The organism is Planococcus sp. TJ-301 (assembly GCF_058268475.1).
Window position 1 is genome coordinate 461,373 of sequence record NZ_JBZDOH010000001.1, and the last position, 115,343, is coordinate 576,715.

Below are 115,343 nucleotides of genomic sequence, written 5' to 3' on the forward strand. Positions count from 1 at the left end.
GGACGGAGGAGACCACATGAAAAAACGAATGGCTCTTTTGGCCATCGCAGTGCTGTTGTTATTAACGGCCTGCGGCAATGAAGAAATTGAAGATTTCTCCTATACAAACCAGCGCGGCGAAACGGTAACGAACGACAGCCTTAAAGGTGAACCGTGGATTGCTGCGTTTGTCTTTACCAATTGTGACACAGTGTGCCCGCCGATGACTTTTAATTTGGCGTCGATCCAGGAAAAATTGGCCGACGAAGGCATTGAAGACTACCGTATTGTTGCGTTCAGTGTAGACCCTGTAAGGGATACGCCTGAGAAAATGCAGGAATACTTGGCAAACTATTCAGTTCCCGATGAATCGAAATGGAATTTGCTGACGGGCTATACCCAGCCGGAGATCGCGGAGTTCGCAAAAGACAATTTTCAGGCGTTCGTCAAAGACGATCCGAACAGCGACCAAGTGGTCCACGGCACGACGTTCTATTTGATGGACACCAATGGCGAAATTGCCGAAACCTATGATGGCTACATCGATGTGCCGATTGATACGATTGTTGATGATTTAGCGAGTCAGCTCGAATAGCATTGATTTTGATAAGCAACCGAAAAAAGCTGCCGATCCCAAATAGGGGTCGGCAGCTTTTTTCGGTTTGACTTATAAGCCCGTTTTTTCTTTTGCTAGCAAGTCGCGGATTTCCACCAGCAGCTCTTCTTTTTTATCCAGCACCGGCAATTCTTCTTCAGCCGGCACATCTCTCTTGAGCTTTAATGTCGTGAAAATACGGATGACCATGAAAATTGAAAATGCGATGATTGTAAAATCAATGATCGATTGCGCAAATGCGCCATAACGTAGCTCTGCGCCATTAAAAGTATAAGTCCAGTCTTCAACGCTAAAGCCGCCAAGCAATATTCCAACTGCTGGCATAATGATGTCTTCTACTAGCGAAGTGATGATTTTCCCGAAAGCGGTCCCGATAACAACCGCAATGGCCAAATCAAGCACATTGCCTTTCAATGCGAACTTTTTAAAATCTTCCCACATGAGATTCAACTCCTTATTATTCATTGTACTGTGAAGGATTAGGAAGACAACTCTTTTTAGTATATTTAGGTCGTTGAGCGCATCAGCAGTCAGCTTGTTTATAGTTTTGTTTGTTGGTAGTATTAGGTAATAATTAAAGTGTATTCACACTTAAGATATCAATATACCAAAATTTGTATAAAAAATTGGAGGGTTCTGAATGAAAGCTTCTGAGACAAACTTATTGAAATTTTTAAGTGGACAAAAACAATTCCTCGTACCGATTTATCAAAGGAAATACAGTTGGAGTCATAGCCACTGCCAACAATTATGGAATGATATTATACAGGCTGGAAAAAGTGACTCAATCAAAGGCCATTTTATAGGTTCGATTGTATATATCGAGAAGGGGCTTTACGTTACTTCTCAAATTCCGCAGCTGCTGGTAATTGATGGCCAGCAGCGCTTGACAACTCTATCGCTGTTATTGATGGCATTCCGCAAAAGGATAGCGCAGAGTAAGGAAGAGATTGATACAACTGAGAAAAAGATTAAAAATTATTACCTTGTTAATAACGAAGAAGACGGCGATTTGTATTATAAGCTGTTACTGACGGATACAGACCGCGAAACGTTTATCAGGTTAGTCGATGGAACAGATCTTCCTGATGATTCCTCAAAGCGTGTCATTGAAAATTACGAATTCTTTCTGAACGAGATGGAGAAAACCAGTATGTCGTTGAAAGAATTGTACGAGGGCATTTCAAAACTGATGGTTGTGGATATTGCTTTGGACCGCGAAAATGATAATCCTCAATTGATTTTTGAGAGCCTTAATTCGACCGGACTGGATTTGTCTCAATCTGACTTAATACGAAACTATGTATTAATGAAGCTTGAGCCTGCAGAACAAGCAAAGCTATATAAAAAATATTGGAAGCCGCTTGAGACAAATTTCGGAAATGGTACCGCTGCTTCATTATTCGACCGGTTTATGAGAGATTATTTAACCATAAAATTCGGAGGCAGAATTCCGAAGATTGGCCATGTTTATGATGAATTTAAAGAGTATTTACGAAAAAATCCAGAATTGACGATTGAAAATGCTGTTGCTGATATTTATCGATATGCAAAATGGTTTGCAAAAATTGAAAATGCTAAAGGTGACGACAATGATATTACCGATGCTTTGAAAGACATTAATACATTAAAAGTGGATGTAGCATATCCGCTGTTAATGGAAGTATATGATGATTTCAAATCGGATGTTATTACGGAAGACGAATTTGTCTCAATCATCCGGCTTGTGGAGGCGTATGTCTTTAGAAGAGCAATAATTGGTATTCCGACCAATTCGCTCAATAAGACATTTGCGACCATTAGCAAAGAAATTGATAAAGATAATTACCTCGAAAGCCTGACTGCGGCCTTTCTTAACCTTGATTCTTATAAAAGATTCCCTTCTGATGACGAGTTTCTCCGTGAACTATTGATTAAAGATGTCTATAACTTTAGAAACCGAAATTATCTGCTAAGAAAATTAACGAATAAAGATACTAAAGAAATCGTTGATGTTGAAAAATACACCATTGAGCATATCATGCCTCAAAATAAAAATTTGAGTGAGCAATGGAAGAAAGACATAGGGACAAACTGGGAAAAAGTCCATGCCGAATCTCTACATGTATTGGGCAACCTGACACTAACAAGATACAATTCGGAATTAAGTGATCGGCCATTTCTTGATAAAAGAGACATGCCGGGTGGATTCAAAGTGAGTCCGGTGCGTCTTAATAAGGAGCTACATAAACTGGAGATTTGGAATGGAGGTACAATTGCTACAAGAAGCCAGCATCTCGCCAAAGAAGCCATTGAAGTTTGGCATTTTCCAGTAGTGACAGAATACGTAAAAGCAAAAATGAAAAGCAGAGAAATCAATAAAGAATCTATCTATACTTTAGAAGACTACCCAAACCTTAAAGACGAAACCTTATCGTTGTTTAATGATTTAAGTAAGCAAATCTGTAATTTAGACAGCTCTGTACGTGAGGAGTATAAACAGCGATACATTGTTTACAAAACCGATTCAAACTTTGCAGGGATTATTCCTCAGAAAAACAAGTTGAAGATAATCCTGAATATACAAATCGAAAATCTTCTAGATCCGAAAGAAAGATGCATAGATGTTGCGGGGAAATGGGCGAGCGGAGATACAGTAGTAGATATTGTTGGGACTGGAGAATTAGAATATGCGATGTTTTTAATTAAGCAATCTTTTGAAGCAAATATTGAAAGTTAAGAAGAAAACGATTAACAATATTTTAGTTTATTTTGCTCATCTCAACTAGTTGTTTTCTAATTTATTTTTATCTTGCATTGATTTCAAATTCCTTTGATTTACTGATTCAAATGGAGACGAAAAGTAAATATCAATTTTTTTTATTGTTAACGGTGAATTTTTATTTTAATGACTATGAAAATTAATACTAACTATTTTTAGATAAGACATCAGCGAAAAATATAAAAAATTTATAAATAGTATAATACAATTTGTTTAAGAGGTGATTAAATGAATTTAATAGTTGAAGGTATCTTATCGAATAATATGGCGGAACGAAATATAGCAATAGAGAGAATAATTTCTGAGAAACCGATTGAAGTAAAGAATGATCTATTAAAGATTGCTTTTGAAGGACCTACATATGCGAAGTTGGGTGCTCTAAAGGCATACGGAAATATTATTTCCAAAAATGAAGTTGGAGACATTTTAAAATTCACAAATAATAAAGATTGGCATATGAGGTTAGAGGCTTTGAAATGTATTGCTAATTTAATGGGAGAAGACTCAATAGAAGTACTAAAGCCATTTTTAAAGGATAAAGCATACGGTGTAAGAAGCGAAGTGGAATCCATAATATCTGGTTTTAAAAGTTAGTGAGGGGCTAGAAAGTATATCCCAAAATTAGTTCGCATTTAACGGTTCTACAGTTCCTGTAAGCTCAATATAGGAATCTGTATGTATATTAAGTTGACAGCGATAATGAAGATTACAGTCTGAACGTCAGAGACATGTGGTTTCCCAATCCGCATTCCGATATTAGTAGGCTAAACTAATAGCCAAAGAGCGACCCTCAAATCTGGTAATGTATTTGTATCAACTCTCTCTACTTACGTATTGGAGGAGGTTCTCAATTTTCTTAATATTTTTCTTTAAAGACAAATAGGTTTTGAATGATAAAATTAATTCGAAATTTACACATAATAAATATAAATAAGAGGTAGAGGTGTATTAATAATGTTGCGAGATAATAATAGTTTTAACGAAAAAGTAAAACCGAATTCATTGTTTATAAATGAATTAAAAGAAACTTTGCCCGATTTTTTTACAGCTAATAAATTCGACGATGAAGGAAATATTGTTGAAGAAGGAAAATTCGATTTAGAAAAATTCAAAAAGATGTTACAAGATAAAAACATTGAAGAACTATCCAGTGGTTATCAATTAGATTTTATAGGCAAAGATTATGCAAAAAAACAAGCTGGGGAATTTGCAAAAACTGTTATTGTTCCAAACCTCGATCATAATAAATTGGAAGAAAATAAAAATAGTAAGAACTTGTTTTTTACAGGCGATAATTTGGAAACTTTACGTCATTTGCAAAATAATTATAGTAAATCTATTGATATGATTTACATAGACCCACCGTATAATACCGGTTCTGATGGATTTATTTATCCAGACAAATTCGAATACAGTGATCTAACATTAAAAGATATGTTCGGTTTGGGTGATAAGGAATTAGAACGTTTAAAAAGCATCCAAGGGAAAGCAACACATTCAGCATGGTTAACATTCATGTATCCAAGACTATGGTTAGCTAAAAGATTACTAAAAAAGAATGGCATAATTCTACTCTCCATTGATGATAACGAACAGTCGAACTTGACTCTAATTTTAGATGAAATATTTGGTGAAGGAAATAAATTACCACCATTTGTATGGCAAAATAAAAAAGGTGGCGGTAACGATGCAACACATATTGCAGAAGAAACAGAAGTTGTTCTAGTCTATACAAAAAATATTAACCTCGTACCAAAACTATTTGAGATATACGATGAAACCTATGTGAAACGATACAAAGAGGAAGACTCTATAGGTAAATATTATTGGGACACATTTAAGAGGAAATCCGGGAAGCAATACTACCCAATAACTACACCAGACGGAACCATTTTGCAATATGATAGCTATGGTAATGATATAAGTTGGCTTAGGTCTGAAAAGAGATATTATCAAGATTTAGAAGATGGTGAAGTGAGATTTGTTAAAAGTAAAAATGGTGAATGGAATGTGCATTTTAAGCAACGATTGCCAAATGGGAAAAAACCAAGAAGTATTTTAACGAATAAAGGTACCACTTCATCTGGTAGCGAGGAAATACTGAATTACTTTTCAAAAGAAGTATTTAGTAATCCTAAACCTACAAATCTTATTAAATATTTTACTGAGGTATTTACAGATGATAAAGCGGTCATATTAGATTTTTTTGCTGGTTCAGGTACTACAGCTGATGCAATATTGAATTTAAATGTTTCTCCACAGTCCGATAGAAGCTTCATTTTAGCACAATTAGATGAACCAACATATCTTATACGTAATAGTGGAGAAACTGTGCCTAAAAACGATAATGTAAGTAAAAATGCTTATAGTCTTGGATTCATGTCCATTGACGAAATTAGCCGTGAAAGAATTAAGAGAGCGAGTCAGAAAATTCAAATTAATGCCGGAGCATCACTGCCAGAAAAATTTGATAGTGGTTTTAAACATTATTACATTGTAACTCCTGAACAACCAACATTAAACGATATAGAGTCATTCGATATGGATTCAGGTTTGTTTAAAGATAGCGGTGGCCAGTTAGTCAACTTACTCGAAAGTGGTTTCGATGATATGATTAATCCATTTTCATCAAAAGGATTAAAGGTTAGTGGTAATGCCAGTGGTGTAGATACGATTGTGAATACATGGCTCGTAGCAGATGGTTATAAAATGGATATACCCACAGAAAATGTAGACATTGCTGGGTATGAATCAACTTACATTGATCAAAGTCGCTTGTATTTAATTCATGAAAAATGGGATGGAAAAAAAACGAAAGTTCTTTTAAATTTGATCGGAACTCATATATTAAATGTTCAAACTATTGTGCTTTACGGATACTCATTTAACTTAGAAAGTATACGGGAAATTGAGATAGGCTTGAAGCAGCTTGATGGTAAAATCAATCTGCTAAAAAGGTATTAAGGAGGTAGGAATAAAATTTGAAAATACTATTAGAGGAATTACCTCATCAAGAAGACAGTCTGAAAGCCATTTTGGAGAGCTTTACTGGCATGGATCATACAACGGATAAAAAGGATGCATCTGATGTATATGCAAATCCTCTAATTAAAGAAAGATATATTGAATCTGCTAATATTGACGTGAAAATGGAAACAGGAACAGGTAAAACCTATGTATATACAAGATTGATGTATGAAATGCATAAACTGCATGGAATCTTTAAATTTGTTATTGTAGTTCCCAGTCCAGCGATTAAAGAGGGCACGAAAAACTTTATAGAAAGTGATTATGCAAGTCAGCACTTTGCTCAATTTTACGAGAATACGAGAATTGAATTAAACGTTATTAATGCAGGAGATTTTAAAACGAAGTCAGGAAGGAAAAATTTCCCTGCACATTTACTTGACTTTGTTGAAGGAAGTAAACAAAATTCCAATACCATTCAAGTACTTTTAATAAATGTCGGAATGTTAAATTCTACGAGTATGAAGAAAAATGATTATGATCAAACATTGATGGGGGGCGTAACAAGTCCTTTAGAGGGGATTCAGAACACTCGTCCAGTAGTTATTATTGATGAACCACATCGCTTTCCACGCGATAAGGCTAATTATCAAGCGATAGAGACTATTAAACCTCAAGTGATTATTCGTTTTGGAGCTACTTTCCCCGATATCACTACAGGAAAAGGAAAGAATAAAGTCTTGAAAAAAGATTATTATAGAGGAAAGCCTCAGTTTGATTTAAATGCAATTGAAAGTTTTAATAATGGTTTAGTTAAAAGCATAGATATTTATTATCCTAATTTAACTGAAGAACAGTCAAAAAATCGGTATGTAATAGACAGTGTCACTTCAAAGGAATTAGTACTTAAGCAAGGCGGAAAGCTTCAGACAATTTATGCTGGAGGAAATTTAGCTGAAGTAGATTCAGGATTTGAAGGAGATATTGAATATTCCGGTTCTAAATTGTTAAGTAATGAATTAGAGCTTGATAAAGGCATGATTTTAATCCCTGGAACTTTTCGTTCTTCCTACCAAGAATTAATTATTAGAGATGCCCTGGATAAGCATTTTGAAATTGAACAGAAAAATTTTTTAAGAAACATTGAAAGAAATAGCAATGAACCAAAGATAAAAACCTTAAGTCTATTTTTTATTGATAATATTAGTAGTTATCGTCAAGAAGACGGTTGGTTAAAAGAAACTTTTAAACGTTTATTGAAAGAAAAACTTTCACGACTAGTTTCTGAATATGAATTTAAACGCCAACCAAGAGAACAGGAATATTTAGACTTTTTAAAAGCTACTCAAACAAGCCTTAATCTTGGGGACACTAAGCAGAATGTGCATGCAGGTTATTTTGGTGAGGATCTTGGCTCTGGCGATGAAGCTGTTCAGAATCAAGTAGATGATATTTTAAAGAATAAAGAAAAATTACTCAGTTTTAAAGATGAAAGAGGATTCTGGCAAACAAGGCGTTTCTTATTTTCAAAATGGACATTGCGTGAAGGCTGGGATAATCCAAATGTATTTGTAATTGCCAAATTACGGACATCAGGCAGTGAAAATAGCAAAATTCAAGAAGTAGGTCGTGGATTGAGATTACCCGTTGATGAAACTGGTCATCGCATACAACAAGATGAATGGCCTTCTAGACTTGCTTTCTTAATTGGTTATGATGAAAAAGATTTTGCTCAAAACTTAGTTGGAGAGATTAATCAAGATCTTAAAATTGAAATGAATGAAGAAAAGCTTACAGAAGATATGATTATGTTAATTGTTTCAGAGCGAAAGAAAATAGATTCAACATTTACAGATGAGTTTTTATTAAAAAATTTAGATGAGTTGGGAATAATAAATCGAAAAAATGAGTTGAAAAAGGCTATCGAAATAGATGGCGTTAAAAAAGATGGTTTTGCATGGTTAATTGAACTATATCCTGAATTGAACTCAATTCAATTACGAGAAGGTAAAGTAGTCGAACCAAAAAAAAACCAAATAAAAACTCGAGTGAAACTAAGAAAAGAAAATTGGGAAAAAGTAAAAGAACTATGGCAGCGATTTTCCAATCGCTACATGTTAGAGTTTGAACGCATCCCTCAAACTATTCAACTAATAGCTAATGAGATAGTTGGCAATGCAAGTTTATATGAACGAGAAGTGCCCATACAAATACGTGAATCAATATACGCAAGTCAAGATAATAAAAGTGTTGTTTTGAAAGAACAAGAGCAGGAATATAAACGCATTTATTTGCCCGGAATGTCTTATGGGAAATTTGTAAAAGCTATCCATGCAGCAACAGCAATTCCAGTGAATGATATTCATAAAAATTTACTCCAGCTGATGAAATCTGATCTGCAGGGTGACTCAAAATATTTAAGTGAAGTGTCGCTCAAAAATATAATTCGTGAATTTAAAAAACGATTTGATGAAGTATTTGCACAGACTTACGAATATAAGAAGTTAGATTTTCAAGCGCATACGTCTCTTTATAATCCTGAAACAGATAAATTTGTATATGATGTTAATGCAGAAATTCTTGGCGTAAATGTAGATAACCAAGCACTTGAAGATAATCGCTATCTTTATGAAGTGCCACCAATTCGATACGATAGTGTAACGCCTGAAAGGGAATTATTGAGACATAATTATCATGAGAAGGTTACTGTTTTTGGAAAATTACCTAGAAGATCTATCCAAGTTCCTAAATACACTGGAGGCTCTACTACTCCTGATTTTATTTATATGATTGAAAAAGAAGATGAGACAAGTGTGTATTTACTAGTAGAGACAAAAGCAGAAAATATGAGAATCGGAGATCAAAGCATAGTTCAAATTCAAAAGAAATTTTTTGATAATTTAAAAGAACACTCTGTTGAATTTGAAGAAGCAACAAGTGCACAGCAAGTGTATTCTACTATAAGGAAATTAGCTGAAGAATAGGAGAAACTACAATATGGATAAAAACGTCCCCTTACTAAATTTGATTCAGGATGGACAATTAATTAAAACAGGAGCGAAACCAAAGTTACCTATTCAAATACCTAAGGTAACTGATGGCATGTTGGATGTTTATCGCATACCTTTAGAGCATCTTTATTATAATGATGAGAATGGTCGTATTGCTTCTGCTATTTCACGTCTTGAAAACCGAATAGTGCCTGCTAAAGATAATGATGATTCAGAGTACAACCTTTCAATTGAAAAAATGGTTGTAGAAGATAATTCTTTTAAATTAAAACAAACAAAAAATTCTATTCGAGAATCGGGTCAAAAAGTATTCGGATACGTTTTAGCAGACGGTCGTGTTATTGACGGAAACAGAAGATACACTGCTTTAAGACAGTTAGCAAAAGAAACGGGAGAATCTTATTTTTTCGAAGCTGTGATTTTACCGTTCACCTATGAGCTGAAAACTGAACGAGCAGAAATTAAGAGGCTTGAATTAGCAATTCAAATGGGAACTGAAGAACGTCAGGCGTACGATCCTGTTGATTTATCAGTAGACATTTATCAAACAGTTATAGTGGATCAATTGATTAGTGTAGCGGATTATTCGAAAGAAGCAAAAATTAATAAAAAGGAAGTGTCCGATCGTATAGAAACAGTAATATTAATGCAAGATTATTTGAATTTCATTAATGCAAAATCTAATGCATTCCATATTATTAAGGACACAAAACTTTACACACCTCTTTACGAACTTTCGAAAAAACTCTCTAGACAATTCCCTAAAAAGGGTCCGACATATGAACAATCACGAATAACTACTTTTGCTCTATTAAGTAAAATGCTATCTGTTGGTGATGATACCGGAAGAGATATTCGAGAGTACTACAATACAATATTAACAACTGAAATAAATACTGATTTCAATGAGTCGATCGAGGATACTATTAATGATTTGCAAGATAAACTTGAGGAAAATACGATAAATTCGGCAACAGATTTGCGAAGAGCTTTAGAAAAGACAGCGCCAGAATTAAGAATTATTAATTCAGAATTTATCCAGACTATGAATAAACATAATCGCGGGAAAAATATTGATTCATTTATTAGTGATATAAAAGAAACTTTAAATGTCTTGAAAGATATGGAAAAAGGGAACGGACTTACTGGCAATTTAAAGTTTAATAATTTTAGTAAAGATCAAATTACCGAGATTCGTGAATATCTTATCCAAATAAATTTAGCAAGTAAAGAATTGATAGGGATTTATGATGATGAAATCTAACCCTAAAATAATTTCAGTACTGCATAAGAATGAAGCTTATTTTCAACTTCTAGATAGTATTGAAGAGTGCCTGAAACAGAGCAAAGTAAGGCGTATTTTGGAGCGTTATCGGAGTTATTTTGCGGATTTCGATAATTTATTGATTGATGGTTCTATAAATTATGTTAATTTGCAAGAACTTATTGAAAAGGTAGATCGTGCATTAGTAAAGAGTAATGCAGTAGTATTAGAAAAAAGTGACGATGTTCTATTATATATTCAACAAAGTAAGTACGCTATTGACGAACAACGTATTGCAGGAAGTACGATTAAATCTTCTGATCAACGATGGAAAGATGAAATGAATAGATTTAAAAGTATTTTAAATAACGAAATTACACGGCCATTAAAACTAGAGCAGTTGCAAGCAAGTTTTTATTTGGCCACGATGAAGAGAGCTGCAAACTTTTCTGTCCCAGGTGCAGGTAAAACAGCAATGATGTACGGAACATATGCTTACTTAAGCAGTCAAAATGTTAGGGAAGTACGACAAATACTTGTTGTTTCACCAATCAATGCATTCGAAGCATGGCGAACAGAATTTATTGAAGTGTTCGGAGCTAAACGTTCTTTAAATTACATGAATTTAAAAGATACTAAATACCAAAATATCGGTAAAATTCGTAATGATTGGGGAACTAGCAATATTATTGTCATTAACTATGAAGCATTAGAAAGTAAATTGGATATATTAAACGAACTAATAGATGAACAGACAATGATTGTATTTGATGAAGTTCATAGAATAAAGGGTATAGGCGGAAGGCGAGCTAAGGCCGCATTGAACCTTGGATCAAAAGCACAATATCATTATGCTTTAACAGGCACGCCAATACCTAATAGCTATAAAGACATCTACAATTTTCTGCATTTATTATATGATAGAGAATACGACTCTTTCTTTGGATGGGAAGTCAGTGAGTTAGAAAATCCGTACGTTGAGGAAATAAATGATCGTGTTCAACCGTTCTTCTGGAGAACAAATAAAGTGGATCTAAAAGTACCAGCAGCTGATCCTGATAAACTCATACTTGTTGAACCATCAGAAAGACAGCAAAGACTAGTTGAAACAATATATGAAAATGAAGGGAATATTTTATCTCTATATTTGAGACTATTACAAGCTTCTACTAATCCTTCTCTTTTACTGGAAAAAATCGAATATAGAGATTTAGGATTGATCGATGATGAATTAGACTTATCGCTATTAAATGCTTTAAATGATAAAGAAAAAGAATTAGCCAGAAAACAATCTTATCAACAGCTTCAAGTAGATACAATTACTTCGCGGAAATTCGAAAAAGGAATCCAACTGATTACAGATTTAGTGAGTGAAGGTAAAAAAGTTATTGTATGGGGAATGTTTGTAAAAACAATGCAAAAGATTCAACACGAGCTGAAAGGAAAGGGGATTTCTGTGAATTTAGTTTATGGAGGAACTCCAAAAGATGAAAGAGTTGAATTAATCAATGATTTTCGTGATGGTACAGTATCTGTAATGATTTCTAACCCCAACACATTAGGAGAATCCATTTCTTTACATCAAACGGTCCATGATGCTATTTACTTTGAATATAATTTCAATTTAACGTTTATGTTGCAATCTAGAGACCGTATTCATCGCCTAGGTTTAAAAGATGGGCAATATACAAGATATTACTACTTAATGAGTGAAGGAGATCGAGCACACGGGGGCTTCATTGATCAAGCGGTTTACAAGCGATTAAAAGAAAAAGAACAGATTATGCTCGATGCTATTGATGGCGAATTGTTAATTCCAGAAGTTACAGATGATTATTTAGATGATGTAAAAAAAATAATACGGAACTATTCTTATTCTCATTTAAATACTTGATAAGTTAAACTTAGAAAGATAATATGGATAGTCATTTACTACAAAAATTTATAAACTAAAATTGTCAAAGAAATTTGTCTTTTTTGGATTAGATTAAAAAATGACCCGACTAAACAGTTATGGAAAAACTCAAACTACCAAACTAAAGGACCTATTAAATATGTGAAAACGAAAACCACCAGAATTTAAGGGGTACATTGTCAAGATCCACACCTAGGAAGGACGGAAAGCGACGAACCTTTCGTACGAAATCGGCATCACCGCTTTCCATGAACTGACTAGTGTCGGATATCATCTACATCTGGAGGCTGGAAGGCTGGATTTATTTGGCAAGCGTGATGGATCACTCTCCCGCAAGATTATGGGGTGGGGCCTGGCCGTCACGATGGAGACTGCCCAGTCGCTAATCCATACAAAAAAGCCTTCCTGATGAGAACTCTCACGGACATGCCCTTCAACCATTCTGACCGGGGTTCCCAACATTATTCCACTAAATACATCAAATGCCTGAACTCGAAAGAGCTCCAAATTGTCATGGTTCGCAAGGGAGAGTCTTAAGACAACGCTTGCATCGAATCGTTCCACACCACAATTAAGGGGGAAATGATTTATCTCCACCGTTTTTCTGCTATTTGAAGCAGCCAAGCTAGCCATATACCACTACATCGACGACGGCATTCGACACTCGACTATCTATTGCCGGAAACCTGGGGCATCGGTTCGATTTTTTATACCGGTGGCCATAGATGCCCAATAAAGCGGAGCGCCAAAGAGTTGTGAAGAAAAAACGCCGGTTTGATCTGTCCACCTTATTGACAGAAGACCATTTATTGAAACAGTACTGATTTTACCTACACAACACTTAATTTATGAATTGATAGTACCTTTATATTTATTTTTTATCGTGCCAAGTTGAGTAAGTATACCATTCTTGTCTAAATTCAATATTGCAGATTTCATAGCGTTAACTTCTTCTGAAGAGACAGTATCAGTATGTGCTGCTTTATTCCGTATTGTATGAATGGTGTTCCATTCACTTAATAATAAACTATATTTGTTTATTCCAACTTCATTCCATTTTTCTTTCGAAATGAAATTTTGTGCCAAATATTTAGATTTCCCAAGTTCTGGAGGAAGCCATTTTCCATTTCTTCCTTTATTAAAATCTACATTATGGAAGATAGCTGATTTACTTGGCTCTTTCTTATTAAAATATTGTGGAAGAGTAATTTCTTTTTCATCCCGGATCCAATGAACAAATGAATAGTTAATTTCCTGTTCAAACATTTTCGAAATGCAAATTGCACTAGGAGAGAAATCAGTATAGGTATCACCAGTGTTTAAAAAATGCTGTACATCTATAGCAGTTTGCAATAAGTGAATAGAATTTTTTTCTAAACTACTATTCTTTAAGAAATTCACAGGTTTCTTATCATCTGTTGAGAGAGCCATAAATGTAGCTGTCTTTATTGATAGTTCTTCAATAATCTCAATGTTTTTAGTGGGAGAAATTTTAGATTCATGTAAATTTTCTCTTAGATAAGATATATTCTTAAGTACTTTATTGAGAGCGAGTGTTCGATGTTTATGTGCAGTTTCGTAATCGAATTGGTTAATGTTTGGATTTTCCTTAATCATAAAACTTAAAATATCCGACAATGTTCTTGCAAGAGTTTCATTTAAAACTTCACTTCCAAATTCATTGAATAATTTTAAGTTCATTAGATCTAGCATTAGAAATAACCTTTCTTGCTCAATAACTAAATTCATTTTCATTGCTTCTTTAGTCATTTTAAATTCATTCGCAACACTTGTTAGACGAAGTAACTGAGATTCAAAAATGTATGGGGAAGTTTTGTACCAACGAAATGATCTTAGTCTAGGATCACTGGTAACAATAATAGCTGGTAAATCATTTGAAGTTAAATTCAAACTTTGTGCAAATGCAAAAGCGTTATAACTGGTATCGATATTTTCCTCTTGTTCTTCAATTAATGCTCTTAAAGAATCATATGAACGGTTTATCCCTCTTAAATTATAGTTATCAGAAGAATCTACTAAACCAAAAAATGCAAGATTTTGGCCAGTGGCATAATGCAAATTTCGAAAATTCTTCTCAAAAAATTTTTTAAACTCTATATGTTCAAATGGGTCAAAAATAATAAAGGCGAAAACACTATATTCTTTAATTGAATCAATAGCTTCTTTCGTCGTATCATATCTTTTTTTGGAATCGACAACGTCAGCCAATAATTTTAGAGTTTTATAATTAGTTAATGGAAAGCCCATAGATTAGTCATCTCCTTCTTAAAGTCATTAAGTATTTTATATAATTATGGATCACAAACTAAAAAGTAGTTGTAAAATATTGTTCACTGTTTTCTTTCAAGAAACAAAAACTTTCAAATCTCTTTCTTGCTCTGTTCCTCCATGTACTTCTGCCGAATTTCCGCTAACGTTTTTCCGTTTTCTTCATGGACCGCAAACACGTGGGTTTGTATGCTGGACCAGCCGTATAAACCTTTCAACCATTTCTACATAGAGGAATTCTCTCCATTAGTATCAACAAATCCATTATCCAGTAATATAGCTGTATCAGTACGGTCTTTTGCTCGGTTGGTGTCACCATGCTTTACCACACCCCATTCGAGCATAGCGTCAATCTTAGGCATTACTCGCTTGGTCAAGCCAGTTTTTTGTTTTTTGGTCGAAATACTTTTATCTAAAGAGTTTAGGTAGTAATCGGTGTACTCATTCAATGGTAAGATCTTGGCAACATTAAATACAACTGATCCCTGAATTTTGTAAGGAATTAGTTTGAAGCAACTGATATCAACACCACTGCCATTTAGCCAGGCAACTGCTGATAAGGTCTGTTGGTCAAAATCTGAAGCAACCAACACGATTTGTTGTTTTTTGTTAAATTGATCAATTGCCGTATTTAGTTCCAAGAAATTATTTAATATCCTTGTGCCGAGTTCACTGCTCGTCAAAGAGGGGTGATCAAATTTGGACCGATGTTTTTCAATATAAGGACCAAAGATTTTGTTCACTAAATCCTCCGTATCAACTATGGTGGCATAACTGGAGCATAGCGAATTGCTTGAATTTCAAATGCTTCTTTGCGGTTCTCTATATCTTTTCGATCACGCTTAATTTTTATCAGCACTATGTTACTTTTATCATCTACGGCAGCCAGATCGTTTCGCCTGTTCGCAGCGTTTCGCACTTGCTGGCCACCGACATGCATCGACTCTTCTTCGTTGTATTTCATTTCAATGTTTTTCCTCAGCAATTTCTCAATTTGATTTTCAGTTCTGAAAAAATGACCGCTTCAATCTTTTTCTGAAATGCACCCTGATATTATGTACATGCGCATTAGTCCTTTCCTGATTAAAAGTGGAAAAATAAATGAATTGATAATTTCGAATTTTTCGTTAAATGAATTTAGGAATATGTTACCATTAAACTAACTGATAGCAAAGACATTATTACCTTAAAGAAAAGTAAACTATTTTAGCTGGAGCCCAAATGTAAAAAGGCGGTGTTGTGATGATTAGAAGTCGCATATTAGCAATCATTAATTGCTTGTCTACTTACTCCAATAAAGATGAGCCTCTTACGTTGCAGAAAATCAAGAGTATCCTAAATCGGGAATACGGCTTAGATCTTACTGATAAAATGATCAGCACAGAACTTAAATTTCTACGTAGTTCTGATTCAACTCATCAACTAGGAGTAAGAAAAAGTATGAAAAACCCGAAGGAGAAAGTTTATTATCTGAAAAATACATCGTTTCAAGTCCATGAATTGCGCTACCTGATGGATGCTGTTTCATCGGCGAGGTTTATCTCGCAGCCTGAAACTGCGCAATTAATTTATAAACTGCGGAGTTTGACGGATGAACAAACTTCTAAACGCTTAGCTAACGAGTTGGTCCACAGTGAAGGGAAAATCGTCATGGATCAATTTGCTGAGAATGTCCAAACTCTCCATGAAGCGATCAGGGCTAAAAGATGTGTAAGGTTCCAATACGGACGGTATAACGTGCAGAAGGACTTTGTCTTTAGCAGAGACAAAGGTTTTTACGAGGTTATTCCGTTAGGTGTCGTTTGGAACCAAGAATACTATTACTTGATAGCTCAGGAACGTGAAAAAAAGATGATAATTCAATACCGCATTGACCGAATGAGATCTGTTTCAAAAACCGATGACTCCTGGACACCAATTCTAGGCTTCGAGCTGAAGAAATATGTTGCCCAACTATTCCATATGTATTCAGGAGAAAAAAGCGGCATTGCCATCGAGTTTGAAAATCACTTGGTCAATGTCATTATCGACCGCTTTGGGATTGATGCCAAAATAACAGCCATCAGCGAAACCCGTTTCTTGCTGGAGACAGAAGGCATTGTGAGCGATGGCTTGGTAAGATGGCTTTTGACTTGGGGTGCGGATGCGAAAGCAGTTAGGCCAGTTGAACTGGTGGAGCTGATGAAGAAGCAAGTTCAACGTTATCAAGGTATGTATACATAATTAAGACCTCGTTTCCCTCATGAGGGAAACGAGGTCTTTTTAACACTGATATGCTTAGGTTAATTACAAATGAAGGAGTGGTCGAAATGGCTTTTATTCCTGCTAATATTTTAAAAGAGTTGTTTACCGTGAATGCAAAGTTTTATCATGCCGAGGTGAATGGAGAGAGAGTTCTAATGCGCCGTGAAGCGAGAATTTCACGAGTAGGAAGCATGCAGAGCAAAATCGACGCAGTGGTCGTTATGGTTAATCCAGGAAGCTGCCAACCAGCCAAAGAATTGGACCATACGCTGCCTGAAAGAATGGAAATGCTTCCTGCGAAGGCTGATGCTACTCAGCGCCAATTGATGATCTTAATGGAGTGCATGGAATGGAATGAGCTGACCATCGTCAACTTGTCCGATATTTGCGAAGGCGACTTTACTAAGTTTAGAGCTATTGAGAGAAAGTTTAAATTAGCAGGAATTCCTCATTCTATCTTCCAAGATGATAACTCAATAGAGAGGAACGAATTATTAGCCAATGCTGATCAGCTGATTTTTGCTTGGGGAGGATCAGATCATGCAAAGAGACGAGCAAAAGAATATGGTTTATTCGAAAAGGGAGTATTTTTGGCACCTTATCAATACGCAGTTGGCCTTTTCCATCCGGTGAAATTATATCCACGCCATCCCAAACCGGCTCTAGCAACAGAGCAGTTTAAATGGATAGAGGAAATGACATCTTTACTTAACGATAAAGTATCGGTGTAGCGTTATTGCACGGATGAATAAGCACACAGTTTCATTTTGGAAATACATCAACTGAAAGGGCGTTGGTCATGTTGATAAAGGCAATTTTACTATCTCTGAATTCGTGGACTTCAAAGCAAGTTAAACCGCCATCCTCAACAATGGGCGATAACAGAATCATCAATGGCAGCGAGTTCTGGAATATGGGGGATCTGGACGATCAGGACAATTGGCGGTATGTCGGTCCGGCCGAGCCCCGCTATTTTATCAATGTAATTGTTGAAAGCGGCACGGTTGTTTATACCTTATCGTATTTTGAAAATGTAGATGCAGTTTATTTTGAAGGATTTTACGATAGGGAAGTGGCAGTGAAAAAATTGAGATTGCACGGGTACGATTATCGAGAGGAGCATCAGCAATGATTACAGACGACATGATACTCTACAGATTATTTAACCGCGTTTGTCAGAACCATTTGGTGACACTGGTTTTATACCGTTCAAAATCTTCTCCTATGACAGTTGCCTCTACATTTGAAAATCCAGTTACGGTTAAAGTTTTAAAGTTTAGAAGCATAGATGATTTTATTTTTGGAATAGCCCAGGGAGACATTCTGAGAATGAGATTACGAATCTGCGTACCGGTCAGTTATAAAAATGATCGGTTTGCACCCTCTTTTTTGCTTGAGACGGCTGAAGGAGAATTAGAGGTAACATTTAGGAATTCGTGAGGAGGATTTATTTGAGTACAGTAGATAGAGCATTGCAATCTATAGGAAAAGCAAACTTTGTAGAGTATTTCGAGGATTATAAAGAATTGGCATTAAGCAATAAAAAGATAACTGGTGACGATAAAATGCTTTTAGCTAAGAAACTACTTGAAAATAACCCGAAAGCTACTAAGTTGTCCGGGCAAATGATTCGAATTTCTTCAGCTATTAGTATTTTTAAAAACGGTTGGGAATTAGATGCGTTGAGAGAAGTTGTGTCATCGAAGCATCCTTCAATAAATGCAGAGATAAAAGCAAAGGCTGCTGCGATAGTGAAGGCATATAGGATCTAGTAAGTTGGCAAAGGGGTGTACCTTATGGAAGATTACGAGCAAGTCTATTCCTGGGTCTGCATACAGCCATTTAATAGAACCACGTGTGCCGCGTTTCATAACCACATCGGACAAAAAAATAGACCCACTTAAATAATAGAAAAACATACCGACAACAGGTCAGAAAAGGCGTAGAATCAGATATATACATATTTTGTAAGACGAAGAGGGTTTAGAGATGAAACAAATTTTACTATACGCTGCAACGTTGATTTGCGGCGGTTTGCTGATTTATGTTGGTGAACGCTCATTTGGAGCGGAATGGCTTTTCGGTTTATTGACGATTGCCTTGTTCAGTTTATTTTTACAGAACTGGAAGCGCTGGGGCACTAGCGGCGGCGGGCTCGTCATCGTCACTGCGTTCCTATTGCTCACACTCGATTCAATCTTTTTTGTGCAGTATTGGGCGGTGTTTGTCTGCAGCTTGATGATGGCTGTTTTGTTAATGCCGCATTATCGCAAACACCAGGATGGCGTTTTGGCATCAGTGGTTTTCGTGGGGCTCAATATGCTGATTGCACTTGAGTTTATACCAAGTGAAGTCACGTTATGGCTAATCGTATTAGCGACAGGAGCTGCGTCTTTAATCGGCTTCCGATATAAATTTCCGCTTGTTAAAGCCTGTTGTGCGGTGCTGTTTTCGATGTCTGCGTTTCTCCTGCTGTTTTTTCAGCTTTTCGATGATTCTCCTCTACTAACGGTTCTGGCATTTGTAACCGTCGCAATTTTTATTGTCAGCATGTACCGTTTGAATGTGCGGGCAACTGCTTGAGGTACCGGCTATAACTCGAGAAATGCCAGAACGTCCAATAACCGCCACCATAAACAATTTGCAGAAATCAAAGCCCAAATGGAAGAAAAACTGAACGATCATTTTCTTCTTGTAGAAGCAACGAAATAACTACACAAAATACTACTAGTTAAAATGAAAAGGGCCTAGCAGGGTCCTTTTTTTGTTTGTCTAATAAATTCCTTGTCACTTTAGAGTTATAGCCACTGCGATTTCTTGGCATCTGATGTTCGCAAAGTGTCTTCAAGGTGAAAAGTTTAGAATCGATTTTTTTAGCGGATTCCTTGGAAATCTTTAATTAGTTAAATTTGTTTGGCTAAAATACAAAGAGAAGACAAATGGAAATTTAAGAGAGTTATAACAAAATATTTCCGTTAATTTACATTTTATTAACGCTCTATTAATACCTACAATATATTCATTGCTTACACTTGAGTTATCAAATACATAAGGAGTGGTTATTTTGAAACGAATGATGACAATTTTAGCTGCAAGCCTTGCGCTGACATCCTTTACTGGATCTGCACTTGCTACTGAAAACGGAGAAGCAGCGAAGACGATATCAAAACAGGAACAGCAAGAAATGGTGAACGTCGCACATCGCGGGGCTTCTGGACATGCACCTGAAAATACGATGGAAGCCTTTCAAAAAGGGTTTGAAATGAAAGCAGACTATATTGAAATTGATGTGCAGATGACAAAAGATGGGGAGCTTGTCGTTATTCATGATACTACTGTAGATCGTACAACAAACGGAACCGGCAAAGTGGGCGATTTAACGTTATTGGAAATTAGGCAGTTAGATGCCGGCAGCTGGTTTAGTGAAGCTTATGCGGGTGAGAAGGTTCCTACTTTTGAGGAAGTATTAGATGAGTTTCGTGGGAAAGTTGGTATATTAATCGAATTAAAGGCACCTGAACTATATCCGGGAGTGGAAGCGGAAATTGCTGATGCTCTGAACAAAAGAAATATGAGTACACCGAATAATAATAAAATCATCATACAATCCTTTAACCACGAGTCTATGAAAACATCTAAAGAGCTTTTACCGAATCTCGCTCATGGCGTTCTATTAGGAGGAAGTTGGGCAAATGTAACGGAAGAACAATTAGCCCAATTTGCTGCTTATGCGGATTATTTCAATCCAACGATGAACATTGTGACGAATGAGTTAGTTAGTGATGTTCATGAAGCGGGGATGGACATTTACCCATACACTTCAAGATCACAAGAACAAGCTTTACGTCTATTTGATTTAAATGTAGATGGAATCATCACAGATTATCCAGAGCATGTCTATTATCATCCTGTAAAAAATCAATAATTTAATAGTGGAAATGCCAGGTAGAGAATTTTAAAATTCTCTGCCTTTTTTATTTAGGGTACAGACATCTATATTGATTTGCTAGACTTACCAAAACACTCTGATTCATCACAATTGGCACAAGAAAGCACCCGAATAGTGAGGTGTTCCCGCATTTTCAGGACTTCTTCGAAAAGGGTGTTTTTTCTTTTCTCATTATATTGGATTCCTTCAAACATGAAATTTCGAAAGTGATGTTTTAAAAAACCGCGTCTTTGTATCAAACACAAAGAGGGAAGAACAACGCTTGTATCGAAAGTAACAATAAAGGTGTGGAGGGGCTATGAACAGGATTCTGTTACCGGGCATCATTGGTGGGTTTATCGGTTCCGAAGTCGGAAGTATTGGCGGTGCTTTCCTCGGCTTAGTTGTGGGTGGGACTTTTTTAGGTGACCTCGATTTTTATGAATAACAGGACTTGAAGGTTATGAGTAATCCAAAAGTTCGTAACCGCTGTGCTGGGGCGATTATAACAAGCGCATAAACAGTAACAAGAATCGTTAAAAAAGGAAAAGGGTGATCAATCGTGTATTATACCAACATGACCTTGGACGAATTAGAAGAGCAGGACAGACAGCTACATCTGCAAAGCAATGAGCTGAAAGAGTCCTTAATGTATCGGCAGAAAATCGAGCTGTACACAGCGATGCACCATAAAGTGAAACAGTTGGTTCGAAAAAATCCGGAGGAACAGAGCTATCTGGAAACCATAACAGAACGGCTCGTTTTCAACTTGGTGCATTACGGCACCTATCTTAAAATGGCGGACCAAAAGGTTGACCAGGTGGCCATACCGAATTTGGAAAAAGCATTGCGGTACGATCCGAGCAATCCAATTGCCGCTTATAGATTGGGGTTTCTATCATACAGAAGAGCCGATTTTATGAATTCCGCAAAGTATTTTAAGATGGCCATTTCTTCCGAACGTTCCAATACGCATACAAAAATGCTTTTGACGGATCGACAAAAGCTGAACGCGCAATTGTATCTGACAAACAGCGCGTTGCACATGGCGAAAGAGTCACAAGAGAATCTTTCGAAGTTTCCCGCAGACCAAGTTGAGCAATTGCCAGGCTATGAATTTTCCAGCCTGTTTGGGAGTATAGCTGAAAACGATGCTTATTTAAGCAATCATGCTTTTTATGCGGAAACGGCATTGGGCCGGACGACTTGTTCGAAACAGTATTGCAATGAAATGGCGATGGATAATCCACGGAATACGATTGTGCTGTACTTTGGAGATGTCGAAACAAGCCTCAATTTTAATGACAAAGCGGTCACCTTAACTAAGAGATTGAGTGACTTACTACAACATTTATTGACGGATAGTTCGGTCGGCGCCCCTGCTACTACCAATGATGTAAAAGAATGCTTCGGTGATCTGCATTTCGATGAAGAAGTGCAATGGGCATCTTACAGGCAAACTGTCCGTAGAATTCGAGAAGCTTTAAAAGCTTGCGGTATACCGAATGTCATTGAAACATCTACAGGAAAACAAGCCTATTATTTTAACGGTCTGATTCCTTATGTGATTTTCTACCGAGTCGATGATGAAACTGAATAACCCTTTCCCCTCTGGAGCTGTGACAATCGTGTCACAGCTTCAACTCTATAATTAAGGTAATAACAGAAAGGGAGAGGATATTATGAAAAACTGGAATCGCCTATTTATTCGACAAGGCTATTTATTGGAGGAGATCAACGAAGAGGAATTTGATTGCCGACTGGAAAGTAAGGAGAACATCAATTTCCTCATGGAAACCTTGGAGGAACTTTTTGTGGATTATGCTTTTGCAGATGGAGTGCTGAAAATCTATGGAACGGCTGCTTCGGAATCGGATTGGCTGAAAGCAGTTGACTTTAAATTCAGAGGTTGTACAGAAATGCTTCAATCCGTTGTTCCGGCGCTTAAAGACTTGGATACGTATATGGCTGGCTTAATCCGCCAGCTGAACCGCCTAAGCTTGTCAACGGTTTATTGCTGTGACGGCCATGACAGAAGCAGTGCGCGTATCGGGTTTGAGGAAGACGTCGATATGGAAAAAGTGAAAAAGGTCATGAAGGTCTTGCGCGTGAAAATTCGGCAGATGCACAACGAAACAATCACGCTCGGCATAGAGCGTCCTCGACTGCTCGATATGGCTGAAGAATTAAGCCGCCTCACGCCTGAAATTCTTAATGAAAGTATCGAAGAAATCAATAAGCAGTTGTTTTTCAAGGAACTTGAGACGTGTTTGCTGTTTGACGGCGAGAGCGGCCATGAAGATTCTATCCGCGATCATGTGCTGGAGCAGCTCAATGGGCTTGTTGACCACGCTGCTGTCGACAGCAAAGGCAACATTCTCGCACAAAAAGTTTACGGGCAAGGCAGAGGACCGGTCATTTTGTTAAACGCCCATCTAGATACCGTCTATGGCTTTGATGAAGGCCGGCAGATTGTGAAAAACGACAACATCTGGACGAGCAGCAGAGGCATTCTTGGTGCGGATGACCGCGCCGGCGTGGCGGTGTTGCTGGAACTGGCTAAACAGCTCCCCACATCCGGATTTAGCGGCACAGTGAAATTCATCTTCACCGTCGAAGAGGAAACTGGGTTGATCGGTGCCAGAAATGTCGCGGAATATTTCCTGTGGGATGTAAACGCAGCGTTTGTCGTTGATCGTCGGGGAATTAATGATATCGTCACTTCGTGCGGTAGCTATCTGGCTTTCTGTGATGGGGCGTTCGGCGAATTCGTGGAGGGTGTGGCAAAACGCTCAGGCCTGGAAGGCTGGATGTGCACAGCAGGCGGCAGCAGCGATACGCGGATCTGGGCATCACACGGTATCCAAAGTGTCAATTTGTCGGTGGGGTATATGCACGAGCACACGTCAGATGAAGAGTTGGATATCGAAGCGTGTTATGGGACTTTCCATTTGCTGAGTAGAATCTTCCAGGAATCCAATGAATTGAATAAAGTGGTACGTGAGATAAATCGGTCAAATAGAACTGTGATATAGTAAGTATTAAAATACTGAATTAAAAGTATTAAATTATATCAATAGTTGGTGTATCTTTTAAACAAGAGATGCAATAATTTTTTGAAATCGATAACTTAGTATTTTAATACTACAGTTGAAATGAGGGGCTCCGATGGCTGACGATAAATTATTAAGGAATTTAGTAGAACAGATGAAAGGCTCCTTGAGTCCAGAAGAAGTGATCGAATTGCTGGCGATTTGCTGCTTGCTGAGTTATTTAAGCGAGCAGGACGATGCGGCAACTGGAGTGTATCTAGTTGACGTCTTAAAAGAAACCGGCAAGACAAAATCCCATTTAAAAAGCGCGTTGAAAAAGATCGACAAAGAAATACCGGCTTTACGTGGAGTTTCTTTGGTGCTGGATGTTTTGGACCTGATCGAAGCTGCCGAGCTGACAAGGTTCGTTTACGCCTTTTACGACATTGACAAAGAAATCACGGATTACGGCGAATGGCTCGATGAAGCGCAGCGAAAATTAAGTCAGTACCGTGGGCGCAGCGGATCAGAACAGCATACTTCTCCTGAGACCATTAATAAGATTGCGTTGTCGATACTGAATCCGGAAACCGGCAGTTTATACGACGGAGTTGCAGGGCTTGGCAGCGGCTTGATCAGAGCGAAAAAGCAAGCGGGTTCATTGAAGATTTATGGGCAGGAGATCTCTCCGAAAGCGCTCGCTTTATCAAAGATTCGCTTTTTTATCAATGGAATCGAGGATGCGGACCTCAGGCTTGGCAATGTGTTAACGTCACCCACCTTTACGGAAGGCAAGCACGTGCAGCAATTCGACTTTGTTTACATGGATGCCCCGTTCGGCACCGCGCTGCAACACAACGAAATCATCACGAATGATCCCTTCCAGCGTTTTGTCTACGGTGTGCCGTCTAAGCGCAGTGCGGATATGGCGTTTATCTCCCATGCGTTGGCTTCGCTCGATGAAGGGGGCAAAGGCGTTTTCACAACCATCGACGGGACCTTGTACAGAGGCGGTGCGGATGCGGTGATTCGGAAGAACATCATTGCTTCCGATGTCATCGAAGCTGTGGTGTCGCTTCCTGCAAGGCTCTACGAAAAGACGGTGCTGCCGGTTAATATCCTGTTTTTCAATAAAGAAAAAAGCGCAGATCGAAAAGGCAAGATTTTATTCGTTAATGCCGCGGATGGATTCACCGATGAGCTTCGCCAGAGAAAGGAGCTGTCGGAGGAATCGATTGAAGAGATTGCGGAGACGGTACGGCTAGGCACGGAAACCGAAGATTTCAGCAAATGGGTGTCGATTAATGACATAAAGGACGGAAATTTATTGCCGAGCCGCTATATGATGGCGAGTGAGATTTATGTCGCGGGACACGGCCATGTGAAAGTCTACCAGGACAAATTAAATTTCAAGAAGACCGTGCCGCTTCATGAAAAAGCATCATTCTTCAGTGGCTTTAATGTCGTATCCAAGAACAAGGAAAGCGAACAAGGGCAGTTCCAGATTGTCAAAATATCAGACGTGCAGGACGGCAAACTGGTTATGGATCACATCTCCCGATACGGCATCGACAATAACGCGAAAGTGGAGAAATATCGCCTGTTTAAAGGGGACGTTATTTTGTCGATACGGGGCCATGCGCTAAAAACGGCTCTTATTTTGGAAGAAGAAGAGGATTTGCTGTTGTCACAAAACTTCATCGGCATCCGCTGTGGCAGCGAGCTGTATCCTGAATTTTTGAAGACGTATTTGGAAAGCCCGGTTGCGCAGTTTGTATTGGCCAGCAAATTGTCCGGCACCACGGTGCCGACATTGAGCAGAAAAGATGTCGAGGCGTTGGAAATACCAGATTTGCCGTTTGAAGAACAACAAACGGTCATGGAAGCGTATAAAACGAAGACCGATAAAATCGAGCGCAAGCTGGAAGAGTTGCAAAAGGAATTAAAAAAGGCGAAAAGGAAAGTTTATAAGCAAATGGGGATTGGCAAAGCATATGAAATTAGCGATTAAAATGTTGGGATTCGTGCTGAGGAATTACGAAAAATATTGAAGAAAATTCCTTTTAAAAAATTTAAATGTGGTATTCTGAATTAACAAATTTTTTAAATACAATCAAATAGCAGCTTAAAGGAGACCGGGAAAATGGCGAATAAATACCAAGAACAAGTAGATCTTGCTCCACAAGAGGTGACGGATATACGGTTATTGCCCATGTCAAAAAATGATCTTGCATTCACTGGAAAAAGCATTGAGGAAGTCCAGGATTGGTTCAAGTTTTATTTGCCGGGCAATAAATATCAGTTTAAGAAAAAAATGACCGCACCAAAAGGGACATTGGTTTTATTTCAGTTCCAAGGCCGTTTGATTGCTTCTGCGCAGCTTAAAAAAACAGTAAGTTATGATGAAGTGAATGAATTCGGGTACAATGGTTATTATAAATTTTCGAAATCGTCTATTTTCACTTTTGATCCGCTGGATTTAAAAGATGTTCAGAAAATATGGGACGGAATGAAAAGCTTCAACCAATCGCACCAGATTTTAGACGCTGTCCAATATCCTGCGCTGAAGCAGTTATTAGCAAAGCGGCAAGTCAGATTTGTGAAGTTTAAGAATGATGAAGATTATCAAAAAGCCATCGAAGAAATAACAATCACGAAGGCAGATGTTACAGATAGACCGAAAGAGTTGATTGAAAAAGGAAGCAATGCATTCAAAAAAATGCAATGGGCAAGAGCTCCATTGACTGCGAAACGAGCCATTGTACAGGCTGAATATCAATGCGAATGGGATACTGCGCATGAGTTTTTTGTTTCATCCGTAACAGGTGAAAATTATGTAGAAGCGCATCATCTTATTCCTTTGGAGTTCCAGTCCCAATTCGAGAAAAGTTTAGATGTAGAAGCGAATATTGTCTCGCTTTGCGCAATGTGCCATAAAAAGATTCACCACGCCCTGGGAAGCGAGAAGTTTCCGATGGTTGAGATGCTTTATGAGAAGAGAAATGAGCGTTTGAAGAAGTGTGGGATTGAAATTGGGATGGAAGAATTAATAAAGGGCTATTAGTATTGTCAGGACTAGCTGTTTCGGAAATTAGGATAAGAAGGAAAAAAATGAAGAAATTAGTTTCGGCTATATTTGTTTCACTGATCTTCATTGTAAGTGGCTGCAATAATGCAGAATTAACTGTCTCGGAAGATCAGGCGAAGTCCAGTGTTATCGAACTCCGCTCCGGACACATTGGCAAAGTCGAAATTCTTTCAATAGAACTTAAACGCAATAACTATATCGTTGAGTGGGAAAATAAAGAAAATTGCGAGCGTGGTGTTGATTCTGTCGATGGGGAAAATGGAGAAATTGACATGATTACAGCTGCGATTTGTTGATGAAAGGGACCTTGAATGAGGTCCTTTTTTTCGTATTTTCTTAACAATAAACTTGATGCAAATCGCAGCAGCTCCTAAATCGCTTCTACTCAGCTAATTTTTTTCAATCACGTGTATAGCCAATTCCAGAGCTCGAATCCTTCTTGCTAAAAGCGTTCTTTGCGGACTGCCTGCCTTTGATTTACGGTATGCATTCTCTAGTGATGGAATTAAGCCGTCAAAAACAATGTGGGCTTCTGCCATTTCTCCAGTATTGTATGAATGTGGTTTTTGGTGCCAAGCGTTTTCGAGTACAGCCAAGCCGACATAATGGGCTTGAAGACGCTTCTGTAATAGCGTCGTATTAATGCCTTTCTCAGTCATCTGAGACAAGGCTTTTTCGAATTTGTTAATAGTTGATTGGAATGATTTTATTGATTCCTTTTTTACAGTCATTGACATGGATTCCATGGTCATGCTACCTCATTTCATTATAGGTATTCAATGTATCGGTGTTACATTAACAGTAAATTTAAATGCCAACAGCACTCATGATGTGTTTCTTTAGACTGCGGAAAATCATTAACATTCCAGTTCATACCCAACCACCATCTTTTTCTCATCTATTGCTAATTGTATGTTCTGCTTCTGACCAATTCAACTTTCATTGCATTTGGGACACTAATCCTATTTTATTGAAGGGCAGTAAAAACAAAAAAGGATGGCTCGAATTCATTTCTGAATTGGTGAGCCATCTTTTTTGAGTTCCTTTATTATTCAAATTCGATTTTCGTCGTGATTACTCGGCCAGTCGGGTGCGGATCAAATCCGATGATGTTTTGTTTGCCGGCAAGAGTTGGCGACGTGTGGACGAGCGGAATGACAGGCGGGTCTTCGTGCATGATCACTTGCGCTTGTTCATATATTTTATTGCGCTCTTCTTGATCTGTCGTCGTTCTCGCTTGGTCCAGAAGCTTGTTCAGTTCCGGATTATTATACTGCGTTGAGTTGGTTGAACCGATATTGTCACCGTGCCAAAGCGTGTAAAGGAAGTTATCGGCATCGCCGTTCATGCCCGTCCAGCCGAGCAGGAATGCGTCAGCTTCGCCGTTCAGCGCTTTTTCGATATAAGTTGCCCATTCAAATGTTACGATTTCGGCTTTGACACCGATCTCCGCAAAGTTTGACTGCAGGTATTCAGCGACTTTTGCGCCATCAGGCATATAGGGGCGTGATACCGGCATTGCGTAAAGTTCCATTTCGAAGCCGTCTGGCAATCCGGCTTCAGCGAGAAGCTCTTTGGCTTTTTCCGGGTCGTATGGATACGGTTCAATTGCATCGTTATAACCTTCGACAGCCGGGGGAATCGGGTTTTTGGCGGCAATTGCCCCTTCACCGAAGAACGCCTTGATCATCGCGTCTTTGTTGACTGCGTGGCTGAGCGCCTGGCGGACGAGAGGGTCATCAAAAGGTTCGTGTGTCAACGTCATCCCCAGGTATCCGAGGTTAAGGGGCGGCCTCGAGAATAGGACCAATTCCGGATTTTCTTCAATCTGTGCATGATTCTCTGAATCCAAACCGGCAATCAAATCCACTTCGCCGCTTAACAGTGCATTGAGGCGTGCAGAATTGTCCGGGATGGTCCGGAAAATAACTTGTTCGAGTTTCGGGTAGCCATCCAACCAGTATTCGTTGTTTTTCTCAAGGACGATGCGGTCATTGCGTATCCATTCCTTGAAGATGAACGGCCCGGTACCGACCGGATTGCTTTTGTATTCTTCACCGGACTTTTCAATCGCTTCCGGACTCGAGATAGCGAGGGGAGTATGCGCTAAGTCTTTCAAAAGCGTTGGCTGCGGACCGTTCAGCTTGATTTCAACGGTTGACTCATCCACTGCACTGACAGAAGCGATGTTATGCGTGCCGTCCGCTTTGTAGCCGCCGAATACACTGCCGTACATGGGGAAGTTATCTGCGTTGCCGTTCATCCATCGTTCGAAATTGAAGACGACAGCGTCCGCATTAAAATCGGTCCCGTCATGGAACTTCACGCCTTCACGCAATGTAAACGTATACGTGAGGCCGTCTTCCGATTCGTTCCATTCAGTCGCAAGCATCGGCTCTACCGTTGTTTCGCCTTCTGCAAACGTGGTCAGCGTTTCCAAAATGCTTTGCGCGACGTTTTCAGATTCGCCATCGGTCACTTCTGACGGATCCAAAGACACCGAGTCTCCGCCGCGGGCAAAAATGAGCGTGTCTTGAGCAGCAGTAGATTCGGAGCCGTCGGATTCTTCATTGGAGCAAGCCATTAGGAGAAAAGGGGATATGCAAAATAAGATAAACACGAATGTGATGGATTTTTTGTACATTCAATCACTCCTTGGTTTGGGATTGGTGGATGCCGTATGTACAAATACGGTGGAAATAAATTCACTGACGTAATTAAGCTGATTTTTTATTCAGTTGGAACCTTTAGTCAAACGACAATAGTAAAACAAGCCGGTTCCTTCAGATAAACACCTGAGGGACCCGGCTTGTTTTAATTGGTCCCAGCGCAAAATGCGTTGGTTCATTTCATCAAATAATGCCCTGCATGCGCAAAACCACTTCTGCAATCAAAGCGGATCCTAAGAAAGTGCCGAGCAGTACGAACATGCCGATGACGATTGTCCGCCAGCCCAATTGCACAAAATCGAACCACGAACGCCCAATCGACACACCGGCATATGCCAAAATCGGAGTAGCGATAGCAAGAAGGCTGACTTCAGCCGTCCAAGCGACAATCTGTTCAGAACCGGGCATGTTGGGAAGTGTCAAAATTAACCCGAGAATTCCGATATAGGCGATGCTTGGCATTTGAAAAGGCAAGAGCCGGTGAATAACCAAGCCGGCTAAACTGATGCCAATTAAAACAGCTAATCCTGGCAACGCGTCAAGCGGCATGATGTCGTAGCCGATCCAGTTGCCTATCAGCATGATGGCGCCGATAATGATAAATACGATGACCCACTCTTTAAGGTTTTTTAACATCTTCGTCACCTCCTGCAGCTTTCAAATCTCTTTTTTTGGATAAAATCTCATACATTTTCACAGTTAACGGCAAGCCGACGAAAATGCTCATATACAAGCCTGAAACGGAAGAGATGAGGTTGCTGACGCCGGAAAAGGCGGTCAACTCTGCACTCATGTCAGGATATGCAGCGATTAGTGGACCAAGGGATGCCGCGGCCATACTGCCGCTCCCTACGCCTGTTGCCATCGCAAAGGAAAGGGGATGGATGGGCGTAACCGTAGCCAGAAAACCTGAAATCAGCCCGATGAAAATCGATCCGAAAACTGTACCAAAAATGTACATCGCCATGACGCCGCGGCCTTCAGGAGAAGATAAGCCGTATTTGTCGGTGATCAACGCCAGATTCGCTTCCCGGCCGATAGAATGCGTCATGCCGATGCTTTCCCGTTTCAACCCCAAGAAGACGGCTAAAGGAAGGGCTAAAAAGATTGTTCCGAGATTCCCGAATTCCTGAAGCAAAAGGGCAGGGCCCGCTTCAATAATTTGCGGGATGGCAGGACCGGCCTGAACGCCGAATTTTGCAATTAGCACGGCAACCGATAAAAATACCAGCGGTTCCGCGTTGATTGATTGTTTGTCGTTGACAAGCGGCGTGAAGTACAGTGCCAGTCCGATGATAACTGCATAGAGCATTGGCAGTAATAAAATTGCGCCAGGCCCAAGTGGTATCGAATGTGTGCCTATCGATTCTGCAACAATGACAATGGCGAGCACAACCAAGTGCAAGCGCCAGTCTTTCCATAATTTCAACGATTCCTGAGCCAATTTTCATCTCTCCCTTAAGTTGCTAATTGCGTGTTTATTGTGCTGCTTGCTCCACCTTAGCGGCTTCATTTTCCTGGTAATTTAATGTAGCTGATCCCAGCACCTTTGCAGCAATCAGCAAAGCGCGTTCATCGATATCGAATTTCGGGTGATGGTGGGGGAACGTTTCCTGCGCATCCGGATTTTTGGCTCCTGTGAAGAAAAACGTTCCTTTTACGTTTTGCAGGTAATAGGAGAAATCCTCTCCTCCCATAACTGGCGGCGTTTCGTTGACAACTTCAACACCCGGCACTTCCTGGGCGAGCGCTGCGACAAATTCCGTTTCCTCTGTGTGGTTTACAGTGGTCGGATAACCGCGCGCATAAGTATATTCGTAATCCGCACCAGCTGCGTAGCAGGTGCCTTTTACAATCCGTTCAATTTCTTTTTCAATGAAAGTGCGGATGTCCTCCTTGAACGTACGGACAGTTCCAGTCATGGACGCGCTATCGGCAATAACGTTATAGGGATTTTTCGCTTCGAAATTGCAAACAGAGACGACCGCTGATTCCAGCGGATCGACCCGCCGGCTGACAATTTGCTGCAGATTGCCGATCAATTGTCCGCCGATGACAATGCTGTCTTTTGTCTCGTGGGGATATGCACCGTGTCCACCTTTTCCGATGATTTTAATGTCGAATCGGTCAGGAGCTGCTTGCAAAGGGCCCGAGCGATAGCCGATTTCGCCGAGCGGCATCTGGGCTTGCAAATGAGTCCCGAATATCACATCAACACCATCTAAACAACCATCCTCGATCATTGCGATCGCGCCGCCCGGCGGCAATTCTTCCGCATGCTGATGCAGGAATAATACCGTTCCTTCGATATCCGATTTCATGCCGTTCAGCGCTTTGGCTAACCCCAATAATGTCGCCGTATGGCCATCGTGTCCGCAGGCATGCATGACGCCATCATTAACCGATTTAAAGGGAACATCGGCTTGTTCTTGAATCGGCAACGCATCAAAATCAGCACGCAACGCTACAGTAGGGCCGGGTTTGTCTCCTTTTAAATAAGCCAATACACCATGTCCGCCGACATTCGTCCGGACTTCGTGCCCTAATTTTTCATGAAAGTCCGCAATATACCTTGCAGTTTTTTCTTCTTGAAAAGACAGTTCCGGGTTTTGGTGAAGGTGGCGTCTGATTTCAACAATTTCTTCGTAAAGTTCATCTAAGCGGCTGAATAATGGGTTCAAATTGATACACTCCTTTAATCCTTAGGATTAGTTTGATTTTTCTCACATTAGCATACCTATGCAGGTCTGTACATGTAATATTCATTTTTGAGTCCTTTGACTTATTACGGATGCCGAAACTCTTTAACCAAAACCGGAAAATGGTCAAAATGGATGGTGGGCCATCTATATGGCAATAAGCTAGGTCCAAGAAACTTAAAATTTTCGGATTAAGGTTTGTGGAATACCGAGAGAATAGAGTTGTGAAGTTTGGGATGGAAACAGCAGAGAATTACGACCTGCTTTATCCATGTGAAATAGAGTAAAATTGAATTTATTAGCAGGTAAAAAAGAAGTTGGGGTGTTTTGGTGGATAAATCGCTGGTTTGTAAAACCGCCTTTTCCAATAAATTTTGGAAAATCAAAGTGCAAGGCAATATGTTTATCGTTTCCTATGGGAGAATCGGAACAATGGGGTCGGTAAACACCAGAGAATTCGCTTCTGAAGACCTTTGTTGGAAAGAAGCGAACAAACTGATCGAGTCGAAGTTTAAAAAAGGCTACCGGGAAATCGATGGAGAAGAAGAAGGCGTTAAAACTACCGGCATGTCAGAAGAAGAGTTTTGGGAGCTCCTGGCTTTGGCACATAGAAAAGGGGAGGACTGTGAAGAGCAGTTGGAATGGCTTGTTGCCAAGCTTTCCAAAAAACCAGTGAACGACATTATTCGCTTTGATTTTCATTGCAACCAGAATTACTATCGCTCGTATACCTCCGACTTGTGGGCAGCGGCGTATATCATCATGGGCGGCTGTTCGGATGATGCTTTTGATTATTTCCGGGCCTGGCTTTTGTTTCTAGGAAAAGAGCCGTATGAAGCAGCGATCCGCAATCCGGAAAGCGTCATTGCACATTTGAAAGAGTGGGGCAGCGACATTTTTGAATTTGAAGATTTCCTTTACACGGCCAGCCTGGCGTTTGAAGAAAAGACGGATCTGGACCAAGAGGAATATCTGGATTTGTATTGGAAGCTATCCGGCGATGATTATGAAGAACCAGAGATGGTATTTGACTGGGATGAAAACGACGAAGAAGGGCTTAAGGTTAAGTTTCCGCTGTTATGGGAAGTGTATGGAGAAAATCCATTGGGGTAGAAAAAAGGCAATGGAGGCCTGGTTGGAGATAAGCGTCATTTTGCAGGATGATCAAGAATTTTCTCTCAAAGGAACGCTTCTTTTTGCGGTCTGTTAAAAGGATTATCTAAGATAAGGAGCGAAGAACTAGAGGGAGTGTAAAGGAGCTGTAAAAATTAAAAACTTGGAGGAGATCAGACTGAAAAACCAAGACTACTTGCTTGAACACATGGACTGGGCAACGATTAAAGAAAAAATTGAATCTGGAGTGGATACAGTCATCATCTGTACAGCATCCGTTGAACAGCATGGCTACCATTTGCCGGAATTGACGGACACCCTCATTGGGCAAGCAGTGGCAATCCTTGCTGCTGAAAAACTAGGGGCTGCAGTTGTAGCACCGGTAATTCGCCCGGGCCTGTCCGATCATCACATGCCTATGGCCGGAAGTTTAACGCTTCGTCCGGAAGTCTACCGTGGGATCCTTGAAGATTATGTAACGAGTTATAAAAAACACGGCTTTAAAAAGGTAATTATTTTCTCTTCTCATGGAGGGAATTTCAGTGAAAACGAGAAGATTGTTAAGAACTTGCTAGAACTCTATCCGGATATTCGTTTTAGCAGCGCTTTAACATTACGGCAATTATTGGATCTCATGGCGCAGTTTGAGAAGAAATATGGACTGGTTGAAGGAAGCACGGGACACGGGGGCGCCATGGAAACATCTGTCATGCTCCACATTGCGCCTGAACTAGTGGACATGGCCAAAGCAACGCCCGGATATATCGGCCCCATGACAGATGATGCGTTAGAAAAGTTGTTCGAAAATGGGATAGTCGGACTTACTGAAATCGGAATATTAGGCGATCCACGACAAGCGAAGGCTGAATGGGGAGCCGACTTTCTAGAGCTTTTTTCTGATGAAATCGTTAAAGCGGTCCGTGCAGATTGGAATCGATTATCGTCAAAAGGTGCAAAATGAGCCCTTTATAATGAAAACGCAGTCTTCATAGAACTCAATTTAAAGACTGCGTTTATTTGGGCTAGAAAAATGAAAGGAGCCTAGATGGCAGTTCTCACTCTTGTACCGCAGTTATTAAAAACAAGCAGCTACAGAGATTCCTGTAGCTGCTTTTTTTTTTGCTTATATATTTAAAAATATTTTCAAATATTAAACAGTTTTACGCCGTTAACCTCTCTACACCAGTCTATGTGGTAAAATGGGGGAAATAACTCGATTAGGTGTGGAAATGATGAAAAAGAAAACGAAAGCTAAACGTGGCAGACGGCTCAAGCTTTGGGTGATGGTCATGCTCCTTCCTGCAACGGTCGTAATGGCTTCAATATTGATCATGGTTTTTTACACGATCATTCCGGATGCGATTAAGCACAATATAAAAGAGACGCCAGAAAACTTATTTGAAATCGAGTTGCCCGAAGAAAACATCCCGCTCTACCAGGAAGCTGCGGATGCTTATGGCGTGCCATGGACGCTTCTGGCTGCACATCACCGCATAGAAACGAAGTTTTCAACAATGGACCCGCTCCTGTCGCCGGTAGGTGCAGAAGGACATCTGCAATTCATGCCGTGCACATTCGTTGGGTGGACCTATCCGTCTTGTTCGGGTCTTGGCAAAGGAGAGATTCCAGAAGAAGCTAAAACCGATCCGGCAGTCATCGCGGAATATGGCGGCTATGGCGTCGATGGCAATAAAGACGGCGTTGCGGATCCTTACAATTTGACAGACGCATTGTATAGCGCTGCGAATTACCTGTCGAAAAACGGAGCGGCAAAAGGGGAGTTGGAACGCGCGATTTTCCAATACAACCATAGCGATGAATACGTAGATGATGTGCTGCATTATTACCATAAGTACGAAAAGGAATTTGCGGCTGAATAAATAGTCGCATAGAAAAAAGGAAACCCCGTCAGCCATATGGCTGACGGGGTTTCCTTTTAATAAATATTAACTTATGCTCTTCTGCGGCCTTTGCGCATTGAACCCAAGATCAAGCTCAGTACGAATACTAGAATCAAGGCGCCGATTAATGCAGGGACGATGTAAACTCCCCAGATTTCTGGACCCCATTGTCCTAATAACATGCCGCCTAGCCATGCTCCGATGATACCGGCGATGATGTTACCAATAATTCCGCCCGGAATGTCTTTGCCTAGAATCATACCTGCTAGCCAACCGATAATACCACCCATGATCAAGTAAAGAAGAAATCCCATTTGTTCCAGCTCCTTTTAGTTATGAATAATTGCTACACTCTAGATATAACCTGAATTGGGACATTTGAAACATACTTTCGAAAAAAATTATTTCAGCTCAGCTCCGAGCGTGTTTTTAAAATGGCGCAGCGCCCATGAATGGCCTTCCGGATCGAAGCTTGCAACCCCTTCTTCGTGGATGACAATGCTAAAGCCTTTATTATAAGCGTCGGCCGCAGTGTGAAGGACGCAAATGTCCGTGCAGACGCCGACAATGTGCAATTCTTGGATGCTGCGCTCTGACAGCATCAGCTCCAAATTCGTTCCGGCAAACGCGCTGTAGCGCGTTTTGTCCATCCAAATGATGCTGTCTTGGTGTTTTTCGTAGACATCGGCTAGCCGCCCGTACAGATTTCTGCCGGCCGTACCGCGGATGTTATGAGGAGGGAAGAGTTTGGTTTCAGGGTGCAATTCATCTTCCCGTTCATGCAGATCCACTGGGAATACCGTAAAATGACCTTCTGCAATAAACTCTTCGACCAATCCGCAAATCTTATCTTCGATTTCCTGTCCCGGTTTGCCGACCGTCAATGCGCCGTCGTCTGCGACAAAATCCACTGTATAATCCACAACCAATAATGCTTTTTTCATGTTCAACCTCCTCGTATAGTAGCTCTATAGCCATGATGTTAATCCTTAGTAACAACCATGCTGCTGCCTTGCATTACCATATCCGAATTTCTTATAGTGATTGCAAATTATTTTATTGATATTTGTCAGAAAAGTTTGTATAATCACAAAAAGGAGATGACAGCTATGCAATATGAAAACGTAGAAAAATTGAACCGCCAAGGCCTCTGGTTCGTTGTCATTCACACATTAATCCTGTTTAATTTTGTAATCGACTTTGAATTTTTCATGTAGACGTTAATTCGATTAGCCTGTCCCGTTAACGGGGCAGGCTATTTTTTATGCTGCTCAATCCCTTTTTAGCCGAGTCAGCGATTCTTTCAGCATACGGGAAGCGGAATCGATCGAAACGCCGAGAATCTCTTGGATTTCCTCCAGGTTTTTGTGCTCTACTGCATACAGGTAATGCACGTAAGCGAAGCGGATGTCGCCGGAACGGATCGGAGTGCCGACAAAATCGGTCAACGCTTCCGTATAATCCGAAAGCGAACCCATCTTGAACATCGAATAGCCTTCTTTCGTTTTCGATGACAGCAAATATGGTGTGTTCCGGAAAACAGCGCGCTCCATCGCATCCCGCAACACCGGGACTTCCTTGTCGGCAAATTTCAGCTGGCACGCGTAGCCGTCTTTCTTTTCGAACGTCAGCGCCAAAGTGTCGCCGTGATCGGCAAAATCATCGACTTCAATGGCGGCCATATCCCGTAGCCGCAAACCGCGCATATATAGAAGGAACAGGATTTTCGCATTCAGCGAGAGTTGATCGGATTCCACTACTGCATCTTTCTTTTTTAACAAATCCTCGTAATTGATGTGGATGTCAGCTGGCGTCAAATCAAGCTTTTGCGCCAATTTGAACTTTGGCATAAAATCAACCGGAATTTTCCCAATCTGCCACATATAATCAAACCATTGCCGGATATGGATCAGTTTGCGGTTCAATGTACTGTCCTTGATGCCGGTCTCGTGCTGCTCTTGCAGGAATTTCTGGATGTCAGAAGGCCGAATTTCATGCGGCTCCACCGTTTTTTTATAGGTTTTCCGGAGATAGGCGAACAGCGCACGAATCAACTGAACCTCATGAATTACTGTATTCGGGCTGATGCCATTTTTCAAGCGGTATTTCTCGTATCCATAAGGCATAAAGCAACACCTCTTCTCATATTTATTCCCTTAATTATACCATTGTTTCAAAAGAATAGAACGTGCTTTCCCTTGTAGAAGCGCTATGCGTCAGGGTTCTGGCCAATCCAAGTCACGGCAATTTAAAAATTTAAGGAATATAAGTTGAACTAAACAAGAAACCTTTTGAAAAACGCTCCGGACGCTTTTGGCAGAGCGTAGACGATTGTTTCTGTCCCTGCAACGCTTCGCAAGCTTCGGGACATGAAAAACCGTTGCATCGCCGGATAAGTTCATAAAAATAAGAGAGCAATTTTGTAGATACGAAGCAAAACTGCTGAGAAAACCGTACTGCTCCTGCAGCGCTGTGCGCTTCGTCGCAAAGAATTACCCTCGCAAGCTTCGGATAATTCTTGCCTGCGGGGCAGCGAAGCGACGAGACAGCCGAGACCCCGGAAGCACGCGAAAGCGGGCTGAGGAGGCTTGGCGCCCGCCCGCGGCAAGCCCAGCGGTTTTGCGGAGTATCTAAATATGAAAATCATTTATTCAAATAGATACGGTACTTAAGAAAAATGCAGGAAAGCTTTTTATTATATAGAATAATAGGGTATGCCAATAGTGAGGAGTATTTGAGCAGATGGAAGGAGTGGACCCATGTACCAAAAAGACAACGAAAAGATTAGAAGAAAAGTGTTGGATGCTGTCGACGGCCTGTCCGACGAACAGCTCAACAAGAAACCGGCAGAAGGCGAATGGTCGCCGATGGAAATTCTCGAACACTTGAACTTGATGGAAGCGTATATCGCCAAAAACATATCCCGGGAACTGGCTTCCGAGCGCAGCGAGAAGGTTATCAAAAAGCCGATCCAGTTAACTGTCAGCCGCATGGTGAAAGTGGATGCGCCGGCGCCTCTTGCGCCGAGTGGTCAATTCATCCCGCTTGAAGACATGAGGTCGCGCCTCGCGACGTCACGTTTGCTGCTAGACAGCATTTACGACGGCACGACAGAAGACGTGCTTGAAAGCAAGTCAATGAAGCACCCGGTGTTCGGCAAGGTGCCGCTTGTGCAATGGTTCCCGTTTATCGGCCTGCATGAAAAACGGCATTTGAAGCAATTGGAAAAAGCCATCGAAAAAATCAAATGATATCCAAAAGAGTGATTCAAAAAACTTATCACATTCCATAATTTTAATGTAATTTACTTATGCTTTTGTTTTCGTTATGATAGAAGAGGAGAAAAGACTCTATTATAAGCCTTTTCAGAAGATTTAAAGGAGGAACATGATCATGGCAAAAAGCAGTTTGCACAACAGCCGCACTTCTTTTGAGCTCAATGGCAAAACGTATAACTTTTACCGTTTGGCTGCATTAGAAGAAGCAGGAATCGCGAAAGTATCACGGCTTCCTTATTCAATTAAAGTACTTTTGGAATCCGTGCTGCGCCAGCATGACGGATACGTCATCAAAGACGAGCACGTAGAAGAGTTGGCAAAATGGGGCAAAGATGCGAACAAAGAAGCAGAAGTTCCATTCAAGCCTTCACGCGTCATCTTGCAGGATTTCACAGGTGTTCCTGTAGTCGTTGATTTGGCTGCACTTCGTTCAGCAATGGCGAAACTTGGTGGAGATCCAGACAAGATTAACCCGGAAATTCCGGTTGACCTCGTCATCGACCACTCGGTGCAGGTAGACAACTACGGTACTGAAGATGCTTTGCGCATCAATATGGAGCTTGAGTTCGACCGCAATGCGGAGCGTTACCAATTCCTGAACTGGGCACAAAAAGCCTACGACAACTACCGTGCAGTTCCACCGGCAACGGGTATCGTTCACCAAGTTAACCTTGAGTATTTGGCAAACGTTGTCCATGCTGTACCGAACGCAGACGGCACTTTTGAAACATTCCCTGACACATTGGTCGGAACAGATTCACATACGACAATGATCAACGGAATCGGCGTACTTGGCTGGGGCGTTGGCGGAATTGAAGCTGAAGCGGGCATGCTCGGACAGCCTTCTTACTTCCCGATTCCTGAAGTTATCGGCGTGAAAATGACAGGCGAATTGCCGAACGGTGCAACAGCTACCGATTTGGCGCTTAAAGTGACTGAAGAATTGCGTAAAAAAGGCGTAGTCGGGAAATTCGTCGAGTTCTTCGGACCTGGCGTTACGAAATTGCCGCTTGCTGACCGTGCGACGATTGCCAATATGGCTCCTGAATACGGCGCAACTTGCGGATTCTTCCCGGTTGACGAAGAAGCTCTTAACTACATGCGTTTGACTGCACGTTCTGCTGAACAAATCGCGATCACAAAAGCATATTTGCAAGCGAACGACATGTTCTTCACCGTTGAGAACGAAGATCCAATCTACACAGACGTTGTGGAAATGGACCTTTCAACAATTGAACCGAACCTTGCTGGACCGAAACGCCCACAAGATTTGATTCCTTTGTCTCAAATGAAGACTGAGTTCAACAAAGCGGTAACGGCTCCTGAAGGACCGCACGGTTTTGCGCTTGATGCGAATGAAATCGCGAAATCAGCTACGGTCAACTTCAAAGACGGCCGCGTTGCTGAGATGAAGACAGGGTCGCTAGCAATTGCTGCTATCACATCTTGTACAAATACATCTAACCCGTATGTAATGCTTGGCGCTGGTTTGGTCGCTAAAAAAGCGGTTGAAAAAGGTTTGACGCCGCCTGCATACGTGAAAACTTCACTTGCGCCAGGTTCGAAAGTTGTAACAGGCTATTTGAACGATTCTGGATTGCTTGATTACATGAACCAAATCGGCTTTAACCTTGTGGGCTACGGCTGTACAACGTGTATCGGTAACTCTGGCCCATTATTGCCTGAAATTGAAGATGCGATTCTTGACAACGATTTGCTTGTTTCTTCTGTACTTTCCGGTAACCGTAACTTTGAAGGGCGTATCCATCCGCTTGTCAAAGCCAACTACTTGGCGTCTCCGATGCTAGTAGTCGCTTATGCACTTGCTGGAACAGTTGATATCGACTTCGCTGTTGATCCAATCGGCAAAGACAAAGAAGGCAACGATGTGTTCTTCAAAGACATCTGGCCAACAACTGAAGAAATTAAAACAGTCGTGGCTGATACCGTGACGCCTGAATTGTTCCGCAAAGAATATGAGCATGTATTCAGCGAGAACGAAGCATGGAACGCAATCAAGACTAACGACGATGCGTTATACGCATTCGACGAAGAGTCGACTTATATCCAGAACCCGCCATTCTTTGACGGCCTTTCGAAAGAACCGGCTCCAATCCAGCCATTGGCTGACTTGCGCGTAGTGGCTAAGTTTGCTGACTCGATCACGACTGACCACATTTCACCAGCTGGGGCGATCGGCAAAGATACGCCAGCAGGCAAATACTTGCGTGAAAAAGGCGTCGAGCCTCGCAACTTCAACTCTTACGGCTCACGCCGTGGGAACCATGAAGTTATGATGCGCGGAACGTTCGCGAACATCCGCATCCGCAACCAGGTTGCACCAGGCACAACAGGCGGCTACACAACGTACTGGCCGACTGGTGAAACAATGGCAATCTACGATGCAGCGATGAAATACCAGCAAGAAGGCACTGGTCTTGCAATCTTGACAGGAAAAGACTACGGCATGGGCTCGTCTCGCGACTGGGCTGCCAAAGGTACATTCCTATTGGGCATCAAAACTGTTATTGCTGAAAGCTACGAGCGGATTCACCGCTCGAACTTGGTAATGATGGGCGTCTTGCCGCTTCAATTCTTGAACGGCCAAAACGCTGAAGTCCTTGGCTTGACTGGACGCGAATCCATCTCTGTCAACTTGTCTGATACCGTTAAACCACGCGATATCCTGACAGTGACTGCAACTGCTGAAAACGGCGACGTGACTACTTTTGAAGTACTTGCTCGTTTCGACTCAGAAGTAGAAGTAGATTACTACCGCCACGGTGGTATCCTTCAGATGGTACTCCGCAACAAATTGCTAGAAGTGTAATAAATTCATAGAAAAGCGTCCTGGATCGAATCCAGGACGCTTTTTTTATGCAAAAAATTGGGTACGGAAAGTATTTTGCTGCGCAAAGGAAGTTAAACGCTGGTGAGAGGAAGTATTTATCGCTTGAGAGAATGTATTTCGCGATACAGGGGAAGTAAATCCTTAATTTTCCAAATAAAACATCTGATAATCTATAAAAGAGCGTTCTCTATCCATTCTAGCAAGCTCTTTTTTGCAGATCATGAGATATGGAAAGTATTTTGAGACGCAAGGGAAGTAAAGCGCGTAGGAAAGTAGTTATTTTGCGATACCGGAGAAGTAAATCCTTAATTTTCCAAAAAAACCTAAAGAAGTCTTCAAAGATTTCAATGAAAATGGCGTGCCAGGCAGGCTTTTCTTTTTCGATTCCACTGAGTCTCTTGTATACTTAAATGAGAGGTGAAGGAAGAATGTTTATTAGTGAAAAAGAGATAGAGATCCGCTATGCGGAAACCGATCAAATGGGCGTTGTCTACCACGCCAATTACATCATTTGGCTGGAGATCGGCCGCACGAAGCTTATTGAAGACCTGGGTTTTACCTATGCGGGGATGGAGAGCGAAGGCTATCTGTCGCCGGTGACCGATGTGTCGATCCAATACAAGGCGCCGATGCGCTACGGCCAGAAAGCCATTGTCCGTACATGGGTGGAAGAACATGGCCGCCTGCGCACGACGTATGGCTATGAGATTCTGCACGAAGACGGTACGCTTGCAGCAAAAGCGACATCAGAGCACGTTGTGGTGAAAAAAGAGACATTCCGGCCAGTATCGATCCAGAAGGCGTTTCCGGGATGGCATGAAAAATACCAGGAAGTTAAAAGGAAGGATTCAGATGGCGTTCGGAATTAAGCGCGAAGAGCTCGTACGCTGGAAGCTCGATGTGGAAGAAGGGAAAATCGCCTTTTTGACGCATTATTGGGTGGATGAACGGTTCGTGGGCTGTTCAACGGTGACGAAAGTCGGCTGCTGCGATTTGGAAAAGCTGGAGCAATGGGGACGCCAATACGGCTTGAAGCCGGAATGGATGGACCTGCGCAATAATTATCCGCATTTCGACTTGTTCGGCGAACATCAAGTCCGCATTTTGAAAGAAGAAAACATGCTGCACCAATTGCATAAATTCAAAAAAGACAACGCGTGAAGTTTCTCACGCGTTGTCTTTTTTATAATCGTAATTCAATTCTTTCAAGTCGTCGTTCACGCTCACTAGCAAATCATGACCATCAAAATACCAGAGGTCGGTTTCTTCGATATAGTAGGTGACGTCGTCTTGTTCAATACTGACGGCCGTTTCCCCAGGCTGGTCTTTCGTTACGCCGAGCGAGAATCCCGGCTGCAATTTGCTTGAGCCGCCGTAGCGGACGAAAAATCGGACTTTGTCTCCCGCTTCTACTTCCATTTCTTTCGAGAACCATTCGAATGCATCTTCACTGATGTTGATCTGCATGCGCTGCACGCCCTTTCAATGGCATTTCACCATTTGATTTTCGGCTCTGTGCCGGCCTTGATTCGTGCGATATTCGCCCGGTGGCGGTAGATGATAAAGCTCGCCAATATGAGGATGACAATCAAAAATGGATAATCTTCTGAATAAAATGTATAAATAACTGTATAAATAACTGCAACTACTGCTAAAATAATGGAAGATAGCGAAACCATTTTTGTGATTTTTAGGGCAATCAGCAATACAGCGACTGCGAGCAGGAACAATGGCCATTGATAGCCGAGCAGGATGCCGCCGGATGTTGCAACCGCTTTTCCGCCTTTGAATTTCGCAAAGACCGGAAACATATGGCCGATGACCGCGATGACGCCGAAGACGAGCGGGTGGATTGATGTGTCGATGTAAAACGGAATCATGGTTGCGGCAGTCCCTTTCAGGATGTCGAGGATCGTTACGGCGATTCCCGCTTTTGCGCCGAGTGTACGAAAGGTGTTGGTGGCCCCTAGATTCCCACTGCCTTTCGTGCGGATATCCGTCTTGTAAAACAGTTTCCCTACCCATAACGCGGAAGGGATCGAACCGAGCAAGTAAGCTAAAATAAGGGGAAGCAAAATGTCCATGGAAAACTCCTTTGGGCCATACGTATTTGTTTTTTAAGTTTAACATGAAGCGAGTTCATTGAACAATATCCGATCGTTTATTCAACAACGCAGCGGAAATCATGTATGATAGAATAAAAGGACAGGTGAAGTGAATGCACAATCCAAACCGTGAAAAAATCAAAAAAGTTCTTGATGATTCCAAAACCATTGCTGTCGTGGGGCTGAGCCCGAATCCTGACCGTACCTCTTATATGGTGTCGGAAGCGATGCAGCGGGCAGGCTATCGGATCATCCCGGTGAATCCGAGAGCGGACAACGTGCTCGGCGAGAAAAGCTACGCGTCATTGGCGGATATCCCGGAACCGGTCGATATCGTCAATGTCTTCCGCCGCAGTGAATTTCTGCCGGATCTGGCGCGGGATTTCAAAGCCATCGATGCTCCGGTATTCTGGACCCAATTGAATGTGGTGGACGAAGCGGTATTCGATGACTTGACCAATGCAGGCTATACGGTTATCATGGACCGCTGCATCAAAGTGGAACACGCCATCCTCAAATAAGAGCTTTTTTAGGATAAGAGGGCGCCTAGCTCTCTTTTTCTATGATTATTGACAGATTGGCCCGTTATCGATACGATTAAAGACAAAGAAATGCGAACAGATGTTTTGTTGGAGGGAAAAGAATGGCCAAAACAAAAAGTACGGCATACAACGAAGAAGCAATTCAAGTACTCGAAGGCCTAGATGCCGTTAGAAAACGCCCGGGTATGTATATCGGTTCGACAGACGCCAGAGGACTGCACCATTTGGTTTATGAAATCGTCGACAACTCGGTTGATGAAGCGCTTGCCGGATTCGGCGACAAGATCAGCGTTACGATCCACGAAGACAATAGCTTGAGCGTCCGCGACCACGGCCGCGGCATGCCAACGGGAATGCACCGAAGCGGCAAACCGACGCCTGAAGTCATTTTGACTGTACTCCACGCCGGCGGCAAGTTCGGCCAAGGTGGCTATAAAACAAGTGGCGGACTCCACGGAGTCGGTGCTTCAGTCGTCAACGCGTTGTCCAAATTCTTGGAAGTGACGATTTTCCGCGATGGCAAGAAATACCGCCAGCGCTTCGAAAACGGCGGCAAACCGGTCACGACGCTTGAAGAAATCGGAACGACAAAAGAAACCGGTACCGAAATCCATTTCCTGCCGGATGAATCGATTTTTTCAGTGACGAAATACAATTACGAAACCTTGAGCGAACGTCTGCGCGAATCGGCGTTCTTGTTAAAAGGATTGAAAATCGACTTGACGGACAAGCGTACCGGCATGCAGGACTCGTTTTTCTACGAGACCGGCATTGAAGCGTTTGTTGCTTACTTGAACGAAGAAAAAGACGTACTGCATAAAGTCGCCTATATCGAAGGCAATCAGGATGAACTCGAAGTGGAGTTTTCGTTCCAGTTTAACGACGGTTATTCGGAAACGATTTTGTCATTCGTCAACAACGTCCGCACACGCGATGGCGGAACCCACGAAACTGGCGCAAAAGCGGCAATGACGCGTGTCTTCAATGATTACGCACGAAAAATCAATTTATTGAAGGACAAAGATAAGAACTTAGAAGGCTCGGACATTCGCGAAGGATTGGCCGCAATCATTTCCGTCCGCATTCCGGAAGCGATGCTGCAGTTCGAAGGGCAGACGAAAAGCAAGCTCGGCACAAGTGAAGCGCGCAGCATTGTCGACGCAGTTGTATCGCAGAAGCTGATGTATTTCATGGAAGAAAACGCTGATTTAAGCGCATCGCTCGTCCGGAAAGCAATTCGCGCGTCACAAGCGCGCTTAGCTGCACGGAAAGCTCGTGAAGATGCCCGTAACGGCAAAAAGCGCAAAAAATCGGATGCGTTATTATCGGGCAAATTGACGCCAGCACAATCCCGAAACGCCTCGAAAAACGAATTGTACCTGGTGGAGGGCGATTCGGCCGGCGGTTCAGCGAAGCAAGGCCGCGACCGCACGTTCCAGGCGATCTTGCCGCTGCGCGGGAAAGTCGTCAATACTGAAAAAGCGAAGCTTGAAGACATTATGAAAAACGAAGAGATTTCGACGATTATCCACGCAATTGGCGGCGGAGTAGCGGCGGATTTCTCGGTGGCGGACATCGCCTATAACAAAGTTATCATCATGACCGATGCGGATACCGACGGCGCGCACATTCAAGTGTTGTTGCTGACGTTCTTTTACCGCTATATGAAGCCGCTCATTGAAGCCGGCAAAGTGTTTATCGCATTGCCGCCGCTGTTCAAAGTTTCAAAAGGCGTGGGCAAAAAAGAAGTGGTCGATTATGCCTGGACGGAAGCCGACCTTGAAGCATCTACGAAAAAAGTGGGCAAAGGCTATATGCTGCAGCGCTATAAAGGTCTTGGCGAGATGAACGCCGACCAATTATGGGAAACGACGATGAATCCGGAAACCCGGACATTGATCCGCGTTACGATTGAAGACGCAGCGCGCGTGGAACGCCGGATTACGACGCTTATGGGCGATAAAGTAGAACCGCGCCGCTTGTGGATTGAAAACAACGTCGACTTCGGTATGGAAGAAGACGGCAACATTTTGGAAAATGATTTAATTCATGCTGAGGAGGAAGTTGTATGACACAAACCGAACGTTTTCAAGATCTGCCATTAGAAGAAGTCATCGGCGATCGGTTTGGGCGTTACAGTAAATACATCATCCAGGACCGCGCACTTCCGGATGCGCGCGACGGGTTGAAACCTGTTCAGCGCCGGATTTTATATGCCATGTACAAAGAAGGCAATACCAACGATAAAGCGTTCCGGAAATCCGCCAAAACAGTCGGTAACGTAATCGGTAATTATCATCCCCATGGAGATACTTCCGTGTACGAAGCAATGGTGCGCCTAAGCCAGGACTGGAAAGTGCGCCACATGTTAGTTGAAATGCACGGGAATAACGGCTCGATGGATGGCGATTCGCCAGCTGCGATGCGTTATACTGAAGCACGTTTGTCGGCGATTGCCGGCGAATTGCTGCGCGATATCGACAAGCGCACCGTAGAATTCATCCCGAATTTCGATGATTCGGATATGGAGCCTACGGTCTTGCCGTCGCGTTTCCCGAACTTGCTAGTAAACGGTTCGACAGGAATTTCTGCCGGCTATGCGACGGATATCCCGCCGCACGCTTTGCATGAAGTGCTTGACGCTGTGCTTATGCGTATGGATAATCCGGACGCGACGGTCGAAGAACTGATGACGGTCATCAAAGGGCCGGATTTTCCGACTGGCGGCATTATTCAAGGCGTCGACGGCATCCGCAAAGCGTATGAAACCGGTAAAGGTAAGATCATTATCCGTTCGAAAGCGGATATCGAGCCGTTAAAAGGTGGTAAAGAACAAATCGTCATCACCGAAATCCCGTTTGAAGTCAATAAAGCCAGCATGATCAAAAAAATCGATGACCAGCGCTTCGACCGCAAACTCGAAGGCATTTCGGAAGTTCGTGATGAATCCGACAGAACCGGACTGCGCATCGTCATCGAATTGAAAAAAGACATGGACGCTAACGGCATCTTGAATTACCTGTACAAAAACACGGATCTTCAAGTCAGCTATAACTTCAATATGGTGGCGATCCACAAACGCCGCCCGACGATGATGACGCTGCAGACATCACTTGATGCTTACATCACTCACCAAAAAGAAATCGTCACGAAACGCACGGAATTTGATTTGCAGAAAGCGAATGACCGGATGCACATCGTCGAAGGCTTGATCAAAGCGTTGTCAATTCTCGATGAAGTCATCAAAACGATCCGTGCGTCGAAAGACAAGCGCGATGCGAAGAACAATTTAATTTCTTCGTTCGCCTTTTCAGAAGCACAGTCGGAAGCCATCGTCAGCTTGCAGCTATACCGTTTAACGAATACCGACATCACAGAATTGCGCAACGAAGCGGATAGCTTGAAAAAGCTCATCGCTGAATTGACTGGGATTTTGACAAGTGCCACGAAGCTGAAAAATGTCATCAAGAAAGAGTTGGCCGTTATCCGCAAGCAATTTGCAGAACCGCGCCGGTCGGTCATCGAAGACAAAATTCAGGAAATCACCATCACGCGTGAATTGCTGATTCCAAGTGAAGACGTCGTTGTTACGGTCACGAAAGAAGGCTATGTGAAACGTACAAGTCCGCGTTCCCATGCAGCATCGAACGGCCAGGATTTCGCTATGAAAGATTCTGACCATCTATTGTTCGAGCGCAATTTAAATACGCAGCACACGATTTTGATATTCACGACCGGCGGCAATTTCGTTTTCCAGCCGATCAATGAGCTGCCGGATATCAAATGGAAAGATCTCGGCCAGCATTTATCAAGCATTGTGCAGCTGGAACCGAACGAATCGATTTTGGCAGTATATCCGTTTGAGAATTTCGAAGCCGACGAGAGCATTTTGACCGTTTCGAAAAACGGCATGGTGAAACGTTCGGCGCTGAAGGATTATCACATCCAGCGCTACTCGCGCGCAATTAAGACGATGAACCTTAAAGGCGACGACAAAATGATTTTTGCCGGCGTCGTAACAAAAGAAACTGAAGTGTTCATTGCAACGAACCAGGCATACGGCGTGCGTTTCCCGCTCGAAGAAATTCCTGTGACGGGACTTCGTACAGCAGGGGTAAAAGGCGTCAACTTGAAAGACGGCGATACTGTTGTATCGGCTATCATGATCGATCCGCAGCAAAAGCAAGACCTTGTATTGGTCACGCAGCGCGGAGCCGCCAAGAAAATGAAGCTTCAGGAATTTGAAATCGGAAGCCGCGCGAAACGCGGCGTCGTCATGCTGCGGGAATTGAAATCAAATCCCCACCGTGTCGTCTGCGTACTGTCGGTATCCGGTTCAGAGGAAATCTTAATGGAAACAGCAAAAGGTGTCCGACTTCCGCTTGCAGCAACAGCGTTAAAAACAGTTGACCGCTATTCGAACGGCTCATTCATCATAGATGAGAGCTCGGACGGAAAAGTAACAGCAGTTTACAAGAAAGAAATGCCCGCTCCAAAAGAGCAAGCGTGAATAAGGTGAAGGGAAGGGGTAGTCCATTTATGGGCTATCCTTTTTAGGTGTGCTAGGTTCTTTAAAAAGAGCAGGATGAAGTATAAGTCAATACTTATGTTTTAAATATTATTATTATGTAATCTAACTAAAGGAGACATATCCATTTTTCATAAACCTCCCATAATCAAATGCTTATATATTGAATATATTAATTATGTAAACTATAAATGATAGTATTCGATAAATTCCGATTGCTTCGTTGACACAGTTTTCTTGGGTCCATATACTTGCTATATAACAGTTTTGCCTACTATAGATTCGGAAGGGGAAATGACCATGTTTGCACCATTAACGCCATTAGATTGGAAACGACGGGCCATCAAGTATTATCCGGAGAAAATTGCGGTCATTGATCAAGAGAAGAAATTTACATATAAAGAGTTCGGCAAGCGGACGGACCAGTTGGCATTTGCGCTCCAAAGCGCCGGTATTTTGCAGAACGACCATGTAGCAGTTATGCTGCCGAACACTCATTATATGTTGGAATGCTTCTACGGCATTTGCCAACTCGGTGCGGTTATGGTGCCGCTCAATTACCGGTTAGCGGCAAAAGACCTTGAGTACATCATTCGCCACAGCGACGCGAAAATGATCATCGTCGACGCAGAGTTCGGCAAATTGCTCGAAGAGATTCAGCACAGTCTGCCGATTGAAAAATTCATTGTGGTGGATGTCCCAGGCCATGAATCTGCCCTTGAGGGGGTGTCGTACGAGGAATTTATCAGCGAAGTGCCGGCAGACGCTGTACTGCCGGATTTTGACTTCGATGAGAATCACATGCTGACGCTTAATTATACAAGCGGCACGACGTCGAATCCGAAAGGCGTCATGCTGACACACCGCGCCAATTACTTGAACGCCGCAAACTTCATGTACCATCTGAACGTAGTGCACGACGATGTCTATTTACATACCTTGCCAATGTTCCATGCGAATGGCTGGGGCGGCGTCTGGGCGCTGACGGCTGCTGGGGGCACGCATATTTGCTTGCGCAAAATTGATCCGCCGCTTATTTTGGAGCTGTTCGAAAAGCACAAAGTGACATTGCTATGTGGTGCACCGACCGTCGTCAACATGCTCGTCAATGAACCGAAAGCGAAAGAAATCAAGATTACCACGAGCCCGCGCATGGCTACGGCAGGAGCCCCTCCAGCTGCGGCATTGATCGCTAAGGCGCAGGCGGTGCTCGGCTTGAATATGATGCACGTCTATGGCTTGACCGAGACTTCGCCGTTCATCCTTTATTGCGAATGGCATAAGGCATTTGACGAGTTAACACCAGATGAGCAAGCGACGATTAAGGCGCGCCAAGGCATCGAGCTGGCGTTCAACGGTGAAACGAAAGTCGTCAGCCAGGAGGACGGCCGTGAAGTGGCTTGGAACGGCAAAGAGCTGGGGGAAATCGTCACTCGCGGGAACGTCGTCATGAGCGGCTATTACAAAGACCCTGAGAAGACTGCTGAAGCGATCCGCGACGGCTGGTTCTATACAGGAGATCTGGCGGTGACTTACCCGGACGGTTATATCGAAATCCAAGACCGCATCAAGGACATGATCATTTCCGGCGGCGAAAATATTTCGTCGACTGAAATCGAAGGCGTCCTTTACAAGCATCCAGACATCTTAGAAGTGGCCGTCATCGCGGTGCCGGATGAGAAATGGGGCGAAGTGCCGAAAGCCATCATCGTGTTGCATCCGGGTGCGCAATGCACCGAACAGGACATTATCGCTTATACGCGCGAAAACATGGCGCATTTCAAGACGCCGAAATCGATCGATTTTGTTGAAGCGCTGCCGAAAACGGCAACCGGCAAGCTGCAGAAATTCCGTTTGCGCGAAATGTACTGGAACAGTTCGAAAAAAGTGAATTAAGTAATTAAAAAAGATCGTTGGTAATTGTGGTAAACACTTTGCGGACGGTCTTTCTTATTAAGGTCTTATGCTACAAAAGTTTTTAATACTCTACTTCTTTAGAAAAAAGAAGGGGGCGGATGAAGCAATGCCGCGTTGTAAAAATTGCAGCTTTAAATGGAATTGGAAAGCATCTTTCCGAAGGTCTCTTTCACTTAACAACGGAATTCCTTGTCCGAACTGCGGAAGGCAGCAATATGTATCTGTGAAAACGCGCAGAAGATCTAGCTACGTATATTTAGCTTTATTTCTATTTCTCTATTTGACGGTCACACTATTAAATCTCACGATTGAAACGGCTATTGCGCTGGCTGTTATTACGTATGCAATTTTCCTCTTAGGCTACCCTGCTTTAATCGAGTTATCGAATACACAGGAAACTCGCAAACCGAAAACATCTTAAAATACGTAGCAGGCACCGCTAAAAGCGGTGTTTTTGTTTTTCTTTGAATTGATTCAAGCCTGAAAAAATTTATACTTCTTTTTATGAGAAGCGGGTCCTGCTATAGGCAAACTTTCGCTGAGCGCTCGTAAATTCTCCTGAACGCACATAAATGCTTTCCACCGACCAATACACTGCTCCACGCGTCGAATCTCGTATGGCAGAACTGGAATTTTCTGTGTATGATTAAAACAGAATGAAATTCAGGATGTGATGTTTTGCCGGATTGGACGTATCATACGATATTTAAGCCCGCGCTCGATAAACTGCCAGCTGCTACGGGCAGGAACTTTATCCACCGCGGCATGAACACAGTTTCTTCGCTTCCTGGGGGCGGCGCGTTTATTGAAATACTGGGCCATACCGAACCTTCCAAAAAGCTTCAGTCGATTGTTGCGGGGCTTGCTTTGTCGAACCCGGTCGGCTTGAGCGGGAAGATCGACCCTCTACTTGCCGGAACGGCTGCATTCGGCAATTTGGGCTTCGGCTTTATCGAAGTCGGCCCGGTGTCGGCCGAGCCGCAAAACGGCGAGTCTGTCCATTTCAATGAAACCACCGGCAGAATCGCGTTCTTTCGCCAAGGTGAGTCGCCTGGTGTAAATAAAACACGTGAGAAATTAGGAAAGTTAAAAAAGTTCAACAAACCACTGCTGATCCGCATCGATCCGGCAGCTTCTAAAGAGGAAGCGAACCGCTTGGTGCAGGAGCTGCACGGTTCAGGCGACGCTTTTATCGTGGCAGCCCCATTCACCAATAATGAATTTCAAGCATTGAGGCACGTGGCAAGAAACAAGCCGCTCCTCTACGCTTGCGATCATGCAAGCTTGGATCTCCCACGTCTTAGCGAATTGGCCGAAAACGGCTGCATCGACGGCGTCCTGGTTGAAGAACGCGGAATCGAGTCAGCTTTAGGCATCGAGTTCCCAAGGGACCAGACGGCTGAACTCGGAGCGGCAGTGAGGCGCGTAAAAGCCGAACTTCAATTGCCGATCATTACGGTTGGCGGTATTGCTGAACCTGGGGACGCCATTACGCTTTTCCGCTCCGGCGCTGATGCGGTCATCTTGTCCAGTGGCTATGTCGAGACCGGGCCGGGATTGCCGAAGCGGATCAACGAGGCCATCCTCCACGACCGGGAGCCGCAACAAGCATCACACAGCGTCTGGCATTGGCACTGGCTGTTCGGCTTTATCATGGCGCTTGCTGGCGCAGCAGCGTTGATTGTCAGCCTGACCGTCGTCGTGCTGCCCTATGATGAAACATTCCTGCGCTTGACGCGGCAAGAGCTGATCGCGTTGAACCCGCGGATCTACCGCTTTATGCAGCATGACCGGATGACCGTTGCCGGAACGATGATTTCGGGCGGTTTGATTTACATGCAGCTCGCGCGCCACGGCGTCCGGCGCGGCCTGCACTGGGCGAAAAGCGCGATTCATATCGCAGGAGCCTTCGGTTTTCTTGGCATACTGCTGTTTTTAGGCTTCGGTTATTTCGATTGGCTGCACGGCTTGTTATGGCTCATTTTGCTGCCGTTGTTCTGGAAAGGCTACCAAGCTTCGAAACCGCATAACGAGCAGCCGAAATCGGAAAACCGTACCAACCACAAAGCGTGGAAACGTAGTCTTTGGGGGCAGCTCGCTTTTGTGTCGCTTGGCGTCGCCCTAACAGTTGGCGGGCTGATCATTTCGTTGATTGGCGTAACTGGCGTCTTCGTCTCGACCGACATCGCTTATATCTGCATGCCGCCTGAACAATTGGCGTCGCTTAACGCCAGGCTGATTCCGGTAATCGCCCACGACCGGGCCGGATTTGGCAGTGCGCTGTTCAGTGTCGGCTTACTGATGTTGATGCTGGCGTTATGGGGCTTCCGGCAAGGTGAAAAGTGGGTGTGGCAGACGTTCTTGTTCGGCGGCATCCCGGCGTTCAGCGCGGCGATTTCGGTGCATTATCTCATCGGCTACACGACATTCATCCATCTATTGCCGGCGTTTATCGGCTTGGCGCTATACGGCATCAGCTTATGGTTTTCAAAGGACTTTTTCTTTTATAAGGAAGCGTGAGTTGATCCGTTTAAGGGGAAGAATAATAAAAGATGGAATGGGCCCGAAAAGAATTCAACGCAAACGGAACATCTTATGTAATTCGGCTGACTGAGGAGCGGGATGCAGAAGATCTTTCTTTGCTCCGGCTCTAGGCGGACGGAGAAACTGAAAACTTGGACAGGGAGTCCGGGGAAGGTTTCATAGATCCATACGCTTCCACTCGGTTGATTGCATTGGACGCTGAGAGCAGCCGTAACCTGTTTCTCGTGGCGGAAGTGGACGGAAAGCTTGCGGACTTTTCTCGCTGTCAGGGCACCCATCTTAGGCGTTCTGCGCATAAGGTGGAATTCGGAGTGATGATTCTTCAGTCGTACTGGGGAATCGGCATCGGCCAGAACTTGCTCCAGGAGTCAATTCACTGGGCGTATTCGACCGGTATGAAAAAAACGCCTTGAGCGTTAACGAAGGCAATGTTAAAGCGATTAAGCTTTATGAGAAAATGGGCTTTAAAGTTGAAGGGGTTTTGAAGAACGACAAACTTCTATCAGGCTTATGCTTTCGCAATACGATCGTTATGGGCCGAATAAAAAGCCCGTTATTGTGAGCGGTTGGGCCCTGCAAGATGTGGTATCGTAGTATGAACGCGCTTTAACGTGAACGAAGACAGTGGAAAAGGGGACAAGGGCTATGGATTCTAATCTGCTTAATATCATTGCCGTGGTCGCGGTATTCAGTTTAATCGTAATCGTACCGCTGGCTTTCGTATTCGGAATTTACACATTCAATAAACGAAAACGTAAATAAACAATGGGTTGGCTTCAAAACGAAAGAAGGGCGGAGAGATTCTGCCCTTCTTTTTTACGTTCTTAATAACCTAATACGTAAAAATTATTTTTAATGACTATTGATTCTCTCTTATTTATCGTTAAAATTAATTTTAACGATAAATATTATGAGGAGTGAACAAGTGTTAAAAAATAATACGATACGCAATTTGTGGTTAGGGCGGCTGGTTTCGATATCCGGTGATAGCTTATATGAAGTGGCGGTCATTTGGTATGTCTTTGAATTGACAAGAAATCCATTTTACACGGGATTGGCTGCCGCAATCGTCATGATTCCCAAAACCTTGAACTTCTTGTTTGGGCCGATCATTGAAGAGCTTAATAAAAAGAAAGTGCTGGTCTTTGCCCAATTCTTTCAATTTGTTCTTATGCTGGCCATTCCAGTGGGGATGGTGTTGGGGTATGAATCGCTTTTGGTGGTCCTCGCTATTTTGTTCCTAATTTCGTTCCTCGAGAATTTCCAAGGCACTGCAGAAATAGCGATCGTGCCTGAAATTGTACCGATAGGGCAGAGAGGCGCATTCAACTCGTTGTCAGCAAGCTCACAGCTCTTGGTCGACATTTCCATGAAAGCGGCATTTGCCGGGGCGATTCTGTTCATCGGTGTTGGCGGCATTTATTTTTACAATGCATTGACGTACCTAGCCGCGGCTCTTTTCTTTAGCTTTATGAAAACCGATAGCACTCGTCAGCAAAGCAACCCGCAGAAAATGGACTTGCCCCGCTACCGAAAGAGCCTGAAACAAGGATTCAGCTACTTTTTCACAGGAGGCTTGCTGGTCATCTGCTTGCCGTTTCTCGTAGCGAACTTTTCCTTTGGCATCACAAGCGCGATTTTGCCCATCTATGCAGCAGAACGTGGAGGCGGCGCTGCATATGGTTACTTGATCCTTGCCTTAACGATCGGCAATTTGATCGGTACTGCAGTCGTGGCGAAACTGTTGAAATATCCGCTTGGCGGAATGATGATTGTGCTGCCCGGCTGTTCATTCCTTTTGTGGATGCTTTCGGTGTTTACCGGAAATTTATGGGTTTCTATCATCATCTTCGGGCTCGCTTTTGTACAGTTTGGCATGATGAGCGTTCTGCTCGTCACCTTTTTGCAGACCGCAATCGATGAAGACAAATTGGCGCGGGTATCGTCGATCATCGACAGTGTCCTCGTTTCCGCCATGCCGCTCGGTGCGCTGCTCGGCGGAATCTTTGCGCCGGTGATTGGAGCGGGCAATATGATGCTGCTTGGCGGGGCAGGGCTAGCAGTGATTGCACTCTATTTTGCGATGAATAAAAAAATCCGCTCCATGCCGAAAATAGGAGCGGTCCGCCTGAACGAATAGAAGAAAAAAACCCCTACCGGCTTCATTCGTCGGCAGGGTTTGGTGCGCTTTCGTAAGTCAAAAGGGAAAACGTGTATTCTTTTGCGCCTGCTTTTCCTGCTGAATCGCGGGAATCCAGCATAAAGCGGATCATTTCGTTGACCTTAAGCCATTCATCATGCGTCAAAGAAGCGGTGGTTTCTGTATAGATGGAGCGAGAATAGATTTGTGCCGGTTCCTTTGTGCCATTCTCCAGATCCTCTTTCAGCAAAGCGACGCCTTTGTTCACTGACATCAAGATCATCGGCAAAAGGAAGTCGGCGTTGCGCGAAGCAAGTTCGCCTTCGAATTGCATGGTGTCGTTGTCGTCGAAAAGATGCTGGGACGAATAATACTTTTCAATCAAATTGCCCACTTGTTTTTCTTCACTCACTTCCAGCAGCCCCGTACCCAAGAGTTTTTGGATGGGGTAGTAGAGGCGAGAAGGCTTTTCCTCCATGCCGCCCGCGATTTCCTTGACGGTCTTCCCGCTATTTTTAACGGCCTGCAGGATCGCTTCGGTTTTGGGGTCGAAAATCAATTTCATCATATCTAAATTACTGGCCATTTTTTCGCCTCACTTTTTTTCGTATAATTAAATATTAACGCAATAAGATTTTTTAACAAATCTTTTCAACTCTGATTGTAACTTTTCTCTTGCGGAATTGGTCATATCGATTAAAAGCCGCCAATAAAATAAAAGATGAAGTTTTCGTTCAAGAAAAATTTTACGCAGTTAGCGGTATGAATAAATCTTCTTGTCGAGATGAGACCATTCACGGTTCAGCTCATTCCCATCGATCACTTTCCATGGGTTAAAGAAGGTCTGGCCGTTTTTATTGAAGAAAAGATCATTGCCAAGATGAAAAGAGGCATGTTGGACGATGCCTGCATTATTAAACCAGATCACCACATCTCCAGGGGCGGCCTCTTTTTCAATTGCCCTGTAATTTGCGCGGTGGAGTCCTTGTATAAACTTGTCGGGATGCACCCATTCGTCAGCTATCCACGCGTGGCCAGTGACGGCGAACAAGGTGGCCGATAAGCAATTGCTGCCATGGCTGTCGCTGTAGCGATTGGCGAACTGCTGTAAATGGGAGGGGGCCTCTTCAGGAAGCTCATGGCATTCCGGACTGTCCCATTGCACAGCGTATTCTTTAAAGAAACGTTTCTTTGACTCAAGAGGCAACTTCCGCCACCAGCTATACTGCATGACGGCTAGCACCGTTCCATCCTGTTCGACAGAGAAATCCTCAGGAGCTTCCGGAAGCATCGAAGCGGGAAAAACCAGCCCTCTGCCCGAGCCCGCTTGAACTTCGAGAAGGTGTTGCTTCTTTTGCAAAGCCATCCGCCCGATCCATTCCGGCAGTGCGACGAGTACATAAGACATACGGGCTTCGATATTCCAATACATATAGCTATTCGCAAGTTGAAGGCGCTTGTAGACCGCATGCGCCATGAATTCATTTCGCGGGACGACTAAGACATCTGTCAATTCACTTTCGAAATAAGTCAAATCCGCCTCTTCAATAAAAAACAGATCTTGGTTCGGGACAAAGGTGTCAATCCACGATGTTATTTGCTGCTCATTTGGTTCGATGGTGATTTTCATCTTCACATGCTCCTATGCTGACAGGTAGTTTGGGTAAGGCAAGGTTTTGCAATAGTAAAGGGGGGATGCTGATGAAAAAAGCTAGTTTAATTTTATTGCTATCAATCATTTTATTCGGTTGTCTACCGAAAGGGGGAGAACAGGCTCTTTATGATGCTCCTCCTCAAGAGATGCCGAGTGATTTCAATTTTTCTCTTCAATTCGGCATCCAGAAAAAGAATGAAATAAATACGTTCGAAGGAAAGTTGACGAAAGATTTGATTGCAGATGGGACTGCAACTGGTGATTTAATTTTAACAGAAGAAGAGATGGAAGATATTTACGAAAGAATGCGGGAGATAAAAATAGCAGAACCGAAGGATTTTACACCTGAACCTGTAAACGGGGAGATTTGTACGCTAGAACCGCATGAAGAAGATGAATGGAACATCGTGATCGACGGGGAGATGCTGACTCATTCAATTTCAGGGAGTTTTTGTGAACCGACGGACGATGCGAAGCAGTTCATTGAGTTAAGGAATGAAGTATTTAACAAAATTAAGAGGAAAGTGGAGTATAAATCACTTTCTGAGTCACGTGGCGGGTATGAATAAACTCGGATTATGAAACTTGATCGAGATAAACCGATTCTGACGCTCATCTACGATTGCTATATATGCCGTTATCAAGGTTTAAGTGCACTCAGAGAAATTTACGTGCGTTTAAAAACATTTACGAACGTTCACCGAGATTTATACGCACTCAGAACAATTTACGCGCGTTCAGCAAAAATCGGAATTATTAGTCCCCCAAAACGTATAGCAAACCAAGTTACTTTCTGGGGGGATGCACATATGAAACCAAATACAGCGTTATAGAGTTTATTAGCTTTGATGCAGGTGCTCATTTTAGCGCAAAGCACGTTTTTAGCAGCGGAATGGAGCGGGATTGTTATGTGGCTGAACACAATAATTTTTCTGGTGGCAACAGGTGTCTTTGCTCAAAGCCAGTCGATTGAGCGGAAGAATAGAAAATCGTAGAAAAAGAAGGGGATTCATAGATTCTCATTGAATATCGATGATACACATTACCGAAAACGTCAAGGCAATAAGTTCTGTTAATAGCGTTGTGGTTCATTGCGATTTTATGGAGTGGTCCATCAACGATTAAAAAACGCATTAATTCGGGCTAATGCCAAAAAGGGTTGGAGACATAAATCTCCAACCCTTTTATGTTAATTATTTTGAAAGTTCGTGTAAACGCGTGGATCCGTTAGCCTAACAGATCAGCAAATAAATCAAAAGTTAATACGCTGTCCAGCCGCCATCTGCCGTGACCACTTGGCCATTGATGAAGCTGGCATCGTCCGAGCCGAGGAAAATCGCAAGTTTTGCAATCTCTTCCGGCTGTCCGACGCGCGGGTTGATGGCCATGCCCAGTTGTTGGCGGTTCATGCCCACACCGCTGATGTTGCTCATGGTGCTGCCGATGTTGGTAGCGACCGCTCCTGGTGCAATGCCGTTGCAACGGATGTTTTTGTCTGCATACATGAATGCCGTGTTTTTTGTCAGGCCGACAACTGCGTGTTTAGACGCCGTGTAAGCAGCGCCTGCCCGTGCTCCGTAAAGTCCGCCTGCGGAGATGTTGTTAATGATGACGCCATGCCCTTGCTCAAGGAAGATGGCAGTTGCGATGCGCATTGTTCGCATGACAGCCGTCGTATTGACCGCAAATACTTTGTCCCAGCGCTCATCGGAAATTTCGCCGACCGGCTCCATGCCGTCCATGATGCCCGCATTGTTCACAAGGACGTCCAACTTGCCGTAAGCTTTTATCGTTTCTTCGAATAAAGTCTCCAGATCCTCCAAAGAAGTTACATTCGTTTTCACTGCAATCGCTTCGCCGCCATTTGCTTTGATGGCGTCAGCAACCGCCGTTGCGCCTTCCAAGTTCAAATCCGATACTACGACTTTCGCGCCTTCATGTGCATAGCCTTCCGCAATCGCTTTGCCCATGCCGGATGCCGCGCCAGTCACTATTGCCACTTTACCTTCGAATTTCATTAATGAAAACCCCCTGAATTTTATTGAACAACTGTATAATAAAATTATAATCCCAGCACGCAAACGCTAACAACCATCAAAAAATGCCGATTTGTTCAGTAAACAACATTTTCAGATAATTTGTTCAATAAAGGGAGGGCGAAAAATGAAAATCGATTTGCGGGTCCTGAAAACCAAGGAAGCGTTGCACGAAAGCCTCATCAGCCTTTTAAAAGAGCGGGCGCTGGAATCGATCTCCATCACCGAGATCTGCAAAGCAGCGAAAATCAACCGGGGCACATTTTATCAGCATTTTGGCAAAGTCGAGGACTTGTTCGAAGAGTATTTCAAGGAGATCATGAAAGACTTGGCTGAATCCTACCAGGCGCCTTACCGGCATGTGGAGCGGATTGAAACCACGAAGCTGAATCCGGCAACCATCCGTATTTTCCATCACATCGAGAAATACAAGAAGTTCTATTTCATCGTGTTTTCTAAAAACGTGCCGTTGTCTTATTACTATCTATTGTTTGAAGAAATCAATGCATTAATGAAAGAAGATTTTGCCGCCCATTCCTTGATTGGTGAAGGAATAGCCATCGATATGCTGAGCGCTTACCAATCGAACGCGATTCTCGGCATGGTGATCGAGTGGTACCGGCAAGATTTCGACAAAAGCGCTGCTCAGATGAATGAACAGCTGGTGAACATCTTGAATCTCCGGCTCGGCGGTTGACCAATTGCAAAGGGGATAGCATGGAAAATCACGAAATTCTTAAAAATCTATGATGCGTAATATAATAGGTGTATCCGCTAAGTTCAGATTTTGCAGAACCTTAGTGAACTCGAGCCGAGTACGCTGGCAATTATGCACGGTTCTTCCTTTTACGGAAACGGCAAGAAGGAAATCCTGAATTTACGGGAAGTCTGGAAAAGTGTTATGGAAGAGTCCTATAGGCAAAGTCATTTCAACAACTGACTTTTTAGTCCTCATTTGCTAAATAAGGAGAATGGATGGCCGTTTGTTTTGCTGAACGGAACGAAGAAATAACTAAGAATTTAAACAAGCTGCCTTCATTTACTGAAGGCAGCTTGTTATATTTATTAGCTATGTATCTGCATGCTTTTCTTTCATTAACTTGCGGAATACACCAGGTGGTTTGCCGACAGTTTTCTTGAACGCCTGTTGAAAATGCGTGGCGCTCTTATAGCCAGTCTGAGCGGCGATTTCCGGAACGCTGCCGGAGGTTTCCAGCAAAAGATGCTGCGCTGTCCGCATGCGGCATTGGATGGCGTATTGGATCGGGCTGACACCCGTCAACTCTTTGAACTGGCGCGCTAAGTAATATTTGTTTAAGCCCAGTTCCAACGATAGGTCGGAAAGTGTGATGTCGCGGCAATGGTTCTCTTCTATATAATGCTGTGCCTTGCGGATCAATTGGCTCAGGTCCGGATTTTCAATTGCGGCTGGGGGTGCCAAGGCTCGTTCTAGCGTGCAGAAGAACAGCGCCAGCAAATGCCGGAGCATCGATTGGTCTTGCTGTTGCTGGATGATTTGCCCAAGCAGTGACTGAAGCTCGGAAAAAAAGCGCAAAAACTGTACAGGGGCTAACTGCGTTTCCCGGATGTGGCTGATCGGCAAGCCATCCGCCAAGTTTCCGGAACAGCAAAGATAAAGCGCTTGAAAAGGGGAGCGGGGATCTACCCGTTCTTCATGCCAATCGCCTGCATTGTATAACACGATGCTCCCGGGTCCTGCACGGTAGTTTTTTTCGTTGATGGTGAATTGGCCGGTACCGGAAACCACCAACAAAATCTCACAGGTGTCGGAATGCTGGTGGAGCGGTTTTGAGTAAATTTGTCCCATAGAGGCAAATATATGCCCGGCTGCATGGAAGATTTGCAAAGATTCCTTGATATTAACCACTCTTTTCACCAAAGTTTGATATCAACAATTATAACAAGAATTAATAGGTTTATACATAAAGGATAGCAATAAATCGTTTTATTTTTATCGACTACGCAAGAATTGATAGGTTTAATGGTTTAATCAAGTGCTGATTCAGTATTTTTTACAGAAATTGAGAATCAATAAAAAATATAAGAGAAAGGGGAAATTTTTTGATGGATTATCCAAGGTAAGCAGAGAATTAAGATGAACAGGCACTTCCATCTAAAGACAAATCACATTTAGAGGAGCAAGGAAATTTCAATGAAAAAAGCAGCATTCCCTCAACGAACGAGGAAATGCTGCTTTCTGTCTTACGTCATGTCTGTTTCAGTAAAGGCTTTTTGTAAAACGCCACTTGCTTAATTGATACCGAGTTGCTCCGCCAAACCGATTAGGATTCCTTCGGTTCCACGAATATAACAAAGCCGATACGCGTCTTCGTACTGAACCACTTCACCAACGAGCTGTGCACCGTGCTTCGTGAGTCTGGATACCATTTCGTCAATGTCTTCAACGGCAAACATGACACGTAGATAACCAAGGGCATTTACAGGAGCGGTCCGGTGATCTGATATAGTAGGCGGGGTGATAAATCGCGAAAGTTCAAGTCGGCTGTGGCCATCCGGGGTAACCATCATAGCAATCTCTACGTTCTGAGAATCTAATCCGGTTACGCGACCCGCCCATTCACCTTCGATAGTGGCTCGCCCTTCAAGATTCAAGCCGATTTCCTCGAAGAAAGAGATTGCGTTATCAAGGGATTCTACAACGATGCCGACATTATCCATTCGTAGTAATTTGTTTTTTTCCATGGTTTTCTCTCCTTCTGTATCAAAGTTTAATTTCATGAGAAAAGATCACTTGAGGACTCAGCCCCGGCAACATATGCAGGTTATCTTCAAATTCCTAAGGAGATCTATAGACACAGTGACTGACGCATTCAATTAGTCCTTCTTGAGCCTAAAATGACACTGAATGGCCGCTGGCTTTCAATCACGGATCAGAATCAATCCATCATGCTGGGTAATCAGTTCAATGAGTTACGTCGTAAAGGACATGTTCATCACTTTCTTTTTGCGTTAATACGCATAATATATAATAGATTGGTATAAATGCAAAGAGCGGTTTTCCAGAAACAGAAGCAAAAGTTCTTGCAGCAAGATTTAATAGTATTTTTTAATTAAACCCGGTGGTATTTCAGCATATTTTATTCGCGTCAGCAAGAATCGATAGTTTCTTATTATCAAAGGCTAGCTGGAGAACGGAGTTTAAGTAATCCTTATATTGCGATAGATCGCAACGCACGAGGGAGGAGGCAGCGCAAAAATCGTGTGGCAATAACTCCCAAGAGGCTTTATAATGGCTGTAATACAGCTTGTTGAACGGGACAGCTACCCAATCGAGGAGGAATTGCAATGGTGAAGGAATGCTGGATCAATCTGCCGGTGACAGATTTGGTAAAATCGAAAGGCTTTTTTAAAGCGCTTGGGTTCAGGCTCAATGAACGGTTTTCGGACAGCGATACGATGGCTGGTGTCGTCATTGGCAGCCACAATGCCATGGTCATGCTGTTTCCGGAAGAGACATTTATATCGTTCACAAACAACACCATTGCGGATACCGCAATGAGCACGGAGATTTTGATTTCCATTTCAGTGGAAAATGAAGATGAAGTGCAGGAGTTGGTCCACAAAGCAGCTGCGGCCGGTGGCATCATTTTTGCAGAGCCGGGAGAACGAAACGGCATGTACGGAGCGGGATTTTGCGATTTGGATGGGCATCGATGGAATTTGCTGGTGATGTAGTGAATAAGTAAGATTGGCATGGATCATCAGCCAAGATGAGTTTTTATATGGATTGAAATTAAATGTATATAAAAAAACATCCGAACGACGCATTTATAAATTGCGCTGTTCGGATGCTTTTGTTTTTCACTAAAGCAATTTCCAGCGCTGTGAATCCTGCGCAGTAATTTTAAAAGCTGCTGATTCATTTTAATGAAATATGCTGTAGCACACATAAAACGGTGAAACTACGCAACAGCGCCAAAAAGCCGGATTTGGACCGAAAAATGCGTTTCGTCTCACTGTCATGAGTATACTTATTGAATGAAACACTACTTCCGATAATTTATATTATGTCAACTAAAATATTTTTATCGAATTAAGGGCCTTTCTGAATGGCTCCTTCTTCTGTCTTTTCGCGCTCTTTAACACGATTTCGCATCTTATTTGCGCGTATCTGCTATTTACTGTGCACGCAGCTTCCTGTGCACCATGCTTTATTCATTTTTCATAACGGGTTCCAACTCCAGATCCCAGCGTTCTTCAGTCAACGCGTCTGCAGTCCAATCCGTATTCGTTTTTTCCTCGGTTAGCTTGAATCCGTATTTGGTATACAGATAACGTGCGGCTTCCAATATATTGACCGTCCACAGGAATACATGCTGATAGCCTTGCTCGCGGCAAAATTCGATTGCTGTCTCCATCAGCATTTTCCCGATGCCTAGACCTTGGAACTGTTCATCTAAAATAAACCAACGCAATTGTGCAGTCTCGTCTCCAGCTTTTGCAATTGCTATGGATCCGGCAACTTCACCGTCCACTTCAGCGATCCACAACTGCCCGCCAGTTGGATTTGCCATAAAATCAGCTAACCCTTTGACTACATAGAATTCAAAGACATGGCTGAATTGATGTGTATTGCCATACAGCGTACCGTGCAGATGCGCGATGTAACCGGCGTCGCCAGGCCCATATGGCCGGATGATAATTTTATTAGGTGCTTGCTGAGGCTGCAGTAGGCTTTCAATCGTGGCCATAGCGGCGGTCAGCTTCATTAAATCGCGCTCTGGCAGCGTAGCGACCATCTTGCTGATGCCTTGATTGGCATTTTCCACGAGCTGCTGGTGAATTTCTTCGCCTTTATCGGTCAATCCCAGCAAAATGCGGCGTTTGTCATCGGCAGATTGCTTCTTGAAAATCAATTCGCTGTCTTCGAACTTTTGCAGCATGCGGCTGATATAGCCTCGATCTAGCCCCAATTTTTCGCGTATTTCAGAAGCCGTCGCGCCTTTTTGCGCATGGAGTTCCGATATAACGCGCGCTTCGGCCAACGGATACGGCTGCTGGTAGATTTCTTGGTCGATTTTGCCAAGAACATTTGCATAAAAACGGTTGAATTTCCGGATTTCCTCGACTTGTTTTAAGTTATTCATCAGTAAACCCCCACAGTAATTTTCTGAAAAATCCATTTCTTTTATAATACTTAATATGGTTGACTTTGGCAACTAAAAAACGCATTCAAGGGAATGCGCTTTGCTAAGGTTTTATTGACATCATCCAGCACCAATCCCTACAGGCGGTCGTTTTTCATATCCCGGACAGCTTGGATCGACAGCCTCACCAAAAGAATCACGCATAGGAACAAGCCGGTATAGGCTGCTGTATTCAAGTACACTGCGTACACCGTATCGATGAACTGGGCAATCGCCAGCAAGGCGGACGACACGATGCCGAACGTAATGCCTGTCATCAGCAGGATGAAGCGGGAAAACATCAACGCAACGAAATGGGCATTCGATTTGTCCGAAAAGATGTCGTGATGCAAAATGATGCGCCCTCCCTCCACCCGGCGAAGGAGATGGTCCATGCGTTTCGGCAATTTCTTCAACTCCGGTAGGACAAGAGCCAGTTCTTCTTCAAATCGTTCTTTGACTTCACGAGGTTCGCGGAACGGCTTTTTCAAAATAGCGGTTTTCGTCTCTTTTGCGAATGTTTTCGCTTCGGTGAACATATCGAATCCAGGATCGATTGTGTGCAAGGTGCCGTCGAGCGTAACCAATGCCCGCAGCGCGATGCCGACTGACGGGTAAAACGACAATCCGAAATTTCGCACGACGTTAAAAATGGAATGGATCAGCTCATCAGTCGAGATGCGATCGACATACGAAACACGCAGCAAGATCTGCCCGATCGCCTGTTCGAACTTTTGGCGGTCGATATCCTTGCTGTCTTCAACAAGGTTCGTGACAGCGTCATAGATGATTTCCGCATCGTTTTGCTGCACGCCGATGACGAATAAATTCAATGCTTCCTGCTGCACTTTCGCCAAGCGGCCGACTGCCCCGAAGTCCAGCAGCACCGGCAAGCCGTCCCTGCTGTCGATAAAGATGTTGCCTGGATGCGGATCCGCATGGAAAATGCCGGCGAACAGCATTTGTTCCAAATATGAGAACAGCACCGTTCTGGAAAAATCGCGCGGCGGAACTTGGAACTGCTCGAACACCTCTTTGCCTTTTGGAATGCTCTTGCCCTTAAAATACTCGAGGACGATTAAATTATAATTGCTGTATTCACGGTAAACATAAGGTACTTTCACGGTGTATGGGCTTTTCTCCATTATATTGCCGATTTGGATTGTGTTGCGGATTTCAATTTCAAAATCGATTTCTTCCCGCAATGCGTTGGCGAATCCGATGGCGAGCTCCCGGAATCCAATTGTTGAAGCCCAACTCGATTTCATCGCCACCCATTCAGCAAACTCTACGAGAATGTCCAAATCGTCGCGCATAATCGTTGAGACGTCCGGCCGCAGCAGTTTTACCACTACTTCATCGCGGTTTTTCCGCAGCACGGCTCGGTGTACCTGGCCGATTGATCCTGCGGCCAATGGTTCCATATCAAAAGACTCGAATACCTCGTCGAATGTCTCTGGCAGCGCTTTATGGAGAACTTCCTTTACTTGCTTGGCGGATAGCGGCACGACGTCCTGCTGCAGTTTCCCGAGCTCTTCGATGAACACGGGATGGAACAAATCGGAGCGTGTCGACAGCGCTTGGCCGAATTTAATGAAAATGCCGCCGCTTTGCTCGAGCGTCTTGCGCAAAGCGATAGCCAATTGCCGTTCGTTTTCGCGGTGGCGCGCGAAGTGGAACGTGCTGGAGATGCCGTTTTTCACTGCAACTTCGAGTACTTTGCTTAAACGCTTCTGGCGGCGCCAAAGATGCAGCAAGCGTTTCACGAAAAACACGCGGCTCGTGAGCGACCCTCCGCTGCCGCCGAAACCGTTCCCTTCAAAAAGCTCGAAGAACAAGTAGAACAGCATCGAAATCATCAGCATGCTGCCGATCCAAATAATCGTACTGGCATCGGTCACAGCGGATAAAAAGCCCTGCTCGAAATAGTCTGTAAAACGCAGATAGGAATACCAGTACACGAGCGATGTCAGGCTGACGCCTAACATCACCGAAAGCATGCGTTTGACAACATGAACCTTAGAGCCGATCAACCTGCCGCTGACATAGAAAATAAACAGCAGGATGAGCATTATTTCAATGAAAATACGCAAATAGACCATTGTTCCACCTCCGTTACACAGTAATCTTCTGAACGCTCGTAATTTCTTTTAAACGTGCATTAATTCTTCTGAACGCTCGTAATTTCTTTTAAACGTGCATTAATTCTTCTGAACGTGCGTAAATGTTGTTGAACGTCTATAAAATTTAATGAGCACGCGTAAACGCTCATGGATGCCAAAATCAATTAATCGGCCACACAGTGGTAAGCCACTTAACTTCGCTCCTAATTAACAGAATACTAAGTCCTTTCTTGTAGTATAGCAAAAATAACCTGCTATAGCGCTTCCCTTCTGCCACCCTACTATGAAGGCGCCGATAAATTTTGTTACCAAAAGAACGGTTATTTATCATCGATTCCAGTTCGCTGTTTTGCTACACTTGAATCTGTGCGCAAAGCAGCTGAGCGTTTTTGCGGTTTGCCTTCTTGTTTGCTTGTTTTGAATTTTATTCAATAAATACCTTATGTAATAATCTACATGTGCAATTTTTTTCCATAAAAAAAGAAAGCCTGAGCCTTCCTTTCCGTTACAATACCGCAGCGAACAATATGATAAACAAGATAACAACTATTATGACAACCACACCGATCACGACCGCTGGGATCACGACCGTTGCAAAGCCTTTCCAGCTACTGAACCGGTGCGCTTCCCCAATTGCCTTGCTTTGGATGATGATACCCCAGATTGACAAGACGAATGAGATCGTTCCGAGCACAATCAGCGTCCCTAGCCCTTCCCCTGTGCTGTTGCCCGCAAGCGGATCAGCGAAATATGAAGCCGGCGCGATCGTCGCCCATGCCAATAAAATCGGTGCAAGCCAAACATACGGAATCATCGAAACGGCAACCGCTTTGAACATTTCTATGTACGTCGCTGTCCCTTTGAACAATTTACCGACAAGCAAATACAATGCGGACAAAAAGGCGGCACTCGCTAATCCGACCACTGGCCCGATAATAAGCGACAACAAAAAAATCAGCCAGCCGGCCATTCCTGCGCCGCCCCCTGAACTTTGCATCCCCATCAACCCGCTGCCGATCCCTGACAGCATTATGAGCATGATTGCGAATCCTGTTGTTTTTTCTTCAATAACAAAGCGGGCAGCTTTGCGCGTTCTCAGCCATACCGCGGTAAACGGATTAACGCGTTCTGTTTCGTGTTTCTCATTAATGTCTATCATTAAATCTCCCCCTAGAAGTTCTCTCTATATTACGGCGCCAAGGCTTTTTGGTTTCACTAATCAGCTAAAAACCCATTTGTGTTTTCTGATTCTTTTTTTTGTTGCGTTTTTGATTTTTATTGTATTATCCTTAAGTAGTTTAGTACATTTACGTTTTTTTAATCATTATTCCCCGAAATCCTGTGGGTTTTCAACATAAAACGCCACCGCTCCGCATCCGCTGCAAACAGCAGCTTTCGGCTCAGCTGTGGCGTTTTTGAATAATCCGCGCTTTTTTTGGGTGATTTTCAAGCCGTACAGTGCACCTTTCACAGTGACCTGCAGATCTTCGGCCATTGCGCCTCGGCAGTTTGGGCATTGCCTCATCGGTTTTTCTCCTTTTTCACCGCTTCCGATTCCACCAAGTCCATAAACTCGTTGACGGTTTCCATATTGCTTTTTGTGCCGCCCATCTTCAGCATCGTGCGCCCCACGAGATTCGTGCCGCGGTTCGATCCTTCATAGACAAAGCGGGTTTGCTGTTCACTGATTTTCTGAAGACGGAACTGCAAATCGACTTCGAATAAATTGGCGAGCACAAAATGCAATTGCTTCACTTTTTCATCCGGCGTGTCTTGATACGCCACAGTTTCCACAATATACGTCTCCAGCCGGCTGCCTTGGCGGTAAGTCTGTTGATGCTTAGCGCCGACTTCATCTTCCCGTTTTTCGATGAGCTCGTGCTTTTCCAGCTTTGGCATGACTTTTTGGATATTGTCGTCTTTGAACAATTCCCACACTGTCTCGATATTGGCATCGATGATGCGCTTTTGCTTCCATTCAATCATCCCATTGCCCCCTTTTATTCATTGCTTTTTCACTCTATTTTCTCTGCTTCGCTTTTGACCCGCTCCATGAACGTCCGGGCTGTCGCTAGCCGGCTTTTTTTGCTGCCTGCCAGGAGCATCATTTTAGCGGAGGCCGTGAGCCCTTTATTGAAGCCCGAATAAATGAAACGGGTTTTCCCCGGTTCCAGTTTTTCAAGCCGATAGGAATAATTCACGAGAATCGACTGACCCATCAAAAACTCAACCATGCGCTCTTTGAGCTCTGGCATTTCTGCGAATGCTTTTGTTTCGACCACATAGCTCATGAGCTGTTTGCCTTCGTAATAGCTTTGGCTGTGTTTTGCTCCCACTCGATCGTCATGCCCTTCTAGGAGTTCATGGCTGTGGATCTTCGGCATGATTTTCTGGACGCTGCGGTCCTGGAACAACAGCCATACTTTCTCGATATCGCTGTCAATAATGATTTCCTCTTTCCATTTCACCATTCCTTAAAGCCCTCCCTTGTTTGCTCCAATAATTGATGATGCACCCCGTTCTCCTATCAGAACGGATTGGTTGCCCATTGGCTCGATGTTGGAATGAATATGCGTGGATGCAGTTTCAACTGGGCTACAATGTACTCGGCAATATCCACAGGCTGCATGAATTTCTCATCGCTTCCGGCAGGCTTTGAGCTGCTGCCGCCAAAATCCGTGATGACGCGGCTTGGCGTCAGCGCAAATACGCGGATATTGTGTTTGCGCACTTCCTGGGACAACGATTCCGTCAAACCGAGAACGCCGAATTTCGACGCACTATATGCACTTGACCCTGCAGAGCCTTTGACTCCGGACATTGAAGAAATATTGACGATGTCGCCGCCGTTTTTTTCGATCAATTGAGGCAGTACTGTGCGCGTGACGTAGAACATGCCCATCAAATTGACGTCGATGACTTTTTTCCAGTCTTCCGGCGGAATTTCCAGCAGGGGCCCGAATTTGCCAATGCCCGCATTATTGATCAAGATATCGGCAGAACCCAGTTCTTTCGCCAATTTTGCAATGGCACCCTCGACTTGTTCAAGATTCGAGACGTCTGCTACCGCGTAAGCCGTTTTAACGCCTTGAGCAGCAACATCCCTTGCTGTATCCTTAAGATCTTGTTCAGTGCGCGCAATCAAGCCGACATGCACCCCTTCTTTTGCGAGCGCTAATGCTGCAGCCCGTCCGATGCCTTTCCCCGCTCCGGTTATGAATGCGATTTTCCCTGCCAATGATTGTGCCATAGCCATTCCCCTCCCATTATCAGATAAATCCATTGTGCCGGAACTTTCAGCGAAACGCAAAGATGCAGACAGCTTGAAATATTAATGAGCGAGGTATATAGTATCTATAAAGAGCAAAAAAAAACCGCCGGTGCGCTAACACCGTCGGCAAGCAATCAATAGGTCCTCCCAAGGGAGATCAGCCTCTAGGTTACTTCATAAGGAATAACCCGCTGAGCAGTCAACTCAAGGGCGGGTTATTTTTTTTGGTTAAATGACGTCACTGCGAGCACCAAGCTTGCAAACGTTACCGCAAACATCAATGCTTCGAAAACTGTCATTCGCACCACCCCCTTTCTTCCGGGGATGGCCGACCACCCTTGAGTTCCCTTTTCAATTGCCTTTTCCTATCTTACCATAACTTCACTTCGAAATTCCCTTCATTTCCTATTCATTCAACGCTATGATAAAAGACGTCAGATCCTGAATTTTTTCTTCCGTCTCGTGCAATTGGTAAATGTCGCAGTACAAGTATGTCTTTTCTTCGCCCGTCGACGTATTGAAGGTCATTTTGCCTTTGACAACCGCCTCCGAGCCGTCCGTCAGTAAGGTGTCGATCGTCAACTCCGTCCCAAGCCCGCTTTCCATGTCCATCATTTTCATGTAATCGATAAACGCATCTTTGCCTTGCGTTTTTTTGCCGTGCAGCGTCCACACCACATCATCAGCCACCACATTTGCGATAAAATCGATGTCCCTGTTGCTGAATGCCTCGTTCACTTTCATGAAAAATTTCGGCTTCGCTTCCACTACCATTTTAAAACCTCCTAGGGGATGGATTCGATTCAAAACAAGATGATTTCTTTAGCAAAAACATGCTCGATCATTGCAGTTTCCTTTTAATCGCCAACATCTTTTTCTTTTTCTTTGCTGACACGAGCGGTTTCGGAGCGGGATTAAAGTGATCTTCGTACAGCCCGGTATACGCTTGGTACCACTGGAACAAATGCACCAGAAATACTTTGATGACGGCATATGCCGGAATGCCAAGAATGACGCCTGGAATGCCGAACAAATTTCCCGCAGTCAAAAGCACAGCAATGATTGTCACTGGGTGGATATTCAAGTTGCTGCCAAGGATCAGCGGCTGGATGACCCGGCCTTCCAAGGTTTGTTCGATGGTGAACACAACGAGCACCTTAGCGAGCATGATCGGTGAATGGACGACAATCGCCACAATGACGATCGGGAAAAAGGCGATGAACGTACCCAAAAACGGAATCAAATTCAAGACACCGGCGATGATGCCGAGGATCAAGGCATATTCCATCCCAATAATGACAAAGCCGAGCCAGAACATGACGCCGACCGCAAACGCCACAACCAATTGACCCCGTATATACTGGCTAATCTGCAGATTCGTCTCCCGCAATAAGATGTATGTTTTTTCCCGCATTTTGGATGGCACGAGGTTCATGATATGATAAGGCAAATTATGGCCGTCTTTCAATAAGTAAAACAGGATGAATGGCGTCGTGATGAACGCCAATACAATCGACGTCAGCGTACCGAATATATTGCCGATGTTGCCGAACATCTCGTCGATTATCGATTCCGCTTGCCCGGCGACGGTTTCGCCCAGCGTCCCGCTATCACCCAGTAATTGCGTCTGTAGCCGGGAAAGCACATCGCTCCGCAGCAAACTATCGACTTGGGTAGTGAAACTGGTTAGATAAGCCGGGAAGTTCTGGATCAATGAGGTGATCTGCTCACGGATAATCGGGATCAAACTGACGACTCCCCAAGCGATCAATCCAATCATCACCAGAAACACCAGCAAAATTCCAGTGATGCGCGGCACATTCTTCTTCTCCAGCCAATCAATGAGCGGGTTCAGCAAATAATAAAGGATGCCCGACATGACGAGCGGCAGCCCCATCGCACTGAAAAACCCTTTCAGCGGCTCCATTAAATAAAGGACTTTCGTCAATAGGAATAAATTCAAGAGGATCAGCAGCGACACCAAAAGAATTGCCACAACCCTGTTGTTCAACACCCATCGCCATAACAAGCTAGCCAGCAACTTCACTTTCGTTTGCTCTTTTTCCGGCTCCACCGCCATCACCCTCCTGCCGAGTCTGCCCCAAGCTCCGCTCTTACTTGGTCTGCAGCTGCCCATCTAGTTGACTCTTTGTGATGCTATGCTGTCCTTTATTAATTTCGTCTTTGCTGCGCTTATTCCTCTTTATTTCCAACATTAAAAAGCCGCATCCGGGAATTTCCGGATGCGGCAGGAATTATGTTTTGCCTAAGCTTCTACTGGAACAGCGATTTTCTTTTTGAGGAGCCCGGCGACGGTGGCCGTGACAGCCGCTCCGATCAAGATAGCAAGTGCATAAAGCGCGATGTTCATCGCTCCGCCATCCACCAAGCCGATGACGAATACGCCGCCATGAGGTGCGCGGAGCCCGATGTCAAACAGCATGACAAGCGCTCCGGTCACTGATGCGCCGGCTACGGTAGCCGGAATGACACGCGCCGGGTCAGCAGCCGCAAACGGGATGACGCCTTCTGTGATAAAGCAGGCACCCAGCACGTAAGCGGTCTTGCCGGCTTCGCGCTCTGTTTTCGTGAATTTGTTCTTGAAGAACGTCGTCGCAAGTGCCAGGCCAAGCGGCGGAACCATGCCCGCTGCCATGACCGCAGCCATGAAGACGAAATTCTCCGCGCTCAGCATCGCCAAGCCGAATGTATAAGCAGCTTTGTTGATCGGGCCACCCATGTCGATCGCCATCATGCCGCCAAGCAATAATCCAACCAGCAGCAAGTTCGTGCCGCCCAAGCTTTCAAGGAAACTTGAAATCCCTGTGTAGACTTTAGTCAGCTGCGGGTTGACGAGCATCATAATGATCCCGGTGATAGCAATAGCGAACACCGGATAAAAGAGCACCGGCTTCAAACCTTCAAGCGAGTTCGGAAGACCAGAGAAAGCTTTTTTGACGAATAACGTGACGTAACCTGCCAGGAACCCGGCGATCAATCCACCAAGGAATCCGGAACCGCCGCTTGCTTCTTCAACACCGGTGACGGTTGTTGCAATCAATCCGCCGATCATACCAGGAGCGAAACCAGGGCGTTCGGCGATGCTCATTGCGATAAAGCCGGCTAGTACAGGAACCATCAAGTAAAACGCTTTGCCGCCGCCAATTGTGCTGAGCATCGCTGCGAACGCGTTGTATTCAGGACTGTCGGGATTAGCTGCATTGATGCCCCAGAAGAACGACAGCGCAATCAAGATCCCGCCGCCGACGACGAATGGCAGCATGTTTGAAACGCCGCTCATCAAATGCTTGTAAAATCCACCTTTGCCTCCGCCTTCGGTCGCTTCGTCATTTGAAGAGTCGTGCTGGTAGACAGGTGCTTCGCCCGCTAACGCACGGTCCAGCAATTTATCGGTTTCGTAAATGGCTTTGCCGACAGCGGTCTGGATGACCGGCTTGCCAGTAAAACGCGCCATTTCAACTTTCGTGTCAGCCGCTACGATAATGGCATCCGCCGCTGCAATGTCAGCATCCGTCAGCCGGTTTTTAACGCCGCTTGAGCCGTTTGTCTCCACTTTAATGTCGATGCCGCGCTCTCTCGCTCGTTCATTGAGTTTTTCTGCCGCCATATATGTGTGGGCAATGCCGGTCGGACAAGCCGTAACAGCCAGGATGCGTTTCGATCCAGCCGCTGCCGGCTGGCTGCTGGTTGATGCAGGGCCATCTACTTCGTTTTCTTTGTCGGTCACTGCCTGCAGAATTTGCTCTTTTGATGAGGCTTCCAGAATGCGTGTGCGGAATTTTTCGTCCATCAAGAATGTTGCGAGGCGCGATAAGGCTTCCAAATGGTCGTCATTCGCGCCTTCGCTTGCTGCAATCATGAAGAACAGATGAGCAGGCTGGCCGTCAAGCGATTCGTAATCCAAGCCTTGGTGGGAACGGCCAAATGCAATGGACGGTGCCTTTACTGCTTTGGATTTCGCATGCGGGATGGCTATGCCGTCGCCGATGCCCGTCGTACCTTGCCCTTCACGCGCCATGATGTCCTGGAGAAAAGCTTGCTGGTTATTCAGTTTGCCGGCGCGGTCGAGCTGTGCTGCCAATTCCGCCATTACTTCCGGTTTCGTGCGTGCCGCGACATTCAGGATGATTGTGTCTTCTGTCAATAATTGTGTGATTCTCATTTTTCCACACCCTCTTCTTTTATTGGATAGACTTTTACAAATTCGAGCAATGCATCAACCTTGTCTTTCGTGCAAAGATCCGGACTGAAAGCGGTTGCGCTGCCGCTTGCTACTCCATAGCGGAATGCCTTTTCGGCGTCGCCATGCACGGCATAAGAAGCGATAAAACCGGAAACCAGTGAATCTCCCGCTCCTACTGTATTAACAACTTTGCCTTTCGGCGCTTTCGCCTGCAGCAGCAATTCGCGGGTCGCAAGCAGTGCGCCATCACCTCCCATGGAAACAACGACATGCTGAACGCCTGATAGCACTAACTTTTTGGCATAAAAAGCTGCTTCAGCCATGCTGGTGATTTGCCGCCCGAACAATTCTCCGAGCTCTTCCTGATTGGGCTTGATGAGAAATGGCCCGTTTTGGATCAGTTTCGCTAAAGCCGGTCCAGACGTATCGAGGACGAATTTCACATCGAGCTTTCGACAACTTTCCGCTAGATCCGTAAAATACGAATCAGGGATCGATAGGGGCAGGCTGCCTGCGACCACGAGCCAATCGCCCCTTTGCATTTTTTTGGCTTTGTCCTTCAATTCGTTCAGCTGTAGAGAATCCAGTTCCGGCCCCGGTCCGTTCAATTCCGTTTCTTGCGCGGACTTGATTTTGACATTGATGCGCGTGATTTCTTCGGTTTCAATAAAATCGGTTGCAACCCCTTCGTTTTTCAAGAACTCTTCTATATAATGACCAGTAAAACCGCCTGTAAAGCCCAATGCTATATTGTCAGCACCTAGGCGCTTCAAAACCCGTGAAACGTTTATGCCTTTGCCACCGGGGTAATAATACACTTCATCGGTACGGTTCAGCTTGCCTGCAGTGAAGTCCGGCAAATAAGTGGTATAATCCAGTGACGGTGTGATTGTGCATGTGTAAATCATTGCGTACCCACCTTTACTGTAGTTTTATTTTCAAGCACTTCCCTTAGCTCATTCGAGATTGAATCGGTGATCAGGATCGCCTCGTCCAGCTCCATAATTTTGGCGAAGCTGATTTTATCCGCTTTGGAATGATCCGCTAAGACATAACTTTCACGCGCCAAGGAACTGGCCAGCCTTTTGACCGCTGCTTCTTCCGGGTCGGGTGTGGTGTAGCCCATTTCCGGGTGGAAACCATTGACGCCGAGGAAACAGAGATCGAAACGGTAATTTTTCAATGACTGGATCGTCTGCGCACCGATGAATGCACCAGTACGGGGCTTTAAAAGTCCTCCGGTCAAGTACGTCGTGATTCCTTGCTCATTAAGTGCTTCGACGAGCGTCAAGCCGTTCGTCACAGCGACGATATTCTTGTCCTGCAAATAGCGGATCATTTGGAAAGTCGTTGTGCCTGCATCCAAATAGACACTATCGCCGTCCTGTATAAAGGAAGCGGCCAGTTTGGCGATGCTGTCTTTTTCTTCCAAGTTGCGGGTGGACTTGTCCTTGATCGTCGGTTCCGACAAATTGCGGCCTGGCAGCACCGCTCCACCGAATACGCGCTCCAATTGGTTGCGGTTTTCTAAAACGGTCAAGTCGCGGCGTATTGTCGATTCAGACGCTTCGGTCATGTCCACGATGTCCTGAATTTTGATGGTCTGTTTTTGTTCCAACAGATTCAGGATGAATTCATGGCGTTCGTTTGTCAGCATGCAATCACCTGCTTTTTGTTTTGATAGATCCCCGCCAAGAAAAAACAGCATTGTTCTGGGGCACGTTTAGCCATCCTTGAACAACGGTTGAAAATCCGCCATTTTGATGACTGAACCTTTTGTTAAATTGATATTACTTGAAATCGCTTCCAAAATCAATCATAATCATCCATAAGCAATCAAAAACAATCATTTAGTTTAAATTTCATTCATATTCGTTCATAATAAAACTTGAATTCAGCTAAATGCATTCAAAAAACACTAGGAGGAATTTTACATGACAGAAAAACAATTCGTAATTACTGATGAAGCAGGAATTCACGCACGCCCGGCATCAGCCTTGGTCGGTTCATTGTCTAAATTCAAATCAGACATCACTATGGAATTCAATGGCAAGAAAGTCAATTTGAAATCAATTTTAGGCGTCATGTCTCTAGGCGTCTCTTCAGGCTCTACCGTCACGATTGCCGCAGACGGTGAAGACGAAGAACAAGCCATCTCACAAATCACAGAAGTGATGCAAAACGAAGGGCTTTCTAACTAATGACACGCACCCTTTCCGGAATTGCGGCTTCAAACGGCATCGCTCTTGCTAAAGCGTTCCGTCTGGAAACTCCGGATTTAACTGTAGAAAAAATCACGATTAAAGATGCCGATCAAGAAGTGCTGCGTTTCGAATCTGCTCTTTCAAAAGCAAGCGCTGAACTCGAAACGATCAAAGAACGCACAGCTGCACAAATCAGCGATAAGGAGGCTGCCATCTTCGGCGCCCACCTGCTGGTCTTGAGCGATCCTGAATTGGTCGGTCCTATTACTGAAAAAATTAAATCCGATAAGGTCAATGCTGAATTCGCGTTGAAAGAAACGTCAGATATGTTCATCGCGATGTTCGAAGCGATGGACAGCGATTACATGAAAGAACGTGCAGCGGATATCCGGGATGTGACAAAACGTGTCACCGCCCATCTGCTCGGTGTCACAATCCAAAACCCGAGCCTGATTAAGGAAGAAGTGATCATCCTTGCGGAAGATTTGACGCCATCCGATACCGTGCAACTGAATCCTGAATTTGTTAAAGGGTTCATCACCGATATCGGCGGACGCACTTCCCACTCGGCAATTCTTGCCCGCACACTGGAAATCCCAGCCGTAGTCGGTGCGAAGAAAGTCATGGAAACGATCGAAAACGGTACGTTCGTCATTGTAGATGGCCTTGAAGGCGTTGTGATTATCGATCCGGACTCGGCTACAATTAAACAATATGAAGAGAAAAAAGCAAGCTATGACCGCCAAAAAGCGGAATGGGCAAAATTGAAAAACGAAGCGACTGTAACGGCTGACGGCCATCCGGTTGAACTCGGCGCCAATATCGGCACGCCGAAAGATGCCACTGGAGCTGTCGACAACGGTGCTGAAGCAATCGGCCTTTACCGGACCGAGTTCCTTTACATGGGACGCGATGCCTTCCCTACCGAAGAAGAACAAGTAGAAGCCTATTCGGCTGTGCTGAAAGCGATGGACGGCAAACCAACCGTCGTCCGCACACTGGATATCGGTGGCGATAAGGAATTGACCTACTTGGATTTGCCGAAGGAATTGAATCCGTTCTTAGGCCTTCGAGCGATTCGCCTGTGCCTTGAAATGCCGGATATGTTCCGTAAGCAGCTGCGTGCCCTTCTTCGGTCAAGCGTACACGGCAATCTGAAAATCATGTTCCCGATGATTGCGACGCTCGAAGAGTTCAGGGCGGCGAAAGCATTGATTATGGAAGAAAAAGAAAAACTGGCGGCAGAAAGCATCGATGTCAGTGATTCGATTGAAATCGGCATTATGGTTGAAATTCCGTCCACTGCCGTTATAGCTGATGTGTTCGCCAAAGAAGTCGATTTCTTCTCGATCGGCACGAACGATTTGATCCAATATACGATGGCGGCAGACCGCATGAACGAGAATGTTTCGTACTTGTACCAGCCGTATAATCCAGCGATTCTGCGGATGGTTAAAATGGTGATCGATGCAGCGCATAAAGAAGGAAAATGGGCTGGCATGTGCGGCGAAATGGCTGGTGATGAAATCGCTATCCCGATCCTGCTTGGGCTTGGCTTAGACGAATTCTCGATGAGTGCTTCTTCGATTTTGAAAGCGCGTGAACAAATCAGCAAATTGTCGAAAGCCGAAATGGCGACACACACAGAGCGCATTTTGGCTTTGGCGACTGCTGATGAAGTCGAAACTTATGTAAAAGAAATCATGTAATGCAAAAAAACGGCACCCTTCATGGGTGCCGTTTTTTTGTGCTCTGATTTTATATCTCTTCGCTTCGCTTTAAACGGAATTGCAACGCTGTACTCTTAGTGTTTTTTTGATAGCTATACATTTCTTATATCAATAAACTTGCAAGTTGCAAGTTTATTGATTTTATTTTGACAGATAATCCAGCAAGCCCATGGCACTGACTTCCATGTCGACTTTGATGATCCCGTAAACTTCGTGATTGTCCGGGACGCCCAGCGATCTTAGATGTGTTCGGACCATTTCCTGCAAACGGGCAGCAAGGTCTTGCGGACTTTGCTGTTTGGCAAATGCCTCTTCCGCCTCTTCGAGAAATTCCACCAACCATTCGCCTGCTTGGCGCAGCGCTTCTTTCGGTTCCGAAGTCATGCCGTAATGGCCGTAAAAGATCGCATCGAAATTCGCTGCTTGGAAACGGTCGATTGCCACCTGCATGGCAGCGGGATCGAATTGGTTAGGCGATGTCGAAGGGAGAAACAGAGGGATGCCGTCCGGGACGAGCTGCTGGTAGCGAATGCCTACTGTATCCCCGGCGAACATGCCGTTACTTACGGAATCATAGATGCCAAAATGGTGCTTGGCATGCCCCGGTGTATCCCAAAATTCGAGCGTGCAAGCGGGACCGATTTCCAATTTGCCGCCTTCTGTTTTTTCAATCAGCCGGTTTTCCGGCACTGGAACGATTGGATCGAACAAAAGATCAAATTGCTCGCCGTATACCATCCGCGCTCCGGCAATCAGCCTGCTGGGGTCCGCTAAATGCCGTGCGCCTTTAGGATGGACAACCACTTTGGCATTTGGGCAATCTTGCAGAAGCAAGCCGGCCCCGCCGGCATGATCCAAATGGACATGGGTGACGATGATGTATTTTACTTGGTCGAGCGTATAGCCAAGTTCGCTAAGCCCTTGTTTAATATATGGAACCGATGGACTGGCGCCGGTATCGATGAGCGTCAGCTCGTCTTCTGCAATGACGTAAGTACCGGTACGTTCTTTAATGCCCATATCATAGCCGTCAATTAGGTAGATGCGGCTGTTCATTTGTTGGACCATGTCTATTCCCCCTTATGTATGCGATAATCAATAGCAAGAATATTCTACCATTAATTCCGCGTAAAATAACGGCTTTGCCACCGATAGGAGGATTTGTTATGCCGATACAGGATGGACAGCGGTTATTTTGGACCGCGCAAGATGTCAGCGCCACGCTGCCCACAAGAGATGATGGCGGGCATAAAGGAACATTCGGAACTGCGTTGCTGCTCGCGAGCACACGCGATATGCCCGGTGCGGCATTGTTGGCCGGCCTTGGAGCGATGCGGAGCGGTGTCGGGAAACTGGAAATCGGCACCCATCCAGAAGTCATCAACGGTGTCGTTTCTGCGTTGCCGGAATCGATTTATTTGCGCGAAGGGCTGAAGAAAGTAGGAACTGGTGAAGTGGAACTGGAAAGGTACCGGGCGATTGCTGTGGGTCCTGGCATCCATCCAGACGATGTAACGGAGAAAGCGGTCCAGGCCTTGCTTGCCAGCCCTTGTCCGCTGGTGCTTGACGCCGGGGCGTTGTCGATGCGAAGCTACCCGAAAAGGCAAGCGCCGGTCATACTTACCCCCCACCCGCGCGAATTTTCGCGGATCACCGGCGTCGGCAAAGAGGATTTGGCGGAAAACCGTGTTTTCCATGCCGTTTCTTTTGCCAAACAATGGGGTGTCGCAATCGTCTTGAAAGGGAGCCACACAGTCATCGCTTTTCCGGAAGGCGGCGTCCGCATCAATCCGACCGGCAACGCTGCTTTGTCTAAAGGGGGCACTGGGGATACGCTGACGGGCATGATTTTGGGAATGTTGTGCTGCCACGATAATTGGCGGCATGCGGTATTAAATGCCGTCTATCTTCACGGTGCGTGCGCGGATAAATGGATTGAAACGCGTTCTGCCCATACGATGCTGGCACATGAAATCACAATGCTGCTGCCGGAAGTCTGGAAATCGTTCGAGCGTTAACATTTTTTATCAAAACCGCATTTTCTCTAACTTTGGGAACGGTTATTATTTAATGCAGCAGTAAGATTGATAAAACCTGATTTCTCCGTCAACTTCCCTTTTCTTCTGCCATGTTCTTTAACGCAATCGCACGATTCACAATAAAACGTTCCATGTATTTTTCCAAAAACAATTTATCCGCCAGTATACCAAGTATGCCTAACGGGGACCTGTAGACAAATCTGTCTTTCATAATTGTGCCGCTTCCGCTTTCCGAAAACTCGTGCGTGTGGATAAACGAATGGAACGCTCCTTTGACCATTGAATCTGTGAACCTGTAAGGTTCTTCCATCTCGATTATTTTGGCCGTCAGTTGTTGCTTCCTTCCAAAGTGGGTAGCTTCCCAAGTCACTTCGTCTCCTTTTTCCATCCCTCCTGACGTCACTCCCGCAATTGCCTTTTCTTTCGTGTGGGATGCAGTTTCCATATGGACATCGACATCCCTTGCAAGATCAAAGCAAATGCTGATAGGCGCTTCAATGTAAATCTCATGAAAGATGCTTGGCATAGATCTGCCTCCTCATTGTTTTATCTACTATAGATTCTGTTGCGCTAGTCCCTTTTCCTGACGAAAATCAAAGCTTTATCCCATAGCCGTCAAATTGTGTGCGCATAGAAATTGTAAACCGTGGCGAGATTACGCCTGATACCCTGTACCCCCTTCCATTTTATATAATCTTCAGGGGGAATGAAGCCATTTAGGAAATCTTCCAAAGAAATAGCAGAATAATGCGCTCCTTTGCCAGCATCAATCAGCATGGACACATATTCAATCATGGCATCAATCTGTTTGCCGGTACCCACTTCCCCGTGCCCTGGCAAAATAGACACAATGTCCATGGTTTTAACGCGTTCAAGAATAGCTAGAAACGCATCAGGGTTATAAATAGGCAAATGCAAATCCTCGGTAATTAAATCCCCCATAAATGCAGCGTTTTCCTGTGGAACATACAGGAATGCATCACTCACAGAATGGCCTCCGCCTAGGCAGTGCAATTCAACATCACGCACAGTTCCATGAATTTTTAAGGTTTTTTCGAAAGTAAGGGACGGCAATACCAGCTCCAAATTTGGAAGTTCATCCAACAACTTTGTCATTTCCAAAAACTGATTTGTTAAACTGCTTTTTATTGCAGCGTTTTCTTCAACTGAAATTTGCTGAACGAGATCCTTTAAATATTGTTCTGTTTCTTGGCGTTCTTTATCCATATCGCCGATTGCATTTTTTTCATTGATCCATTCTTTCGTTGTTGTCGTGGAAATAATCACTTGTTCTTTAAAGGTTTGATTGCCGAATACGTGATCGCCATGAAAATGGCTGTTGACGAGGTATGTTACTTTTTTTCCTGTCAGTTTTTCTGCTTGATTTTTAAGTTCCCGAGACGCAGAAGGCGTATTGAAAGCATCAAAAACAAGCAGTTCGGTTCCGAGATCCACAAATCCAGCATTGCTCCATGCTCCGTTTCCAGGTTTTGCAATGGCCGCAAACACACCATCAGCCATTTCTTTCAATGTGAAATATTCCGTTTGAATAAGAACTTTCATTTTTAAAACACTCCTTTGTGCAGCATAATTTTAAGGTAGCGTGGTATTGGATAAAATTTACAAATAAAATTCATTCACCAATTTCTTCAGTTCCATTAAATCTTCAATGACAAAATCCGCTTGGGCCAATTCTTCTTCCTGCGCAAAATCAAAGCGGCAGCCTATGGCCGTCAAGTTATTGGCTTTTGCCGCATTGATATCAGACAAGCGGTCGCCTATGACCGCACCGCCATCGATGCCATACTTTTCAATGATGGACTTGACCAAATCCCCTTTATCCTTTGATGTGATTTGCTGGATGCTGAAGGTTTCCGTAACCCATTGATCCAGGCCATAAAATTTCACGATTGTCTCAAGGTACAAAGGCAAGCCATTGCTGGCAATGTAAATGGGATGCCCTTGTCTCTTTAAATATGTGAACAACTCTTCCACATTCGGATATAAAGCGCCGTTCCCTTCTTTGATGTTGTGGATCAACCGTTCGTGAAAAAACTCATTTGCTTGCTTGCGTACATTAAATGAGTGTTTCGGCAGCAGTGTCTCCCACACTTTCTGCAGCGGCACCCCCATTATTTCCCGGTATTGTTCAATCGGCGTTTCCGAATCCCATAATTCCAATGATTTCAATTGTGCAAATGTATCTGCGAGCGATCTTTCCAATATTTTATCGGTTTGAAAAAGTGTGCCGTCCATGTCAAAAATGAATGATGCCATAAGTGCCTCCTTAGGATTGTGCTTTACCGAACGGTTAAACTCCCATCACAATCAAGTAATGTTCCGTTTGGCTTCTCGTAATTTCTTCTAGTACAGGAATTAAAGGTGCAAGGAAATGTTCGAGTGCCCTATCATTGAGAATGGATAAAATAAAACGGATTTCATCCAATAAAGCCATCACTTGTATCTTATTAAACACAACGTCGCCATAAAGGTCGAACATGGGAATATAATGCATGGTGTACGCTTGTCCCACATGGATTAACCGCATAAATATGCTTTCTGGGATTAACACAGGGGGATCGACTTCTGCTCCGCCAATCCCTTTGTAAAAATGAATCCGTTCTTCGCTGTTATAGGTATTCACATCATATAATTTGCGGTATTTGTCTAGCATTTCCAATTCTCCCCTTTTCTTTACGTATTCGGATAAGGTTTGTTCCGTTTAGCCAATGGTATATATTATTTTATTTAGAAGGAGTTTGTAAAAAGGAGGAGAAATAATAAATACAGAAAGAAAGGTTGGGAATCATGAAGATTATTAAAGGCAAATACAGCGATGCAAAAGTTTTCACCCAAAATATTGATGAAATGACAGTCGCGCAGATTGAAGCTTTCTTGAACGAAGAAGTGACCAATAACGCCAATGTGCGCATCATGCCGGATTGCCATGCCGGCGTGGGTGCAGTCATTGGCACTACTATGAAAGTGACCGACCGGGTTATTCCGAATTTGGTCGGCGTTGACATCGGCTGCGGAATGCTTTGTGTCGAAATACAAAAGCAAGCAATTGATTTTGCGAAGCTTGATGGCACCATCCAGGCATCGGTGCCTTCTGGCCAATCCATCCGTTCTTCTCCCCACCCCTTTATCGGCCATATCGAGCTGAAAAAGGTGCTGGCTCCATTTTCAGAAGAAGTTGCGGTCCGTTCACTTGGCACACTCGGCGGCGGCAATCATTTTATCGAAATGAACGAAGCTGAGGACGGCAGAACATTCTTGGTCATTCATTCAGGAAGCCGCCACCTGGGTGCGAAAATAGCGAATTACCACCAAAAGAAAGCCGTCGAAACCTTAAGTAATGATAAAGATGGGCTTGATGAAATGATTGCGCAATTGAAGAATAAAGGCCGCCATAAAGAAATTCACAGCGCCATCAAATCTTATAAATCCATACTTCCCAGCATACCGAGCGAACTTGCTTATTTACAGGGCTCTTTGATGGAACATTATTTCAATGATTTGCAAATTGCGCAGGAATACGCGAAATGGAACCGTGCCGCTATGGTGCAAGTCTTGCTGGAGGAAATGAATTTCAAGGAAATCGGCCGAATCGATACGGTCCATAATTATATTGATTTAAAGCACATGATTTTGCGCAAAGGCGCCATATCTGCACGAAAAGATGAATTGGTCTTGATTCCGATTAATATGCGGGATGGTTCGCTGCTGGCAAAAGGCAAAGGCAATGAAGATTGGAATCAATCAGGGCCGCATGGTGCGGGCCGCATCCTTTCAAGAACGAAAGCCAAGCAAGTTCTTCATTTGGATGATTTTACCGATACCATGAAAGGCGTTTACACCACGAGTGTGAGCCAGGATACAATCGATGAGTCGCCATTCGCCTATAAAACGATGCAGGAAATCATCAATAATACACAAGACACGATCGAGATACAGTCAATCCTGAAACCTATTTATAATTTTAAAGCGGCGGAATTTCAGGGATGGCGCCGAAAGTAAGCAAAAGAGCGGCTAAAATGCCGCTCTTTTTAATTGAATCGTATTTCTAGTTTTCTTTTTACAGAAATCCTTAGAGCCATCACTAGAATCTCCTGGAGAATAACTGAGGGTAATCGATTACAAATCCTGACTCATCAAAAGAAATGAGTGCTTCAAAATTGGGAGAATGATAATAAAAAATACGAATCCCCTTTTTTCTTTCAATAAATGTGTACGTCTGTTTCATTTTGTGTAATTTTAATTGTGGGATATCGATATAAACCATTTCAAACTCTCGACTTTGATTGAGTCCCCAATCATACCTGTTAACAGGCAAAGAATTCGAGAACGGCGTGGCTGATAAGTCAACATCAATTGCTCCTCTCAGCTCCTGCAATTCTTTTCCATGCTGATCAAACCATTTGCCGGTACCTGTAGCATTAATTTCTAAGCTTTGACCACTTTTAGTTTGGACATGCACCTTTTTTGTTGTCCATGAATTATCCGTTTCAATAAAATAGTCAATTTGGACAGGGTTATTTTCGCTCAAAAATATGACCGTACTTTCTACATGAAATGCACTTGACCCTTGAGAAATTCTTGCATATTCACAACCGAATGATTCTAAATTTTCCCAGACTATCTCGATTGAAATCATATAAACACACTCCTTCGAGAGTAAATTCCTTTCTTTTCTTTTGTGTGAATTTCTACTCTGCAACATGCTGATCCATAGATTCAGCTCGCAGTTGCTCTTCCAATGCTTGCCTTAAACTGCTTAATGCCCCCCGTTCTTTGGAGGTATCTTGCGGATATTGTTTTAAAGCGAGATCGATCAAAGCCATCTTTTCACTGTAATTTGGCAAGCCTTTATTAATGACATATTCTCCGTTCAGGATTTCCAGATAAGCTGCCAATGGTTCGCCTGCGTCAATCCTTTTTTCCAGCGTCGATAATTCGGTGAATACTCCCTCACTCCAATATGTCTATTTCTATTTTGGCACCCACCGCTCCACCAAATAATTTAATATTCTGAGCAATCGCATATATTTTAACACTAAAATTTGGAAATTAAACTGAAAAATCACAAAAAAAGAACTCACATATGCAAATCTTTTTCTCATTTTTTAAAAATTTTATGTTTCGTCATACCCTTTACCCCCGACTGGAAGTGCTGATTTCTCTGTAAGACCTGTTTACGTTATAATGGTAGCGAGTGAATTTCAATTAGAGAACCCATTGATGTCAGGAGGGCAAAATGATGCCAGAGGAAAAAGCGCTGCACGCAGAAATCAGCAGTTATTTATCAACACTGCTGCGTACGAACTTCGGCAAAGGCCCAACGTCTGTTTACGTGAGCGTGAAACGTCCTTATATCACTGTCCATTTCCGAGGATTCATGGCCCCGATGGAAGCGATTCTCATGAAGCAAAATGAGTCCAAGCGAATTCTGGAAACAAGGAGCCTGATGATGAATGATCTGCGGCAGGAAATCAAATTGCAATTGCTAAAAATTGCTGATCTGGATATCAAAGATATTTACGCGGATTGGAATCTGGAGAAAAAAACAGGCATGATCATCGCAATACTAAACGAGAAACCTTTAGAAAAATTCGTATGGCCCGATACGATCGACCAAAAAGAATTCGAAGAAAAAATCGATCTTGCTAGCTTGAAAGCCGAGAAAATTCCGGAAAAGACAGAATCGTTTTGGCTGAATGATCGAACCATTTTGGTGAAGCGTTCCGGCATTCTGGTGCGTATCGAAAAGGAATTGATCCGCAACGGATTTGTTGAAGAGCTGAAAGTAACAAAGCGGCCGCTTGAACGGCAGGTCATGAGGGAAGTCCAGCTGGAATCGGTTTTAAAAAGAGAGGTTTCAGAAATTTTCGTAGACTGGAATTTCGATGAAGATGTCAGTTACATCGCCTTTATGCTCGAGCCTAAATCTTCGTAAAAACTGAAAAAGACGATGTGCGCCATGGAATGGCGCACATCGTCTTTTTATTGTGCCGGACGTTTGAGGCATACGACTACATCACGGGTAAAGCCTGCTTTCTTAGCGATGCAGCGGTCGATAATTTCAAACCCTGCGGCGTCGATCATCGGATCAAGATTGTCCATAGTGACCAAAACCATTTTTTTGGCAAAACCTGAAGCATGCGTTAAAATCGACAGCTGTTCATCGGGAGAAGCACTCGTGTAGAGGTTATAAGGCATATCGATGATTGCGACATCGTATTGTGTGGAAACATCCGAAATCGGTCCATGCCTAACTTTTCCGTTCAAGCCGAAATGAGCAATGTTTTCAATTGAGCCCTCGACAACAAGCGGATTCAAATCCCTGCCGACGATGTCCATCCCCATCGACAACCCTTCTACCAAGACTGTACCAATCCCACAGCAAGGATCGATAGCACGGACGCCCGAAATTTCCGGTATGGCGATATTCGCCACGGCGCGCGCCACTTTCGTGCTGAGAGCAGTTGAGTATTGGCGAGGTTTTTTCATATGCTTGAACCACATAGCCTCAGACTCCGTGTAATAGCCGAAATACCAGCGGCCCCCAAGCGGCATCAATCCGAACGTGACATCCGGCTGGTGCATATCGGCTTCCCCTTCAATCGCCTGGCCCATCTGGAATTCTATCGAGCGCTTTTCCTCGTATTCAACTTTGTCGGCACCTGAAAGGCCGTTGATTTTTACGAAAAGAATTTTAAACGTTCTGCCGTCCATTTGGATTGCTTTGATTTGCTGGAGGATGCCGTCCAATTGTTCATCTTCAAACAGCACTTCTATGCGCTCTTTGATGAATGGGCTTCGGCTTGGATCGATGCCCCGCTTAGTTTTCACTATTTTCTGGCTTGTATCTTCACCGAACAATGCGCGCATTTCCAAAAAGCAAAGGGCTTCTTCATCAGGAGTATAAGCATAAGTATAGATAAATTCTTTCTGAAATGCAGGTGCTGTCAAAATAGTCTCCCATCCTTCTAGTTGTTCTTTTACAACTCAGGTTGCTGTCCAATTATATAACGAATGGGATAAAATTGCTCCAGAAAACAGTCCATAGAAAAACCTCCCCGTAAAGATGGAAGGTTTTCAATCGTTATTTGCCGCTTTTCAATTCAGCGGGTGCAGCTTTAAGATTGTGTTTACGTTGTTTAGCTGTTTCGGTTCCGGCTGGTTTTTTAGACCAAATCGTCGCTAAAATTGGCCCTGAAATATTATGCCAGATTGCGCCCCAGACACTCGGAAGTGCAGCTAGCGGACTGAAATGGGCCGTTGCAAGCGCAACGCCAAGACCCGAATTCTGCATACCGACTTCAAGGGAGATTGCCCGGCGGTCGTTTTCGCTAAGTCCCATAGCGGTTGCGATAATGTAGCCAAGCAGCAAACCTGTTCCATTATGCAAAAAGACAGCCAGGAAGACCACAAAGCCGGCACTGATGACGTTTGCTGCGTTAGCGGCAGTGACCGCTGATACAATGATCAGAATCGCTGCAACCGAGATTAGCGGCACGACAGCAATGCTTTTGCTGACGGCGACCGGGAAGAAACGCTGGACGAGCAAACCAAGAGCGATCGGTATGATGATGACTTGCATGATCGATATGAACATGGAAACCGGATCAACTGGCAGCCATTGCCCTGCCAATAACAGCAACAGCAAAGGCGTCATGATCGGCGCCATTAATGTAGAAAGCGACGTCATGGTAACTGACAACGCCAAATTCCCTTTTGCCAGATAAACCATGACGTTCGAAGCAGTTCCGCCAGGTACGCAGCCCAACAAGACGAGCCCTGCCGCAAGTTCAGGAGGCAGCTTCAATAAATAAGCGATTGCAAAAGCCGCCAATGGCATGACGACAAATTGCGCGGCCACACCGACCACTACCGGAATCGGATTGGTCAGGACCAGTTTAAAATCAACCGGCTTTAACGTCAGCCCCATGCCAAACATGACTACGCCAAGCAAAATAGCGATATAAGCTCCAAATCCTAAAAATGGTTCAGGGACCAAAAAAGCGATGACTGCGATTAAAATAACCCATACGGCAAAGTATTTTCCGGCTAATGCGCTGATTGATTCCAGTATTTTCATAGAAGTGCCCCCTTTGTTTCTGTTTTTACGTTTTTATAAGGATTCAAGAGATTATCCGGATCCAGCACCTGTTTGATTTTTTCCATGACTTGCAGTGCAGCACCGTGTTCTTGGAGCTGGTATTTCTGTTTGCCAATGCCAACGCCGTGTTCCCCTGTAGATGTACCGCCGCGCTCAAGTGCGTAAAGGACAATCATCTCGTTGAAATCTTGCGCTTTTGCTACTTCTTCAGCATCGTTCATGTCCATCATCAGAAGTGTATGGAAATTGCCGTCTCCTACATGTCCCACGATTCCGCCGATAAGGCCAAGCGTGTCCAAGTTTTCGCGTGCATGGCGCACAGCTCCTGCTAATTCCGATATAGGCAGGCAGACATCTGTCACCATCATCTTCTTGCCGGGATAGCCATGAATATATGCATAGGCCAAATTATGGCGCGCTTCCCACAACCGATTGCGTGCCGCGTTATCGGTCTCAAATTCGATTTCTTCACAGCCATGCCCTTGGACGATTTCTTCCATGAATGCAACATCCTGCTTCAAGCCGGCTTCATTGCCGTGAAATTCCAGGAATAGCGCCGGTTTTTCCTGATAAGCGGTATCACTGAATTTATTCGCTTGGCGAATGGACTCTTCATCAACCAATTCAACGCGCGCCACTGGAATGCCCGCCTGCAAAATCGAAACAACCGCTTCCACAGCGTCATTGACCGATGGGAACGATGCACGCGCCGCCGTGACATGCTCCGGAATGCCATAGACCCGCAGCGTCATTTCGGTAAAGCAGCCGAGCGTCCCTTCGGAGCCGGTAAACAAACCGTTTAGGTGGAGGCCTGAAGACGATTTCGCTGCCATGCTGCCGGTGTGGATGATTGTGCCATCCGCTAGCACCACTTCGAGGTCCCTAACCTGGTCACGCATGACACCGTATTTGACTGACGTTGTGCCACTGGCGTTCGTTGCCACCATTCCACCCAGTGTTGCATCCGCTCCGGGATCGACCGAGAAGAAAAGGCCGTATTTCTTCAATTCCTTATTCAATTGCGTACGGGTAACCCCTGGCTGCACCTTCACAAGAAAATCCTTTTCATAGACTTCCAGCACTTTGTCCATGAGCGAAAAATCGATGGTGATGCCGCCTGAAACCGGAATGACATGCCCTTCCAAACTCGAGCCCAAACCGAACGGGATGACCGGAACTTGAAACTGCTTTGAAACTTTCATAATGCGGCTGACTTGCTCCGCTGTTTCAGGAAAAACGACAACGTCCGGTAATTGCTGGCCATGATAAGATTCATCCCTGCCATGAAGTTCCCGTACTGTTTCGTTGACCGTTACTTGACCTTCTGCCAGAAAATCTGTTAAGGCTGTTAAGGCCTCTCGAATATTTGCCATGCCATTCCGCTCCTAACGTGAAAATATTTATGGATGAAAGCGCTTATACAAAATTGGTCCAACCAATAAAGTTTATTATACATAATTGTCTGAAAAATTCAATATAAGTTTTCTGACATTGATTATTCTTGCGCCAATTGATAAGGTTTAATCAGTAAATGCGTTTAAGGAGAGATTCGGATGAACGCACCAAAAAAGAAAACCTATGAACTTATCGTTGAAAAAATCGAACTTTTTTTCATCGAAGAGAAAATGGCATCGGGAGACCGCCTTCCATCGGAACGTGAACTATCGAGCCGATTCGGAGTGAGCCGTACATCGGTCAGAGAAGCCCTGAAAGCATTGCAAATGGCAGGCTCAGTAGAAATTCGCCACGGCGGTGGCAGTTACATTAAAACTACTGAGGTGGCGATGCTGAGCCGGCAGCTAGGCTCGTTGATCGAAAAAACCGAAAGTCATCTGGTCCATGAAATGCTCGAATTGCGCCGCGCGCTGGAAGTCGAATCAGCATCGTTGGCGGCCCAGCGCGCCAGCGAAGAAAACCTCCAAGGCATGCGCGATGCGCTGGCACAAATGCAAGATTCTTATAACGATGAAGAGTCCGGCGTCCAAGCTGACGTGAACTTCCACCTGCAGATTGTCTGGGCCTCACGGAATACTTTGCTGATTCAAATGGTAGAGACGCTTGCCAACAGGCTTGAAGATACCATCCGTGCAACGCGGCGCCATCGTTTCACAGAAGCCAGTCGGCACGCTGATACTTACGCTGAACATTACGAAATCTATGCAGCGATTGCCGAGCAAGACCAACAGCGCGCAAAGCATTTAATGGAGCAGCACATCGACCGGATCATGCTGGAACTGGACGCGCATTGACAATCAGTAAAATGGCTCTTTCCACTAAAAAAAGCGGACTCAATTGAGTCCGCTTTTGCTTATTCCACAACTACTGAAGTTTTAACATCGTTGACGCGGTTCTTGCGTGCTTTCACGTAAAACATCCCAATGATGACTATTGTCAGGAATAATCCTAAAATGTAGGAAACATTCAAATCGAGATTAAAACCGATTTTCTGGTTCAAGATATAGACGAATACCATGTAAGTGATAAAGACGGCAGGCGCCATCGACACCAGATAATTTTTACCTTGAATGTACAAGTACATCGTTGCAATCCACAACGCGATTGATGCGGTTGCTTGGTTCGCCCATGAAAAATAACGCCACAGCAAGTTGAAATCGATTTGTGTCAGAATCAGCGAGATAGCGAAAAGCGGCACTGCAATGACAAGACGCTTCACGATTTTCTGCTGATCCATTTTGATGTAATCCGCAATGATCGAACGCGCAGCGCGGAAAGCTGTGTCTCCTGAAGTAATTGGCAAAACGATCGCTCCTAATACGGCAATCGTCCCTCCAACTGCTCCGAGTAATGTCATGGATACTTCGTTGACAACAGCAGAAGGCGTACCTGAAGTGATGAGGCCGTTCAAGCTTTGGCCATCGAAAATGCTCATTGCGGCAGCTGCCCAGATCATCGCGATGATCGCTTCTGCAATCATCATGCCGTAAAAAATATAGCGGCCTTGTGATTCATTTTGCGTCGTGCGGGATATAATGGGCGATTGTGTCGCGTGGAAACCGGATAACGCCCCGCATGTAATCGTGAAGAACAAGATCGGGAAAATCGGCAAGTTCGCCGGGTGCATATTCGTCAACGATAATTCAGGGATTTTGTAATCCGAGAATAACAGACCGATGCCGACGCCCAAAGTTCCGATCAAAAGAATTGCTCCGAAATATGGGTATAAGCGGCCGATGATTTTATCGATTGGCAATACCGTTGACAGGAAATAATAGACGAAAATGACGCCAATCAATACACCGACCGCCACTTTGCCATCCATCAATATCGAGAGCAATGAAGCTGGTGTGGTAACGAAAACCGTTCCGACTAATAATAAGAGCAAAAGTGCGAAGAAATTGACGACATGCTTCGATGCTTGTCCAAGGAATTTTCCAGCTAGCTCCGGAATATGTGCGCCCTTATTGCGGATGGAAATCATGCCTGTCAAATAGTCGTGCACGGCTCCAGCAAAAATGGAACCGAGTACAATCCATAAAAATGCGACAGGCCCGTACAACGCTCCCATGATCGGCCCGAAAATCGGACCAGTTCCCGCTATGTTCAGCAATTGAATCATGGCATTCTTGTGTTTGTTCATCGGCACGAAATCAATGCCATCCCGGTTTGCATAGGCCGGCGTCTTTCTGGATTCGGCAGGTCCGAACAATTTTTCTATGTACTTCCCATAAGTAAAATATGCAATCACCAATATAACGATAGAGACTAAAAATGTAATCAATTTTGCCACCCCTTTTCTTTTTTGTTTCAGAATGGAACTATGATGAGTCTGAGAAGCCGTAATTGCTAAAAAAAGCCATGCTAAAGAGGAAATTTGCTTCCGATTAATCCATGGCGCTTTGCCCAGGCAATACATCGTAATTTTATCTGCAAACATTTTATTATGTTATTACTATAATATTAAATAGTCAATATTCTTTTTATTCGCACGAAAAAACCAGCCGCCCATTGGAGTAGGGTGCTGGTGGATAAAATCTTCTTTTTTAGTAGGGCTGCTGCAGTTGTTCAAGCTCATGGATATCGTAGCCGGTGGCAGCCAATGTTTTCAGCAAAAGTTCGTGCATGATTTTATAGCCTTCATCGTTCGGATGGATATCATCCAGCCAGATGGTGGTGTTCTTGCCCATCGGTTGGGTTCTGGAAATAATAACACCTTCTTCGCCGATCGCCATATTCCATACACGGAGCATGATGCCGGTGAAACCGAAATACTGAACTTCTTTTTTCATTGAATTGTACAAGTCGTTTTGGACGATGAGCGCTTCATGATTCAATCCGCGGATATGGCGATAAATGGCTAAAAGATTATTCCGGTATGTCCGCCGGATCCCTGCGAATTGGCGAATCAGCCCTTTCGCCCCTGATCCGTGGAAACCGCGAAGCAAATCGTTGCCGCCGACGTTCAACAGCACTAAATCTGCCTTGCTGATATGATGATTCCACCTGCTTGAACCAAGCCGGTCAATCAGTCCGCTGCTCGTAAGGCCATTGATGCCGAGATTGATGATATTGCAGTCCGGAAATGTTTCTTTCAAATAAGTGGAAATCCCGCCTCTGGTACCATAACCATATGCAACTGAATCCCCCAGGATTACAATATGCTTTAGGCGCAAGCCTTTTTTCGTCCCTTCGGAAGACGATGCGGCTCCATTTCGGAGAGGATAAAAGCGTCTGCTCTTTATCATACGCACACTTCCCTTCTTTGTTCGACATCCTTATTTTAACATAAAGAATAGATATTTACGAATAATCCACTCCAACCAGGAAGCCGCTTTTTTTACTTTCTCCGATAATTGGTTTAACATTTGGCTAGGAGCAAAATACGACAAAAAGAGATGGCTGATTGAAACCTTGCTTCTAATAATGGGCATCCGTATTGTCGGGGCCAGTGTGATCGATTCTGCCTTGACGACGTTATGAGTGGACGGCGGAGCGGGACCGCTCAACGACAGACTCTCCACTTCCATCTGAATCAGCTTAAGAAAAGTGTCCAACGACAACGTCAAAGTCTTGAGCATTTCCGGATCACTTATTCCATTAATGACTTTCTTAATGTGGATTGCATTATTGTGGCTGGGTTGGACTTAGCTTGATGGCAAGCGTTCCAAAGGGCTGCGTGTTGTGCCGCAGAAGGATATTGATGAGGCGTTGGCAACATTGAAAGAGAGGCGACAAATTGGTAGGGGTGATCAAGTCCAGCGCAGTCAAATCTTCATGGCATTGACTTTCTGCGCTGCACTGGCAAATATCTACAGACTGGAGCATGTAATTTGGAAACTTTCCTGCTGGATCTAGAATCCGCTATCACCGAAATGGGTTGGCTCGCGCCCCCTCTTTTCATCTTGTTCCATTTGTTTCGACCTTTGCTATTTTTGCCGGTAATTATCGTGTGCATTGCCGGCGGAGTCCTGTTCGGCTTTGTGCAAGGGGCAATTTATAACTTTATCGGATTAGCATTGATGAACTACTTTTTTTATCTCTTTATAAGTAAATTTCCGAAATTCGAAGAAAAGATCCGTTCCTTGAAAAACAAAATGCTGCCTGGCAGAACTATTTCCGTTGGCCAAGTAATGATTCTGCGGATTATGCCCTTTGTCCACTTCCACCTCTTGTCATTGTACTTGATGGAAATGACGAAAAACTTCAAGGAATATATGTATTATTCCCTTCTCGGCGTCATCTTGCCTTCAATCATCTATACAGCATTCGGCGAAGCCATTTCAGAAATGCCTTGGTACTTGACCTTGGGGATGTTCCTAATATTGGTTGGCTTGTATGCGCTGATTGGCAAAATGCATAAACTCCGGCTGCCTTTGTAGTCGAAATAAAATTAAAAAGCGCATCCCCTTTTATAACAGGGAACGCGCTTATTTATGTGTTGCTTATGATCGGCGTTTCCTTCCAGCAAGTTCGTAGCGAGTACCTGACTTCTTACGTTCCCGCCTCTTTTGTCGGCGTTCGTCATTTTCGATTTTAGCTGAAAGCAATCCGACCATTGTGCCGAATAATGCGCCGCCAAATACTTCGATTGGCTGGTGGCCCAAAAGCTCTTTTAGCTCGCTATCGCGCTTTTCAAATTCAAGGCTTGGAAAATCTCCGCTTAATGTAACGAAACTGTCCTCAAGGTCGTTGACAAGCCGTGCAATCTCACCTGTATGTCGACGGATCCCTTGCGCGTCATACATGACGATCGTACCGAATATAACGGCTAAGGCTGTTTCAGTATGGCCCGTCCCTTTATTTGCAGCTACATAGGAAGCAAGTGCTGAAACGCCGGCCGAATGCGAACTCGGCATGCCGCCGGTCGTAAACGCCTGTTTCAAGTCCCACCGGCCCGATAATTTTTTATGAGTTACGATTTTTAACGCTTGGGCTATCCCAATTGCTGATAATGATGTAATGATTCCTCTGTTCATAGTGTCCATAAATTAATCCCCCACTTTTCAATCCTATAATCAAGTTTAACTTTTCCGGTTAGTTTTTTATACCCCCAAATTTCGGTCTTTAAGCCGAAAAACAAAAAACAGCTCAAGCAAAAATTTAATTCTCTCTTTTTATGGGTATACACTAAATGTTATAGTGCGCCATTAATTGGTATACTTCATTATTTCCCTCTAATCAGAAAGCCGAAAGGAGCTTTTATGTGATCCATAACATTCCGTTGGAAACCAGGAACCTACATTCCTCATTCAGCAAACAGTACAGCCCGATTTTAACCATCCAATCGGGCGACACAATACAAGTTTCGACACCTGATATCAAATGGGGTTATTCACCTTCCCCAGACCAGCCAAAACAAATGCTGTCCTCCCGCGAACAAGAAAACCAACCCTTGCACCCGATGATCGGCCCGATCAAAATCGAGGGTGCCAAACCGGGAATGGTGCTCGAAGTCCGGACTAATGACTTAAAGCCAGGCTGGTATGGCACCAACTGGGCCGGCAAGCTTCCCGGCTGGCAAAATGAAAAACTTCAGCTGCTGGATTCTGAGAGAGTGCAGCTGGACTGGAAATTGAACGCCCAGCAAATGACCGGCAGCTGTGTCATCGGCGCTAAGGAATTCCGTGTCGGGCTCTCGCCTTTCCTGGGACTGATGGGCAATGCTCCGGCAGAAGATGGCGTATTCAGCACCAAGCCGCCCCGCTCGGTCGGCGGCAACATCGATTGCAAAGAGCTCGTACGCGGCAGCAGCCTGTTTTTACCGATTGAAGTTGACGGCGCGATGTTTTCTCTAGGAGATGGGCATGCGCTGCAAGGCGACGGTGAAAGTTCAGGCACTGCCATTGAATGCCCGATGGATTTCGTTGACGTGACGCTGATCCTGCATGAAGATTGGACTTTGGAGATGCCGCGCGCAAATACACCAGCGGGCTGGATTGCTTTCGGCTTTGATGAAGATTTAAACGAAGCGGCAGCCACCGCCTTAAACGGCATTTTGGGCTTGATGCAGGAATTTTACGCAATCTCCAAAACCGAAGCGACCGCTTTGGCCAGTGTCGCCGTAGATTTGCACATCACCCAAGTCGTTAATGGCGTTAAAGGCGTCCACGCCATTTTGCCGCATGGCGTTATCCGCTGACTTATCCATTAAGCTGTACCAATCAAAATCAATTGAACGACAGCTATGAAAAAATTTACTGCTGAAAGGAAAGATTCATTTGATGGATTCCACTGCATACTTAAAAAGGTTTCATGCATTTCCAATAGAAGAGCTTTATTTGCAGGATTTAGCCAAGCTTCAATCGCTTCATATGCAGCACGTGCCATTTGAGAACTTGGATGTAATCCGAAAAAAGCCGATTTACCTGAACCTGGAGACGATCTACGATAAAATCGTCAATCGCAATCGAGGCGGCTATTGTTATGAATTGAATGGCTTGTTTCATTGGCTGCTCCAAGAACTGGGGTTTGACGCCAAACTCATATCCGCAACTGTTCTAAAACCTGATGGCACCGCCGCAAAAAAAGATACCCATGCAGCCATTCTGGTTGAACTGGACACGGCATACTTGATTGATGTGGGATTCGGCGATTCGACAGTCAGCCCTATTCCGCTTGGAGGGGAACGACACGCAGACCATAGCGGAACCTACAGAATCGAGACGGTGGAAGACGGATTTTACCATTTGATCCGCCAAGAAAATGGAGATGACAGCGAAGAGCGCATCTTATACCGATTCAATACCAATGAAAAGAGACTAGCTGACTTTCATGAGGGCTGCGTCTTTAATCAGGTATCGAGTGAATCGACATTTACCCATGATGATCTTGCGACTCGCGCTACGGAAGATGGACGCATCACCCTTTCTGGGGATGTCCTGATTCGAACTGAGGACGGAAGCAAAAAGAAACACAGCCTGTCGCCCGAAGAAAAGACAAAAGTCCTCAAAGAGGAATTCGGTCTTGAGCTTGAGAAATAGGCAATGGCGCAGTGATGCAGCAAAAAAAGAATTTTTCCCGCTAATCTAAAGTAGCCCATAAATAAAGAGCAGCCGGCCAATGCCAGCTGCTCTTTTCTAGTATCGTTAATCTCCATATTCGTACAACGTGATGCTTTCCAAATGGTTGACATAGCGTCTTAACTCTTTGGCTTGTTCTCTTGTGATGTCACCGCGTTCATACATTTTATAAATCTCTGAACGTCCTTTGTCCATCACGACAATTCGCAGCTCTTCTTTCAATAATTCAAAATGTTCATTGTACCGGGAATCCGGACGTTTTAACCCACCGATCATTTGTTTATAATCGGTGATGACCGCCTGCATCATGTCCTTGTAATCATTTTCAGCGGCCAGCACTTCTAATTTTTTCAGGCCTTTTTGGAGAGCCTGCAATTGGATTTCTTTCGCTTTTTGTATTTTCACCAAGCGCGTTTCCTCGTCTTTGACATACTGGCCGCCAAACCGTTTGAACGCACGAGCCAATTTCCCTTCGATAAAGACGATGATCGACCGGAATCCTTTTGAAATGGCTTGTTCTCTGCGGATCAAGGATTTATCGAAAGCATCGTAGACGTCTTCTTTCATTCCGCCCTCTTTGTAAAGGCTGTCGATATAATGGCGTTCTTCTACCAATGCCGAAAAACGGATTTCCCGCATGCGGTCCCTCAATATTTTCGTGCCTTTTTCAAGGGAACTTTCGTCAAAATCCAACTGGTTAAGGCGCATCGTATATTCATCGATCAACTCATAAGCTGCTACTTCGTTCTCGACATTCAACTCCGCCTTCAGTTTTTTGAGAGATGCCAGCAAAATTCGGCGGCGCGCTTCTTCTATTTCAAGCTTCGCCCCTTTTTGTTCCTCTGTCTCTCCGATGCTGAATAATGGCAGCAGAATCGTCGCAGCAATCAATGTAAATAAAATCGTACCGGCTGCTAAAAAGATGATCAACGAGCGGTTCGGGAAGTCATCGCCATTTTCCATTAAATACGGAATTGACAATACGCCGACCATTGTCACCGTGCCGCGAACGCCGGTCAAACTGACCATGATGGCAGTCTTGACTGTGGGTTTGTCCAAGTCATCTAGTTTGCCCCGTTTGTATTCGTAATACGCGTAGAGATAAGCCCACACTAATCGGATGCCTAAAACGGCCAGTGCAATAGCTGCTACATAGGACAGCAAAAGCAATCCACTGATGTTTTCGTTCTCAAGCACGCCGCTCATGGATGATGGGATGCTTAATCCAAGGAGCAGGAACACAAAACCGTTCAAGATGAACAGCAGAATTGTCCAGATGTTTTCGGTCAGTATTTGCTCTTCAGCAACGAACGTTTCCGTCCGCTCGCGAACAAGCGCATGGAGAATGCCGGCTACGACAACTGCAATAACGCCGGACGCATGAAGCACATCTTCTGTAATATAAAAAATCAAAAATGGCGTGAGGATGGACAGGAGAGATTGAAATGTTACATCGCTGATCCCCTGCTTTCGAAGCATATAGCGGATGCCAGTCACCAAAAGACCGAGAATCAAACCCAGGAAAAGTCCGGCTATGAATTTATACGAAAAATCGATTGCGGCTTCCTGTACGGAAAAATAGCCGGTAACGACCGCGGCAACTGCGTAATTGAACGCCACTAGGCCTGATGCATCGTTGATCAGCGATTCCCCTCTGACCAGATTTAAAACTTTTTGCGGCAAGTGGATCCGTTTCGCAATGCCATTCACCGCGACAGGATCTGTCGGCGAAAGAATCGCCGCTAAAGCGAATGCGGCAGGAAGCGGAATATCGCTGATGAGCCAGTGTATGAAATATCCGCCGGCGACTGTCGTTATCAGCACCAGGAAAATTGCATTGCCGAGTATTGGCCCGCGCATGCGCCATAATTCATCACGCGGAAAGTTCCTGCCATCGCTGTATAGCAATGGCGCGATAAACAGGAGCAAAAACCATTCCGTTTCAATTTCCAAGGAAATATCATCGAATAATACGACCACCCCTACACCAAGTGCCACTTGGATTAAAGCAGTTGGGATAAATGGCGTGTAATGGCTGATGATATTGGAAATCATTAAACAAAACAGCAACAATAATATAATCAATAATAAATCCATAAACATTCTCCAATCTAGCCGTTTCATGTAATCTATTGTATACCCTTAAATGAGCGCTTATGACGCCTGCTGCATCAATTTCAAAAAAAATCAAAAAAAAAACGCCCCATTGTAAGAAGCGAATAAAATAACAGACCTATTCTTTTCACTCTACAAAATGGTTTCATAATTCTTTAGAATTTAGCGGTATGGATCGGTGCAACAAAATAAAGTTCTTTCGGGCACGTTTTCGCTGTTTTGACCAGTTCTATAAAGACATTTTCTGGCACCACAAAATTCTGGATGCGGTTTGGCAGTTCAAGCACCTTTTCCGTCGCATTCGATGCTTTTACTTCATCTATATCAACCCAAACCGATTCTCGCTCACTCATTTTCTTTCCACCGCTCACATACGTTTGTTCCCGGCATAATCTCGCAAATAACGTAATGAGTGTTTCTCCTTCTTCATCATGGACATTCTTAGACCTTACAAAATAATAAGCGACTGACTGCTGCGGCAAAAGCTGTTTTTGTGTCAAAATGGCACACCCCTTTTCAAGTTTCTGCGTGAATTGAAGAAATAAAATGGGAAAACTGACTTTTAACTTATGTAAAGTCGGCATAAGCTTCTTTAGAATGAGATCTAACCAGAGGGACTAAAATGCCAATCTTCCCTTCAAAATCCATGAGCTAAACGACTCACCAGTAGAAATAGGCTTAAAGTTGCCTTTGTGAGGTATATAAGAAACTTTTAAACTAATGATTATTTGAATCTGCTAACATATATAATATACTACAACTAATAGGCTACTGCAATAAGTTAAGAAAGTAAATAAATAATAAAAAAATATTTTTTTAAATAAAATACAAAGTTTTTTATTATGGGATTTCCTTAATCTTATTATTAGTAGTGACTATTATCTCATACGAGACTTATTTGAATTTACGGCTGCCTATAATGCCTCTTTTTTAGCCAATGCCTTAAAATCTTAAACTCAATGGAAAAAAGCCGAGCAGTGTATAAAAGCTGCTCGGCTTACCATTAGATCACTCTTTTTAAAAAACTTCCTTAGAAACTTCTAAAGTCATCGTTAGTCGGCGGATTCGGTTTCTTTTCTTCCGCTTCCGCTTTTGCTTCAAATTTCTCCAATTGGCGTTTGGCCATATCGCGGCCGCCGATGCCGAATGCGATCGCAAATGCAACTGCAAGGCCCGCTACGATGAAGAGGAATGCCAGATTGACAATATTCGTTGCAAAGTTCAATTGATCCAAGGTCATGAAAACAGCCATGATGATGATGGCGTATTTAACAATGCCGCCAGTCATCCGGTTGCCGGAAGACTTGGTGATGTAATTGCCCAGAAGGTTTGCACCGACAATACCTACGCCCAGGATGATCAATGCACTTAGTACAAGCGGCAGATAATTGATGATCGCAGAGCCGATGTTATTCAGTACATCCAATTGCAATACATTCAAAGCTTCGACTGTGAAGAAGATGATGATCAATACCTGAACAACTTTGCCGATGATTTTTGCCAAATCGAAGGTTGGCACGTTCGGATTGCTGCTGGTATTCAAGTAATCGGAAACATTGTCGATTCCCGTACCTTTCAACAAGCTCGTGAGAAGGTCCCCGATAAACTTCCCAATCATGACCCCGACGATAATCAAAATGATTGCCACGAAGATATTTGGAATCATGTTCAGCACTTGGTTCAGCATAGAAGTGATTGGTTGTGAAATCGATTCGATTTCAAGCGTCTCAAGTGCAATTGTGACAATCGGAATAAGAACAAATACGAAAGCCACATTCCCTAGAACATTCGCAAGTGTATTCTTATCGCTCGCCGACATTTTTTTAGGCGTGTCCGTCTTTTTTGTCAGCTTATTGAACCAACGATCGATGTTCACCGTAGTAAGCAGCGTCACAACAAGATTTTTCACGAATTTTGCGATGAAGAAACCAAGGACCAAAATGATTGTGGCCATCAAGAGATTAGGCAGGAAAGCCAGCAATTTGTCCATCATATTGGATATCGGTCTTGCAACTGCTCCCATGTTCAATTGTTCAAAGACACTTGGCAGGAAGAGGATAAATACTAAATAATAGAAGATCTTACCGATGGAATCCAGCTTGGAATCCGCATCCTCCACTGTTTTAGCCATGTGGCCCTTAACCATTGCCCGGTCCGCGCCGATTTTCTTCAATCCTTTTTGGAAAATCATGCGCACGATTGTCGCTACTACCCATGCGACCAATAGCAAAAGGATTGCGCCAAGGATGTTCGGCAAGAAATTGACAACGTTGTACCACATGTCCCTAAATGCAACTGTAATGTCATTCATCTTCATTTCTCCTTTCAGGTTGTATTTGTAGCAAATTAAAATAATTGCTACTATTATATTCCCCTTTTTTCGAAACTAAACCCAATTCCCCTAACTATTCAGATAATTTATTACTTTTGTCCTGATGCTCTTTTTACCAGCTTTCCTCCCCTATGTTTAGGATTTGTGTTATGCGGAATAATAAGAAGGCAACTCTTTAAGGAAAGCAGGGATTTTACTATGGAAGAGAAAATCGTCGAATTGCCAACTGGCCAATCGAAAGCTCAGAACAATACCCCTGATTCCATCAATCAGGAAATCGAGCGCCAAATAGAAGCGAACGTCGGGTATTTCAAGCGCCAAAGCGAAGCGGCCATCAAGGAACGGATCGACAGCCTGGATCGGGAATGGGATGCCGGGCGTGCAGCTGCAGGTATAAATGCAGCTCTTGCAATTGCAGCAACCGGCCTGTCATTGGCAGGCAGTAAAAAGTGGCATTACCTGACAGCAGCAGCAGGCGCATTTATGCTTCAGCAGGCATTGCTTGGCTGGAGTCCGCCGCAAGCATTAGCCAGAAGAATGCGAATCCGGACTCTAAATGAAATCAAGCTTGAAAAACAAGCACTGGAAAATTTGCTGAAATAACCTTCATAGCCCAGTCGCTGAAAGGCCCGCCAACAAAGTGCGGGCCCTTTTTTTATTATTTTTATTTCAGGTTTAAAGAAAGAAGATAGAAGGAATAAACCTATCAAACATTATAATTGCTGTTTTCTAAGTGAATTTAATATAATGGAATTATAACGGTGAAGGAGATGAGCAAAGTGAGCATGGAGACAATTAGAGGATCTAGTATGGTCATAAAAATGACGCGCACTTTAATGGAAGAAGGCTGGGCCTTCATATCCAATGAATCGAATGTTGTGGTTAGAGCAGAGCATCAAGCTACAGGCGAAGCCATCTCCTTTAATTCTGCCGGCAACCTAAAACGCTGGCTCTACGAAAAAGCTTTGAGTTATTAACCCATAAAACTGCTAATTCTTCAGTGAATTAGCGGTTTTTTAGATTTCCCAAAGCCATAAGCGAAAATGTGATGATTCTTGGTGGAGTGGTTGATCGACATACCTCTTGTCATGCCGGTTTTTGGTGCTTTTCGATGCACAATATTCCAGATGGTCACGCTGTAGGCTTTGCCTTCGGTGCAGTGCCGGCGCAATGATTTTCGTCGTCGCAGAAGAAGTGATTCCGGGTTCACGGGAAAACGTCAAACATAAACTTGCGGCCATTAGTCTGCTTATCGGCTTTGCTGTCATAATGATGCTTAACGTCGCATTGAGCTGAAAAATACTGTTTTCAATTTAACTAAAATAAAAATATTTATATTATGTAATCTAAAGATAGCATACGTTTTTTTTCATAAATTATATTATTACTATACAAATCTTGCTGATCTTTCCACGGAAGACCCCCAGACATGATCTGCTCTTTTTCCAGAAGATAGTTTATCTGCAACAAAAAATCTGCAGACCATACCCTGGCTGCAGATTTTTTGTTAGACTGAAGAAGCGGTCATTGTGGCTCGCTGAAACTTTCAGTGCAGATTGAATTCAAATGATAGCGTATGATCTTTTTTATTTTTGCCTCATCGGCTTCGGCAGGACTGGCTAAGCTTTTAATTGCCAACCCATCCAGCAATGCAGACAAACGCTCAGTTTCGAGCTCCAGCTCTGCATTCTTCATTAAGAGATTTAATAGAGCTAAATACGAGATGACATTTTTAGCTGCCGAATAGGCGGCGTCCGGAACCCTTCCGCTGCTTTCAACATCTTGCAACGCTGCCATCTTTAAGCTCAACCTGACCGAGGTTTCAAGCATCGGCCCTTCTCCTGATGGCAGCAGACAAAGCAGAACACGAAGAATTTTCTCTTTCGGCTGCACGTCATCCTGGAAAATGGAGTCGATTCTTTCCGCCAATCTGGCATGGACCAATTGATTGGCGTAAGCCAATAATTCATTTTGCGCCGAAAAATAATAGCGCATTGCACCGAGCGATAATCCGGCCTCCTTTGCGATATTTCTGGCTGATGCTTTTTGCATGCCTTGTTGCAATATAACTCTCCACGCGGCTTCGGCGATAGCTTGCTTTTGTTTGGGGTGATCGATTAGTTTTGGCATATTTCCATTCTATCAGAATAATAGTAATTTTCAAATAATTCAGTACAGTTGTATTATAATATTTTTCGGCTATATTTTTTCTCAATACAGACGTACTGCCAAATATGCACCGATTTCCCTCTCTTGTGGATAACCAGGCTGTCCTGTGGGTTTCTTTCCACAGCCACTTATTGTCGCATTAAACCAGTTTGAAACAACGGCGACAAAACAAAACACCTGTGAATCCAACCCATTAACTGGATGGATTCACGGGTGTTTTTTTTAGAGCAAAGTCATTCCATTTTCTTTTCTGTGAAATAGACATTCCGTTTTTGCAGCTCTTCCGGCAATCCGCCAAATGGGATGTGAACCTTAAAGACAGTCCCCTCCCCTTCCGTGCTGTCGGCTCCAATTGTTCCACCCTGCATGTCGACTATCGATTTTGCAATGGACAACCCTAGGCCATAGCCACCTTCTTTGCGCGAGCGTGCCTTGTCAGCCCGGTAGAAGCGCTCGAAAATCTTATCGCGATCTTCCGGCGCCATTCCGATGCCATTGTCTTTCACCGTTATCGACAGCTCACCTTGCCTTTTTTTATGATCTACCGCTATTGCGATTTCCACTTTCCCTCCGCTTGGCGTATATTTTATCGCGTTTTCTCCTAAGATATACAATAATTGTGTTAAGCGATCGCTGTCCCCTTGAACAAGGATTTCGTCTTTTGCTTCAAGCTCCAGCTGAATTCCTTTCCTTGCACTGAGTTCGCTCAGCGATGCCATCACTTGCGCGGCTGCCGGCCTGAAATTGAACCACTCTTTTTTCACTTCAAGCACAGCCTGCTCGGAATCCGACCGGGCCAAAGCAAGCAATTCCGTAATCAATTTGGACATCCGTTTGACTTCGTGCTTCAATGTCATTTGCATTTTTTTTGAAAAAGGGCTGTTGCCGCTCTCCATTTCCAATGCCTCCACCGCAGATAAAATGACGCTGAGCGGCGTGCGCAGTTCATGCGACGCATTCGAAACAAACTCCCGTTGGACATTATAAGCTTGTTCGACCGGAATCATTGCCCGTTTAGCCATCCAGCGGCTCAACAACACACCAATCAGCGCAAACAGCAGCGCTACTCCGGTGAAGACGATGATCAGCCATTGCATGACTGATTTGTAAAAGCTATTGTCGACTCCCATGTACATCATGGCGATGCGGTTCCCGTCATGATAGACCGGCCGCGCCAGGACGAGCACTTCCCGTTCGAAATCCTGGAAATCAGCCAAAAGCGGATCGTCTTTGGGAATATCGATCGGAAAGCGTTTTATTTCGATGTCTTCTGTGACCCAATCCTCGATCAAATCCAGATACAGAAAACGCAGCTCTTCGTAATCATCCTGGTTGATCATCAAATCACCCGAGTTGTCAGTGATGTAATAGAAGACGTGATTTTCAGCAAGCACTCTGCGCTCCTGCTCCCGCCAGGCGCCGCCGCTGCCATAAAGCGCGCGTTCAGCCATTGAAACTTCCCTATCGGATAACAAGCTTAGCGTCTTCTCCTGGTCCTGTTTTAATTCTACATAAAAGACAGACAACGTAAAAAGCACAAAGACCACGAGAAACGCGATGATGGACAAACTGTAAAACACCGTTAGCCTGTTGCGCGTCCGGGAAAAAACATCTTTGCTTTTGGTTTTGTTGGCATCAGGTTTTTTCAATTTTATAGCCTACTCCCCTGATTGTTTCGATCAGGCTTTCGCCTTCATCGGCATCAACTTTTTTCCTCAATAGTTTCATCGTTGCGTCGATTGTTTTCATCGATACGTCTGTATCAAACCCCCAAATGCGGTCAAAAATCAATTCCCGGGTTAAGACCTTGCCCCGGTTTTGCACAAGCATATCAAGGAGCTCGAACTCCCGCGGGGTCAAGCTGATCTGTTCTTCGTTGCGGCATACACTATGGGAGGTCCGATTGATTTTTAGGCCATTAAACTCGACGATTTCCTCCTGCAGAGGAGAAAACGTGCGCCTGGCCAATGCACGCAAACGGGCCCACAGCTCCTCGATTTCAAAAGGCTTCACCAGATAATCATCGGCCCCTGCATCGAGACCTTCAACCCGGTCGCTGAGAGAGTCTTTTGCCGTCAACATCAGCACAGCGCCACTATAGCCTTTTTTACGCAGTTTTTTGCAAATTTCAACGCCATCGCCGTTCGGCATCATCCAATCCAAAACAATGACATCGTAAAAAGAAGCAAGTGCGTAATCATAGGCATCTTCGCCTTCCATCACCCAATCAACCGATTTCGCCCCTTTTTTCTTCAATAGATGGACCGTCAATTCCCCTAACATCTCATCATCTTCCGCCAACAGCACCTTCATCACAAGCACCCCTTCCACCCATCGATACCTCTTATATCTATATTAGAACATAATCAAATGAAAAATAGATGAAATTTTCAGAAAATCGACCTTAATGAAAATTTACCATGAATACCCAGTAAATGGGTAGCTTTTTTGCTTATTATATTTTATTTTCCAGATAAACTTCATTTCCATGAACTTGAAAGGCACCGCTAAAAACAGGTTATACAAAAACCGCTAAGCTTTGGCTTAGCGGCGTTTTTATAACAGGAAATCAAAAAACTTCATTGCGCCGCTTGGGGGTCGCGAATGGCTCCCATGAACAAGATTGCTCCTGTCTGTTCATCGCTGATGGCGATGAAATACGGCCGGTCCACCACCATCGGCACTGCCTCTGGCCCCGCTGACTCCGTAACGATATCAACTTCAGTCGCTGCCGCCGCTTCCGTTCCTTTTTCATCCACCTCGATGAAGGTTTTCTGTTTCACCAGGCTGATCCATAGCGGGTCATCTTCTTCAATTATTTTTGAAAAGTTCGCCCCTTTTTGAAAAGCCCTAGCCATTCCAAGCTTTTTCAGCACATCATTCAACTCCACTTCATATGATAGCTGGAACTTCGGCATTTGGATCGACACGGGCTGTTTATTGAATCCGGTTTTCCAGCTTTCCCATTTTTCACTGGTCAATGCTTCTGTAAATTCCCCAAGCGTCGTTCCTTCCGCTGGCAGGAATACATTCATGCTCATGTCCCCTTCACCGTATGGCAAGGCAACCGCCTGAAATTCATCGGTTTCCATATAATCCAACACTGTTTCAATCTTCATGAATTGCTTATCCATGGCTTTGCCATTTTCACTGTAAAAAGGAGCCGCCGCAGTTTGTTTTTCGTCAAACTCAAATTGCCAATCGGCGTTGAAGTAAATGGCGTTCAACAGCATGACCACAAGATCGGGGTTAAGCGGTTCGGCCACCATATCCTTTATCTTGCCTGCTGTCGCATCTTCCACCCAGCCATTGATTTTGTCCACTGTTCCTGCTGCACCTACATCGACCACTTCGAGTTCGGCATTAAAATAATCTTGGTTGCTGGAGGCAAACCCTTCTTGCAATTGAAATTTGCCATTCAGCCACATGGAATTCGCCACGTTCAAAGTGATATCTTCCGAATCTTTATCAAGCATGGCGAGGAGCGAAGCATTCGCGCGGTTCATTCCTTCCGCATCCAGTTCGGTGTGCAGCACTTCGGCAATTTCCTCTTTCGTATTGCCGTCCGCCCCGTTATAAGCCATCGCTAATGCCATATAAAGGCTCGTAGGGGAAATGAATGCATTGCCCTTGCTGTCCGGTTCGATTTCAGGCAGCACCGACATACCAAGAGCATTGCCGGACAAGGTGATGTTTTGGTAATCGTCTTTTCCGAATTCCACATCGTTCGCAACATCGGTACCTGAAGAGCCGCCTGTCTGCCCACATCCGCTTACAAATAATAATAACGCCGCGATAGCTCCAAAGAGCAATTTTTTCATGCCGCACTCCCCCTTTGCTTCAATAGACTCTTTTGGAATCAAAAAAGTTTCAAAAACCAAAAAACCGTCCCAACCCTTCGGCTGGAGCGGTTTGCAGTTATATATTATTGGCGTTTTCTTTTGATGAAATCAGCTTCAATGTCTTTTTTCCAGTCGCTGTCGAGCTTTTCGTTGTGGCGGAATGAAGTGACCGCTTCGCTCAATACATTGAAATTCAATTCGGTGCCTTCCGCATCTGCATGGTAGTCGGCCGCGAATTCTTTTCCAATGCCGAATTTCTCTGCGGCCGCAGCGGCGTCAATATTTGCGCCAAGGAAAATGAATTCCCACATGAATTCTTCTTTTTGGCGTGCAATCAAGGCCTTGATCTTCTCGTGTGTATATTCACAACTGGAATTTTCCATGCCGTCCGTCGTGATGACGAAAATCACTTTTGCAACGCGTTCTTGTTCAGTGGTGCTTTTTTGGACATTGCGTATTTTTTGGATAGTGGCACCGACCGCGTCAAGCAGCGCTGTCGTACCGCCGACTTCGTATTCTTTTTCCGTTATCGGACCAACGCCTTTTAGCGGAATGCGGTCGTGCAGCAGCTCATAGCCATGATTAAACAGCACTGTAGTGACCCGTGCGTCGCCCTTCTCTTTTTTCTGCTTGGCGATCAGCGCGTTGAACCCGCCGACTGTATCGCTTTCAAGGCCAGCCATAGAACCGCTTTTATCCAGGATGAATACCAATTCCGTCATTTCTTTGTTCATGTTTTTTTCCTCCTTAAGTTGTTTTGTCTACAACCTAAGGATACGATTTCCAGAGAGGGGAAAGGTCGCTTTAAAAGCGACAAATAACTTCCTGCCTGAATTTGGGTGCACTTATTCGAGCGTATTGCCTTCCGCTGGAATAGGATTGTTTTTAAGCAAGCCGGCCAAATGATAGGTATTGTATGCCAGGCGTTCAATAGCGGATTGCGTGAATTCATTATCCCGGCCGGCTTCGATATAAGAAGCACCCGGCCCTGCTTCGCCGACCCAATAAGCATCAACGTTCGGCGGTATGACAAATCCGATATGCGACAAGCCATATAAAATCGAAGCAGCTGCGTGCTTGGCTCCGTCTTCATTTCCTGTGACGACAGTTCCGCCGACTTTATTATAAAAAACCGATTGGCCTTTATCGTTGGTTTTGCTGCTGCTGCCGTATAGGCGTTCAATCGCTAAAGTGGCAATCGAACTTTTTTCGCCGAGCCATAATGGGGTTCCGATAATGACAATATCCGCAGTCTTGACTTTCCCCAGAATTTCCGGCCATTGGTCATTGCCGCCTAAATCTTCTTCGACGCCATAGCCAATCGTCCAATCAGCGAGCCTGATAATTTCCGATTCAACGCCCAGCTGATTGAAATGGTTTTGCACATCGTGCATAAAGCCTTCTGTATTCGAAGTTTCATCCGAACTTTTTAATGAACAATTCAAAAAAACCGCTTTTAATGTCTGCATCTTGCCTCATCCTTTCCATATTGAGCTTTTCTCTTTATCTAAGTTCCCTGTCCGGAATCCATTAAACAAAGAGGAGCTGCTGTTTCATGGAAACGAATTCGAATCACGCGCCCAAAAGCACTTGGTTGAAAGAAAATAAGGCTTCATTGATTTCGTAAATATCGTATTTTTCATGGACGATGAAATACTCGATGATGACATCGAATTTATTGCTGCGCGACAAGGCATAGCCCGCGCTTGCCAGTAAATCCTCGGTTTCATCCAAATCTAGCTCCAGCGCAATGGCGAACGCGATGATTGTTTTCTTCATCGGTGTGTATGAAGGTGAATTTCTTATTTTAGAGAATAGCTTGCGGTCGACATTGGCTTTTTTATACGCTTCGACATCTTCCATGCCTTTTTCGTCAATAAAGCGCAGAAGACGCGCCGAAAACGGTTCATCGATGCGCGCCAGGAAATCTTCAAGCGAACTAGGTATTTCTATCTTAGACTCTTGAAGTATCGTTTCTATCCTGTCTTCCTGTTCAAAACGCGGGTAGCGCACGGCCATTTCTTCTACGTAATGTTCATCAATATAGGAATTGATGGAATCGGCCAGCGTTTCACTTATGACAAAGGATTTTTGGTCGAAAACGACCAGATATACCAAGATCTCATGATTCTGCAGGAATTTGCGGATTTCTGAAACAGCAATGTCCAACGCTTGGTCTTTTGGGTAGCCGTAAATCCCCGAAGAGATGAGCGGAAAAGCAATCGATTCGCAGCCCAGCTCATGTGCCAGATGGAGAGACGTGGAATAAGCGGAGCGCAAAAGCTGTTCTTCTCCTTTCCCGCCGCCTTGCCAAACCGGGCCAACTGCATGAATGACATAGCGGGCATCGAGTTTGAATGCCGGCGTCGCAACCGCATTCCCTATCCGACAATTGCCAATGTGATCGCACGCGGCTTGCATTTCGCTGGCACCTGCCCTTTGGAAAATAGCTCCGCATACGCCGCCTCCCATCTGAAGGTTTGAATTTGCTGCGTTGACGATGGCATCGACGTGCATTTTTGTTATGTCGTTCCTGATAATTTCCAAAGGCATTGCGGTCCACTCCCTGATGATTGATTAATAGGCCATACGTAGAATACGCTCCATAAGCTGTTGGTTTTCTTCAATGCCGACTTTCCGGCTCAATACGCCGTTCAGGCGGAGAATTTCGGGCACAGTCTGTTCGAGAACTGCCATGATGTCCTCGTTATTGCGGCCTGATTGCCACTCACTGAGAAGCTTCAATTCCCGTTCGTTTAAATCGCTTCTGCCGCCTTCGACTTTTGACCAGCTGCTGAAAGCGCCATCAAAATGCTGCTCCATTTCCATGAACCAGCCGGATACAATATACCTGAGCAACCGGTCCAAGTTTGCAGCAGCATAATAGGATTCATTGCGCATGGCTGCCCGGTAGGTTTCGTGCGCAAAAGCCAGGACTTTCCCTTTCCACATCTCCACTTCTTCAACAGACACTTGATAAATTTTATGGACAGATGCGGCCAATATATCTTTCAGAATATCTTCAGGATCATACAGAATTTGGGCTTTTTGAAGCCAATGCGACGGTTTGATTTCATCTGGGGCATGATACCAGCTGTCAATTTTCACAAAACTACTATAATGGCTGACGATATATGGAGCTACGGGGTTAATGCCTTCGTGGAAAAGCACCTCTCCCCATCGTTCCGATCTTGTTTTCTTATTGAGGATGAATTCCGCTTTACGGCCGGGTTTTACAATGATGTGCAAATCGATGTCCGAATATTGGTCATGCGTTTTCTTTGCAAGTGAACCGCTCAGATAAACCGCCAGGACATTTTTGTCAGCGGTTAAATCTTCCATGCATTTCTCCAAAAGCTGTTTGCGCTTTGCGGGCAAAAGGGCATCCCGCTCTTTGTGCCTGCTGAAAAATTCTGCTGCCATCCTTTCCCTCCTTCTTGGCTGCAACTGAAGGGCTGCGTCCATCCTGAAATGTTTTTCACTAATGTTAACATTAACTCCCGGTTATTATAAGGCTTTTGCCGTAAAAAAGCCGCCAGAACAAGATCTGGCAGCTTCTGCTAGTCAATTCGGTATATATCTTCACGTGAATGGAAGCCATCTTCGATAATCGTTTTGCTTATAATTGAGTAGACGACAGCGATTTGAATCAGCAGAATTAAAGCATCTGCTTCATATTGGCGAAATCATTCGGTGGTATTGAGTCTTCCGTCCATTAGTTGCAAGTGATCGTATATCACTCTCGTCTATAAAAGACTGCAGCACATTGAAAGCCCCTTATTTAAGAGGCTGCCATTATCATCCGTAAACGCTTCGCCGATTCAGCTTATTTACGGTACAAAATAAGCACAAATAGAACATTAATTGCTATATAATACAGCTGGTTACGGAAAATCAAATCATCAAATCAACTGTTCAACCTTATAGTTCCACGCATGAAAAAAGCGGGCAAGATACCGCTTGAAAACGGATCTTGCCCACCATTTATTTACTATAAACGCTCTGATTCAGCCGCCGATATACGACATGCCGATTTTGTTGCGGTTTTTCGCTGTCAGTTCTGTGCGTTCGTCTGAATAGCGGTCGTCGCGTCGCTGCCAGACCGCACTGATTTTGCGTAATAATTCTGCGTCGTCCAAGCCTGCACGCACCAATTCTCGTATATCGAATCCTGAATCGGCAAACAGGCAGGTATAGAATTTGCCATCCGACGATAACCGGGCGCGTGTGCAAGTAGAACAGAACGATTCCGACACTGATGTGATAAAACCGACTTGCGATTCGCTGCCGGAGAAGCGGTAGCGCTTCGCCACTTCCCCGTAATAATCTTCGTCGACTGGTTCAAGATCGTAAACAGCCTGAAGCTTTGCTAAAATCTCTTTTTTGGTCACTACTTTTTTAAAGCTCCAGCCGTTATCATTGCCGACATCCATGAACTCGATAAAACGGAGCGTGATGCCGCGCTCCTTGAAATACGCCGCCATCGGCAGGATTTCACTTTCATTGACCCCTTTTTGCACGACCATATTGACTTTGATGTCAAAACCGATCTGCTGTGCGAAGTCAATTTGCTTTAAAATCATATCCGGCTTAACGCCTCGGCCGTTCAATTCGCCGAAAAGCTCTGGGGTTAAAGCATCCAAACTGATGTTTAAACGCCGCAGCCCCGCTGCGTATAAATTTTCGGCATGAGCGCCGAGCAGCAAACCGTTGGTCGTCAAACCGATGTCCTCAATGCCATCTACAGAGAGGATTAATTTGACCAAGTCTGGAAGTCCACGGCGCATCAGAGGTTCGCCGCCAGTCAGTCTGATCTTTTTAACGCCCATCGCTGCAAATACGGTGGTAAGGCGATGGATTTCCTCAAACGTCAATAATTCCTGTTTCGGCAAAAACGCGTAATCATCACCAAACACTTCTTTCGGCATGCAATAGGAGCAGCGGAAATTGCAGCGGTCCGTCACCGAAATGCGCAAATCGCGGATTGGCCGTTCAAATCGGTCTTGTATTGGTTTCACTGCCATGTTCATCGGCTCCTTTCAAATGATCCGGCTTATTGATGTTGCGAAAAACTTCGAAGTTGCCGACTGCCGAACTATCAAGCCATTCGGTTTGGACTTTCTCCATAAAATCCATTACCCGTAATTGCCTGTTTTCCAAGTCCGTTTCCAAAATTCCCAGGACGCGGGCATTCCAAAGGCTGAATAACGGTATGTTATGGCCACCCGCCCGAATTGCAGTAATGTCCTTTTTATCCGATGCCAAATCCATAAAAGCCGCCGTTTCGGAAGCGCTGATGAACGGCATATCGCATGGCAAAACAAGATACTGCCGTGCCGGCCGCTCGGACATCGCCGTGTAGATTCCGGCAAGCGGGCCAAGTCCTGCATACTTCGGGCTGTCACTTATAGCATCCAGCGTATCGGGAAAACGACCCTCCAATTCAGGCCGGGTGATAACGACGACGTGGCTGCATACTGCTGCCAATGCAGCATAGGCATATTCGTAAAATACTTTGCCATCCAGTTCGACGAAAGCTTTCGGCGAGCCGAATCGCCTCGACAAGCCGCCGGCAAGCAAAACCCCGACCGTTTCCATCATCCTCCGCTGACCGGGGGTATGAATGCGGCCACATCGCCTGTTTCCAGCAGGTCTTCCGGCAATGCGTATTCTTCATTCACTGCAATGCGCGCAGCTCCGGCTTTAATGCCCGGGTATTTTTCTGCAGCCCATTGCCACAGTTCTGCGACTGTACGTCCTGACAAGTTTGCTTGTTCTTGCGCAACGCCTGTCAATTCCTTTAATCCAGCAAAATAATGTACGGTAATCATACGGCACCTCCTGGTTTCTTTTTCTGGTCGCCAATCCATTCTTCGCCGTCTTCCCAAATTTCCTTTTTCCAGATCGGCACAATTTCCTTGATGCGTTCGATGGCGTATTCATTTGCTTCGTAAGCTGCTTTCCGGTGTGGGGACGAAACGGCGATTACAACGGCGATATCGCTGATCGCGAGTTCGCCAATGCGGTGGGCAATGGCGGTTTTTGCGCCTGGCCACTTCTCTTCAATTTCCGCTCCGATTTGTGCTAACTTCTTTTCTGCCATTGGTATGTAGGCTTCGTATGACAGATACAGCGTTTTTATGCCTTTTGTCCATTCGCGTACATGCCCGGTAAAGAGGGTCACTGCTCCTGCTTCCGGCCGCAAGACCATGTCCGCGTAATGCTGCGGGTCAATCTTATGTGAAACAATCTCAAATGTTTTCATGTCGAGTTCCTCTCTATCCAATCCGCGAACCATCCAGAAATGCGGTCAGTTTCGTTTCGGCCGACTACGTCGCCATTTGCTATGCTTACGCCTTCATGTGCAATAACGAGCGCGATGCGGCTGAGCGATTTTAATTTATCCCAATCGCGGTCGGAGCGGATCAGCACTATTTTTTCATAGGGTGCATCTTTGAACCCTTCGATAAAGATAAAATCAGTATCATCCTTTGCAGCCATGGCAACCAACTCATTAACGTCCGCCTCTTTTTTTCGGATGTGCTGTTGAATGACCCCGCCGCCATAGACGACGGAAGCCTCAGCACCGCCATTGAAAAAGCGCATGCTATCGGTTGTTGCAGGCGGCATGTCTAGCGGTTCAGGATGGCCATGGTGTTTAACGGCAGAAACCGTTTTGCCGCTTGCCGCCGCGAGATGGATCAGCTCGAGCATAAAGGTCGTTTTGCCGCTGTCTTTAAAGCCGACTACTTGCAAAATTCTTAACCCATCCACTTGGCTGCACCTTCTTCCACTCCGAGCAGCAAAACATCGACGCGGTTTCCTTTTACAAATCCCCGGGTTCCCCCTGGCAGGACGATCAATGCATTGCCTCGTGCGATAGATGATACAGCATTCGACTTATTGAATCCAGCCGGGCGAACCGTTTCGCCGTCGTAGATCGCACGGATAAACCGCGTAAAAGGATTGGCTTTTTCAAAATCCTCTGCCAATAAAGCAGTGGTATGAGGCAAGAAAGGTTTTTCTGCACCCATCATTTTCAGCAATGCCGGACGGACGAATAATTCAAATCCGGTAAAGCACGCTGATGGATTGCCGGACAGTCCGAACAAGTAGCGGCCGTCTGCCACGGCGACCGTTGTCACACTGCCTGGACGCATAGCGACTTTATTGAACAGGACTTTCGCGCCCAAGCGGTCATAAATAGCTGGCAGAAAATCGAAATCTCCGACAGAAACACCTCCTGTTGTAATGAGGCAATCGGTTTCCTGTGCCGCTTTTTTTACAGCTCGAAAACTTTCTTCCAAGTTGTCAATGGACATACCGTACATTTTGCAAGGGATTCCCATGCGCTTTAATTGTGCCATGATCATCGGCCCGTTGCTGTTGCGGATTTTCCCTGGAACTAAAGCGTCGCTTACCGAGAGCAGCTCGGTGCCCGTTGACAGAATGCCTACTATCGGCAATTTCGCCACTTGGGGCTGGCTATAGCCGAAAGTCGCCAATAAAGCGATCGTTCCCGGGTTGATGAGATTGCCGCTTTCTATGACCTCTTCACCCTTCGCTACATCCTCGCCTTGCAGCGACACGTTTTCAAGCTTATCAAAAGGCTTGCGAAGCGTGAACGACTGCCCGTTTTCAACCGTCTGCTCCAACATAGCGACCGCATCCCCACCAGCGGGCAGCTGGGCTCCGGTCATGATACGGATGGCTTCAAAGGCATTCAGCGTTTTAGTTGAAACTTCGCCTGCGCCGATATGATCGATGACATTGAAGGTGACGCGGGAAGTGCCTGATGCCCCCGCAGTATCCCTTGACCGGATGGCGTAGCCGTCGTAAGGCGAACGGTTGAAAGGCGGTACGTCGGTCGTCGCCTTCAATGGCTGTGCCAATATCCGCCCGTAGCTGTCTTCTAATGCCACTATTTCAGAAGCGATTCTACCGGCATGACTTATCACCATTTCAACCGCATCTTTTACTTGCATCGGTATTCGCTTTTCAACCACTGGCTCCAACTCCTTAAAATCCATGTTATACTTTCATCATTATATGTGAAAAGGATGATCTATATGAACGAATTAACACATTTCAATACGCAAGGCCGAGCAAAAATGGTCGATGTTTCCGGCAAGGCTGAAACTGTCCGCATCGCCCGTGCACAGACTTCCGTTATTGTTAACAAAGACATTTACAGCCAAATTAAAGACGGGGCTAATAAAAAAGGGGACGTTTTCGCAGTAGCCCAAGTCGCAGGCATCATGGCAGCGAAAAACACTGCGCAAATCATTCCGATGTGCCATCCATTAGCGCTGAGCGGCGTGGATATCGATTTCGAATGGAAAGTTGACGAAGACAAAAACCATTACGAAGTCATGCTTTCCACTACTGTGAAAACGACCGGCCCGACCGGCGTCGAGATGGAAGCGTTGACGGCTGCTTCAGCTGCTGCTCTGACAATCTACGATATGTGCAAAGC

Annotated in this window: 112 protein-coding genes and 1 pseudogene (1 of these 113 only partly in view); 51 read left to right on the top strand and 62 right to left on the bottom strand. The window is 44.3% G+C overall.

What is annotated here, in order from left to right; genetic code table 11:
- Positions 1-16: 16 nt before the first annotated feature.
- A complete protein-coding gene (locus AC4EHJ_RS02360; protein ID WP_490973983.1) occupies positions 17-574 on the top strand; it encodes an SCO family protein in 558 nt (185 codons plus the stop codon).
- 72 nt (positions 575-646) lie between these two features.
- On the opposite strand, the gene mscL is transcribed toward AC4EHJ_RS02360, so the two are convergent.
- Positions 647-1,036 (bottom strand): large conductance mechanosensitive channel protein MscL, encoded by a 390-nt coding sequence (mscL, locus tag AC4EHJ_RS02365; RefSeq protein ID WP_490973984.1) that lies wholly within the window; start codon positions 1,034-1,036, stop codon positions 647-649.
- 199 nt (positions 1,037-1,235) lie between these two features.
- Between mscL and AC4EHJ_RS02370 the strand changes: the two genes are divergently transcribed.
- From AC4EHJ_RS02370 to AC4EHJ_RS02395, 6 genes are all read left to right on the top strand, one after another.
- On the top strand, positions 1,236-3,314 hold the full coding sequence (locus AC4EHJ_RS02370; RefSeq protein WP_490973985.1) for a GmrSD restriction endonuclease domain-containing protein: 2,079 nt from the start codon (positions 1,236-1,238) through the stop codon (positions 3,312-3,314).
- A gap of 270 nt (positions 3,315-3,584) precedes the next feature.
- Positions 3,585-3,950 (top strand): HEAT repeat domain-containing protein, encoded by a 366-nt coding sequence (locus AC4EHJ_RS02375; RefSeq protein ID WP_490973986.1) that lies wholly within the window; start codon positions 3,585-3,587, stop codon positions 3,948-3,950.
- A gap of 360 nt (positions 3,951-4,310) precedes the next feature.
- Positions 4,311-6,320 carry a site-specific DNA-methyltransferase gene (locus tag AC4EHJ_RS02380; RefSeq protein WP_490973987.1) on the top strand — a complete coding sequence of 670 codons (2,010 nt, stop codon included), beginning with the start codon at positions 4,311-4,313 and terminating at the stop codon, positions 6,318-6,320.
- A gap of 17 nt (positions 6,321-6,337) precedes the next feature.
- Positions 6,338-9,307: a type III restriction-modification system endonuclease gene (locus tag AC4EHJ_RS02385; RefSeq protein ID WP_490973988.1), complete on the top strand. Its 2,970-nt coding sequence runs from the start codon at positions 6,338-6,340 to the stop codon at positions 9,305-9,307.
- Positions 9,308-9,320: 13 nt separating this feature from the next.
- Positions 9,321-10,598 (top strand): ParB N-terminal domain-containing protein, encoded by a 1,278-nt coding sequence (locus tag AC4EHJ_RS02390; protein ID WP_490973989.1) that lies wholly within the window; start codon positions 9,321-9,323, stop codon positions 10,596-10,598.
- The gene (locus tag AC4EHJ_RS02395) at positions 10,585-12,492 is read left to right on the top strand and encodes a DEAD/DEAH box helicase (protein WP_490973990.1); all 1,908 of its coding nucleotides are present in this window, start codon (positions 10,585-10,587) and stop codon (positions 12,490-12,492) included. The genes AC4EHJ_RS02390 and AC4EHJ_RS02395 overlap by 14 nt, the downstream gene beginning before the upstream one ends.
- An 867-nt stretch (positions 12,493-13,359) precedes the next feature.
- On the opposite strand, the gene AC4EHJ_RS02400 is transcribed toward AC4EHJ_RS02395, so the two are convergent.
- From AC4EHJ_RS02400 to AC4EHJ_RS02410, 3 genes are all read right to left on the bottom strand, one after another.
- Positions 13,360-14,781, bottom strand: a complete 1,422-nt coding sequence (locus AC4EHJ_RS02400; protein WP_490973991.1) for a hypothetical protein — start codon at positions 14,779-14,781, stop codon at positions 13,360-13,362.
- Between the two features lie 245 nt (positions 14,782-15,026).
- Positions 15,027-15,545 (bottom strand): hypothetical protein, encoded by a 519-nt coding sequence (locus tag AC4EHJ_RS02405; RefSeq protein WP_490973992.1) that lies wholly within the window; start codon positions 15,543-15,545, stop codon positions 15,027-15,029.
- Positions 15,546-15,562: 17 nt separating this feature from the next.
- The gene (locus AC4EHJ_RS02410) at positions 15,563-15,766 is read right to left on the bottom strand and encodes a hypothetical protein (protein ID WP_490973993.1); all 204 of its coding nucleotides are present in this window, start codon (positions 15,764-15,766) and stop codon (positions 15,563-15,565) included.
- A gap of 476 nt (positions 15,767-16,242) precedes the next feature.
- On the opposite strand from AC4EHJ_RS02410, the gene AC4EHJ_RS02415 reads away from it, so the two are divergent.
- From AC4EHJ_RS02415 to AC4EHJ_RS02475, 13 genes are all read left to right on the top strand, one after another.
- Entirely contained in the window at positions 16,243-17,025 is a 783-nt protein-coding gene (locus tag AC4EHJ_RS02415) for a helix-turn-helix transcriptional regulator (protein ID WP_490973994.1), read from the top strand.
- Between the two features lie 86 nt (positions 17,026-17,111).
- Positions 17,112-17,777, top strand: a complete 666-nt coding sequence (locus AC4EHJ_RS02420; RefSeq protein ID WP_490973995.1) for a hypothetical protein — start codon at positions 17,112-17,114, stop codon at positions 17,775-17,777.
- A 68-nt stretch (positions 17,778-17,845) separates the two neighbouring features.
- The gene (locus AC4EHJ_RS02425; RefSeq protein ID WP_490973996.1) at positions 17,846-18,178 is read left to right on the top strand and encodes a hypothetical protein; all 333 of its coding nucleotides are present in this window, start codon (positions 17,846-17,848) and stop codon (positions 18,176-18,178) included.
- On the top strand, positions 18,175-18,486 hold the full coding sequence (locus AC4EHJ_RS02430) for a hypothetical protein (protein WP_490973997.1): 312 nt from the start codon (positions 18,175-18,177) through the stop codon (positions 18,484-18,486). Before AC4EHJ_RS02425 ends, AC4EHJ_RS02430 begins: the two co-directional genes overlap by 4 nt.
- 11 nt (positions 18,487-18,497) lie before the next feature.
- Positions 18,498-18,818 carry a hypothetical protein gene (locus AC4EHJ_RS02435; RefSeq protein WP_490973998.1) on the top strand — a complete coding sequence of 107 codons (321 nt, stop codon included), beginning with the start codon at positions 18,498-18,500 and terminating at the stop codon, positions 18,816-18,818.
- Positions 18,819-19,035: 217 nt separating this feature from the next.
- On the top strand, positions 19,036-19,629 hold the full coding sequence (locus AC4EHJ_RS02440; RefSeq protein ID WP_490973999.1) for a hypothetical protein: 594 nt from the start codon (positions 19,036-19,038) through the stop codon (positions 19,627-19,629).
- Between the two features lie 481 nt (positions 19,630-20,110).
- Complete coding sequence (locus AC4EHJ_RS02445) at positions 20,111-20,971, top strand: glycerophosphodiester phosphodiesterase (protein WP_490974000.1); 861 nt, start codon at positions 20,111-20,113, stop codon at positions 20,969-20,971.
- Positions 20,972-21,293: 322 nt separating this feature from the next.
- A complete protein-coding gene (locus AC4EHJ_RS02450; RefSeq protein WP_490974001.1) occupies positions 21,294-21,422 on the top strand; it encodes a hypothetical protein in 129 nt (42 codons plus the stop codon).
- A gap of 114 nt (positions 21,423-21,536) precedes the next feature.
- Positions 21,537-22,574 carry a hypothetical protein gene (locus AC4EHJ_RS02455; protein ID WP_490974002.1) on the top strand — a complete coding sequence of 346 codons (1,038 nt, stop codon included), beginning with the start codon at positions 21,537-21,539 and terminating at the stop codon, positions 22,572-22,574.
- Positions 22,575-22,656: 82 nt separating this feature from the next.
- Positions 22,657-24,009 carry a M20/M25/M40 family metallo-hydrolase gene (locus AC4EHJ_RS02460; protein ID WP_490974003.1) on the top strand — a complete coding sequence of 451 codons (1,353 nt, stop codon included), beginning with the start codon at positions 22,657-22,659 and terminating at the stop codon, positions 24,007-24,009.
- A gap of 133 nt (positions 24,010-24,142) precedes the next feature.
- A complete protein-coding gene (locus AC4EHJ_RS02465) occupies positions 24,143-26,017 on the top strand; it encodes an N-6 DNA methylase (RefSeq protein ID WP_490974004.1) in 1,875 nt (624 codons plus the stop codon).
- A gap of 132 nt (positions 26,018-26,149) precedes the next feature.
- On the top strand, positions 26,150-27,070 hold the full coding sequence (locus AC4EHJ_RS02470) for an HNH endonuclease (RefSeq protein WP_490974005.1): 921 nt from the start codon (positions 26,150-26,152) through the stop codon (positions 27,068-27,070).
- Between the two features lie 47 nt (positions 27,071-27,117).
- On the top strand, positions 27,118-27,390 hold the full coding sequence (locus AC4EHJ_RS02475) for a hypothetical protein (RefSeq protein ID WP_490974006.1): 273 nt from the start codon (positions 27,118-27,120) through the stop codon (positions 27,388-27,390).
- Positions 27,391-27,483: 93 nt separating this feature from the next.
- Here the strand turns inward: AC4EHJ_RS02475 and AC4EHJ_RS02480 are convergent, their stop codons facing one another.
- The 5 genes from AC4EHJ_RS02480 to AC4EHJ_RS02500 form a co-directional block, all read right to left on the bottom strand.
- Positions 27,484-27,840 carry a hypothetical protein gene (locus tag AC4EHJ_RS02480; RefSeq protein ID WP_490974007.1) on the bottom strand — a complete coding sequence of 119 codons (357 nt, stop codon included), beginning with the start codon at positions 27,838-27,840 and terminating at the stop codon, positions 27,484-27,486.
- Between the two features lie 302 nt (positions 27,841-28,142).
- Positions 28,143-29,738, bottom strand: a complete 1,596-nt coding sequence (locus tag AC4EHJ_RS02485; protein ID WP_490974008.1) for an ABC transporter substrate-binding protein — start codon at positions 29,736-29,738, stop codon at positions 28,143-28,145.
- A gap of 208 nt (positions 29,739-29,946) precedes the next feature.
- Positions 29,947-30,399 (bottom strand): hypothetical protein, encoded by a 453-nt coding sequence (locus tag AC4EHJ_RS02490; RefSeq protein ID WP_490974009.1) that lies wholly within the window; start codon positions 30,397-30,399, stop codon positions 29,947-29,949.
- On the bottom strand, positions 30,383-31,207 hold the full coding sequence (locus tag AC4EHJ_RS02495; protein WP_490974010.1) for a DUF3100 domain-containing protein: 825 nt from the start codon (positions 31,205-31,207) through the stop codon (positions 30,383-30,385). Before AC4EHJ_RS02495 ends, AC4EHJ_RS02490 begins: the two co-directional genes overlap by 17 nt.
- Positions 31,208-31,241: 34 nt before the next feature.
- Complete coding sequence (locus AC4EHJ_RS02500; protein WP_490974011.1) at positions 31,242-32,444, bottom strand: M20 family metallopeptidase; 1,203 nt, start codon at positions 32,442-32,444, stop codon at positions 31,242-31,244.
- A gap of 348 nt (positions 32,445-32,792) precedes the next feature.
- On the opposite strand from AC4EHJ_RS02500, the gene AC4EHJ_RS02505 reads away from it, so the two are divergent.
- The 3 genes from AC4EHJ_RS02505 (at position 32,793) to AC4EHJ_RS02515 (ending at position 35,455) form a co-directional block, all read left to right on the top strand.
- Positions 32,793-33,575 carry a DUF4240 domain-containing protein gene (locus AC4EHJ_RS02505; RefSeq protein WP_490974012.1) on the top strand — a complete coding sequence of 261 codons (783 nt, stop codon included), beginning with the start codon at positions 32,793-32,795 and terminating at the stop codon, positions 33,573-33,575.
- A gap of 163 nt (positions 33,576-33,738) precedes the next feature.
- A complete protein-coding gene (locus tag AC4EHJ_RS02510; protein ID WP_490974013.1) occupies positions 33,739-34,536 on the top strand; it encodes a creatininase family protein in 798 nt (265 codons plus the stop codon).
- A gap of 271 nt (positions 34,537-34,807) precedes the next feature.
- Positions 34,808-35,455 (top strand): lytic transglycosylase domain-containing protein, encoded by a 648-nt coding sequence (locus AC4EHJ_RS02515; protein ID WP_490974014.1) that lies wholly within the window; start codon positions 34,808-34,810, stop codon positions 35,453-35,455.
- Positions 35,456-35,526: 71 nt separating this feature from the next.
- Here AC4EHJ_RS02515 and AC4EHJ_RS02520 read toward each other — a convergent pair whose 3' ends face one another.
- The 3 genes from AC4EHJ_RS02520 to AC4EHJ_RS02530 all read right to left on the bottom strand — a co-directional run bounded on the left by AC4EHJ_RS02520 (position 35,527) and on the right by AC4EHJ_RS02530 (position 37,602).
- A complete protein-coding gene (locus AC4EHJ_RS02520; RefSeq protein ID WP_490974015.1) occupies positions 35,527-35,790 on the bottom strand; it encodes a GlsB/YeaQ/YmgE family stress response membrane protein in 264 nt (87 codons plus the stop codon).
- A gap of 87 nt (positions 35,791-35,877) precedes the next feature.
- Positions 35,878-36,420, bottom strand: a complete 543-nt coding sequence (locus AC4EHJ_RS02525) for a cysteine hydrolase family protein (protein WP_490974016.1) — start codon at positions 36,418-36,420, stop codon at positions 35,878-35,880.
- Positions 36,421-36,747: 327 nt separating this feature from the next.
- Positions 36,748-37,602 (bottom strand): site-specific integrase, encoded by an 855-nt coding sequence (locus tag AC4EHJ_RS02530; protein WP_490974017.1) that lies wholly within the window; start codon positions 37,600-37,602, stop codon positions 36,748-36,750.
- Positions 37,603-38,235: 633 nt separating this feature from the next.
- Between AC4EHJ_RS02530 and AC4EHJ_RS02535 the strand changes: the two genes are divergently transcribed.
- The 4 genes from AC4EHJ_RS02535 to AC4EHJ_RS02550 all read left to right on the top strand — a co-directional run bounded on the left by AC4EHJ_RS02535 (position 38,236) and on the right by AC4EHJ_RS02550 (position 42,766).
- The gene (locus tag AC4EHJ_RS02535; RefSeq protein ID WP_490974018.1) at positions 38,236-38,727 is read left to right on the top strand and encodes a DinB family protein; all 492 of its coding nucleotides are present in this window, start codon (positions 38,236-38,238) and stop codon (positions 38,725-38,727) included.
- A gap of 142 nt (positions 38,728-38,869) precedes the next feature.
- Positions 38,870-41,584, top strand: coding sequence for an aconitate hydratase AcnA (gene acnA, locus AC4EHJ_RS02540; RefSeq protein WP_490974019.1), 2,715 nt, complete (start codon positions 38,870-38,872; stop codon positions 41,582-41,584).
- 449 nt (positions 41,585-42,033) lie between these two features.
- Positions 42,034-42,474, top strand: coding sequence for an acyl-CoA thioesterase (locus tag AC4EHJ_RS02545; protein WP_490974020.1), 441 nt, complete (start codon positions 42,034-42,036; stop codon positions 42,472-42,474).
- Entirely contained in the window at positions 42,458-42,766 is a 309-nt protein-coding gene (locus tag AC4EHJ_RS02550; RefSeq protein WP_490974021.1) for a hypothetical protein, read from the top strand. The genes AC4EHJ_RS02545 and AC4EHJ_RS02550 overlap by 17 nt, the downstream gene beginning before the upstream one ends.
- A gap of 6 nt (positions 42,767-42,772) precedes the next feature.
- On the opposite strand, the gene AC4EHJ_RS02555 is transcribed toward AC4EHJ_RS02550, so the two are convergent.
- Positions 42,773-43,072 (bottom strand): HesB/YadR/YfhF family protein, encoded by a 300-nt coding sequence (locus AC4EHJ_RS02555; RefSeq protein ID WP_490974022.1) that lies wholly within the window; start codon positions 43,070-43,072, stop codon positions 42,773-42,775.
- A 26-nt stretch (positions 43,073-43,098) separates the two neighbouring features.
- Complete coding sequence (plsY, locus tag AC4EHJ_RS02560) at positions 43,099-43,689, bottom strand: glycerol-3-phosphate 1-O-acyltransferase PlsY (protein WP_490974023.1); 591 nt, start codon at positions 43,687-43,689, stop codon at positions 43,099-43,101.
- Between the two features lie 134 nt (positions 43,690-43,823).
- Here plsY and AC4EHJ_RS02565 point away from each other — a divergent pair, with 134 nt between their 5' ends.
- The 8 genes and pseudogenes from AC4EHJ_RS02565 to AC4EHJ_RS02600 all read left to right on the top strand — a co-directional run bounded on the left by AC4EHJ_RS02565 (position 43,824) and on the right by AC4EHJ_RS02600 (position 55,381).
- Entirely contained in the window at positions 43,824-44,231 is a 408-nt protein-coding gene (locus AC4EHJ_RS02565; protein WP_490974024.1) for a CoA-binding protein, read from the top strand.
- A 122-nt stretch (positions 44,232-44,353) separates the two neighbouring features.
- Positions 44,354-46,324 (top strand): DNA topoisomerase IV subunit B, encoded by a 1,971-nt coding sequence (parE, locus tag AC4EHJ_RS02570; RefSeq protein ID WP_490974025.1) that lies wholly within the window; start codon positions 44,354-44,356, stop codon positions 46,322-46,324.
- A complete protein-coding gene (gene parC, locus AC4EHJ_RS02575) occupies positions 46,321-48,762 on the top strand; it encodes a DNA topoisomerase IV subunit A (RefSeq protein WP_490974026.1) in 2,442 nt (813 codons plus the stop codon). The genes parE and parC overlap by 4 nt, the downstream gene beginning before the upstream one ends.
- A gap of 318 nt (positions 48,763-49,080) precedes the next feature.
- A complete protein-coding gene (locus tag AC4EHJ_RS02580; RefSeq protein WP_490974027.1) occupies positions 49,081-50,676 on the top strand; it encodes a long-chain-fatty-acid--CoA ligase in 1,596 nt (531 codons plus the stop codon).
- Between the two features lie 127 nt (positions 50,677-50,803).
- Entirely contained in the window at positions 50,804-51,118 is a 315-nt protein-coding gene (locus tag AC4EHJ_RS02585; RefSeq protein WP_490974028.1) for a TIGR04104 family putative zinc finger protein, read from the top strand.
- A gap of 257 nt (positions 51,119-51,375) precedes the next feature.
- Positions 51,376-53,217, top strand: coding sequence for a beta/alpha barrel domain-containing protein (locus AC4EHJ_RS02590; RefSeq protein WP_490974029.1), 1,842 nt, complete (start codon positions 51,376-51,378; stop codon positions 53,215-53,217).
- Positions 53,218-53,249: 32 nt separating this feature from the next.
- Positions 53,250-53,803: pseudogene (locus AC4EHJ_RS02595) on the top strand (GNAT family N-acetyltransferase).
- 363 nt (positions 53,804-54,166) lie between these two features.
- On the top strand, positions 54,167-55,381 hold the full coding sequence (locus AC4EHJ_RS02600) for an MFS transporter (RefSeq protein ID WP_490974030.1): 1,215 nt from the start codon (positions 54,167-54,169) through the stop codon (positions 55,379-55,381).
- A 22-nt stretch (positions 55,382-55,403) separates the two neighbouring features.
- Here the strand turns inward: AC4EHJ_RS02600 and AC4EHJ_RS02605 are convergent, their stop codons facing one another.
- Together AC4EHJ_RS02605 and AC4EHJ_RS02610 are read right to left on the bottom strand one after the other, a co-directional pair.
- Entirely contained in the window at positions 55,404-55,967 is a 564-nt protein-coding gene (locus AC4EHJ_RS02605) for an ArsR family transcriptional regulator (protein ID WP_490974031.1), read from the bottom strand.
- Between the two features lie 168 nt (positions 55,968-56,135).
- On the bottom strand, positions 56,136-57,011 hold the full coding sequence (locus AC4EHJ_RS02610; RefSeq protein ID WP_490974032.1) for a hypothetical protein: 876 nt from the start codon (positions 57,009-57,011) through the stop codon (positions 56,136-56,138).
- 71 nt (positions 57,012-57,082) lie between these two features.
- Between AC4EHJ_RS02610 and AC4EHJ_RS02615 the strand changes: the two genes are divergently transcribed.
- Complete coding sequence (locus AC4EHJ_RS02615) at positions 57,083-57,604, top strand: hypothetical protein (protein ID WP_490974033.1); 522 nt, start codon at positions 57,083-57,085, stop codon at positions 57,602-57,604.
- A 690-nt stretch (positions 57,605-58,294) separates the two neighbouring features.
- Here AC4EHJ_RS02615 and AC4EHJ_RS02620 read toward each other — a convergent pair.
- A complete protein-coding gene (locus AC4EHJ_RS02620) occupies positions 58,295-59,053 on the bottom strand; it encodes an SDR family oxidoreductase (RefSeq protein WP_490974034.1) in 759 nt (252 codons plus the stop codon).
- 145 nt (positions 59,054-59,198) lie between these two features.
- On the opposite strand from AC4EHJ_RS02620, the gene AC4EHJ_RS02625 reads away from it, so the two are divergent.
- A complete protein-coding gene (locus tag AC4EHJ_RS02625; RefSeq protein WP_490974035.1) occupies positions 59,199-59,768 on the top strand; it encodes a TetR/AcrR family transcriptional regulator in 570 nt (189 codons plus the stop codon).
- Between the two features lie 372 nt (positions 59,769-60,140).
- Here the strand turns inward: AC4EHJ_RS02625 and AC4EHJ_RS02630 are convergent, their stop codons facing one another.
- Positions 60,141-60,959: a helix-turn-helix transcriptional regulator gene (locus tag AC4EHJ_RS02630; RefSeq protein ID WP_490974036.1), complete on the bottom strand. Its 819-nt coding sequence runs from the start codon at positions 60,957-60,959 to the stop codon at positions 60,141-60,143.
- 383 nt (positions 60,960-61,342) lie between these two features.
- A complete protein-coding gene (locus tag AC4EHJ_RS02635; RefSeq protein ID WP_490974037.1) occupies positions 61,343-61,795 on the bottom strand; it encodes a VOC family protein in 453 nt (150 codons plus the stop codon).
- Positions 61,796-62,398: 603 nt separating this feature from the next.
- On the opposite strand from AC4EHJ_RS02635, the gene AC4EHJ_RS02640 reads away from it, so the two are divergent.
- Positions 62,399-62,788: a VOC family protein gene (locus tag AC4EHJ_RS02640; protein WP_490974038.1), complete on the top strand. Its 390-nt coding sequence runs from the start codon at positions 62,399-62,401 to the stop codon at positions 62,786-62,788.
- Positions 62,789-63,264: 476 nt separating this feature from the next.
- Here the strand turns inward: AC4EHJ_RS02640 and AC4EHJ_RS02645 are convergent, their stop codons facing one another.
- From AC4EHJ_RS02645 to AC4EHJ_RS02700, 12 genes are all read right to left on the bottom strand, one after another.
- The gene (locus tag AC4EHJ_RS02645; RefSeq protein WP_490974039.1) at positions 63,265-64,200 is read right to left on the bottom strand and encodes a bifunctional helix-turn-helix transcriptional regulator/GNAT family N-acetyltransferase; all 936 of its coding nucleotides are present in this window, start codon (positions 64,198-64,200) and stop codon (positions 63,265-63,267) included.
- A gap of 137 nt (positions 64,201-64,337) precedes the next feature.
- Complete coding sequence (locus AC4EHJ_RS02650) at positions 64,338-66,341, bottom strand: ABC1 kinase family protein (protein ID WP_490974040.1); 2,004 nt, start codon at positions 66,339-66,341, stop codon at positions 64,338-64,340.
- Positions 66,342-66,867: 526 nt separating this feature from the next.
- Positions 66,868-67,521 carry a YIP1 family protein gene (locus AC4EHJ_RS02655; protein ID WP_490974041.1) on the bottom strand — a complete coding sequence of 218 codons (654 nt, stop codon included), beginning with the start codon at positions 67,519-67,521 and terminating at the stop codon, positions 66,868-66,870.
- Positions 67,522-67,686: 165 nt separating this feature from the next.
- Positions 67,687-67,887, bottom strand: coding sequence for a hypothetical protein (locus AC4EHJ_RS02660; protein WP_490974042.1), 201 nt, complete (start codon positions 67,885-67,887; stop codon positions 67,687-67,689).
- The gene (locus AC4EHJ_RS02665) at positions 67,884-68,348 is read right to left on the bottom strand and encodes an SRPBCC family protein (RefSeq protein WP_490974043.1); all 465 of its coding nucleotides are present in this window, start codon (positions 68,346-68,348) and stop codon (positions 67,884-67,886) included. Before AC4EHJ_RS02665 ends, AC4EHJ_RS02660 begins: the two co-directional genes overlap by 4 nt.
- Before the next feature lie 29 nt (positions 68,349-68,377).
- On the bottom strand, positions 68,378-68,833 hold the full coding sequence (locus tag AC4EHJ_RS02670) for an SRPBCC family protein (RefSeq protein WP_490974044.1): 456 nt from the start codon (positions 68,831-68,833) through the stop codon (positions 68,378-68,380).
- Between the two features lie 56 nt (positions 68,834-68,889).
- Positions 68,890-69,612 (bottom strand): 3-ketoacyl-ACP reductase, encoded by a 723-nt coding sequence (locus tag AC4EHJ_RS02675; protein ID WP_490974045.1) that lies wholly within the window; start codon positions 69,610-69,612, stop codon positions 68,890-68,892.
- A 426-nt stretch (positions 69,613-70,038) separates the two neighbouring features.
- Positions 70,039-70,407, bottom strand: coding sequence for a nuclear transport factor 2 family protein (locus tag AC4EHJ_RS02680; RefSeq protein WP_490974046.1), 369 nt, complete (start codon positions 70,405-70,407; stop codon positions 70,039-70,041).
- A gap of 67 nt (positions 70,408-70,474) precedes the next feature.
- Entirely contained in the window at positions 70,475-71,713 is a 1,239-nt protein-coding gene (locus AC4EHJ_RS02685; RefSeq protein WP_490975606.1) for an AI-2E family transporter, read from the bottom strand.
- A 186-nt stretch (positions 71,714-71,899) separates the two neighbouring features.
- Positions 71,900-73,816: a PTS fructose transporter subunit IIABC gene (locus AC4EHJ_RS02690; protein ID WP_490974047.1), complete on the bottom strand. Its 1,917-nt coding sequence runs from the start codon at positions 73,814-73,816 to the stop codon at positions 71,900-71,902.
- The gene (gene pfkB, locus AC4EHJ_RS02695) at positions 73,813-74,745 is read right to left on the bottom strand and encodes a 1-phosphofructokinase (RefSeq protein ID WP_490974048.1); all 933 of its coding nucleotides are present in this window, start codon (positions 74,743-74,745) and stop codon (positions 73,813-73,815) included. The genes AC4EHJ_RS02690 and pfkB overlap by 4 nt, the downstream gene beginning before the upstream one ends.
- The gene (locus AC4EHJ_RS02700; RefSeq protein ID WP_490974049.1) at positions 74,742-75,494 is read right to left on the bottom strand and encodes a DeoR/GlpR family DNA-binding transcription regulator; all 753 of its coding nucleotides are present in this window, start codon (positions 75,492-75,494) and stop codon (positions 74,742-74,744) included. Before AC4EHJ_RS02700 ends, pfkB begins: the two co-directional genes overlap by 4 nt.
- A 277-nt stretch (positions 75,495-75,771) precedes the next feature.
- On the opposite strand from AC4EHJ_RS02700, the gene AC4EHJ_RS02705 reads away from it, so the two are divergent.
- Both AC4EHJ_RS02705 and ptsP read left to right on the top strand, forming a co-directional pair.
- Positions 75,772-76,038 (top strand): phosphocarrier protein HPr, encoded by a 267-nt coding sequence (locus tag AC4EHJ_RS02705; protein WP_490974050.1) that lies wholly within the window; start codon positions 75,772-75,774, stop codon positions 76,036-76,038.
- Complete coding sequence (gene ptsP / locus AC4EHJ_RS02710; RefSeq protein ID WP_490974051.1) at positions 76,038-77,750, top strand: phosphoenolpyruvate--protein phosphotransferase; 1,713 nt, start codon at positions 76,038-76,040, stop codon at positions 77,748-77,750. Before AC4EHJ_RS02705 ends, ptsP begins: the two co-directional genes overlap by 1 nt.
- A 162-nt stretch (positions 77,751-77,912) precedes the next feature.
- Here ptsP and AC4EHJ_RS02715 read toward each other — a convergent pair whose 3' ends face one another.
- Positions 77,913-78,839: an MBL fold metallo-hydrolase gene (locus AC4EHJ_RS02715; RefSeq protein ID WP_490974052.1), complete on the bottom strand. Its 927-nt coding sequence runs from the start codon at positions 78,837-78,839 to the stop codon at positions 77,913-77,915.
- A 98-nt stretch (positions 78,840-78,937) separates the two neighbouring features.
- Between AC4EHJ_RS02715 and AC4EHJ_RS02720 the strand changes: the two genes are divergently transcribed.
- Positions 78,938-79,789 carry an NAD(P)H-hydrate dehydratase gene (locus tag AC4EHJ_RS02720; RefSeq protein WP_490974053.1) on the top strand — a complete coding sequence of 284 codons (852 nt, stop codon included), beginning with the start codon at positions 78,938-78,940 and terminating at the stop codon, positions 79,787-79,789.
- Positions 79,790-79,877: 88 nt separating this feature from the next.
- On the opposite strand, the gene AC4EHJ_RS02725 is transcribed toward AC4EHJ_RS02720, so the two are convergent.
- From AC4EHJ_RS02725 to AC4EHJ_RS02740, 4 genes are all read right to left on the bottom strand, one after another.
- The gene (locus AC4EHJ_RS02725; RefSeq protein WP_490974054.1) at positions 79,878-80,336 is read right to left on the bottom strand and encodes an SRPBCC family protein; all 459 of its coding nucleotides are present in this window, start codon (positions 80,334-80,336) and stop codon (positions 79,878-79,880) included.
- Positions 80,337-80,425: 89 nt separating this feature from the next.
- On the bottom strand, positions 80,426-81,373 hold the full coding sequence (locus AC4EHJ_RS02730; protein WP_490974055.1) for an MBL fold metallo-hydrolase: 948 nt from the start codon (positions 81,371-81,373) through the stop codon (positions 80,426-80,428).
- 57 nt (positions 81,374-81,430) lie between these two features.
- Positions 81,431-82,087 carry an HAD family hydrolase gene (locus AC4EHJ_RS02735; protein ID WP_490974056.1) on the bottom strand — a complete coding sequence of 219 codons (657 nt, stop codon included), beginning with the start codon at positions 82,085-82,087 and terminating at the stop codon, positions 81,431-81,433.
- Positions 82,088-82,121: 34 nt separating this feature from the next.
- The gene (locus AC4EHJ_RS02740) at positions 82,122-82,484 is read right to left on the bottom strand and encodes a hypothetical protein (protein WP_490974057.1); all 363 of its coding nucleotides are present in this window, start codon (positions 82,482-82,484) and stop codon (positions 82,122-82,124) included.
- Between the two features lie 134 nt (positions 82,485-82,618).
- Here AC4EHJ_RS02740 and AC4EHJ_RS02745 point away from each other — a divergent pair, with 134 nt between their 5' ends.
- Positions 82,619-83,830: an RtcB family protein gene (locus AC4EHJ_RS02745; RefSeq protein WP_490974058.1), complete on the top strand. Its 1,212-nt coding sequence runs from the start codon at positions 82,619-82,621 to the stop codon at positions 83,828-83,830.
- 82 nt (positions 83,831-83,912) lie between these two features.
- On the opposite strand, the gene AC4EHJ_RS02750 is transcribed toward AC4EHJ_RS02745, so the two are convergent.
- On the bottom strand, positions 83,913-84,467 hold the full coding sequence (locus AC4EHJ_RS02750) for a putative glycolipid-binding domain-containing protein (RefSeq protein ID WP_490974059.1): 555 nt from the start codon (positions 84,465-84,467) through the stop codon (positions 83,913-83,915).
- Positions 84,468-84,519: 52 nt separating this feature from the next.
- Positions 84,520-84,726 (bottom strand): hypothetical protein, encoded by a 207-nt coding sequence (locus AC4EHJ_RS02755; RefSeq protein WP_490974060.1) that lies wholly within the window; start codon positions 84,724-84,726, stop codon positions 84,520-84,522.
- A gap of 344 nt (positions 84,727-85,070) precedes the next feature.
- On the opposite strand from AC4EHJ_RS02755, the gene AC4EHJ_RS02760 reads away from it, so the two are divergent.
- The gene (locus AC4EHJ_RS02760) at positions 85,071-85,766 is read left to right on the top strand and encodes a Na-translocating system protein MpsC family protein (protein ID WP_490974061.1); all 696 of its coding nucleotides are present in this window, start codon (positions 85,071-85,073) and stop codon (positions 85,764-85,766) included.
- 47 nt (positions 85,767-85,813) lie between these two features.
- Here AC4EHJ_RS02760 and AC4EHJ_RS02765 read toward each other — a convergent pair whose 3' ends face one another.
- The 3 genes from AC4EHJ_RS02765 to AC4EHJ_RS02775 all read right to left on the bottom strand — a co-directional run bounded on the left by AC4EHJ_RS02765 (position 85,814) and on the right by AC4EHJ_RS02775 (position 89,305).
- Positions 85,814-86,782, bottom strand: a complete 969-nt coding sequence (locus AC4EHJ_RS02765) for a TRM11 family SAM-dependent methyltransferase (protein WP_490974062.1) — start codon at positions 86,780-86,782, stop codon at positions 85,814-85,816.
- 133 nt (positions 86,783-86,915) lie between these two features.
- Positions 86,916-87,911 carry a bile acid:sodium symporter family protein gene (locus AC4EHJ_RS02770; RefSeq protein WP_490974063.1) on the bottom strand — a complete coding sequence of 332 codons (996 nt, stop codon included), beginning with the start codon at positions 87,909-87,911 and terminating at the stop codon, positions 86,916-86,918.
- Positions 87,908-89,305, bottom strand: a complete 1,398-nt coding sequence (locus tag AC4EHJ_RS02775; protein WP_490974064.1) for an FAD-binding oxidoreductase — start codon at positions 89,303-89,305, stop codon at positions 87,908-87,910. The genes AC4EHJ_RS02770 and AC4EHJ_RS02775 overlap by 4 nt, the downstream gene beginning before the upstream one ends.
- A gap of 180 nt (positions 89,306-89,485) precedes the next feature.
- On the opposite strand from AC4EHJ_RS02775, the gene AC4EHJ_RS02780 reads away from it, so the two are divergent.
- A complete protein-coding gene (locus tag AC4EHJ_RS02780; RefSeq protein WP_490974065.1) occupies positions 89,486-90,181 on the top strand; it encodes a FadR/GntR family transcriptional regulator in 696 nt (231 codons plus the stop codon).
- Positions 90,182-90,240: 59 nt separating this feature from the next.
- Here AC4EHJ_RS02780 and AC4EHJ_RS02785 read toward each other — a convergent pair whose 3' ends face one another.
- The 3 genes from AC4EHJ_RS02785 to AC4EHJ_RS02795 form a co-directional block, all read right to left on the bottom strand.
- Positions 90,241-91,671, bottom strand: a complete 1,431-nt coding sequence (locus AC4EHJ_RS02785; protein ID WP_490974066.1) for a carbon starvation CstA family protein — start codon at positions 91,669-91,671, stop codon at positions 90,241-90,243.
- A gap of 262 nt (positions 91,672-91,933) precedes the next feature.
- Positions 91,934-92,635 (bottom strand): SGNH/GDSL hydrolase family protein, encoded by a 702-nt coding sequence (locus AC4EHJ_RS02790; protein WP_490974067.1) that lies wholly within the window; start codon positions 92,633-92,635, stop codon positions 91,934-91,936.
- A 30-nt stretch (positions 92,636-92,665) separates the two neighbouring features.
- Positions 92,666-92,968 carry a hypothetical protein gene (locus AC4EHJ_RS02795; protein WP_490974068.1) on the bottom strand — a complete coding sequence of 101 codons (303 nt, stop codon included), beginning with the start codon at positions 92,966-92,968 and terminating at the stop codon, positions 92,666-92,668.
- A 252-nt stretch (positions 92,969-93,220) separates the two neighbouring features.
- Here AC4EHJ_RS02795 and AC4EHJ_RS02800 point away from each other — a divergent pair, with 252 nt between their 5' ends.
- Positions 93,221-93,769: a TVP38/TMEM64 family protein gene (locus AC4EHJ_RS02800; protein ID WP_490974069.1), complete on the top strand. Its 549-nt coding sequence runs from the start codon at positions 93,221-93,223 to the stop codon at positions 93,767-93,769.
- Positions 93,770-93,832: 63 nt separating this feature from the next.
- Here the strand turns inward: AC4EHJ_RS02800 and AC4EHJ_RS02805 are convergent, their stop codons facing one another.
- Positions 93,833-94,375, bottom strand: coding sequence for a divergent PAP2 family protein (locus AC4EHJ_RS02805; protein ID WP_490974070.1), 543 nt, complete (start codon positions 94,373-94,375; stop codon positions 93,833-93,835).
- Positions 94,376-94,593: 218 nt separating this feature from the next.
- On the opposite strand from AC4EHJ_RS02805, the gene AC4EHJ_RS02810 reads away from it, so the two are divergent.
- Together AC4EHJ_RS02810 and AC4EHJ_RS02815 are read left to right on the top strand one after the other, a co-directional pair.
- Positions 94,594-95,529, top strand: coding sequence for an acetamidase/formamidase family protein (locus tag AC4EHJ_RS02810; RefSeq protein WP_490974071.1), 936 nt, complete (start codon positions 94,594-94,596; stop codon positions 95,527-95,529).
- An 82-nt stretch (positions 95,530-95,611) separates the two neighbouring features.
- A complete protein-coding gene (locus AC4EHJ_RS02815; RefSeq protein ID WP_490974072.1) occupies positions 95,612-96,370 on the top strand; it encodes an arylamine N-acetyltransferase family protein in 759 nt (252 codons plus the stop codon).
- Positions 96,371-96,475: 105 nt separating this feature from the next.
- On the opposite strand, the gene AC4EHJ_RS02820 is transcribed toward AC4EHJ_RS02815, so the two are convergent.
- The 3 genes from AC4EHJ_RS02820 to AC4EHJ_RS02830 form a co-directional block, all read right to left on the bottom strand.
- On the bottom strand, positions 96,476-98,506 hold the full coding sequence (locus AC4EHJ_RS02820) for a Na+/H+ antiporter (protein ID WP_490974073.1): 2,031 nt from the start codon (positions 98,504-98,506) through the stop codon (positions 96,476-96,478).
- Positions 98,507-98,679: 173 nt separating this feature from the next.
- Positions 98,680-99,024 carry a hypothetical protein gene (locus AC4EHJ_RS02825; protein ID WP_490974074.1) on the bottom strand — a complete coding sequence of 115 codons (345 nt, stop codon included), beginning with the start codon at positions 99,022-99,024 and terminating at the stop codon, positions 98,680-98,682.
- A gap of 530 nt (positions 99,025-99,554) precedes the next feature.
- Positions 99,555-100,835: a mechanosensitive ion channel gene (locus tag AC4EHJ_RS02830; RefSeq protein WP_490974075.1), complete on the bottom strand. Its 1,281-nt coding sequence runs from the start codon at positions 100,833-100,835 to the stop codon at positions 99,555-99,557.
- A 219-nt stretch (positions 100,836-101,054) separates the two neighbouring features.
- Here AC4EHJ_RS02830 and AC4EHJ_RS02835 point away from each other — a divergent pair, with 219 nt between their 5' ends.
- From AC4EHJ_RS02835 to AC4EHJ_RS02845, 3 genes are all read left to right on the top strand, one after another.
- Entirely contained in the window at positions 101,055-101,459 is a 405-nt protein-coding gene (locus AC4EHJ_RS02835) for a DUF2892 domain-containing protein (protein WP_490974076.1), read from the top strand.
- Positions 101,460-101,665: 206 nt separating this feature from the next.
- Positions 101,666-101,833: a hypothetical protein gene (locus AC4EHJ_RS02840; RefSeq protein WP_175580290.1), complete on the top strand. Its 168-nt coding sequence runs from the start codon at positions 101,666-101,668 to the stop codon at positions 101,831-101,833.
- Between the two features lie 193 nt (positions 101,834-102,026).
- On the top strand, positions 102,027-102,152 hold the full coding sequence (locus AC4EHJ_RS02845; protein WP_490974077.1) for a hypothetical protein: 126 nt from the start codon (positions 102,027-102,029) through the stop codon (positions 102,150-102,152).
- Positions 102,153-102,380: 228 nt separating this feature from the next.
- Here the strand turns inward: AC4EHJ_RS02845 and AC4EHJ_RS02850 are convergent, their stop codons facing one another.
- The 14 genes from AC4EHJ_RS02850 to AC4EHJ_RS02915 form a co-directional block, all read right to left on the bottom strand.
- Positions 102,381-102,986: a TetR/AcrR family transcriptional regulator gene (locus AC4EHJ_RS02850; protein WP_490974078.1), complete on the bottom strand. Its 606-nt coding sequence runs from the start codon at positions 102,984-102,986 to the stop codon at positions 102,381-102,383.
- A gap of 272 nt (positions 102,987-103,258) precedes the next feature.
- The gene (locus tag AC4EHJ_RS02855; protein WP_490974079.1) at positions 103,259-104,674 is read right to left on the bottom strand and encodes a sensor histidine kinase; all 1,416 of its coding nucleotides are present in this window, start codon (positions 104,672-104,674) and stop codon (positions 103,259-103,261) included.
- On the bottom strand, positions 104,661-105,338 hold the full coding sequence (locus AC4EHJ_RS02860; protein WP_490975607.1) for a response regulator transcription factor: 678 nt from the start codon (positions 105,336-105,338) through the stop codon (positions 104,661-104,663). Before AC4EHJ_RS02860 ends, AC4EHJ_RS02855 begins: the two co-directional genes overlap by 14 nt.
- 266 nt (positions 105,339-105,604) lie before the next feature.
- The gene (locus AC4EHJ_RS02865) at positions 105,605-106,846 is read right to left on the bottom strand and encodes a serpin family protein (RefSeq protein WP_490974080.1); all 1,242 of its coding nucleotides are present in this window, start codon (positions 106,844-106,846) and stop codon (positions 105,605-105,607) included.
- A gap of 104 nt (positions 106,847-106,950) precedes the next feature.
- Positions 106,951-107,601 carry a vWA domain-containing protein gene (locus tag AC4EHJ_RS02870; RefSeq protein WP_490974081.1) on the bottom strand — a complete coding sequence of 217 codons (651 nt, stop codon included), beginning with the start codon at positions 107,599-107,601 and terminating at the stop codon, positions 106,951-106,953.
- Between the two features lie 111 nt (positions 107,602-107,712).
- On the bottom strand, positions 107,713-108,336 hold the full coding sequence (locus tag AC4EHJ_RS02875) for a flavodoxin family protein (RefSeq protein ID WP_490974082.1): 624 nt from the start codon (positions 108,334-108,336) through the stop codon (positions 107,713-107,715).
- A gap of 103 nt (positions 108,337-108,439) precedes the next feature.
- Entirely contained in the window at positions 108,440-109,420 is a 981-nt protein-coding gene (locus AC4EHJ_RS02880; protein WP_490974083.1) for a macro domain-containing protein, read from the bottom strand.
- 24 nt (positions 109,421-109,444) lie between these two features.
- Positions 109,445-110,290 carry a nucleotidyltransferase domain-containing protein gene (locus tag AC4EHJ_RS02885; RefSeq protein WP_490974084.1) on the bottom strand — a complete coding sequence of 282 codons (846 nt, stop codon included), beginning with the start codon at positions 110,288-110,290 and terminating at the stop codon, positions 109,445-109,447.
- A gap of 584 nt (positions 110,291-110,874) precedes the next feature.
- On the bottom strand, positions 110,875-111,891 hold the full coding sequence (gene moaA, locus AC4EHJ_RS02890; RefSeq protein ID WP_490974085.1) for a GTP 3',8-cyclase MoaA: 1,017 nt from the start codon (positions 111,889-111,891) through the stop codon (positions 110,875-110,877).
- A complete protein-coding gene (gene mobA / locus AC4EHJ_RS02895) occupies positions 111,860-112,468 on the bottom strand; it encodes a molybdenum cofactor guanylyltransferase (RefSeq protein WP_490974086.1) in 609 nt (202 codons plus the stop codon). The genes moaA and mobA overlap by 32 nt, the downstream gene beginning before the upstream one ends.
- A complete protein-coding gene (gene moaD / locus AC4EHJ_RS02900) occupies positions 112,465-112,698 on the bottom strand; it encodes a molybdopterin converting factor subunit 1 (RefSeq protein WP_490974087.1) in 234 nt (77 codons plus the stop codon). Before moaD ends, mobA begins: the two co-directional genes overlap by 4 nt.
- Positions 112,695-113,132, bottom strand: coding sequence for a molybdenum cofactor biosynthesis protein MoaE (locus AC4EHJ_RS02905; RefSeq protein ID WP_490974088.1), 438 nt, complete (start codon positions 113,130-113,132; stop codon positions 112,695-112,697). Before AC4EHJ_RS02905 ends, moaD begins: the two co-directional genes overlap by 4 nt.
- The gene (mobB, locus tag AC4EHJ_RS02910; RefSeq protein ID WP_490974089.1) at positions 113,129-113,641 is read right to left on the bottom strand and encodes a molybdopterin-guanine dinucleotide biosynthesis protein B; all 513 of its coding nucleotides are present in this window, start codon (positions 113,639-113,641) and stop codon (positions 113,129-113,131) included. Before mobB ends, AC4EHJ_RS02905 begins: the two co-directional genes overlap by 4 nt.
- Complete coding sequence (locus AC4EHJ_RS02915; protein ID WP_490974090.1) at positions 113,629-114,873, bottom strand: molybdopterin molybdotransferase MoeA; 1,245 nt, start codon at positions 114,871-114,873, stop codon at positions 113,629-113,631. The genes mobB and AC4EHJ_RS02915 overlap by 13 nt, the downstream gene beginning before the upstream one ends.
- 63 nt (positions 114,874-114,936) lie before the next feature.
- Here AC4EHJ_RS02915 and moaC point away from each other — a divergent pair, with 63 nt between their 5' ends.
- Positions 114,937-115,343, top strand: partial view of a cyclic pyranopterin monophosphate synthase MoaC gene (gene moaC, locus AC4EHJ_RS02920; RefSeq protein WP_490974091.1) — the 5' portion only. 82 nt of this gene lie beyond the right edge of the window; 407 of the gene's 489 nt are visible here — the first part of the coding sequence; it begins with the start codon at positions 114,937-114,939; the stop codon falls past the right edge of the window.

Excerpts from the sequence above, each read along its gene's own strand:
- AC4EHJ_RS02475 (WP_490974006.1), top strand. The coding sequence starts at position 27,118 with ATGAAGAAATTAGTTTCGGCTATATTTGTTTCACTGATCTTCATTGTA.
- pfkB (WP_490974048.1), bottom strand. The coding sequence starts at position 74,745 with ATGATTTACACATGCACAATCACACCGTCACTGGATTATACCACTTAT.
- AC4EHJ_RS02775 (WP_490974064.1), bottom strand. The coding sequence starts at position 89,305 with ATGGCAAATATTCGAGAGGCCTTAACAGCCTTAACAGATTTTCTGGCA.
- moaD (WP_490974087.1), bottom strand. The coding sequence starts at position 112,698 with ATGATTACCGTACATTATTTTGCTGGATTAAAGGAATTGACAGGCGTT.
- AC4EHJ_RS02650 (WP_490974040.1), bottom strand. The coding sequence starts at position 66,341 with ATGGTCTATTTGCGTATTTTCATTGAAATAATGCTCATCCTGCTGTTT.
- parE (WP_490974025.1), top strand. The coding sequence starts at position 44,354 with ATGGCCAAAACAAAAAGTACGGCATACAACGAAGAAGCAATTCAAGTA.
- AC4EHJ_RS02400 (WP_490973991.1), bottom strand. The coding sequence starts at position 14,781 with ATGGGCTTTCCATTAACTAATTATAAAACTCTAAAATTATTGGCTGAC.
- AC4EHJ_RS02465 (WP_490974004.1), top strand. The coding sequence starts at position 24,143 with ATGGCTGACGATAAATTATTAAGGAATTTAGTAGAACAGATGAAAGGC.
- AC4EHJ_RS02580 (WP_490974027.1), top strand. The coding sequence starts at position 49,081 with ATGTTTGCACCATTAACGCCATTAGATTGGAAACGACGGGCCATCAAG.
- AC4EHJ_RS02820 (WP_490974073.1), bottom strand. The coding sequence starts at position 98,506 with ATGGATTTATTATTGATTATATTATTGTTGCTGTTTTGTTTAATGATT.
- AC4EHJ_RS02450 (WP_490974001.1), top strand. The coding sequence starts at position 21,294 with ATGAACAGGATTCTGTTACCGGGCATCATTGGTGGGTTTATCGGTTCC.
- AC4EHJ_RS02830 (WP_490974075.1), bottom strand. The coding sequence starts at position 100,835 with ATGAATGACATTACAGTTGCATTTAGGGACATGTGGTACAACGTTGTC.
- AC4EHJ_RS02780 (WP_490974065.1), top strand. The coding sequence starts at position 89,486 with ATGAACGCACCAAAAAAGAAAACCTATGAACTTATCGTTGAAAAAATC.
- AC4EHJ_RS02530 (WP_490974017.1), bottom strand. The coding sequence starts at position 37,602 with ATGCCTTATGGATACGAGAAATACCGCTTGAAAAATGGCATCAGCCCG.
- AC4EHJ_RS02805 (WP_490974070.1), bottom strand. The coding sequence starts at position 94,375 with ATGGACACTATGAACAGAGGAATCATTACATCATTATCAGCAATTGGG.
- AC4EHJ_RS02675 (WP_490974045.1), bottom strand. The coding sequence starts at position 69,612 with ATGGCACAATCATTGGCAGGGAAAATCGCATTCATAACCGGAGCGGGG.
- AC4EHJ_RS02750 (WP_490974059.1), bottom strand. The coding sequence starts at position 84,467 with ATGATTTCAATCGAGATAGTCTGGGAAAATTTAGAATCATTCGGTTGT.
- AC4EHJ_RS02415 (WP_490973994.1), top strand. The coding sequence starts at position 16,243 with ATGAAAAACCCGAAGGAGAAAGTTTATTATCTGAAAAATACATCGTTT.
- AC4EHJ_RS02430 (WP_490973997.1), top strand. The coding sequence starts at position 18,175 with ATGATTACAGACGACATGATACTCTACAGATTATTTAACCGCGTTTGT.
- AC4EHJ_RS02850 (WP_490974078.1), bottom strand. The coding sequence starts at position 102,986 with ATGCCAAAACTAATCGATCACCCCAAACAAAAGCAAGCTATCGCCGAA.
- AC4EHJ_RS02790 (WP_490974067.1), bottom strand. The coding sequence starts at position 92,635 with ATGATAAAGAGCAGACGCTTTTATCCTCTCCGAAATGGAGCCGCATCG.
- AC4EHJ_RS02685 (WP_490975606.1), bottom strand. The coding sequence starts at position 71,713 with ATGGCGGTGGAGCCGGAAAAAGAGCAAACGAAAGTGAAGTTGCTGGCT.
- AC4EHJ_RS02680 (WP_490974046.1), bottom strand. The coding sequence starts at position 70,407 with ATGGTAGTGGAAGCGAAGCCGAAATTTTTCATGAAAGTGAACGAGGCA.
- AC4EHJ_RS02700 (WP_490974049.1), bottom strand. The coding sequence starts at position 75,494 with ATGCTGACAAACGAACGCCATGAATTCATCCTGAATCTGTTGGAACAA.
- AC4EHJ_RS02550 (WP_490974021.1), top strand. The coding sequence starts at position 42,458 with ATGGCGTTCGGAATTAAGCGCGAAGAGCTCGTACGCTGGAAGCTCGAT.
- AC4EHJ_RS02535 (WP_490974018.1), top strand. The coding sequence starts at position 38,236 with ATGTACCAAAAAGACAACGAAAAGATTAGAAGAAAAGTGTTGGATGCT.
- AC4EHJ_RS02480 (WP_490974007.1), bottom strand. The coding sequence starts at position 27,840 with ATGGAATCCATGTCAATGACTGTAAAAAAGGAATCAATAAAATCATTC.
- AC4EHJ_RS02410 (WP_490973993.1), bottom strand. The coding sequence starts at position 15,766 with ATGAAATACAACGAAGAAGAGTCGATGCATGTCGGTGGCCAGCAAGTG.
- AC4EHJ_RS02635 (WP_490974037.1), bottom strand. The coding sequence starts at position 61,795 with ATGGAAAAAAACAAATTACTACGAATGGATAATGTCGGCATCGTTGTA.
- AC4EHJ_RS02795 (WP_490974068.1), bottom strand. The coding sequence starts at position 92,968 with ATGCTCAAGACTTTGACGTTGTCGTTGGACACTTTTCTTAAGCTGATT.
- AC4EHJ_RS02520 (WP_490974015.1), bottom strand. The coding sequence starts at position 35,790 with ATGGGATTTCTTCTTTACTTGATCATGGGTGGTATTATCGGTTGGCTA.
- AC4EHJ_RS02745 (WP_490974058.1), top strand. The coding sequence starts at position 82,619 with ATGAAGATTATTAAAGGCAAATACAGCGATGCAAAAGTTTTCACCCAA.
- ptsP (WP_490974051.1), top strand. The coding sequence starts at position 76,038 with ATGACACGCACCCTTTCCGGAATTGCGGCTTCAAACGGCATCGCTCTT.
- AC4EHJ_RS02460 (WP_490974003.1), top strand. The coding sequence starts at position 22,657 with ATGAAAAACTGGAATCGCCTATTTATTCGACAAGGCTATTTATTGGAG.
- AC4EHJ_RS02440 (WP_490973999.1), top strand. The coding sequence starts at position 19,036 with ATGAAACAAATTTTACTATACGCTGCAACGTTGATTTGCGGCGGTTTG.
- AC4EHJ_RS02395 (WP_490973990.1), top strand. The coding sequence starts at position 10,585 with ATGATGAAATCTAACCCTAAAATAATTTCAGTACTGCATAAGAATGAA.
- AC4EHJ_RS02515 (WP_490974014.1), top strand. The coding sequence starts at position 34,808 with ATGAAAAAGAAAACGAAAGCTAAACGTGGCAGACGGCTCAAGCTTTGG.
- AC4EHJ_RS02615 (WP_490974033.1), top strand. The coding sequence starts at position 57,083 with ATGAAAAAAGCTAGTTTAATTTTATTGCTATCAATCATTTTATTCGGT.
- AC4EHJ_RS02885 (WP_490974084.1), bottom strand. The coding sequence starts at position 110,290 with ATGGCAGCAGAATTTTTCAGCAGGCACAAAGAGCGGGATGCCCTTTTG.
- AC4EHJ_RS02905 (WP_490974088.1), bottom strand. The coding sequence starts at position 113,132 with ATGAAAACATTTGAGATTGTTTCACATAAGATTGACCCGCAGCATTAC.
- AC4EHJ_RS02620 (WP_490974034.1), bottom strand. The coding sequence starts at position 59,053 with ATGAAATTCGAAGGTAAAGTGGCAATAGTGACTGGCGCGGCATCCGGC.
- AC4EHJ_RS02875 (WP_490974082.1), bottom strand. The coding sequence starts at position 108,336 with ATGCAGACATTAAAAGCGGTTTTTTTGAATTGTTCATTAAAAAGTTCG.
- AC4EHJ_RS02425 (WP_490973996.1), top strand. The coding sequence starts at position 17,846 with ATGTTGATAAAGGCAATTTTACTATCTCTGAATTCGTGGACTTCAAAG.
- AC4EHJ_RS02360 (WP_490973983.1), top strand. The coding sequence starts at position 17 with ATGAAAAAACGAATGGCTCTTTTGGCCATCGCAGTGCTGTTGTTATTA.
- AC4EHJ_RS02655 (WP_490974041.1), bottom strand. The coding sequence starts at position 67,521 with ATGATAGACATTAATGAGAAACACGAAACAGAACGCGTTAATCCGTTT.
- AC4EHJ_RS02740 (WP_490974057.1), bottom strand. The coding sequence starts at position 82,484 with ATGCTAGACAAATACCGCAAATTATATGATGTGAATACCTATAACAGC.
- AC4EHJ_RS02420 (WP_490973995.1), top strand. The coding sequence starts at position 17,112 with ATGGCTTTTATTCCTGCTAATATTTTAAAAGAGTTGTTTACCGTGAAT.
- AC4EHJ_RS02730 (WP_490974055.1), bottom strand. The coding sequence starts at position 81,373 with ATGAAAGTTCTTATTCAAACGGAATATTTCACATTGAAAGAAATGGCT.
- AC4EHJ_RS02860 (WP_490975607.1), bottom strand. The coding sequence starts at position 105,338 with ATGAAGGTGCTGTTGGCGGAAGATGATGAGATGTTAGGGGAATTGACG.
- AC4EHJ_RS02760 (WP_490974061.1), top strand. The coding sequence starts at position 85,071 with ATGCCAGAGGAAAAAGCGCTGCACGCAGAAATCAGCAGTTATTTATCA.
- AC4EHJ_RS02670 (WP_490974044.1), bottom strand. The coding sequence starts at position 68,833 with ATGGTGAAATGGAAAGAGGAAATCATTATTGACAGCGATATCGAGAAA.
- moaA (WP_490974085.1), bottom strand. The coding sequence starts at position 111,891 with ATGGCAGTGAAACCAATACAAGACCGATTTGAACGGCCAATCCGCGAT.
- AC4EHJ_RS02605 (WP_490974031.1), bottom strand. The coding sequence starts at position 55,967 with ATGGCCAGTAATTTAGATATGATGAAATTGATTTTCGACCCCAAAACC.
- AC4EHJ_RS02705 (WP_490974050.1), top strand. The coding sequence starts at position 75,772 with ATGACAGAAAAACAATTCGTAATTACTGATGAAGCAGGAATTCACGCA.
- AC4EHJ_RS02840 (WP_175580290.1), top strand. The coding sequence starts at position 101,666 with ATGGTCATAAAAATGACGCGCACTTTAATGGAAGAAGGCTGGGCCTTC.
- AC4EHJ_RS02640 (WP_490974038.1), top strand. The coding sequence starts at position 62,399 with ATGGTGAAGGAATGCTGGATCAATCTGCCGGTGACAGATTTGGTAAAA.
- AC4EHJ_RS02880 (WP_490974083.1), bottom strand. The coding sequence starts at position 109,420 with ATGCCTTTGGAAATTATCAGGAACGACATAACAAAAATGCACGTCGAT.
- AC4EHJ_RS02370 (WP_490973985.1), top strand. The coding sequence starts at position 1,236 with ATGAAAGCTTCTGAGACAAACTTATTGAAATTTTTAAGTGGACAAAAA.
- acnA (WP_490974019.1), top strand. The coding sequence starts at position 38,870 with ATGGCAAAAAGCAGTTTGCACAACAGCCGCACTTCTTTTGAGCTCAAT.
- AC4EHJ_RS02660 (WP_490974042.1), bottom strand. The coding sequence starts at position 67,887 with ATGAGGCAATGCCCAAACTGCCGAGGCGCAATGGCCGAAGATCTGCAG.
- AC4EHJ_RS02725 (WP_490974054.1), bottom strand. The coding sequence starts at position 80,336 with ATGCCAAGCATCTTTCATGAGATTTACATTGAAGCGCCTATCAGCATT.
- AC4EHJ_RS02865 (WP_490974080.1), bottom strand. The coding sequence starts at position 106,846 with ATGAAAAAATTGCTCTTTGGAGCTATCGCGGCGTTATTATTATTTGTA.
- AC4EHJ_RS02545 (WP_490974020.1), top strand. The coding sequence starts at position 42,034 with ATGTTTATTAGTGAAAAAGAGATAGAGATCCGCTATGCGGAAACCGAT.
- AC4EHJ_RS02390 (WP_490973989.1), top strand. The coding sequence starts at position 9,321 with ATGGATAAAAACGTCCCCTTACTAAATTTGATTCAGGATGGACAATTA.
- AC4EHJ_RS02375 (WP_490973986.1), top strand. The coding sequence starts at position 3,585 with ATGAATTTAATAGTTGAAGGTATCTTATCGAATAATATGGCGGAACGA.
- AC4EHJ_RS02735 (WP_490974056.1), bottom strand. The coding sequence starts at position 82,087 with ATGGCATCATTCATTTTTGACATGGACGGCACACTTTTTCAAACCGAT.
- AC4EHJ_RS02625 (WP_490974035.1), top strand. The coding sequence starts at position 59,199 with ATGAAAATCGATTTGCGGGTCCTGAAAACCAAGGAAGCGTTGCACGAA.
- AC4EHJ_RS02665 (WP_490974043.1), bottom strand. The coding sequence starts at position 68,348 with ATGATTGAATGGAAGCAAAAGCGCATCATCGATGCCAATATCGAGACA.
- AC4EHJ_RS02835 (WP_490974076.1), top strand. The coding sequence starts at position 101,055 with ATGGAAGAGAAAATCGTCGAATTGCCAACTGGCCAATCGAAAGCTCAG.
- AC4EHJ_RS02565 (WP_490974024.1), top strand. The coding sequence starts at position 43,824 with ATGCACAATCCAAACCGTGAAAAAATCAAAAAAGTTCTTGATGATTCC.
- AC4EHJ_RS02380 (WP_490973987.1), top strand. The coding sequence starts at position 4,311 with ATGTTGCGAGATAATAATAGTTTTAACGAAAAAGTAAAACCGAATTCA.
- mobA (WP_490974086.1), bottom strand. The coding sequence starts at position 112,468 with ATGATGGAAACGGTCGGGGTTTTGCTTGCCGGCGGCTTGTCGAGGCGA.
- AC4EHJ_RS02555 (WP_490974022.1), bottom strand. The coding sequence starts at position 43,072 with ATGCAGATCAACATCAGTGAAGATGCATTCGAATGGTTCTCGAAAGAA.
- AC4EHJ_RS02470 (WP_490974005.1), top strand. The coding sequence starts at position 26,150 with ATGGCGAATAAATACCAAGAACAAGTAGATCTTGCTCCACAAGAGGTG.
- AC4EHJ_RS02720 (WP_490974053.1), top strand. The coding sequence starts at position 78,938 with ATGCCGATACAGGATGGACAGCGGTTATTTTGGACCGCGCAAGATGTC.
- mscL (WP_490973984.1), bottom strand. The coding sequence starts at position 1,036 with ATGTGGGAAGATTTTAAAAAGTTCGCATTGAAAGGCAATGTGCTTGAT.
- AC4EHJ_RS02485 (WP_490974008.1), bottom strand. The coding sequence starts at position 29,738 with ATGTACAAAAAATCCATCACATTCGTGTTTATCTTATTTTGCATATCC.
- AC4EHJ_RS02770 (WP_490974063.1), bottom strand. The coding sequence starts at position 87,911 with ATGAAAATACTGGAATCAATCAGCGCATTAGCCGGAAAATACTTTGCC.
- AC4EHJ_RS02845 (WP_490974077.1), top strand. The coding sequence starts at position 102,027 with ATGATTTTCGTCGTCGCAGAAGAAGTGATTCCGGGTTCACGGGAAAAC.
- plsY (WP_490974023.1), bottom strand. The coding sequence starts at position 43,689 with ATGGACATTTTGCTTCCCCTTATTTTAGCTTACTTGCTCGGTTCGATC.
- AC4EHJ_RS02610 (WP_490974032.1), bottom strand. The coding sequence starts at position 57,011 with ATGAAAATCACCATCGAACCAAATGAGCAGCAAATAACATCGTGGATT.
- AC4EHJ_RS02870 (WP_490974081.1), bottom strand. The coding sequence starts at position 107,601 with ATGAACAAAGAAATGACGGAATTGGTATTCATCCTGGATAAAAGCGGT.
- AC4EHJ_RS02585 (WP_490974028.1), top strand. The coding sequence starts at position 50,804 with ATGCCGCGTTGTAAAAATTGCAGCTTTAAATGGAATTGGAAAGCATCT.
- AC4EHJ_RS02815 (WP_490974072.1), top strand. The coding sequence starts at position 95,612 with ATGGATTCCACTGCATACTTAAAAAGGTTTCATGCATTTCCAATAGAA.
- AC4EHJ_RS02525 (WP_490974016.1), bottom strand. The coding sequence starts at position 36,420 with ATGAAAAAAGCATTATTGGTTGTGGATTATACAGTGGATTTTGTCGCA.
- parC (WP_490974026.1), top strand. The coding sequence starts at position 46,321 with ATGACACAAACCGAACGTTTTCAAGATCTGCCATTAGAAGAAGTCATC.
- AC4EHJ_RS02490 (WP_490974009.1), bottom strand. The coding sequence starts at position 30,399 with ATGTTAAAAAACCTTAAAGAGTGGGTCATCGTATTTATCATTATCGGC.
- AC4EHJ_RS02690 (WP_490974047.1), bottom strand. The coding sequence starts at position 73,816 with ATGAGAATCACACAATTATTGACAGAAGACACAATCATCCTGAATGTC.
- AC4EHJ_RS02645 (WP_490974039.1), bottom strand. The coding sequence starts at position 64,200 with ATGAATAACTTAAAACAAGTCGAGGAAATCCGGAAATTCAACCGTTTT.
- AC4EHJ_RS02715 (WP_490974052.1), bottom strand. The coding sequence starts at position 78,839 with ATGGTCCAACAAATGAACAGCCGCATCTACCTAATTGACGGCTATGAT.